The sequence below is a fragment of the Pseudomonas fluorescens genome (genome assembly GCF_902497625.1).
Lineage (GTDB): Bacteria > Pseudomonadota > Gammaproteobacteria > Pseudomonadales > Pseudomonadaceae > Aquipseudomonas > Aquipseudomonas fluorescens_BQ.
This window is the reverse complement of sequence record NZ_CABVGX010000003.1, coordinates 1-113,172: the sequence shown is the minus strand read 5'-3', so window position 1 is coordinate 113,172 and position 113,172 is coordinate 1. Positions and strand designations below refer to the sequence as shown.

Below are 113,172 nucleotides of genomic sequence, written 5' to 3'. Positions count from 1 at the left end.
GGGCGGCGGCTTCAGCCTGCGTCCGGTCAGCACGGCGGCCTCCATCGACCGTATCTCCAGCCTGGTGTTGCGCACCGACAAACCGCTGGATATCGACAAGCTCAGCGAGTTCATGAATGAACTGCTGGAAGAACATGGCAAGCAATTGCTGCGCTACAAAGGCGTCTTGAGCATCGCCGGCGAGCCACGGCGGATGGTATTTCAGGGAGTGCTGAAACTTTACGGTTTCGACTGGGACACCGAATGGGCCGATGACGAAACGCGCGAAAGCGTGATCGTGTTCATTGCCGATGAGCTGCCGGAAGAGAAGATTCGCGAGGGGTTCGCGCGGGTGGCGGCGGATTAAGCCGCGAAATTTTCAGCGAGCCTGATGCCGCCATCGTCGGGATGCCGCCCAGAGCAGGCTCGCTCCCACAGGGGCATTTCAAATGTGGAGCGAGCCTGCTCTGGGCGGCATCCCGACGATGGCGATCTAGCCGGCAACACGATTCTGGCTGACTACCGCTCCAGAGTGCAGCAGCGTCTCTTCCAGTTGGTCCAGATACCGGGTCAGCAAGGCCACAGCCATCTCGGCGTTTCCACGTGCCACCGCATGCAGAATCTCTTGGTGAGTCTGCCAGACGCAATAATCACTGGTTCGCACACCCGACTGCACGCTTGCCAATGAACTTAACGGCACCAGGCTCCCCAGAAAGTGCGCCAACGGTGCATTTCCCGCCATTTCCGCCAGGCGCAGATGAAACTCCCCGGATAGCCGAATCGACGAGCCCCGAGCGGTGCATTCACGTTGGCTTTCAACCAGCAGCTGCAAGGATCCCAAGTCCTTCACGCGCGCCTGACAAGCCAGTCGTACCAGGGTGGTTTCTGTCAGCCGCCGCGCATGCAATGTCTGGCGCGCCTGCTCACTATCCAGCGTAGCTACGCGAGGTCGATGATGGGTGCGAAGGACGATGACCTGCTGATGGGCCAACTGCGTCAGCACGTTGCGAATGTCACTGCGACGCGCCTCGAACATCTGCGCCAGGCTGTCCTCGCTAAAACGGCTGGTCGGGCTGATGCGCTGGTCGAGAATAGCGTCGAAAACCCGCGCGTACAGATCCTCCGTTTGCGGTCGCAAAGGCAGGGCAGTCAGCGTGTGCGGTGAGGCGAAGCTGTTCATGGCAGGTCTCCTCTGGAAGGTTAACGACCGAAGTTGTCATCCGGGATGTTGAGTTCGATGCCCATCCGCTGGCCCTCGCGGAGGATATGTCGACGCATTTCCAGGCTGGCCTGCGCGCTGTTCTTGCTGCGAATGGCGCGCACTACGGCTTCGTTCTCTTCGAGACGTTCAGCCAGATGCTCGGGGGAATTGCGCAACACTTCGGCGCTTTGTTTGAGGGCGTTGCTGGTTTGCTGCACCACACTCTGGAAGATCGGATTGGAAGTCAGCGTGAACAGCTCTTCGTGGAATGCGATGTACGCGTTGACCCCCGCTTCGCTATCGTTGGCGTCCAGCGCTTCGCGCATGTCCATCAAGGTCAGGCGCAATTGGCCGACTTCCTTACTGCTGATCGACTGAGCCACCAGGCCGACAATGAACGGTTCGAGGGTGTAACGCAGCTGCAGCACATCTTCCAGGCTGGCACCGGCCACAGCGCTGTCGTGAGTCTGGCTGTCGCTGAGATTAGCGTCGAGCACCACCACACCCTTGCCCGGCATAGAGCGCACCAGCCCGAGGGTTTCCAGCACGATCACCGCTTCACGCAGACTTGGCCGACTGATGCCCAATTGCTCGGCCAGTTCACGCTGGCCGGGCAACATTTCGCCGGAACGCCACTGACCCCGGGCCAGCGCGGCCCGAAGTTTTTCTACCACTGAATTGACGACGGTTGACGAGGTAATCACTGTTCGCTCCAAGTCGCTATAAAGTGCCTGCCACTTGGGCAGGCACGCGATGTTTAAAATTCTTGCTGATGTGCCGGAGCAATCGGTTTTTTCGGTTGGAAGGTATAACCCACCTGACCGCTCAGCACCTTATTCGCACGTTGCACATCGATGTCCTTTTCCCAGCGGGCGATGGCCACGGTGGCTACGCAGTTGCCGATCAGGTTGGTCAGCGCCCGGCCGATGCCCATGAACCAATCCACCGCCAGCACCAGCACCAGACCGACCACCGGAATAGCCGGGATGGCGGTCAGGGTTGCTGCGAGAATCACCAGCGCCGAGCCCGGAATTCCGTGGGCGCCTTTCGAGGTGATCAGTGAGACCAGCAGAATGGTCAGCAAATCGGTCATGGCCAGTGGCGTGCCAGTGGCGTTGGCGATGAACACGATGGCCAGCGTCAGGTAGATCGAAAAGCCGTCCAGATTGAACGAGTAGCCGGTTGGAATGACCAGTCCGACTGTGGAACTGCCAATGCCCAGATGCTCAAGCTTGCGCATGATTTGCGGCAGCACGGCGTCCGAGGAGGCGGTGCCCATGACAATCAGCAATTCTTCACGCAGGTATTTGAGCAAGGGCCACATTTTCAGGCCGGAAAGGCGCATCACCAGGCCGAGAATCAACGACACGAACGCCACGCAGGTCAGGTAAAACAAGCCGACGAGGCTGCCCAGATGTTGTAGTGAATCCAGACCGTATTTGCTGGTGGTGAAGGCAATTGCGCCGAACACGCCGATGGGCGCCAGACGCACGATCATGCCCATGATGCGGAAAATAACGTGGCTCAGCTCATTGATCAGCCGGGAGATGCCTGAGGCCGCTTCGCCCACCAGGTTCAGCGCGCTGCCGAACAACACCGAAAACAGCAGCACTTGCAGAATGTTGTTCTCGGCAAAGGCGCCGATCACCGACGTTGGTATCAAGTCCATCAGGAACTGCGTGGTGGTGTGCATGTGCTGCCCGCGCTGGGCGATGTCACCCATGTCGGCGGCAGACAGCTGATCCAGATGAATGTTGGCGCCGCTGCCGATGCCAGTGCTGAAGGCGAACACCAAGCCAATGATCAGGGCGATGGTAGTCAGCACTTCGAAGTAGATCACCGATTTGAGACCAATGCGGCCGACTTTCTTCAGGTCGCCGGCACCGCTGATCCCGCTGACCACTACGCAAAATACGATCAAGCCAATGAGCATCTTGATCAACTTGATGAAACCGTCGCCGAGGGGTTTGAGTTGTGCGGAGTATTCGGGAAGTGTCAGCCCGCAGACGATGCCGAGCACCAGTCCGAGAACCACTTGCAGGAAGATTGAACGCGAGCACCATCTGAGCATGGGAGGAATCCTGGTCGGTGTCCTGGCTGCCGTGCGCTGAACGCATCGGATTCAGGACTTAATTATTGTGGTCTTACCGGTATGTCCAGTGCAGGCGCAGTCTACGCTCGAGTTTTCGTCGAAGACAAGTGAAAATATCAAAATTGGCATGACCGGTCAGACCGGTGCCTTTATCACGTAGGAGCTGCCGAAGGCTGCGATCTTTTTCTTTTTTCCAAGATCAAGATCAAAAGATCGCAACCTTCGGCAGCTCCTACAAATCGCAGACGAAAAAAAACCGGCCATCACTGGCCGGTTTTTTACTGCTGCGATTTAACGCCGCAATTAAGCGCCATACACCGGCAGCTTCTTGCAGATGGCCTTGACCTTCTCACGAACGGCGTCGATCACCGCCTCGTTGTTCAGGTCAGCCAGGATGTCGCAGATCCAGCCGGCCAGTTCCTTGCACTCTGCTTCCTTGAAGCCGCGAGTGGTCACAGCCGGGGTGCCGAAGCGCAGACCGGAAGTGACGAACGGAGAGCGTGGATCGTTCGGCACGGAGTTCTTGTTGACGGTGATAAATGCTTTGCCCAACGCGGCGTCGGCGTCTTTACCGGAGATGTCCTGCTTGATCAGCGACAGCAGGAACAGGTGGTTCTTGGTACCGCCGGACACCACGTCGAAACCGCGCTCGATGAACACTTCGGCCATGGCCTGGGCGTTCTTTACCACTTGCTCCTGGTAGGCTTTGAACTCTGGCTGCAACGCTTCCTTGAAGCAGATCGCCTTGGCCGCGATGACGTGCTCGAGCGGGCCACCCTGGGCGCCCGGGAAAACGGCAGAGTTGAGTTTTTTCTCGATGTCGGCGTTGGCGCGCGCCAGGATCAGGCCGCCACGTGGGCCGCGCAGGGTCTTGTGCGTGGTGGTGGTCACGACGTCAGCGAATGGCACCGGGTTCGGGTATACGCCAGCGGCGACCAGACCGGCCACGTGGGCCATGTCGACGAACAGGTAAGCGCCGACTTTGTCCGCGATTTCGCGGAAGCGTGGGAAGTCGAGGATCTGCGAATAGGCAGAGAAACCGGCCACGATCATTTTTGGCTTGTGCTCGACCGCCAGGCGCTCGACTTCGTCGTAGTCGATCAGGCCGTTGGTGTCGATGCCGTACTGGACGGCGTTGTAGAGCTTGCCGGAAGAGGAAACACTGGCGCCGTGGGTCAGGTGACCACCGTGGGCGAGGCTCATGCCGAGGATGGTGTCGCCGCCTTGCAGCAGGGCGAGGTACACCGCACTGTTGGCTTGCGAACCGGCGTGCGGCTGAACGTTGGCGTAATCAGCGCCGAACAGCTCTTTGGCGCGATCAATGGCCAGTTGCTCGACGATATCAACGAACTCGCAACCACCGTAGTAACGCTTGCCCGGGTAGCCTTCGGCGTACTTGTTGGTCAGTACCGAGCCTTGAGCTTCCATCACCGCAGGGCTGGTGTAGTTTTCCGAAGCGATCAGCTCAATGTGCTCTTCCTGGCGCTGAGCTTCTTGCTCCATGGCGGCAAAGAGATCGGCGTCGTACTTGGCAATAGTCAAATCACGGCTGAACATGGCGGTCCTCAAGGATCGGGGCAGAAAAGGGGAGCATTCTAACCCAACCGCTTTTGGATGGCATATGAAAGGAATTCAGCTGCAAGCTGAAAGCTACAAGCGGCAAGCTGAAAGCGACAGATGACCGGCTTCTGCTTGTAGCTTGCCACTTGAAGCTTGCAGCTTGCAGCTACTCTTCGTGTTTGATTGATTGAAGCTGTCAGCTTCAATCAATCAAACACGAAGAGCGCATCATTACAGAACTGCGCCTCGAACCTGGCAGCCGGCATCGGTCGTCCGAACAGATAACCCTGAACCTCATCGCACCCGTGTTCACGCAGGAATTCGAGCTGTTCATGGGTTTCCACGCCTTCGGCGATCACCGCCAGGTTCAGGCTGTGCGCCATTGCGATGATCGCCCGGGCGATCTGCGCGTCCTGCTCGCCGGACGGCAGGCCATCGACGAACGTGCGATCGATTTTCAGCACGTCGATAGGGAACTGCTTCAGGTAGTTGAGCGATGAATAGCCGGTGCCAAAGTCGTCGACGGCAATGCTCAGCCCGAGGTTTTTCAAGCCGTCGAGAATCTGCATCGCCTCGCCAACTTCACGCATCAGTATGCTTTCGGTCAATTCCAGCTCCAGGCACGCTGGCGGCAGCCCTGTTTCCTTGAGAATTGTGGCGATCCGTGTCCCGAGTTGGCCGTCGGAGAATTGCCGCGCGGAAATGTTCACCGACATCTTCGGCACACGCACCTTGGCCTGATGCCAGGTCTTGAGCTGACGACAGGCCTCGCTGATGACCCAGTCGCCCACATCCACCACCAGCCCCAGCTCTTCCAGCACCGGAATAAAGTCTCCCGGCGGCACCAGGCCACGGCGCGGATGACGCCAGCGCAACAAGGCTTCGGCGCCGGTCAGACGCTTGCCATCGCCGCTGAACTGGGGCTGGTAATACAGCGAAAACTCATCCTGCTCGAGGGCGTGGCGCAAATCGCTCTCCAGCTCCAGACGCTCCAGCGCGCTGGCATTCATGTCGGTCTGATAAAACTGGAAGTTGTTCTTGCCGCGTTCCTTGGCGTGGTACATCGCGGTGTCGGCATTTTTCATCAATTGACTGAGTTCGTTACCGTCCTGCGGACTCAATGCGATTCCGATACTGGCAGTGACGAAGAACTCGCGCCCCTCCAGCACAAAGGGTTTCACCAGGCTGGCGAGAATTTGCTCGGCGACATGAATTGCCCGGTTCAACGCCACCTCGCGGTTGACCCGCGGCTGCAGAAGCAGGGTGAATTCGTCGCCGCCCATGCGCGCCACGGTATCGTCATCGTCTACGCAACCGAGCAAGCGCGTGCCCATTTCCTTGAGCATGCGATCGCCGGCAGCGTGGCCGAGGGAATCGTTGATAGGCTTGAAGCGGTCCAGGTCGAGGAACATTAGCACCACCCAGGATTTCTGCCGTTCCGCCGACTGCAGAGCAGTGTGCAGACGATCCTGAAACAGGGTGCGGTTGGGCAAATGCGTCAGTGCGTCGTAATAGGCGAGGCGGTGAATCCGCTGTTCGCTGGCCTTGCGCTCGCTGATGTCGCTGAAGAAACACACGTAGCTGGCCAGGTCGCCTTCGTCATCGAGCACCGCCGTGATCCCGACCCAGGCCGGGTAATGTTCGCCGTTGCGCCGGCGCAACCATACTTCGCCTTCCCAGGTGCTGTGCTGATTGAGCTGCTTGATGACATAGCGCAGATGCGCGTTCTGCTGTTCGTCCACGGTGAGCATGTTCGGCAGTTGATCGAGCACCTGCTCCACTGCATAACCGCTGACACGACTGAACGCTTCGTTGGCCTGGACGATGTAGCCGGCCGGGTCGGTAATCAAAATCGCCGAGGTCGAGTGCTCGAAAACCGTGGCCGCCATGCGCAAATCTTTCTCGGCGCGGCGTTGCTGACTGATGTCGCGACCGACGCCCAGCACGCCTTCGAAGGCGCCGTGTTCGTCCCACACCAGCACAAGTCGCAGCTCGATCGGGATCTTGCGCCCGTCGGCTCGCAGGCAATCGAACAGAAACAGCTGGGTTTGCACCTGGTTGCGCAACTGTTCCAGCTGCTCGGGCTTGTCCAGCGCCTTGCTCACCCGGTCCATCAGCTCGGTGATTCCGGTCAGTTGTTGCGGGTTGGCGATGGTCGATTGCCAGCCGTTCAAGAAGATCCAGTCAGCGTCGTAACCCAGCACGGCTTGCACTGAAGGGCTGACGTAATTGAGCGAGAGTTTGCTGTTGGTGGAAAAAATCACATCGCTGATGCTTTCGGCGAGCATTCGGTAGCGTTGCTCGCTATCACGCAAGGATTCGCTGGCTTCAATCTGCTCGGTGACATCTTTGGCCACACCGATGATGCGCGTGACCTGATCTTGCTTGTCCCGTGCCAGCGCTTGCTCGCGTATGTCAAAGCGCCGCCATTGGCCATCGCGGTGACGGAAGCGCAACTGACACTGCAATAGCTGACTGTAGCCGGCGTGCCGCTGAACCTGCCGGGAACGGTGGTAGTCGTCGGCATCTTCCGGATGCAGAAGAATTTCCCAGAAGTACTCGCCCATCTGGTGCAGTTCGGTGCGGTTGTAGCCCAGGGTCTGGCCCAAATGGTGGTTGCTGAAAATCATCCGCTGACTGACCACGTCCTGTACGTACAGGTGATCAGGCACGGTGCGCACCACGTCCGACCAGAATCCTTCACGCTCAAGCAGTGATAATTCGATAAGTTTGCGACTGGTGATGTCGCTGATACTGAGGATTACCGCTTTATAGCCGCTGGTGTCTTCCGGCAGGCGCAGCACCAGCCACAGATGCTGGTCTCGACCGTTGGCGTCCTCGCGCGTGATCTCCAGTTCCAGCTGTTTCTGCTGTGTCAGGACCGCTTCCAGAACCTGAGTGCCGATGGCAGCACCGTCCAGTGAATTGCCGGAGATCAGCAAGTTCCAGGCTTGCTCGGGCGTATGGACATTGAGCAGTTGCAGGGCGACCTGATTGACCTCGGTGATACGCAGTTGCCGCAACAACAGATGCTTTTGCTCCGGGACCGCCAGCCACGCGTCCAGCTGGGCACCAGTGCGCAGCCGGGCCTTGTCGAAAACGCCCTTCAGGCTGGAGACATCCAGCACACATAGCGCCACGCCCGTGCCGTCGAAAATATCCTGATAGCGCCGACGACCCTCGCTGACCTGAAGTTGACGGCGACGCATGTTCAAAAGCGCAATCAGCGGCAGCAGGGAGAACGCCAATCCCAACAGGCATTTGGCGATAAAGGCTGGCAGCAGCTCCTCGATCACACGTTGTCGGTCGAACAGGCCGCGCATCTGCCAGTCGCTGCTGCTCAGCGGGACTGTCAGCACACTGTTAGCCAGATCATCCTCGGAGAGCAGGGCGGGTCGGGTCGCAGGCAGCATCTCGTCGCGACTGATGATCTGATGATTGAGGCGATTTTCCACCAACCATAGAGGCCGGATGACGCCTCCCTCGTGCTGTGTCAGTGACGAGAAAAAAGTCGGAGTCAGGCGCAGAGCCCAGTAGCCACGACCGCTGCCACTGGCCTGATGCAGCAACAAGTGAACGGTCGAGCCGTCCTCGGCATTGCTGAAATAGTGGGCCTGATTACGGCTGCGGCGTACCAGATCGGCGAGGTAATCGGCGTCGATGGCGTTGTCCGCCGTGTCACTGAGAATTTTCCCGGAAGGGCTCAGCAGCGCGAGGCTGCGCACCTCCGGTAACGACTGTTGCACTTTACGCAGCAAGGCCTGTTGCTCGGCGGCGCCTTGCGGGTGTTCGACAATGGGCAGCAGATTCAGGGCAATCTGCGCATTCAGGGCCATATTGAGACTGACCTGTGCGGCGAGGTCAGCGGTGTAGTCAATGGTGTATTGGCGCTGGTTTTTCTGGGTTTCACGCAGTTGATCGAGCAACTGCCAGAACAGCAATGCCAGCAGCAACAACACCAAGGTCGCCAGAGCGCCTTTAAGGGTTCCGCGCAAAGGGGAACCGGGCGCAACGGTCGCTGCACGAGAGGTCAGGAGTGGGGAGGCATTCGGCAAACTGTAATCCTGCGGTTTGGCTGGACTGGCGCGACGTGCACTATAAGCCGGACGCCCGAAGGGCGGCTAGCATGCCTTGAGTTGTGGCAAAGTGCCAGCGCCGCTCGGCTGGACTGCCACTTGTCATTAAGGTAGCTTTGCCGGTTACGCGGGAGCGTTCCAGCTCCTAGACTCAGACTTTTTCAGCGCGCACGCGATCAAGCGGACGATGCGCACGGTCTGGCCGGGCCTCGCCCGCGCTCCAATCATTCATTGTCACTGACCCAAGGTTCTCCATGGCTCAATACGTCTTCACCATGCATCGGCTGGGTAAAGTTGTTCCGCCGAAGCGGGAAATCCTGAAAAACATTTCGCTGTCATTCTTCCCCGGCGCCAAGATCGGCGTGCTCGGCCTTAACGGGTCGGGTAAATCCACGCTGCTGAAAATCATGGCTGGCGTCGATACCGAATTCGAGGGCGAAGCACGCCCGATGCCGGAACTGAACATCGGTTATCTTCCCCAGGAACCGATTCTTGATCCAACCAAGACCGTGCGTGAAGTGGTCGAGGAAGCGGTCAGCGTGATCAAGAACGCTCAGGCTCGCCTGGACGAGGTCTACGCCGCTTACGCCGAGGAAGATGCCGACTTCGACAAGCTGGCTGCCGAACAGGCCAAGCTCGAGGCGATTCTGCAGGCCAGCGATGGTCACAACCTGGATCGTCAGTTGGAAGTGGCGGCCGATGCGCTGCGTTTGCCGGCGTGGGATGCCAAGGTCGAATTCCTCTCCGGTGGTGAAAAACGACGTGTTGCCCTGTGCCGCCTGCTGTTGTCAGCCCCGGACATGTTGCTCCTGGACGAACCGACCAACCACCTGGACGCCGATTCCGTCGCCTGGCTGGAGCACTTCCTCCATGACTTCCCGGGCACCGTGGTAGCAATTACGCACGACCGATACTTCCTGGACAACGTCGCCGGCTGGATCCTCGAGCTCGACCGCGGCGCCGGTATTCCTTACGAGGGCAACTATTCCGGATGGCTTGAAGCCAAGTCCAATCGTCTGGCTGCCGAGTCCAAGCAGCAGTCGGCCCATGAAAAAGCCATGAAGGAAGAGCTGGAGTGGGTGCGCAAAGGCGCCAAGGCCCGCCAGTCCAAATCCAAGGCACGTCTGCAACGCTTCGAAGAAATGCAGTCGCAGGAATTCCAGAAGCGCAGCGAAACAAACGAGATTTACATCCCGGCCGGTCCGCGGCTGGGCGACAAGGTCATCGAATTCAAGAACGTATCCAAGGGCTACGGCGACCGGGTGTTGATCGACAACCTGTCGTTCTCCATGCCTAAAGGCGCGATCGTCGGCGTGATCGGCGGTAACGGTGCCGGTAAATCGACCCTGTTCCGCATGCTGATGGGCAAGGAAACGCCGGATTCGGGCACTATCGAAGTCGGCGACACCGTGCAACTGGCGTGCGTCGATCAGAGCCGCGAAGACCTGGACGGCAGTAAAACTGTATTCCAGCAAATCTCCGACGGTTCCGACCAGATTCGTATTGGCAACTACGAGATCCCGTCGCGTACCTACGTCGGTCGCTTCAACTTCAAGGGCGGCGACCAGCAGAAGTTCGTCAAGGACCTGTCCGGTGGTGAGCGCGGTCGCCTGCACCTTGCGCTGACTCTGAAGGAGGGCGGCAACGTCCTGTTGCTCGACGAACCATCCAACGACCTCGACGTTGAAACTCTGCGTTCCCTGGAGGAAGCCCTGCTGGACTTCCCGGGCGCCGCCATTGTGATCTCTCACGATCGATGGTTCCTGGACCGCGTAGCGACGCACATTCTGGCGTACGAAGACGACTCGCAAGCGGTGTTCTTCGAAGGTAACTACACCGAGTACGAAGCCGACCGCAAGAAGCGTCTCGGCGAAGCGGCTGCCCAGCCGCACCGCGTGCGGCACAAAAAGCTGGCCTGACAGGCGCAATGGCTGGAGCAGCCTTAGTCAGTCTGAAGACTTGCAAGTGCTGTTGACCGAAATCCGATGCCTGCCCAGGCATCGGATTTTTTTTTGTCCTTGATCAGGCAATGAAGTGTACGTTCTAAAGTTATGTCTCTAACCTTTCAAGCGCAAGTAACAAAGTGTGAAACGTTGCATTCATAAGTGTATTTTATAGTTTGATGAATTATCGCTGTTGGTACGAGGCTCAGTTGGCTTTTTTGTGCCCGAAGACCGTTTGGTTGTTACAGTGCTTTATATTATGAAATGATTGGTTTATTTCATTTTGTCGATGATGCGTTATGGTTGCTTTGGTCATTTGTTAATGAGTGATGCATGCCCCAGGGTGTGCGTGGAATCAAACTAACTATTTCGGCTGCAGCGCGTTTTATTTTCAAGGCGCTTCGGTACACGTTTCAGTGTGAGAGTGAACTAATATTATGGAAATTGATAATGCAGATGTCCGTGCTGACAGGTGGCCTGGGTATATGGCAGGCGCCGCTCAGCAGAACTATTTAAGGGCAGAGCAAGGAGCGCTGGAGGCTGCCGCTCAAGGATATAGCCATTGGTATATCGACGGTAGCTTGCCGGGAGAGCGTCCTTCCGACTGGACGGCTGGTCGAATAGACGCCCTGCTCGAAACAATACAGCGACTCAGTGTAGAGCCCATATATCACGGAAACTTCAAGGCGCCTCTGGGGAGCGACGTTCGGGAGTTGGGGGGTGCGGCGCTTGATTATATTAAGCGTGAGGTGGACCTGAGTGCATCGTTGGGCGGTGCACCTGTCATCGTTCATGGCGGCGGGATCGTGGAGCCTCGTCTGGTCATTGAAGCTCGTCGATTGGGGTTGACGATGCTCATCGATAATCTGCTCGAGCTTGTTGATTACGCCAGTCAGCGAAACGTAGAGATATGGCTGGAGAATCTGAGCAACTACACGAAATTCCATCCGTTTTATTATGTGTGCGTTACGGAGGAAGAATATGCGGAGGTGTTGGATAGCGTGCCGGGTCTGAAGTTCTTCTTCGATGTATCTCACGCCCATGTCAACGGCGGGAATCCTGTCGAAGTTTTTGAGCGATTGCACCGGCATGTGGTGGGTATGTCTTTCAGTGACAACAAAGGTGAGCGCGACTCGCACTTCCCGCTGGGCCGGGGAACACTCGATTATCCTGGTCTCGTCCAGGCGATACATAAACATCAGTGGAGAGGCTTGATAGGCTTCGAAACCCGTGGCAGCACGCTGTCCGAAAGCCTTGCGTACCTGAACAACCTCCCTGGCCAGACTTCTGAAGGTCGCATCTGACGACGGGATCGTGTTCAGGTTGCCTGGAATGATTTCCTTAGAAGATGTGCTGATTCCAGCAAGTCAAGGTGAATGCCTGTGAGCTCTTTTCAAGAAAAAATAATCCGTATTAGAAATGATGCCTTTGTAAAAGGTTGTATTGATTCTTTGCCAGTTTGCCTGGCTTTTACGTTCATGTTTTTTTCCATCGGCGTTTTACTGGCCTCGGCCGGATTCACGTTGATTCAATCAGTCGTGATGACATTGGCTGTTCACGCAGCGCCTCTCCAAGTGTTTATTGGTCAGTCCGATGGGAGTATCGGTATCTGGGCCTTGGTAATGGTTACGCTATTGGTGAATTTTCGGTTCATGATCATGTCGTCCGTGCTGTGTGAACACTTCAAGTCCGTCTCTATGGCGAAAATGATGTGGTCGGTGCAGTTGTTATCTGTCTCGACATTTACACTGGCCAATGCTAGAAAAAAAGACGTTCACGATAATTATCGCTATTTTCTGGGATGTGGGTTGTCGAGTTTGTTCGTCGCGATGTTGGCCACGCTACTGGGTTACATAATACGGGCCGATCTGGGTGTCACCGCCTACGCAGTGATCGCTATGATATTACCCATTCACTTTACTGCACTTGTGGGAATGTCCTGGCCAAAGTGGCGACCTGTCGCGGCTACCGCGATCGGGTTTGCAGCCACTCCGGTCGTGGGCGCCTGGGTCGGTGTCTATCATGTGTTTATTGTCCCGCTATTGTTGGGGGCCGTGTTTTTGTTCGCTGACAGGGTTACTGGGAAAACTCCATGAATAACTGGACTTTGATTTTAGTTGCTGCCAGCGTGTCGTACGGCTTGCGTTTTCTGCCAGTGTTGATTTTCCGCAAATTCAAAGTGAGCGGGGACGGAAGCGTTTATGTTTTTTTGAGTTATGCTGCTTGCGCAGTCACGGGTGGAATCATCTATTCCATCGCATTTGGTGATGCACTGTTTGGACACTGGATGGGTCACCTTGAAGGTGATCAAATCGTCAAGATAATAATCATTGTGCTTGCATTCTTAGTTGCAGCTGTTTCACGCAGCGTCATCAAATCTCTGTTCTGCTGCGCGACATTGTATGGAAGTATTTTATATCTGACTTGAGTGCGGGATGCACACTTTAAAACTATCAAGGTAATTAAATGGATATTTTTACGGGCTTCAACGAGTCCCCGTGCCGGCTCACGCTTGCAGAGCTTGAAACCTGCTATTCCCGGGCAAAAGCAGCGGCACTGGACATTAACATGACACGGGGCTTGCCCTCACTTGCGCAGTTGGAGCTGGCTACTCCCTACCTGTCATTACCCGGCACAGTGGACTTCGTTTCCCGAAACGCTATCGACTGGCGCAATTATGGTTGTTTGCAAGGTATGCCCGAGCTCAGGGAGATGGTTGCGCAGCCGCTGCTCGGATTACCCGCGGAACAGATCGCCGTAGGTGAGAACTCCAGCCTCGCACTGATGCACGAGACGCTCGGTTACGCATTCACTCATGGACTGTGCACCAGCCCCAGACCTTGGGGGAAGGAGCCGGTTATAAAGTTTCTCTGCCCCGTTCCGGGGTATGACCGCCATTTTTCGATGTGTGATGAATTCAACATCGAGATGATTACCGTTCCTATGGGTGAGTCAGGTCCAGACATGAATCGGGTTGAACGTCTGGTCGCGTCAGACCCGGCGATAAAAGGGATGTGGTGCGTACCCAAATACAGTAATCCCACCGGCACCGTTTACTGCAGTGAAACTGTGGAAAGGCTCGCCCAGATGCCCACAGCAGCAAAGGATTTCGTCCTGCTCTGGGATAATGCTTATGCTGTTCACCATCTGACGGACCATGAAGTGCAGAACCAACCCATTGCACAGATGTGTGAAAAAGCCGGGCACGCCGATCGGTGCATTATTTTCGCTTCGACCTCGAAGATGATCTTGCCCGGTGCGGGCTTGGCGTTTATCGGCTCCTCACCCGCCAACCTCGCCTGGTGGTTGAGTCACCGCAAATGTCGCACCATCGGCCCGGATAAAGTCAACCAGCTGCGCCATTTGCTATTTTTTTGCGACAGCAACGGTTTGCTGGATCACATGAAAAAACACCGTGCGTTGCTCGCGCCCAAGTTTGAACGCCTTGAAGCCGAACTTTCGAACGGGTTTGATGGCGTTGATGAGGTGAGCTGGACGAGCCCGAAAGGCGGATATTTTGTAACTTTGCACTTGCCTGAAGGCTGTGCGCGGCGCGCGGTTGAGCTTGCGCTGCAGGTGGGCGTGGCATTGACGCATGCCGGTGCGACCCATCCAGGTGGCAATGATCATCGAGACAGCACTATTCGACTGGCACCCACCTATCTGGATGACGAGTCGCTAGGTGTTGCGACCCAAGTATTGGTAGTGAGTGTACTGCTGGCGATAGCACAACATCCGGATTATCGATAGTTCACCCTGAGCACGCTCTTTTGACTACCCCGGGTGGGTCAGCGGGGGCGTGCTCATCAGGGAGCATGCCCTTTTTGTTTGGCTCTATTTCAGCGCACTGCTGCATTGATTAAAGCGTGGGATTTACATTAATTGCACCATTTAGTTTCTTAAATGCGACATTTCGCACTGTTCTTGTGCGTCATGTGTTTGGTAAAGTCCGGCCAAATCTTTTCCAACGACAATAAATTTGCCGAGACATTTCCATGACCGAATCCGTAGACACCTTCCTGGCCCGCCTAAAAAAGCGCGATCCTGACCAGCCTGAATTTCATCAGGCCGTAGAAGAAGTCCTCCGCAGTCTGTGGCCATTTCTGAAAGCCAACCCGCATTATCTAACCTCCGGCATTCTGGAGCGGATGTGCGAGCCGGAACGGGTGATTGTGTTTCGAGTCTGCTGGGTTGATGATCACGGAGAACTGCAGGTCAATCGCGGCTTCCGCATCCAGATGAACAGTGCCATCGGCCCCTACAAGGGCGGGTTGCGTTTTCATCCTTCGGTCAACCTCGGCGTGCTGAAATTCCTCGCCTTCGAGCAGACCTTCAAAAACTCGCTGACCTCACTGCCCATGGGCGGCGGCAAAGGCGGTTCGGATTTCGACCCGAAAGGCAAAAGTGACGCCGAAGTCATGCGCTTCTGCCAGGCCTTCATGAGCGAGCTGTATCGTCATATTGGCGCAGATGTTGACGTCCCGGCAGGTGACATCGGTGTCGGTGCGCGCGAGATCGGTTTTCTGTTTGGCCAGTACAAACGCCTGAGCAACCAGTTCACCAGCGTGCTGACCGGCAAAGGTCCGAGCTATGGCGGCAGCCTGATCCGTCCGGAAGCCACCGGTTTTGGCTGCGTGTACTTCGCTGAAGAAATGCTCAAGCGTAGCGGCGGAACGGTCGAAGGCCGACGTGTTGCAATCTCGGGTTCCGGCAACGTTGCGCAATATGCTGCGCGCAAGGTCATGGACCTGGGCGGCAAAGTGATTTCGCTCTCCGATTCCGAAGGCACGCTTTATTGCGAGGCGGGGTTGACCGAGGCGCAATGGCTGGCGTTGCTGGAGCTGAAAAACGTCCATCGTGGTCGAATCAGCGAACTGGCGGGGCGCTTTGGCCTGGAGTTTATGGCCGGTCAGCACCCTTGGTCGCTGAGCTGCGACATTGCGCTGCCGTGTGCGACGCAAAACGAACTCGATGCCGAGGCCGCTCGTACACTGCTGCGCAATGGCTGTGTCTGTGTGGCGGAAGGCGCAAACATGCCGACGACGCTCGACGCGGTAGACCTGTTTATTGAAGCTGGAATCCTCTTCGCGCCGGGTAAGGCTTCGAACGCCGGTGGCGTTGCCGTAAGCGGTCTGGAAATGTCGCAAAACGCCATGCGCCTGCTGTGGACCGGCGGCGAAGTGGACAGCAAGCTACACGCGATCATGCAGTCGATTCACCATGCGTGCGTGCATTACGGCGAAGAAAACGGTCGGATCAACTACGTCAAGGGCGCCAACATCGCCGGCTTTGTAAAAGTCGCCGATGCCATGCTCGCGCATGGGGTGATTTAAGCCGGTTCGATGCGGATGATTTCGATCATCTGATCGCCTGCCGGGCGCTGCCATAGCACTTCGTCACCCAGTTGCGCACCGTGTAATGCCCGGCCCAGCGGTGAGCTCCAGTTGATCAGGCCCGCTGCCGCATTGGCCTGATCTTCCCCGACCAGTTGCACGGTTTGTTCGATGTCGTGCTCATCGGCATAGGTTACACGGCTCCCGATCTGAACCTTCTGCGTCGATGTCGCGGCAGTCACCACCTGAGCGCTATGCAGGCGTTGGGTGAAATAACGCAGATCGCGCTCGAGGTCAGCCTGACGTTGCTTGTCAGCCTGCTCGCCTTTGGCCGATTGCTCACTGAGCAGTTGTTGCAGCTCGCCGACCTTGGCCTGCAACTGAGCGTGGCCGGTGGGCGTAACGTAATTGGGTTGCGCGCTGATCTGCCGTTCAACCGGCTGATCGGCCTGCGCAGCGGCATTATCTTCATTAACGAAAGCGCGACTCATGGTTTTTCTCCCTTCATAAGGATTTGGGCCATGGCATCGGGCATTGGTTTCACCCAATCTCAGGTGTGGGCGAATGGTTAAGTACCGTAAGAGCCGGGCTTGCCCAGCGATGGCGTATTCGAAATCGCTATCGCCAGCAAGCCGGCTCCTGCAAAGCCTGGATCAATAGTGATACCACTTCACTTCAAGCATCACTTCGTTTTCCGGCGAGGCGAGGTGGCTGAATTCGCGTTGGGCACTCAGGCGCAAGCCGAGGTTGCGCGACAATTCCCATTGCTGATTCAGACTGACGCTGCGGCGTACTTCGCCATTGGTAAAGAAATCGCCCCTGGCTTCCAGGCTGAAATTGCCTAACGGGTTCTGCCACAACACACCGCTGTTGAAACCTGCTGCCGGCGAGATGAATTCGGCGAAGTCGTTGTTGTGCTCGACGCGCACAGTGCCCAACGCGAAACCGAGCATGTCTTCGCTCAGTTGCCAGGTACCGCCAGCGCCGCCATTGACGTGGCTGACCAGGGTTTCGTCGTCGTGCTTGCCCGGCACTCGCTCCAGGCCGCCGGTGACTTGCCACGACAGCGGCTGTAACAGCTCATTGCGCGGAGTCAGCGAGCGAATCGTCGCCAGATCCAGTTGCTGCAATTGCCAGTTATTGCCTTCGTACTGACGCAGTTTCATCTGCAAAATCTCGATCTGCGCGCCCAGCGGGAAGCTCTCGGCATTGTCGTTGAGATCGTGATACGCCATGCGCAGGCCATATTCGCCAAAGGCTTGATCGCCGCGCGTACCGATGCCGGCCTGCCAGGTGCGCGATTCATGACCGTTCTCGGGCAGACCCGGTTGCGCAATGTCCAGTTCCGGCGCAGGGTTCTGATTGATAGCTCGCAACAATTCAAAGCTGCGCTGCGCTCGATTCGCATCGCGTTCCTGACCGTTGGCGCGGTAGCGTTCCAGACGGTAGGCGGCATCAATGATCAGCGCCTGGCGGTCGCGGGGCTGCGCCTTGAAGGCCGGATCCTGTAGCTGTTTCTGGTCAGCGCTGACTTTCAGCACCCACTGTTGCTCTTCAGGATCGAGCGGTTCGGCGCGACTCAGCAGCTCACGCTCGCGGGAAGGACGGTACTGAATTGATTCGACCAGCCCGGCCTCTTTCACCGCTTTTACAGTGTCGGTCGGAATCGCAGTCAGCGGGAATTGTTCCGTCAGGCGCAGACCCGGCCGTGCCACTTGCAGCAGCTCCAGCAAACGATAGGAGCAGTTTTCGTCGAAGAAAAAATAATCGAACTGGATCTGCTTGAGTTCCCAGACGTGCTCGACCATGCGCTCGGTTTCCGCCTGGGTCAGGTTCAGGCGGTATTCCCACAGATCACGGTTTTCCAGGCTGCGGTATTCCGAAAGTTTCTCTTGGTAGGGCACGAGCGCGAACAAACCCGGATAACCACCCATCAAACCTTTCCAGGCATACAGAATGCTGTTGTCCGAGCCTTCAATGTAAGCACCGAAGTTGATCGCATAACTGAGCAGCGCGGTCTTGTCGGTTTGCACATCGGCCTGGTCGATGCGCAGCAAGGTGTGGCCGAACATCGACGACGGGCTGTTCAGATAGGCCGCAGGAAAGATCATTACCGTGCTGTGCGGCGACACGTCCTTGAACCATTGCTTGAACTCGGCGCACTGCGGCGTCGGCAGGTCGGTCAGGTTAAGTTGGGCCTTGAGCCAGCGGGTGCGCGCCGGATAGACGCATTGAGCGTGTTGTTCGCCGGCACTGGCAGGCCCGTACAGCGCTTGCACGGTTGCCGCCAGTTCGCGGTCAGGATGTTCGTTGCCGTCGGCCGCGAGAAAGAATTTGCGGTCGCTGACATAGCTGCGCCAGCCGCCGAGTTTGGCGGTTTCGTAATGACCCAGAGAAATCCAGAAGGGATCGTTGGCCAGTTGCTGCAAACGTTGATTGTCGATATGTGGCGCGGCGGACAGCGGGGCGCAGACACAGAGCGCCAGCCAGGCAAGGCGTTTGAGCATAGTGGGCAACTTAAGTCGAAAAAATAAAGACCAGGGCGGTTTATGCCATCGCCTGTAGGAACTGTCGAGTGCTACGAGGCTGCGGTCTTTTGATCCTGAATATCAAAGATCGCAGCCTCGTAGCACTCGACAGCTCCTACACGGTTGGCATTGCCCAAGAGGGCAGGTCCAGAAAACAAAACCCGCTCCTCGAGAGGAACGGGCGGGTGGAGCTTATGCTTGAGTGGCGTATTTGGCCAGACGAGCATCGTTCTTCAAAACGGACACAGTGTTGGTATGCACGTCTTCAGCGGTCACGTCAGCTTTGCTGAAGATCTGCTGGAAGTGCTCGTGAGTCACAGCAGCGAAGTGCGCACGGTCTTCCGGCGCCACGCCCAGTACTACGGCGTAAGTAGTCAGCGCTTCGCCCTGACCTTTAGCCATATCTTCGGACAGCTCATTCATCATGCCATTCATGGCCAGCCAGGATTTGCCGCCGTAGGTCAGCGACGCATTGGTCGAGCAACCGTTGGTACCCGAGGTCATGCCGAATGTTGCGTTGCCGGAAGTGCCGTTAGTGGTGGATGCCAGGAAGTGAGCCGGAGTGCCACGCTGACCTTCGAACAGCATGTTGCCCCAACCGCAATCCGGGCCGCCAGGCGCTTGAGCCATGGCGTTGATGGATACAGCGGTGAAGAGAGTACCGAGAAGAATCCGTTTCATAGCTTTGTTCTCTTTATGTGCATACCAATGGACAAAGGGTCTGGCCCGATCTGGCGCCAGTGGGCCGGTTATTGTTCCAGCCGCGCAATTTGGAGTTTAGGCAGGTTCCAAGGGTTCCGTGACATTTTACGAAACATTCATCGAAAGCATTGTCTGACCCGCGACCTGTCGGGCAATCCGCGCTTGGCTATGCTTTGTCAAAGGCGCGCCTTGCCAGTGAGGCACGGGCAGCGCCAGAATGCCGCTATCTGCCCCGCCTGATGTAAGGAAGCCCGATGCCTGATCCTGTTGCTGCCAGCTTGCGTCTAGCGCCCGAAGCGCTGACCCGTCCGTTTTCCGCTGAACAGTTCAGCTTCTCTACCACCAATGAATTGGAGCCCTTCCGCGGTGTGCTTGGCCAGGAACGTGCGGTCGAAGCCTTGCAGTTTGGTGTGGCCATGCCACGCCCCGGTTACAACGTATTTGTCATGGGCGAGCCTGGCACTGGTCGCTTCTCGTTCGTCAAACGCTATTTGAAAGCCGAAGGCAAACGCCTGCAAACCCCGTCCGATTGGGTCTACGTCAACAATTTCGATGAGCCCCGCGAGCCTCGCGCCCTGGAATTGCCGGCGGGGACGGCCGGCGCGTTCATCGGCGACATCAACGGCTTGATCGACAACCTGCTCGCGACGTTCCCTGCGGTGTTTGAGCATCCGTCCTACCAGCAGAAAAAAAGTGCCATCGACCGTGCCTTCAATCAGCGCTACGACAAGGCCCTGGACATTATCGAGCGCCTTGCGCTGGAGAAAGACGTCGCGCTGTATCGCGACGCCAGCAACATCGCGTTCACGCCGATGGCTGAAGGCAAAGCGCTGGACGAAGCGGAATTCGCGCAGCTGCCGGAAGCCGATCGTGAGCGTTTTCACGACGATATTTCTGGCCTGGAAGAGCGTCTGAACGAAGAGCTCGCCAGCCTGCCGCAGTGGAAGCGCGAGTCGAGCAATCAACTTCGCCACCTCAATGAAGAAACCATCACCCTGGCGTTGCAGCCTTTACTGTCCCCACTCTCGGAGAAGTATGCCGAGAACGCTGCGGTGTGCGGTTACCTGCAGGCAATGCAGGTTTATCTGCTGAAGACTGTGGTGGAGCAACTGGTCGATGACAGCAAGCCGGATGCCGTAGCGCGCAAGATGCTCGAAGAGCAATATGCGCCGAGCCTGGTGGTCGGTCATTCGTCCAGCGGTGGCGCGCCGGTGGTGTTCGAACCGCATCCTACTTACGAAAATCTCTTCGGCCGCATCGAATACAGCACTGACCAGGGCGCGCTTTACACGACCTATCGGCAGTTGCGACCGGGGGCCCTGCATCGGGCCAACGGTGGTTTCCTGATTCTTGAAGCGGAGAAAATGCTCAGCGAGCCGTTCGTGTGGGACGCACTCAAGCGTGCGCTGCAATCACGCAAGCTGAAAATGGAATCGCCGCTGGGTGAGCTGGGTCGTCTGGCCACCGTGACCCTCACCCCGCAGAACATTGCGCTGCAGGTCAAAGTTGTCATCATCGGCGCCCGCCAGTTGTATTACACGCTGCAGGATCTCGATCCGGACTTCCAGGAGATGTTCCGCGTTCTGGTCGACTTCGATGAAGACATCCCGATGGTCGACGAGAGCCTCGAGCAGTTCGCCCAGTTGCTCAAGACTCGCACTTCGGAAGAAGGCATGGCGCCGCTGACTGCCGATGCGGTCGCGCGTCTGGCCACTTACAGCGCCCGTCTGGCCGAACACCAGGGACGTTTGTCGGCGCGCATTGGCGACCTCTTCCAACTGGTCAGCGAGGCGGATTTCATCCGTCACCTGGCCAGCGATGAAATGACTGATGCCGGGCATATCGAACGCGCCCTCAAGGCCAAGGCCACGCGTACCGGGCGCGTCTCGGCGCGGATTCTCGATGACATGCTCGCCGGGATCATCCTGATCGATACCAATGGCGCGGCCGTGGGCAAGTGCAACGGTCTGACCGTGCTCGAAGTCGGCGACTCGGCGTTCGGTGTGCCGGCACGGATTTCCGCCACGGTCTACCCCGGCGGCAGTGGCATCGTCGACATCGAGCGTGAGGTCAACCTCGGGCAGCCGATTCACTCCAAAGGCGTGATGATCCTCACCGGGTATCTGGGCAGCCGTTATGCCCAGGAATTCCCGCTGGCGATTTCCGCAAGCATCGCGCTGGAGCAATCCTACGGTTACGTCGATGGCGACAGTGCGTCGCTGGGTGAGGCCTGCACGCTGATTTCGGCGCTGTCGAAAACCCCGCTCAAGCAATGCTTTGCCATCACCGGTTCGATCAACCAGTTCGGTGAAGTGCAGGCCGTGGGCGGGGTCAACGAGAAGATCGAAGGCTTCTTCCGCCTCTGCGAAGCGCGCGGGTTGACGGGCGAGCAGGGCGCGATCATTCCCCAGGCCAACGTCGCCACGCTGATGCTTGATGAGAAAGTGCTGGCGGCGGTGCGCGCCGGGCAATTCCATGTGTACGCCGTGCGCCAGGCGGATGAGGCTTTGAGCCTGTTGGTGGGGGAGCCCGCCGGAGCGCCGGATGAGAATGGCGAATTTCCGGAAGGCAGCGTCAATGCGCGAGTCGTGGAACGCTTGCGGGTGATCGCGGAAATGATCAGCGAAGAAGATCTCAAGGAGGCGGAAAAGGAGATCGCGCTGGAAGCGCTGGTTGAAGCCAAACCGGCCTGACCCAAACCTGAGATCATCGCAACCACTGTGGGAGCGGCGGTGCGACGGTTCGACCTGCTCGCGAAAGTGGTGTACCAGACGACATTAACGTCTACTGACACACCTTTTCGCGAGCAGGCTCGCTCCCACATTTGTTCGTGTGAATGACAAGAAAGTGCCATCACTCTGACGCCAAACTTCACACAATGACCATTCGGCGCCTTCTGGTGCCAAGTGGCGTCCGGATCAGACTTTTCTTCTATTCTCAGCTCAAGGATATCGACAGTATCACTGGATCGAGACAGCCTCCCCGTTGGCGGCTGAATACCGGATCTACCGAGGGTCGCCGCCATGTCGCGCAACCTCTGCCTCACCCGTCAATGTCTGGGTCTTGTAACCCGGATCGAATGTGCCATCCGCCCTTTAGCGGGAGATACGGGCATGTGGACCTTGCTGTTCGCCGCCGGAATGGCCGGCGAGCAACCGTCTGCCATCAAAGCCCAAGGCCCTTTTCACGGGCCGTTTGTGGCCGAATCCATTCTCGACACCATCGTTGAGAGCCTGACCCTGCACGGCTACGAATTGGCCGATGATCCGCAGATCTGGAGCCTGCACTTGCAGGCGCAACTGCGTGAAATAAACGGCGGGCGTTGTCGTGGTGCCAGGCCTCAACTGTAATGGTTTCAGGGTTCGAGGCTGCTCAGGTCAGCCTCGTCGAGTTTCAGCTCAAATCCATACTGCACTGTAGTGAGGTCGGTTCGCTGGTAGCTTTCCAGTCGGGTCGGCTGGCCATAGAAGTACTGCACGCCCATTACCGCCGGGCCTTCTGCGCTGGCGTCGTGACTGACGGCCAGAATCTCTTTCAGGTAATTTCCGCTGTCATCCCTGGCGAAAAAACGCCATTCCTGCGCTGGGAACAGTGCGCGGTCAATCACCAGCGCGTTGTCGCGAATCTCAAGGCCCTGGGGCAATTGATCGACGCTAAAACTTTGCTTGGCGACCTTGGCCAGAAATAGCGGGAAGGAACCGACGGCGAACGCCGGTGTGTCCGGGAACAGATTCAGGTCGTAGGTGATGGTGCCCGCCAGTGCGTCAACTTCGTAGGCTTGCGGGGGCAACTCAATGGGTTCATCGCGCTTGCCGGAGCCATCACCGGTAAAGAACGTCACCGGGCTCTCACCAGGGTTGAGGGCAGTGCCCAACAGTTCGTCGTTGAAGCTTTTCGGGTGGCTGAACTCAATGGTCGCGGCGCTTGGATCTTCCACGGATTGGCGAATGTTGACGCCCTTTTTCAGTTGCTCCTCATTCAAGGTCGCACCTTTGAGCCAGGTCGGGGCCTGATCGTCGTAGACGACCACCGGCAGGGCCAATGGAGCGACGGTTTTTTGCGTGGTGTGCGGGTCGAAGCGTCGCACCGGCAAGTCCAGGTCTTTGCGCGTCACCGTGGCCGTCGAGAAATCCAGCAAACTGACCTCAAGGGTTTCAATCGGGCCGTTGAAATAAACCCTCGTATACTGCTTACCCTGCTGTTGGTCGAAGCTCCGTTGCTCTTCCTTCAACTGATTCGCCAACGTCTCGCTCCAGGTTTTTTGCGCCTGCAGTTTTGCCAGCTGTTTTTCATAGAAGGCGATCTGCGCCGGGGTTTCATTGATGGCGCCAGAGCGCGCGAGAAATTGTCCGGTGTTGTCCCTGGCCTGAACGATCAGCGGATTGAGCGGCGTGTCGGCGACTTCGGTGGCCAGCGGCAGGCTGTTGTGAAACTCTATTTCGGCATAATTGCTTTCCAGTTTTAGCAAAGTGACGCTGAGGTTGTCATTGGTGCGGGTCTGGCCGACATCCTTTTTACTCAGGTCGAAGCTGTAGAGACGACGCGGTGCGATCACTTCCACTTTGCCCTGCAGGCTGACCGGTTGTGGCTGGTGTTTGTTGTCCACGTCCAGACCATCGATGAAGGGGTAGGTCACCGTCAGGTCGTCCGGATGGGTCAGGTTTGAACTGGACGGGCTCAACTGAATCCCGGGATCGGTTTCCGACCACTCCGGCTGGAACGGGATAACACGCTGGTCGCTGAGAATTACTGACTGCCATTCCAGGCCATGGGGAAACAAAAAGGTATCCGGAATGTTGAAGCTGAAAGGGTAAACCGGTTGCAGGTCTGTCAGGTAATCGGAACTGGAATCCTTGTGCAGCACCAACAGACCGTTGATGAAGGTGTCGACCAGCGCTTGCGGCGTGGGGTAATGCTTGAGCACTGCCAGGACGTCTTCGCTGTACTCGGTTTCTACCGGTTTGCTGTCCAGCTTGAGTTGTGCCCGTTCGAGCAGTAACAGTGAACCGCCAAGTTCTGCCACGGCGGTCCGAAGCTGCGGATCCTCTATCGCATTCACTGACTGCTCGAACTGCACGGTTTTTTCGTCCAGGCTGACCTGACGTTTCTCATCGCTGGGCGAGCAGCCGCTCATCAGCAGCGCCATGCAGATTCCGGCGCTCGTTAAAGGCAATCGCACATCCATTATCCAGTTTTCCTGTCCGATATCGCTGAAGTGTCAGTGAGTGGGACACTAGCAGAAAGACTTCGTCACACACGCGCAGGCTACGGATTTTCCGCTTGTTGCCGGTTGCTTCTGGCCAGGGGCAGGTGACTGGTATACTCGCGTCCATTTTCAGCCAACGTGTGAGATTCAATGGAACGCTTTATCGAAAACGCAATGTACGCCTCCCGCTGGCTGCTGGCGCCGATCTACTTCGGCCTATCGCTGGGTCTGTTGGCGCTGGCGCTGAAATTCTTTCAGGAAGTTTTCCACGTCATACCCAACGTCTTCTCAATGGCCGAATCCGACCTGATTCTGGTGCTGTTGTCGCTGATCGACATGGCGTTGGTGGGTGGTCTTCTGGTGATGGTGATGATATCCGGTTACGAAAACTTCGTTTCGCAACTGGATATCGACGACAGCAAGGAAAAACTCAACTGGCTGGGCACCATGGACTCGTCTTCGTTGAAGATGAAGGTCGCGGCGTCCATCGTGGCGATTTCTTCGATCCACTTGCTGCGGATTTTCATGGACGCCAAGAATGTCGATCCTGAACATTTGAAGTGGTATGTGATCATCCACATGACGTTTGTGGTGTCGGCGTTCGCCATGGGTTACCTGGACAAGCTGACCAAGCACTGACCCTGATGCGGCTGGCGCGCCATGGCGCAACCAGACGAGCGGTGTGATTTGCCGCTTGTGCTTTGATGCGCCGAAGCCTATCCCTGTAAGGATACGGTCTCGCGACAGCGTGGGGTGTTTTCATGAATCTGCAAGAGTTGAATGCCTATACCATCGCCGGCAAGGTCGATGAGCTGAATTTGATCTCGATGGAAGGCGGAATTTATTTGCTGGAGGCGCGCATGCATGGCGCGGCGTATCCATTGAGCGACGCCCGGGGCGAGGCGTTCCACTTGCGTTCGGTCGAGCATGCGCGGGAAGTGCTGCACGCATGCGCCGAAGTGCAATTCAACCTGGTGCATACCTCGGTGCATGACGAAATGTGTGGGCTCGGCGCCAGCGCGGGCGAAAGCCTTAAGGTGCCAATCGCCTTCCGGTCTGCCAGGTAACGCTGGCGCTCTGATCAACGCGACGGCATCTGTGCTAGTCTGCTGGCCCTTTTTGGTTCCGGGCGCTCCGGGACGGGCTGTGCACGCACGGCAAGTTCCCGGGCCGTCCGCACAGCGGAGCACTTTCATGTCCGAAGTAAATCTGTCCACCGACGAAACCCGCGTCAGCTACGGCATTGGCCGTCAGTTGGGCGACCAGCTGCGCGACAACCCACCACCGGGCGTTAACCTTGACGCGATTCTGGCAGGTCTGACCGACGCGTTCGCCGGCAAGCCAAGCCGGGTGGGTCAGGAAGAAATGTCCGCAAGCTTCAAGGTCATTCGCGAAATCATGCAGGCTGAAGCGGCTGCAAAGGCTGAAGCGGCGGCTGGCGAAGGTCTGGCGTTCCTGGCTGAAAACGCCAAGCGTGACGGCATCACCACTCTGGCTTCCGGCCTGCAGTTCGAAGTGCTGACCGCTGGCGAAGGCGCCAAGCCTTCCCGTGAAGATACCGTACGCACGCACTATCACGGCACTCTGATCGACGGCACTGTATTCGACAGCTCCTACGATCGCGGTCAGCCAGCAGAATTCCCGGTTGGCGGCGTCATTGCCGGCTGGACCGAAGCCCTGCAACTGATGAACGCCGGCAGCAAATGGCGTTTGTACGTGCCGAGCGAGCTGGCTTACGGCGCTCAAGGCGTTGGCAGCATCCCGCCGCACAGCGTTCTGGTGTTCGACGTCGAGCTGCTCGACGTTTTGTAATGCCTGGCCCGTTCTCACGTCGGGCTAATGTGTGAGCGAGCCTGCTCGCGATAGCGGCAAAACAGTCGACAGAGATGTTGAATGTTGGTCAGCCATCGCGAGCAGGCTAGCTCCACAGTTTTTTGCGGTATTTCATAGTTCGATCTTATGATTCAGATCGCTCGTTGGTCGCAACGCCCGGGCGTAGCAGAACAAAAACAAATTGCGCACCAGTTCCTTGAGCACCACCGGCTCACTGGAACTCAAGCCATTGACGTCGAGGTCACCCTGATCCTGCAACTCGTTCAAGGCTTCCTCTTCAAGTACGGCACACACCTCCCCGGTTTCTCGATGCAGGATCCTGAGGTAGGGGTGTGGGCGATCCAGCCAGGCATCGATCAAATAAGTCATGGGTCTCATCTCCATTGATTGGTTTCAATGAGAATAATTCTTATTCATCAAATAGCAAGGGCCTATTGGCAGTTTGTGTTTTTTTCAGGGAAAAGGCTGCGTAAGGTCAAAATGGCTGGCGTTTGGCTACTGCGAGGCAATGCGGGGCTAAGCGGGGAAGGGTGAAGCACCATCCCACGCCGGGAGCGGGATGGCGTACAGCAGGTTTAGACTTTTCTGACAAACTCGGATTTGAGTTTCATCGGACCGATGCCGTCGATCTTGCAGTCGATATCGTGATCGCCGTCACACAGACGGATATTCTTGACCTTGGTGCCGACCTTGACCACCAGCGACGTGCCTTTGACCTTGAGGTCCTTGATCACGGTAATGGTATCTCCGTCTTGCAGGACGTTGCCCACCGAATCCTTTTTCACGGCGTCATCAGACGCCACTTCAGCCTCGCCAGTGGCGGACCACTCGTGGGCGCACTCCGGGCAGATCAGCTGTGCGCCGTCTTCGTAGGTGTATTCGGAATTGCATTTCGGGCAGGGTGGCAACGTGCTCACTAAAGCTCCTTGGTTTGAGGATCGCTAAAAGTCGCACATTGTATAGGGATTTAGGTGCGAAAGGGCGTGGCGCTGAGATACCTGCGGGTGCGGGTTTGTGGCGAGGACACTTGCCTGTGGCGAGGGGCTTGTCGGAGCGCCGCATCGCCCCGTTCGGCTGCGAAGCAGTCGTCAATCCACCGCATGCGGTTTGATCTTGAATGTTGGGGGCCGCTTTGCGACCCAACGGGGGCAAGCCCCCTCGCCACAGGCCCGCTCCCCACATGGATGTCGCATCCACCGCATGCGGTTTGATCTTGAATGTTGGGGGCCGCTTTGCGACCCAACGGGGGCAAGCCCCCTCGCCACAGGCCCGCTCCCACATGGATGTCGCTTTAGTGAGTGCGCGCGACCGCAAACTCACTCAACTCGACCAACGCATCGCGATATTCGCTGGCCGGCAGGGCATCGAGGCATTTGATGGCGCGGGCCACATAATCACGGGCCAATTGAGCGGTGTATTCCAGCGAGCCGGACGCTTCAACGGCTTCGCGAATACTTTCCAGGTCCTCGATCCCGCCTTTCTGGATCGCCTTGCGCACCAGCGCCGCTTGTTCCGGCGTGCCTTCACGCATGGTGAAAATCAGCGGCAGGGTCGGCTTGCCTTCGGCCAGATCGTCACCCACGTTCTTGCCCAGAGTCTCCGCGTCGCCCTTGTAGTCGAGCAGGTCGTCGACCAGCTGGAAAGCGACGCCGAGGTGGTCGCCGAAGGTGCGCAGTGCTTCCGCCTGTTCCGGCGTCGCTTCGCATAGGGCCGCGGCGCTGTGGGTCGAGGCCTCGAACAGCATCGCCGTCTTGCCGCGGATGACTTCCATATAGGTTTCTTCGGTGGTGCTGGCGTCGCGAACCTTGGACAGCTGCAGCACTTCGCCTTCTGCAATGATGCGCGTGGCTTGCGAAAGGATTTTCATCACTGGCATCGAGCCTAGCTCGACCATCATTTCGAAAGAGCGCGAATACAGGAAGTCGCCTACCAGCACGCTGGGCGCGTTGCCCCACATGGCGTTGGCAGTGGAGCGGCCACGGCGCATGCCGGACATGTCGACCACGTCGTCGTGCAACAGGGTGGCGGTGTGCAGGAACTCGATGGTTGCGGCCAGCAGACGCAAATCATCGCCTTCGCGACCGAGGGCCTTGCCGCACAGCAGCACCAATAAAGGACGCAAGCGCTTACCGCCGGCCGAGGTAATGTAGTCGCCGATTTTCGATACCAGCGGCACTCGGGAAGTCAGCTGCTTCTTGATGATGCCGTCGACGGCGCTAAAATCGTCCGCCACCGTGCGGTAGAAAGCTTGGGGTTGCATCAGCGACAGTTGCTCCAGAAGGGTTGCGCGGCATGCTAGGACCCACGTCGGCGGGTGTCAAGGCGCGATGGACGGCCTCTTGCATCACCCCGGCAGCTTGCGTACAATCGCGCACCCTGAACTTCCTGGGCAGCACCTGCCTTACGCAATTGCAGACAGGCCTTCCAGCCTTATGCAGCCATGCCAGCCAATACCTCTTCCTATAAAGAGCTGGGTGAGCAGGATTATCGGAGAAATACCATGTCGTACGCAGTAATTGTTACTGGTGGCAAGCAATACAAGGTCGCCCCAGGTGAATACCTGAAGATCGAAAAACTGGAAATCGCTACCGGCGAATCCGTTACTTTCGATCGCGTTCTGTTGGTCGCCAATGGCGATGACGTGAACATCGGCGCTCCAGTTGTTGCTGGCGCTACCGTTGTGGCTGAAGTGATCTCCCAAGGTCGTCACGATAAAGTCCGCATCATCAAGTTCCGTCGTCGTAAGCACCACATGAAGCGTATGGGCCACCGCCAGTGGTACACCGAGATCAAAATCACCGGTATTCAGGCTTAATTTCAGCCTAATTCCTCACTAGGAGAATTGACTCATGGCACACAAAAAAGCTGGTGGTAGTACCCGTAACGGTCGCGACTCAGAAGCCAAACGCCTTGGCGTGAAGATGTATGGCGGCCAGGTTATCATTCCGGGCAACATCATCGTGCGTCAGCGCGGCACCCAATTCCACGCTGGCTACGGCGTTGGCATGGGCAAAGATCACACTCTGTTCGCTAAAATCGACGGCGTGATCAAGTTCGAAGTAAAAGGCGCTTTCAACCGCCGTTACGTAAGCATTGTCCCGAAGACTGAAGTCGTCGCGGCATAATTGCGTAGTTGCTGGAAAAGCCCTGTCTCGCGACGGGGCTTTTTCGTTTGTGGGGTGAGTCTCTTGCAAAGCTGTTTGTAATGGGCTCCAGCGCTGGATTTGCGGTCGTTGATTGAGGTCGCTGCGCTCATTTTTGCAAGAGTCTTATGTCTGGATTTTTCTCGGCTCGTCCGTATGACGAGAGGCGTTTGTTATGAAGTTTGTTGATGAAGTATCCATTCGAGTAAAAGCCGGTGACGGCGGCAACGGTTGCATGAGCTTCCGTCGCGAAAAGTTCATTGAGAACGGCGGCCCGAACGGCGGCGATGGCGGTGATGGCGGTTCGGTCTACATGGTTGCCGACGAAAACCTCAACACCCTGGTGGACTACCGTTATACCCGGCACTTCGATGCCGAGCGTGGTTCCAACGGCGGCAGCACCGACTGCACCGGTAAAAAAGGTGAAGAGCTGGTGTTGCGCGTGCCGGTTGGCACCACAGTGATCGACTCCGCAACTCAGGAAGTGATCGGCGACCTGACCAAAGCCGGCCAGCGTCTGCTGGTGGCGCATGGCGGCTGGCACGGTCTGGGTAACACCCGTTTCAAATCCAGTACCAACCGTGCGCCGCGTCAAACCACTCCGGGTAAACCGGGTGAGGCGCGTGATCTCAAGCTGGAAATGAAGGTGTTGGCTGACGTCGGCCTGCTGGGTCTGCCGAACGCGGGTAAAAGTACCTTCATTCGTTCGGTGTCGGCTGCCAAGCCGAAAGTCGCCGATTACCCGTTCACTACCTTGGTACCAAACCTGGGTGTGGTCAGCGTTGACCGCTGGAAGAGCTTCGTGGTCGCGGACATTCCGGGCCTGATCGAAGGGGCTTCCGATGGCGCTGGCCTGGGCATTCGCTTCCTCAAGCACTTGTCGCGCACGCGTTTGCTGCTGCACCTCGTCGACATGGCGCCGCTGGATGACGCCAGCGCTCCGGATGCTGCTGAAATCATCGTCAGTGAGCTGACCAAGTTCAGCCCGTCCCTGGCTGAGCGTGATCGCTGGCTGGTGCTTAACAAGTGCGACCAGATCCTTGAAGAAGAGCACGATGCTCGCGTCAAGGAAATCGTCGATCGCCTGGAATGGACCGGTCCTGTCTACGTGATTTCGGCCATTTCCAAACTGGGCACCGAGCGTCTGTGCCACGACATCATGCGCTACATGGAAGACCGTGCTGATCGCCTGGCGAATGACCCGGCTTACAAGGAAGAGCTGGCCGAGCTCGATCAGCGTATCGAAGACGAAGCCCGTGCTCAGCTGCAGGCGCTGGACGATCAGCGTGCCCTGCGTCGCAGCGGTGTGAAGTCGGTCCATGACATTGGTGACGATGACTGGGACGAAGAGGATGTGGATGACGAAGACGGTCCGGAAATCATTTACGTGCGTGACTGATTCGTTGCGATAAACTTGAACGCCGCTCAATCGAGCGGCGTTTTAGTATCTGGAAATCGATCGTGGGTCACGAGTAACCACGATTAACGTCACGGTCAGCGCTCGGTCGCGCTGCCCTCAAGCTAAGGTTGAAGATGATGCGGAGCAAAGTGACAGGTGCGCAGCGTTGGGTCGTGAAAATCGGCAGCGCGTTGCTAACCGCGGATGGCAAGGGTCTGGATCGCGCGGCAATGGGCGTTTGGGTCGAACAGATGGTTGCGTTGCATGAGGCGGGCGTCGAACTGGTGCTTGTGTCCTCAGGCGCGGTGGCGGCGGGCATGAGTCGCCTGGGTTGGACCGTACGACCCAGTGCAATGCACGAGCTGCAGGCGGCCGCTGCCATTGGCCAGATGGGATTGGTGCAGGCCTGGGAGTCGAGCTTTGCCGAACATGACCGGCACACCGCGCAGATTCTGCTGACCCATGACGATCTGTCCGACCGCAAGCGCTACCTGAATGCCCGTAGCACCTTGCGCGCGCTGGTGGAGTTGAAGGTGATTCCGGTGATCAACGAAAACGACACCGTGGTCACCGACGAGATCCGCTTCGGCGACAACGATACGCTGGCGGCGCTGGTCGCCAATCTGGTTGAGGCGGATCTGCTGGTGATCCTCACGGATCGCGACGGCATGTTCGACGCCGATCCGCGCAACAATCCCGCCGCAACCCTCATTTACGAAGCGCGAGCCGATGATCCGGCGCTGGACGCGGTAGCTGGCGGGACGGGTGGGGCGCTGGGTCGTGGGGGTATGCAGACCAAGTTGCGCGCGGCGCGTCTGGCGGCGCGTTCCGGTGCGCATACCATTATCGTCGGCGGTCGCATTGAGCGCGTGCTGGACCGGTTGAAGGCGGGCGAACGCATCGGCACCTTGCTGTCACCCGAGCGCGGCATGCTCGCGGCGCGCAAGCAATGGCTGGCCGGGCATCTGCAGACTCGTGGCACGCTGGTGCTGGATGCGGGGGCGGTGACGGCGCTTTCCCAAGGTAATAAAAGTTTGCTGCCCGTGGGCGTCAAACTCGTGCAGGGCAGTTTCCGTCGCGGCGAGATGGTGGTGTGCGTCGCGCCGGACGGTCGTGAAATCGCCCGCGGCCTTGCCAACTACAGTGCGCTGGAAGCACAAAAAATCATCGGGCAGTCGTCTGAGGCGATTGTCGGTCTGTTGGGTTACATGGCGGAACCGGAGCTGGTTCACCGCGATAACCTGATCCTGGTCTGAAGGAATACTTGCATGCGCGTGGCAAAAGGATTGTTGGGTCTGCTGTTGGCGATGCCGCTGCTGGCCTCGGCGGAGGAAATTGGTCAGGTGTCGACGGTGTTCAAAATTGTCGGGCCGAATGACCGTATCGTGGTCGAGGCGTTTGATGATCCCAAAGTGGAAGGCGTGACCTGCTATTTGTCGCGCGCCAAGACGGGCGGCGTGAAGGGCGGTCTGGGCTTGGCTGAAGACCGTGCGGAAGCGTCCATTGCTTGCCGTCAGGTTGGGCCGATCAACTTCAAGGGCGAGTTGAAGGACGGCGATGAAGTCTTCAAGGAGCGTACATCGCTGGTGTTCAAGACCATGCAGGTGGTGCGATTCCTCGACAAGAAGCGCAACACGCTGGTGTATCTGGTTTACAGCGATCGCTTGATCGAGGGCAGTCCGCAGAATGCGGTCACGGCGATCCCGATTTTGCCTTGGCCGCACGCTCAATAATCTGACGCAGATGCAAATTGTGAATAGCAGGCTTGTGTAGTGAGGTCAGTCCTGTGGCGAGGGAGCTCCTGTGGCGAGGGGGCTTGCCCCCGTTGGAGCGCGAAGCGCTCCCAGATCGATCTTTCACATTGTTGAATTGATCTCACCAAATCACAGGCAATAAAAAACCGACCCTGAGGTCGGTTTTTTAACGAGCGTGTCGCTTAGGCAGCAGCGGCAACGTTCAGGGCCTTTACGTGGCCATTCAAGCGGCTCTTATGACGAGCAGCCTTGTTCTTGTGGATGATGCCTTTATCGGCCATACGGTCGATGACTGGCACAGCCAGAACGTAAGCAGCTTGAGCTTTTTCAGCGTCTTTTGCGTCAATGGCTTTAACTACATTCTTGATGTAGGTACGAACCATGGAACGCAGGCTGGCGTTGTGGCTGCGACGCTTCTCAGCCTGTTTTGCACGTTTTTTGGCGGAAGGTGTGTTGGCCACCGTCGAGCTCCTCGAAAGACTTTTTAGGAAATAGCAAACAAAATAGGCCGCGAATCATGCCGATGAGTTGATGTCTTGTCAAGGGCGGTTGAGACGTTCCGCTAAGTGGTAGGTATAAAGAGGCGGGATATTTATTTCCGGCGCTTGACCTGTAAACTCGCGAGCTTTGGCTCTGTGCTGTTGCGGCGCGGAGTATCGCATAAGTAGGCGCTCAGTTCGCCTGCTGTTTATCGACAGGCACAACTCTTTCAATGAATCTGCTCAAATCGTTGGCCGCCGTCAGCTCTATCACGATGATCTCCCGGGTTCTGGGGTTTATCCGTGACACCCTGATCGCGCGTACATTCGGCGCCGGGATGGCGACGGATGCCTTCTTCATCGCTTTCAAACTGCCGAATCTGCTGCGGCGGATCTTTGCAGAAGGCGCCTTCTCCCAGGCTTTTGTGCCGATTCTGGCTGAATACAAAAGTCAGAAAGGGGAGGAGGCTACACGGACTTTCGTTGCATATGTCTCGGGTTTGCTCACGCTGGTACTGGCCCTGGTGACTGGCCTGGGCATGCTGGCAGCGCCGTGGGTGATCTGGGCAACGGCCCCAGGGTTTACCGATACTCCGGAAAAATTCCAGCTGACCACTGATCTGTTGCGAGTGACCTTCCCTTATATATTGCTGATTTCCCTGTCATCACTGGCCGGGGCGATCCTCAATACTTATAACCGCTTCTCGGTGCCGGCGTTCGTGCCGACATTGCTTAACCTCAGCATGATCATCTTTGCGGTGTTCCTGACGCCTTATTTCGATCCTCCGGTGATGGCGCTCGGCTGGGCGGTATTGGTCGGTGGTCTCGCGCAATTGCTGTATCAACTGCCGCACCTGAAAAAGATCGGTATGCTCGTACTGCCACGGTTGAACCTGCGTGACAGCGGCGTGTGGCGAGTGATGAAGCAAATGCTGCCGGCGATCCTCGGCGTCTCGGTTAGCCAGATTTCGCTGATCATCAACACCATTTTTGCCTCTTTCCTGGTCGCCGGCTCGGTATCGTGGATGTATTACGCGGACCGTTTGATGGAGTTGCCGTCCGGGGTGCTCGGCGTGGCGTTGGGCACAATTTTGCTGCCGACGCTGGCCAAAACCTACGCCAGCAAGGATCGTCACGAATACTCGCGAATTCTCGATTGGGGCCTGCGTCTGTGCTTCGTGCTGGTGTTGCCGTGCTCGCTGGCGCTGGGGATCCTCGCTGAACCGTTGACCGTTTCCCTGTTTCAATACGGTCAATTCAGTGCGTTCGACGCGTCCATGACGCAGCGCGCACTGATCGCTTATTCCGTCGGCCTGCTCGGCATTATCGTGATCAAAGTGCTGGCGCCGGGCTTTTATGCGCAACAAAACATCCGTACGCCGGTCAAGATCGCGATCTTCACACTGGTGTGTACCCAGCTGTTCAACCTGGCGCTGGTTGGCCCGTTGGCCCACGCCGGCCTGGCCCTGGCGATCAGTGCCGGTGCTTGCCTCAACGCAGGGCTGCTGTTCTATCAACTGCGTAAACAGCAGATGTATCAGCCGCAGCCGGGCTGGGCGAAGTTTGGTGCCAGACTGGTAGTCGCGGTGGCGGTAATGTCCGCCGTATTGCTGGCCGGGATGCATTACATGCCGGCCTGGGGTGATGGCGATATGCTGGAGCGGTTCCTGCGTCTGGGTGCTCTGGTTGCGGCCGGCGTGGTTTCCTATTTCGGCATGTTGTTGCTGATGGGGTTTCGTTTGCGCGACTTCAATCGCAAGGCGCTGAGCTGAGGCTTTTTCCTTGATAAGCACGGGCGAACCGACGGTTTTGTCGGCTCGTTCACTTTGGGTTACGGTGTTGCCTGTCGTCGGCCGCCGGGTGTGGTTATAATCGACCACTTTATGAGCAAGAAGCGCGTTATGCAGCTGGTTCGAGGCCTCCAAAATCTGCGCCCCCAGCATCGGGGCTGTGTCGCCACCATTGGCAACTTTGACGGTGTTCACCGTGGTCACCAGGCAATCCTGGCTCGGCTGCGTGAGCGTGCACTGGAGTTGGGCGTACCCAGCTGCGTGGTGATTTTCGAACCGCAACCACGGGAATTCTTTGCCCCGGACACGGCACCTGCACGTCTGGCCCGGCTGCGTGACAAATTGCAGCTGCTGGCTGCCGAAGGGGTTGACCGGGTCCTGTGCCTGGCCTTCAACCAGCGCTTGAGCAAGCTCAGCGCCAGCGAATTCGTCGACACGATTCTGGTCGATGGCCTCGGTGTCAAACACCTCGAAGTCGGTGACGATTTCCGCTTCGGCTGTGATCGGGTCGGCGATTTCGAGTTTCTGCAACAGGCCGGCGTGATGCAGGGCTTTACCGTCGAAGCGGCGCAAACCGTCGAGCTGGAGGGTATTCGAGTCAGCAGCACCCAGGTTCGCAATGCTTTGGCCGCTGCTGATTTCGCTTTGGCCGAGCGGCTGCTGGGGCGTGCGTTTCAGATCACCGGGCGAGTCCTGCACGGTCAGAAACTGGCGCGTCAGCTGGGTACGCCGACCGCCAACATCCAGCTCAAGCGGCGTCGTGTGCCACTGACCGGGGTGTTCCTGGTCAACGTCGATATCGACGGCAGGACCTGGCCCGGCGTGGCCAATATCGGCGTGCGGCCGACTGTTCAAGGCGATGGCAAGGCCCACCTTGAAGTACACCTTTTGGATTTTGCCGGCGACCTGTACGACCGGCGTTTGACGGTGGTTTTCCACCACAAGCTGCGTGAAGAGCAGCGTTTCGCCTCTCTGGAGGCGCTTAAGACGGCGATCAATGCGGATGTCGCCGCCGCCCGTGCCCTGTCGCACCTAGCGCCAATCGCTAATGAAGAGCCTTAAATGACCGACTATAAAGCCACGCTAAACCTTCCGGACACCGCCTTCCCAATGAAGGCCGGCCTGCCTCAGCGCGAACCGCAGATTCTGCAGCGCTGGGACAGCATTGGCCTGTACGGTAAGTTGCGCGAAATTGGCAAGGATCGTCCGAAGTTCGTGCTTCACGACGGTCCTCCGTACGCCAACGGCACGATTCACATCGGTCATGCGCTGAACAAGATCCTCAAGGACATGATCATCCGCTCGAAAACCCTGTCGGGTTTCGACGCACCGTATGTGCCGGGCTGGGACTGCCACGGTCTGCCGATCGAGCACAAAGTCGAAGTGACCCACGGCAAGAACCTGGGCGCGGACAAGACCCGCGAACTGTGCCGTGCCTACGCCACCGAGCAGATCGAAGGGCAAAAATCCGAATTCATCCGTCTGGGCGTGCTGGGCGACTTTGCCAACCCGTACAAGACCATGGATTTCAAGAACGAAGCCGGTGAAATCCGCGCTTTGGCCGAAATAGTCAAGGGCGGTTTCGTGTTCAAGGGCCTGAAGCCTGTGAACTGGTGCTTCGATTGCGGTTCGGCCCTTGCTGAAGCGGAAGTCGAGTACGAGAACAAAAAGTCCTCGACCATCGACGTCGCATTCCCGATTGCTGATGAAGCCAAACTGGCTGCCGCTTTCGGTTTGGCGTCCCTGGCCAAGCCTGCTTCGATCGTGATCTGGACCACCACCCCGTGGACCATCCCGGCCAACCAGGCGCTGAACGTCCACCCGGAATTCAACTACGCCCTGGTCGATGTCGGCGATAAGCTGCTGGTGCTGGCAGAAGAGCTGGTCGAGTCGTGCCTGGCGCGTTACAGCCTGGAAGGTTCGGTCATCGCGACCACGACCGGCAAAGAGCTTGAACTGATCAACTTCCGTCACCCGTTCTACGATCGCCTGTCGCCGGTTTACCTGGCTGACTACGTTGAACTGGGCGCCGGTACCGGCGTGGTTCACTCCGCTCCGGCGTACGGCGTGGACGACTTCGTGACCTGCAAGAAATACGGCATGGTCAACGATGACATCCTCAATCTGGTGCAGAGCAACGGCGTCTACGTTCCGTCGCTGGAGTTTTTCGGCGGCCAGTTCATCTGGAAAGCCAACCCGGCCATCGTCGACAAGCTGACCGAGGTCGGCGCGCTGTTGCACACTACGATCATCGAACACAGCTACATGCACTGCTGGCGTCACAAGACTCCGCTGATTTATCGCGCCACCGCGCAGTGGTTCATCGGCATGGACAAAGAGCCTGCGACCGGCGAGACCCTGCGCAAGCGCGCTATCAAGGCTATCGAAGAAACCAAATTCGTGCCGGCCTGGGGCCAGGCGCGCCTTCACTCGATGATCGCCAACCGGCCAGACTGGTGCATTTCCCGTCAGCGTAACTGGGGCGTGCCGATCCCGTTTTTCCTGAACAAGGAAAGCGGCGAGCTGCACCCACGTACCGTTGAACTGATGGAAGAAGTCGCCAAGCGTGTAGAAGTCGAAGGCATCGAAGCCTGGTTCAAGATGGACGCCGCCGAGTTGCTCGGTGACGAAGCGCCGCAGTACGACAAGATCAGCGACACCCTCGACGTCTGGTTCGATTCGGGGACTACACACTGGCACGTCCTGCGCGGTTCACACCCGATGGGCCACGAGACCGGCCCGCGTGCCGACCTCTACCTGGAAGGCTCGGACCAACACCGCGGCTGGTTCCACTCGTCGCTGCTGACTGGCTGCGCAATCGACAATCATGCGCCGTACCGCGAACTGCTGACCCACGGCTTCACCGTCGATGAGTCCGGCCGCAAGATGTCGAAATCGCTGGGCAACGTGATCGCACCGCAAAAGGTCAATGACACCTTGGGCGCAGACATCATGCGTCTGTGGGTCGCCTCGACCGATTACTCGGGCGAGATGGCGGTGTCCGACCAGATTTTGCAACGCAGTGCGGACGCTTACCGGCGGATCCGTAACACCGCACGTTTCCTGCTTTCCAATCTGACCGGCTTCAACCCGGCCACCGACCTGCTGCCGGCTGAAGAAATGCTGGCGCTGGACCGTTGGGCCGTGGACCGTACACTGCTGCTGCAACGTGAATTGCAAGAGCACTACGGCGAATACCGTTTCTGGAACGTGTACTCCAAGATCCACAATTTCTGCGTTCAGGAATTGGGTGGTTTCTACCTCGACATCATCAAGGACCGTCAGTACACCACTGGCGCCAACAGCAAGGCGCGTCGCTCGGCGCAAACCGCGCTGTATCACATTTCCGAAGCGCTGGTGCGCTGGATCGCGCCGATCCTCGCGTTCACAGCCGACGAGCTGTGGCAATACCTGCCGGGCGAGCGCAACGAATCGGTCATGCTCAACACCTGGTACGAAGGCTTGTCCGAATTGCCGGACAACGTCGAACTGGGCCGAGCCTACTGGGACCGGATCATGGCGGTGAAGGTCGCGGTCAACAAGGAAATGGAAATCCAGCGCGCGGCCAAGGCCGTCGGTGGCAACCTGCAAGCCGAGGTCACGCTGTTTGCCGAAGAAGCGCTGAGCGCCGACCTGGCCAGGCTGAGCAACGAACTGCGCTTCGTGCTGATCACTTCGACCGCCAGCGTTGCACCGCTGGTGCAGGCTCCGGCCGACGCCGTTGCGACCGAAGTCAGCGGCCTGAAGCTGAAAATCGTCAAGTCAGCCTTCGCCAAGTGCGCCCGTTGCTGGCACTGCCGTGAAGACGTCGGCGTCGACCCGGAACATCCGGAAATCTGTGGCCGTTGCGTAGACAACATCAGCGGCGCTGGCGAGGTCCGTCACTATGCCTAATGGCGTTGGCCGTTTTGGACGGCTGAGCTGGCTCTGGTTGAGTTTGCTGGTCCTGGTCATTGATCAGGTCAGCAAGGTTTACTTCGAAGGCTCGTTGACAATGTATCAACAGATCGTGGTGATCCCCGATTACTTCAGCTGGACCCTGGCGTACAACACGGGCGCGGCGTTCAGTTTCCTGGCGGACAGCTCGGGCTGGCAGCGCTGGTTGTTTGCCTTGATCGCGGTAGTCGTCAGCGCCGTGCTGGTGGTGTGGCTCAAACGTCTGGGGCGCAACGAGACCTGGCTGGCAGTTGCGCTGGCGCTGGTCCTCGGTGGCGCGTTGGGCAACCTGTATGATCGCATTGCCTATGGGCATGTGATCGATTTCATTCTGGTGCACTGGCAGAATCGCTGGTATTTCCCGGCGTTCAACTTCGCTGACAGTGCGATTACTGTCGGTGCAATCATGCTGGCGCTGGACATGTTCAAAAGTAAAAAAACCGGAGAAGCCGTTCATGACTGAGCACGTATTGGCTGAGCAACGCATCCGCCAGAACACGGAAGTCACTTTGCACTTTGCATTGCGCCTGGAGAACGGCGACACCGTCGACAGTACTTTCGACAAAGCCCCGGCGACCTTCAAGGTCGGTGACGGCAATCTGTTGCCAGGCTTCGAAGCCGCGCTGTTCGGTTTCAAGGCCGGCGACAAGCGTACGTTGACCATTGCCCCGGAAAACGCATTCGGCCAGCCGAATCCGCAAAACGTGCAGATCATCCCTCGTTCGCAGTTCGCCGACATGGACCTGTCGCCGGGCTTGCTGGTGATCTTCAATGATGCGGCCAATGCTGAGTTGCCGGGCGTGGTAAAAGAGTTCGATGAGCAGCAGGTGACCATCGACTTCAACCACCCGCTTTCCGGCAAGACATTGACCTTCGACGTTGAGATCATTAGCGTCAGATCGTTGTAACCTGCAGGAGCGAGCTTTTGTGGCGAGGGGGCTTGCCCCCGTTGGGGTGCGAAGCACCCCCAAACCTGATGTGGCGAGGGGGCTTGCCCCCGTTGGGGTGCGAAGCGCCCCCTGAAACCTGATGTGGCGAGGGGGCTTGCCCCCGTTGGGGTGCGAAGCACCCCCTGAAACCTGATGTGGCGAGGGGGCTTGCCCCCGTTGGGGTGCGAAGCGCCCCCTGAAACCAGAGTTCTGAGCGGTTTTACGATTGCTCCGCAATCGAACGGGGGCAAGCCCCCTCGCCACATGAGCCCTTCGCCACACCCGGCTAGCTCTAACATTAAGTTTTTCACTGTTTTCGCTATTTTCTTGCGCGCAAGACACGAGGCACAGCATGCAAATCAAACTCGCCAACCCCCGTGGCTTCTGCGCCGGCGTGGACCGGGCGATCGAAATCGTCAACCGCGCTCTGGAAGTCTTCGGACCGCCGATCTATGTGCGCCACGAAGTGGTCCACAACAAATTCGTCGTCGAAGACTTGCGCGCTCGCGGTGCGATCTTCGTTGAAGAACTCGATCAGGTACCGGACGACGTCATCGTCATTTTCAGTGCCCACGGCGTTTCCCAGGCTGTGCGCACGGAAGCCGCCGGGCGTGGCCTGAAAGTGTTCGACGCGACTTGCCCGCTGGTGACCAAGGTGCACATCGAAGTCGCACGGTATAGCCGTGACGGCCGGGAATGCATCCTCATCGGCCACGCCGGCCATCCGGAAGTCGAAGGCACCATGGGCCAGTACGATGGCAGCAATGGTGGCGCGATCTATCTGGTCGAAGACGAAAAAGATGTCGCCGCGTTGCAGGTGGTCAACCCGGAAAAACTGGCTTTCGTGACCCAGACCACTTTGTCGATGGACGATACCAGCCGCGTTATCGATGCGCTGCGTACACGCTTTCCGGCCATTGGCGGTCCGCGCAAGGACGACATCTGCTACGCCACGCAAAACCGTCAGGATGCGGTCAAGCAACTGGCTGACGAATGCGACGTGGTGCTGGTAGTAGGCAGCCCGAACAGCTCCAACTCCAATCGCCTGCGCGAGCTGGCCGAACGCATGGCCACGCCTGCCTACCTGATCGATGGTGCCGAGGACCTGCAAAAGAGCTGGTTCGATGGCATCGAGCGCATCGGCATCACCGCCGGGGCGTCCGCCCCTGAAGTGCTGGTGCGAGGGGTGATTCAGCAATTGCAGGCATGGGGCGCGACGGGGGCTGACGAGTTGGCCGGGCGGGAAGAAAACATCACCTTCTCCATGCCCAAAGAACTGCGCGTGCGTTCGCTGCTGTAAGTCTTCTGCTCCTGACACTGCGCCTGCTCAGCGTTCTGGTTCAACAACCTGGTCCGACCGGTCGGCGACAGTACTATCTGACGCCGGCTTACCGGCTCAACGTTGTCGCAGAAATGCAGCGTCCCACCCTGAAATGCGCCATGCGGCATTAAAGGTTCACCCAGCCTGGTGAAGCGGATGTAATGTTTTACCCACTTGTTGCCGATAACCTTTACGCGGTCACCGTTTGCGTGCTCGGCTATCACAGGATTATCGCTGTCGTCCGGCCCTTTTCCAGTAATGTCCCGTATGATTCGCCAACCCTGACTCCAATCACCATTGATGCCGTAAATCATCACGACTTCATTGCGCGAGATAGCGAGGGTTCGAGCGGTGCGAATGCCGCCCAATATCGATTGTGCCGCTTCAGCGCGATGAGTCGATTGAGTAAATGCGGCAAAGGCGGGGCTCACCAGTAAAAGAACAATCCCGGCAATAGCCAGTCCCATTAGCAGTTCGATCAGGCTGAAGCCTCGCTGGTGCATGTCATTTTCTCCCTGAGTGACGGCGGCCCGCGCATTCCTTGCACGAGTAATGGCAAATCGTTGTTACATCTGCCGGTCGAATGTTTTAGCGTGTAGAAGCAGGTATAGCCGACGGCAACCGAGGGCACCGATGGATCTTCGTACAAAAGGTTTCACGCTGATCGAGTTGCTGGTCGCGCTCGCGGTGTTCCTGATCCTGATCACCATGGCGGTGCCGGCCTTTACTCGCTCGGTGCAATCTACCAAGGCCGATACGGAAATCGGTGACCTGCAACGCGCCTTGAATTTTGCTCGTCTTGAAGCGATTAATCGCGGGGGCATTGCCGGACTTCGTCCCTCGGTCGTGGGCGGTGCCTGGACGGGCGGACTCTCCGTATTCGATGGTCCCGACTACCAGGCGAAAGTATTACGCGTTGTTCCCGCGATGAGCAGTGGCGCCACTCTGACGCTAACCTCAGGAGTGACCACCATCGATTTCAATAATCTGGGTGGCTTGTCAGCACCGGCCACACCGGTGGCCATTGACTATGCACTGGGGACGCAAAGCAGAAAGCTTAATGTGTGTCTGAACGGACGAATTCTATTGGGCGGAAACTGCGGATGAGGGGATGGAGCAAAGTTGCTCAGGAGGGCACGACGCTGATCGAAGTACTGGTCGCGTTGTTGATTCTGACCGTGGGTTTGCTGGGCGCTGCGGCGTTTCAGCTCAATGCGCTGAAGTATACCGATAGCGCGCGCATGACCAGTCAGGCCAGCTTCATTGCCTATGACATGATGGACCGCATTCGCGCCAATGCCGGGGCCGATTATACCGTCACTCCGCCTGCTGCTGGCAACCTGAGTGTCGCCCGGGATCAAGACCTTTACGACTTCACCAACAACATCGTGACCTCCTTGGGCGCAACCGCGACAGGCACTGTCACTCTCAATAATAAACGCGAACACACCATTACCATTACTTGGGACGACTCGCGAGCGGCGAACGTCGCCAATACCCGGCGCAGTTTTGTCCTGGTCAGTCGTGCCAGCGTCGATCCGGTGGCGACACCATGAACCGCACGAGCAGAGGTTTCGGCCTGATCGAATTGCTGATCGCGCTGGCGTTGAGCCTGGTGGTCGTCCTCGGAGTGGCGCAAATTTTCATTTCGGCCAAGAACACCTTCGTCAGCCAGAACACGGCCGCGAACATGCAGGAAGATGCGCGGTTCGTCCTGAGCAAGATGATTCAGGAAATCCGTATGGTGGGTATGTTTGGTTGCATCATGGTCCCCACAGCCTCGGCACCTGCCAATTTTATTCCCGCGCGGGACGAGCCAATCAATTGGGATAACACCAGCGGGAAGTTGACGCTGGCCACGGCGGATGTAGGCAATTCCGGTGGGTCGCCAACGTGGACGGTGGTGAGCGATTGTCGAAACGACGTCACCGTTTCCGCCGGAGCGCGTACATTGACCTCGGCTGAGGTGACTGCGGGGAAATCGGCCTTCCCGATTCGCCGGCTGATTTACACCCTCAAGGATAAACAGCTGACGATGGGCGTTGGGACCGGAACCCCTGCACAATATGTCCTGATCAATAATGTCAGGACTTTTACCGTGAGTTTCGGCCTGGCCAGTTCTGCAACTGACGCCTCCGTTTCCAGCTACAGCCTCAATCCGACAGACACGGCGCGAATCCGCAGTGTGCGGCTGACACTGACTCTCAGCGATCCAGACAAGCGGGTTCTCGATCAAACCTTCAGCGTGGTTGCCGCATTGCGCAACCGCTTGCCATGAGTGGCGCCCAGATGAACAAATCTCCGGTGTCCCAGCGCGGTATGGCGTTACTGGTCAGCCTGGTTTTCCTGCTGCTACTGACGTTGATCGGTATTTCGTCAATGCAGAACGCCACCCTGCAAGAGAAAATGGCCGGCAGCGTAACGTTGCGCAATCAATCTTTTCAAATAGCTGAAGCGGCGCTGCGCATCGGTGAAAGCGCTGTTCAGCTGGAGACTTACAATTTGGCGCCGTGCAGCGGCAATCAATGCTTGCCACCAACCGATGCGCTGACATTGACCACCGCAGGCACCAGGTCAGGGATCACCTGGGTTGCGGCCGGCAGAGGTTTTTACGGTGTGCAAAACCTCGGTACTACGCTGAGCGCGGTGAATGTACCAAGCAACACCCCGGCGACGCTTTATCGGGTCACGGCAGTGGCAATCGTTGGCGACAACGTTCGTAGTGTGGTGGAGAGCGTCTATGCCAAATACTGAAGCGCGCGCCGGGTTACGCCAGTCGGTGTGCGGTGCGCTGCTGGGCTTGTATCTTGCGGCACCGGCCTACGCATTCACGCCGTCGGATTCACCGCTGTTGAGCGCGGCGGCCGTGCCGCCAAATGTGATGTTGCTGATCGATGACTCGGGAAGCATGAATAACATTATCTGGGACCCGGATTTCAAACCGGCTACCAACTACCCGCAAATCGCGTACTGCAACTCCAATACGTCCTGTTTTAGTGGTGTCGGCCTTGACATGACCGATACCAATGTCCAGTTATCCACCCTCAATCGAGGAGGATGCTCGACCGATACGCGAAATGGCAGATGGTACGGTTTTTACCGTGGTTTTTTGGGCTTGTCATCGGTTTGCATGAAGCTGCCGGATCCGGTGGGAAACGAAGCAACCCGGTACACGGCCAACTATCTTTCTTATTTGGTGAGCAGAGTTTCCGGGCAGGCTGATTTCACTAACAAGGTCATTCCCGATGAGGTGCGCCTCAGCGTTGCGCAGGACGTGTCGAAAAATCTGGTCGCCAGTAACCGCTCGTTGCGGATCGGCTTGGCGACATTCAACCCGCCGGCGAGCGGCAACTCCGGTCCGGGCGGTTATATTGCCCGCGCGATCAGTGATCTGTCTCCCGTCGGCAGCGTTACTCAGAATACGGCAAACACCAACTACAACAACCTCATAACCTCGATCGAAAGTCTTGGTGCAATCGCCAACACGCCTCTGGCAGAAGCCTATTACGAAATTACCCGTTACATGCGCGGAATGGCTCCGTACTACAACTCTTCGCCAAGTACCTACACCAGTCCGATTCAGTACCGTTGCCAGAAAAACTATGGCGTAGTGATTACCGATGGCTTGCCGACTTTTGACCGGACATACCCTACCAATGATCCGCAAGCCACAGCGCAAGGCGGGCCGAGATTGCCCAACTGGGACGGCAAAAATAACGACGGTGACAACCCCCTAGGTGGCGATGGCGAAGGGGATTCGCTTTTTCTGGACGACATCGCAAAGTTTGCATTCGACATCGACATGCGCAGTACTGGCAATGACGTGACTGACAAAAGCTGGAACAGCGGCGACTTTCCCAAACAGAACATGAATACTTACACCGTAGGTTTTACGGCTGCCAACGAAATGCTGTCCAGTGCGGCCGCTTACGGGCAGGGCAAGTACTACCAGGCGACTGACAGCGCCGGGCTTACCGCTGCACTATCATCAGCTCTGAGCGAAATTACCTCCAAGGCCGGTTCCGGCGGTGGCGGTACATCAAGCGGGCCGATTATCGACACAGGCTCAGCGTTCTATCAGACCGGCTACGACCCTAAGGACTGGCGCGGCACGATCAAATCGTTCGGCTTCACTTCCAGCAACACCGTCAACACCTCCGTCACTCTGTGGAACACCGACCAGACCATCGTGCCTGCAGCCCCGGCACCGGTCTACCAGTCCTGGCAGACTGTGGATAACGTCGTCGTGCCCCTGGTTTACGAGAGATTTTCCCCGGCACAAAGGGTCTCACTCAGCCAGAACGTGCCTAATGGACTCTCTGGCATTCAACTGGTCGAGTGGGCCAAAGGCACAAATATCACGGGTCTTAAATTCCGTGCCGCGCTGCTTGGCGACATCATTAATTCACCTCTGGTGCTGATATCTCCGACTGAAAAAACTGCTGCCGATCTGTCGGGTGACATGAGCTATACCGCCTATCTCGCAAAGAAATCCGCGAGTATGACCCCCGGGCTGGTCGTCAATGCCAACGATGGATTTGTCAGCGTCATCAATACCAAAGACGGCAGACGACGCTATGCGTACATGCCCTCAAGCGTGCTGCCTTCCTTGCGCTATATCGCCGATCCGTCATACATCAATGGTGTGAGCCACAAGTTTTTAGTGGACGGCCAGATCGGGGTATTCGACGCGAAGGTCGGTGCAACATGGAAAACACTGGCCATCGGTGGCACCGGGGCGGGGGGCAAAACGTTTTACGGGCTGCAGCTGTTTGACGGCTCTACGAACGATATAAATGCTGTGTGGGAAATCAGTGCTCCGGCTACGCCAACCCCTGCCAACGCCTTCAATGACCTGGGTTACGCCTATGCCCGACCAGAAGTGGCGCGCTTGCCCAATGGACGATGGGCCGCATTTATCTCCAACGGCTACGGTAGTCACTCTGGCGTAGCCGCGCTGTACGTTGTGGACGTTGCCAGTGGCGCGTTGATCAGGAAAATCGTCGTGGACAGCACCGAAACCAATAATGGGCTCTCGTCGGTGAAGCTCAGGGTCAATGCCTCGAATACTGTGGAAGCAGCTTATGCGGGGGATCTGAAAGGTCGTATGTGGAAATTTCAGTTCGCCGGCGAAGACTCCAACGGTTGGGGAGTGGCATTCGCAGGCAAGCCACTGTTTACCGCGCCCGCCACCTCGCTGGGCGCGACCCAGCCAATCACCGTACAGCCGTTGCTGGCGGACAACCCTGTTGGCGGCAAGATGGTGTTTTTCGGCACGGGAAAATTCAACGAAACAGCTGACAAGACAAACAAGGATCTGCAAGCGTTCTATGCAATTTGGGATGCCGAGGGTGGCTCGGGGCAAATCCCGATTTCCAGCTTGCAGGCTCAATCGGTTTCAGGGGTATTTTCCGGCAGCTCAGGCCAGTTCGTAACCGTCAGTCAGAACGACACGACGTATCCGGCCAAGAAAGGCTGGTACCTGCCGCTGGTGTATAACAACGCGCTGACCGGTGAAAGAGTGATCAACCAGGCCAGTTTGGTGTTGGGGCGGATCATTTTCACCACCGCCAGCGTGGACACCACCGATCCTTGCTCCAGCTTTGGCTCCGGCAAGCTGGTCGAACTCGACGCTTTCACCGGTAAGATGCTCAACTATGCGGTGCTCGATACCAACAACGATGGCGTCGTTGATAGCAATGACGCGATTTCCGCCGGTGTTGTCTTCAGCGGCGGGATCCCAACGCTGAATGCCATAGTCAACGGCGCATTGCGCAAAGTTGTTACGGATTCCAGTGGTGGCATTACTACGTTGATTGAAAAAGGTGGCGGCGGAAGTCGTCGCATCATGTGGCGACAAATACAGTAAGCGAGAGCTGAGCATGCGCAGAACCAACCGAGGCTTTACCCTGATCGAAATCCTGATTGTGGTGGCGATCATCGGCATCATCATCACCATCGGTTACCCCAGCCTCACTGAATACGTAAACAAGGGGCGACGGGCGGAAGTGGCAGGGCTGCTGTCCGAGCAGGCGCAGATTCTCGAGAGGTCTTATTCATTAAATAACGCCTACAGTGCTGCCGGACTCAGCGATGGCAATGAGTTCTACAAGATCACCCCGACTATCGAGGCCCAGAAGTTCCTGCTGATCGCAGAACGCAGAGCCGGCAAAGCCATGGCAGCGGACAAGTGCGGGAACTTCAGAATCAGCAACACCGGAGTCCGCGACATGGTCAATGCCAAGGCAGGCCTGGTGGCTAAAGACTGTTGGGGGCGCTGAATCTCTTCGGGGGCTCTTTGCGCCTCTGTCTATTTCCCGGTTGGATCAGAAAATGACCATGCAACAACAAGTGGTGATCGTCGGCGGTGGCGTAATCGGCCTGCTTACGGCGTTCAACCTCGCATCAGAGGTGGGCAGCGTGGTGCTGCTGGATCGTGCAAATGTCGGGCAGGAATCCTCTTGGGCGGGCGGCGGTATCGTTTCGCCGCTTTACCCGTGGCGCTATAGCCCGGCCGTTACCGCGTTAGCGCATTGGTCGCAGGATTTTTATCCACAGCTGGCCGAGCGTTTGTTTGCGGCGACCGGGGTTGATCCTGAAGTTCACACCACCGGCTTGTATTGGCTCGATCTGGATGACGAAGCCGAGGCGCTGGCATGGGCCAAACGGCAGAATCGCCCGCTGCGGGAGGTGGATATCTCAGCCGTTCATGATGCGGTGTCGGTCCTGGGCAGCGGATTTTCTCGCGCCATCTACATGGCTGACGTGGCCAATGTGCGCAATCCACGCTTGGTCAAATCTCTCAAGGCGGCGCTGCTGGCGCTGCCCAACGTGACGATTCACGAGCAATGCGAGGTCAACGGCTTCATTCGTGAAGGCAATGAAGTCGTCGGAGTGCAGACCAGTAGCGGCGACGTTGATGCCGATCAGGTTGTTTTGACCGCAGGCGCATGGAGCGGCGAGTTGCTCAAGATGCTCGGGCTCGAATTGCCGGTGGAGCCGGTAAAAGGGCAGATGATTCTGTACAAATGTGCCGCAGATTTCCTGCCGAGCATGGTGTTGGCCAAAGGTCGTTACGCCATTCCCCGGCGTGACGGTCACATCCTGATCGGCAGCACCCTGGAACACGAAGGTTTCGATAAGACGCCCACCCATTCCGCACTGGCAAGCCTGAAAGCCTCCGCAGTTGAATTGATCCCGGCATTGGCGGACGCCGAGGTGGTGGGGCACTGGGCAGGGTTGCGTCCGGGATCGCCGGAGGGCATCCCTTATATTGGTCAGGTGCCGGGCTTCGAGCGGTTATGGCTCAATTGCGGGCATTACCGAAATGGTCTGGTGCTGGCGCCGGCATCGTGTCAGTTGTTTGCCGATGTGATGCTGGGGAGGACGCCGATCATTGATCCGGCGCCGTATGCGCCGGATGGGCGTATTTGACAGAAAAGATCGCAGCCTGCGGCAGCTCCTACAGGGGGGGGGGCGTGCTGCGAAGGCTGCGATTTGTCAGGCGTCAGTCCAGGCCGAATTTTTTCAGCCGATAGCGCATGGATCTGAATGAAAGGTTCAAGCGCTGCGCCGCTGCCGTGCGGTTCCAGCGAGTTTCTTCCAGCGCTTGCAGGATCAGTTTGCGCTCGACGTTATCAAGATAATCTTCCAGATTATCGATTTGCTTCAGATCGGCTGCGCCGTTTTCAGCACTGCAATTGCCTTCCGCCAAGCGCAAATCGCTGGCTTCGATCTGCTGGTTTTCGCACAGGGTGTGAGCGCGCTCGAGCATGTTTTCCAGCTCTCGCACATTGCCCGGGAAGCGATAGCTTTTCAGCGCTTCAACGGCTTGCGGCAGCAGGATCGCTGCCGGTTGCCCGCTGACCGCAGCCAATCGTTTGAGCACATGATCGGCCAGTGACTCGATGTCGTCGCGGCGTTCACGCAACGAGGGCACGCGTAGTTCGATCACGTTGAGCCGATAGTACAAGTCCTGACGAAAACGTCCGGCGGCGACTTCCGCATCAAGGTCTTTGTGCGTGGCGCAGAGGATGCGCACATCCACCACGGTTTCATGTTGGCCGCCAACGCTGCGAACGGCTTTTTCCTGAATCGCTCGCAACAGTTTGACTTGCATGGCCAACGGCAAATCCGCCACTTCATCGAGAAACAGTGTCCCGCCTTGCGCGGCCTGAAACAGACCGGGCTTGTCTTCGATGGCGCCGCTGAAGCTGCCTTTGCGGTGGCCAAAAAACTCGCTTTCCATCAGTTCCGACGGGATCGCCCCGCAATTGACTGGAACGAACGGCTGAGTGGCGCGTGGCCCTTGATCGTGAATCAGGCGGGCAACCAGCTCCTTGCCGCTGCCGGATTCGCCGCTGATGTACACCGGGGCCTGGCTGCGGGCGAGTTTATCGATTTGTTTGCGCAGGTTGCGCATGGGCAACGAGTCACCGAGCAAGCGACGGTCGGTGACCACGCCGGGTGCCGGCATGCGCAGGGCACTGCTGACCAGTTCGCGCAATCGAGTGAGGTCTACGGGTTTGGTCAGAAAATCAAAAGCGCCGGCCTTGAGCGCATTGATCGCCGTTTCAAGGTTGCCATAGGCGGTGATCATGGCCACTGGCAGTTGCGGGTAGCGCTGTTGGATATGCTGTACCAGCTCAAGGCCGGTGCCGTCGGGCAGGCGCATGTCGGTCAGGCACAGGTCGAAGGTTGCGCGCTTGAGCAGGGCCTTGGCTTCCGCCAGGTTGCAGGCGCTTAACGTCTCGAGTTTCATCCGTCCCAGAGTAATTTCCAGGAGTTCGCGGATGTCCGGTTCGTCGTCGACGATGAGGACTTTCTGCCGTGGGCTTGTATTCAACTTTGTTTCCGTCCGTGAGCAAAAGTAATGCGAAAGCAACCGCCGCCTTGGCGTGGCTGGAAGTCTAGGCGCGCCTGATTGCTTTCGCACAGCTCACGGGAAAGATAAAGTCCCAGCCCCGTGCCTTGAGCGCTGGTGGTGTAAAAGGGCTCGAACAGATGCGCTTGCTGTTGCGGTGTTACGCCTGCGCCGTCGTCCCGAATTTCCATGATGGGTAACTGGCTGTCGGGATCGACGAACAGGTCCAGCCAGACCTGCGCCCGATCGTGCTCTTGAGCGCTATGGCGCCAGGCATTGCGCACCAGGTTATCGAGAATCTGCGTCAACTGGTTTGGGTCCATCAAGGTTCGCAGGTCTCCCGAGCCGATGTGCAGATGAATTTGCTGTCGATCGATTGCTCCTTCTCGGGTCTCCGCGACAAATTGCTCAAGCCACAGCTTCAAATCAAGCCGTTGCGGCTCGGTTTGCTGGCGGCGAGACAATTGCAGGACGTTTTCGATAACCCGGTTCATCCGTTGTGAATGGTCCTGAATTATTTGCGTGAGACGGCGATCGGCGCTGTTCAGTTCCTCCGACTCGCGCAACAACTGCGCTGCGTGACTGATGGCACCTAGCGGGTTGCGGATCTCGTGAGCGATGCCGGCGGCCAGGCGGCCAAGGCTGGCCAGTTTCAGTTGCTGAGCGTGCTGTGCAATCTGCGCGATGTCTTCCAGAAACACCAGCGTCTGCGGCGCAAAACTTTGGTCAAGGGCGATGAAACTGGGCTGTAGCTCGACCCCGTTAGCAGCGATCTTCACGCTCTGCGGGCGCAGGGTCGGGTTGTTGCGCCAGAGGTGCAGGCGTTCCACCAGATCGGGGGCGCAGTCCTCCAGCCGCTGGCCTTCAAGATGGTTCCTGCCCAATAACGAGAGGGCGCTATGGTTGGCCAGTTGCACTCGTCGCTGGTCATCGAGCACCAGGATGCCGGTGCGCATGCGTTGCAAAATCAACGCGTTCAGCGCTTCCAGCCCCATCACTTCACTGGCGCGCTGCTCAGCGAGGGTTTCGCTGACCTCCAGTCGCCGGACCAGCCCTTGCACCAGCAGCGCGGCGGCAAAACACAATGCGCCGAGCGTTCCGACCTGCAGGTAATCGTTGGGGCTGGCAACATGGCTGAGATTGAGCAAAAAGCTCAGCCCGACGATCCCGAGCGCACCGACGGCCGCAATCAGCAAACCGATTCGGCTGCGCAGCAGAGCATTGCTGATGGCCACGGAGACGATCAGCAGATTGCCCAGGGCGCTGGCAACGCCTCCAGCCGCATAGAACAGGCCGCACAACAGCAGAACGTCGACCAGCGCGAGGGTGAACAACTGCGTCGGCCGGCGGGTCTTTTCGAAGAACACCACCAGCACAATATTCAGGATCAGATACAGCCAGCTGCCCCCGCGCAATAAATCGTCGTTGGCGGACTTCAGCAACTGATTGTCCATGGTGCTGGAAATCAGCAGCACCAGAATGATGCCGACACTTAAACGGTATAGATGGTAAAGGCGCAGCAGACGCTGCGCCTGTTTGTCGCCGGGGCCGGGTGCCTCAGCGATCACTGGAGCCCGGGCCTTGCTCGAGGTGAGCCTGGCTGCAATACCACTGTTGTTGAACGCTCAGCGCGCGATCACGTGGCAGGTGCACGCCGCAGTGAGCGCAACGAACCATGGGTGCCGCGTCCTTCTCGGCGCTGGAGCGGGGGGTGGAGCTCGAGCCCTTGAATTTGCGCCATAACCATATCGCAGCGGCAATCAGGGCGATCCAGAACAGTAAACGAAGCATGGTGAGCTGCTTTATGACGAGTGATTGCGCAGTTTAGCCAAGGACATCCCCAGCGCACAGCTCAATCATTCACTGGTAAAAACCGGCAATAAAAAAGGAGCCTCGCAAGGCTCCTTTTTGGGCATAACACGGTGTGTCAGTCGAACACGCCAAAGGTCATGTAGCTGAACCACGAGCGGTCGCTGTTGTTGGCCTCCGACTCTTGTTCCTCTTCTTCCAGCACGTCGCCGTTTTCATCGCGCGGCTTGAGTTCGTCAGGAATGGCATCCCTGGCGTCCTGGAATTGCTTCTGCACGTCCTGGTTGGCACGGGTTTCACCCGGTGGCAGCGGTGGGCGCGACTCGATCAGGCCCAACGTCGCCTTGCTCAACCACGAACGGTTGTCGGCTTCGTCGCGAGACGGCACGAACTTGCCGTCATCCAGGCTTGGGTGATCCGGGTAGTTCAGCTTCAGGGTTTCCAGGCTGGTGGCCGCCAGGTCGTCCAGGTGCAGGCGCTGGTAGGCCTCGGTCATCACTGCCAGGCCGTCACCGACCGCAGGCGTTTCCTGAAAGTTTTCCACCACGTAACGACCGCGGTTCGCAGCGGCGACATAGGCCTGACGGGTCAGGTAATAGTCGGCGACGTGAATCTCGTAAGCCGCCAGCAGGTTGCGCAGATAAATCATGCGCTGCTTGGCGTCAGGCGAGTAGCGGCTGTTCGGGAAGCGGCTGGTCAGCTGCGCGAACTCATTGTAGGAGTCGCGAGCAGCGCCCGGGTCACGCTTGGTCATGTCCAGCGGCAGGAAACGCGACAGCAGGCCGACGTCCTGGTCGAAAGACGTCAGGCCCTTGAGGTAATACGCGTAATCCACGTTCGGATGCTGAGGGTGCAAACGAATGAAACGCTCGGCGGCGGACTTCGCAGCCTCAGGCTCGGCGTTTTTATAGTTGGCGTAAATGAGCTCGAGTTGAGCCTGGTCAGCATAGCGTCCGAACGGATAACGCGACTCCAGCGCCTTCAGCTTGGCTGTGGCGGCGGTGTAGCTGTTGTTGTCCAGATCGCGCTGAGCCTGCTGGTACAGCTCGACCTCGCTCAGGTTTTCGTCGACGACTTCCTTCGATGAGCAAGCAGCGGTCAATGCGAGGATGGCGATCAGCAGCAGGTGTTTCACTTGCATGGCGGCTTGCGTCCCTATGACGGCCGCTGTCTTGGGCGGGGCCGTCCTGTTATGATGAGCGCCCCGTTGAATAGCCTCGGGGCAAAAGACGCCGTATTTAACCACAAGCGCGCAGCCGAAACCAAAAGCTGTGCCGACGCCTAGTCCGAGCATGTCCGATAAAATTGAACTTCGCGCAGAGGTGCCGTCCGAATTGGGCGGCCAACGCCTCGATCAAGTCGCCGCACAATTATTCGCTGAGCACTCGCGCTCGCGCCTTTCCGCCTGGATCAAAGAAGGCCGCCTGACTGTGGATGGGACGGTAATCCGCCCGCGAGACATCGTCCACGGTGGCGCCATTCTTGAGCTGATTGCCGAGCAGGAAGCTCAGGGCGAATGGATCGCTCAGGACATCGAACTGGACATCGTCTATGAAGATGACGACATCCTGGTGATCAACAAACCTGCGGGTCTGGTGGTTCACCCGGCTGCCGGTCACGCCGATGGCACCTTGCTTAACGCCTTGCTGCACCACGTGCCCGACATCATCAATGTGCCACGCGCCGGCATTGTGCACCGTCTGGACAAGGACACCACCGGTCTGATGGTGGTGGCCAAGACCATTCAAGCGCAGACGCAGCTGGTTACACAGTTGCAGAGCCGTAGCGTCAGTCGCATTTATGAATGCATCGTGATCGGCGTCGTGACGGCGGGTGGCAAGATCAACGCGCCGATCGGTCGTCATGGCCAGCAACGCCAGCGCATGGCGGTGATGGAGGGCGGCAAGCAAGCGGTCAGCCACTATCGGGTACTCGAACGTTTTCGCTCTCACACGCACGTGCGGGTGAAGCTGGAAACCGGACGCACGCACCAGATTCGTGTGCACATGTCTCACATCAACTTCCCGTTGGTCGGAGACCCTGCCTACGGCGGTCGTTTCCGCATCCCGCCGGCGGCCAGTGTGACCATGGTCGAATCGTTGAAGGCGTTCCCGCGTCAGGCACTGCACGCGCGGTTCCTCGAGCTCGATCACCCGACGACCGGTAAGCGCATGAGCTGGGAATCGCCTCTTCCTGACGATTTTGTCTGGTTATTGACCCTGCTCAAGCAAGACCGCGAGGCGTTCATCGGATGAGTGACTGGCTGATCCCCGACTGGCCAGCGCCTGCCGCGGTGAAAGCTTGTGTAACCACCCGTGCGGGCGGCGTCAGTCTGGCGCCGTTCGACAGCCTCAATCTTGGTGATCATGTCGACGACAGCCCTGAGGCGGTCGCCGAAAATCGCCGTCGCCTCACTGATCAATTGTCCATCCGCCCTGCCTGGTTGAAGCAGGTCCACGGCATCGCCGTAGCGCACGCTGATCCCGGTGTCGTGGCCACTGCCGATGCCAGCTGGACGGCTACGCCCGGTATTGCCTGCACAGCAATGACCGCCGATTGTCTGCCTGCGTTGTTTTGCGATCGTGCCGGTACTCGCGTAGCAGCGGCTCATGCCGGCTGGCGCGGACTGGCGGCCGGGGTGCTCGAAGCCACCCTCGATTCGCTCGCCGTTGCGCCTGAAGAAGTGCTGGTCTGGCTCGGTCCGGCCATTGGCCCGCAAGCTTTTGAAGTCGGCCCGGAAGTGCGCGAAACCTTTATCGAGCAACTGCCTGAAGCGGTCGAAGCCTTCATGCCGAGTCAGAACGTCGGCAAGTTCATGGCGGACATCTATAAGCTGGCACGTTTACGTCTGGCCGCTCGCGGTGTCACTGCGGTTTATGGCGGCGGTTTCTGCACCGTGAGCGATCCGCGCTTCTTTTCTTACCGCCGCGCGCAACGCACGGGTCGGTTTGCCTCTCTCGTTTGGCTGGAACGCTAGACTCCCTTGATCTGCATCAACTGAACGACGCTTGAAACTCCCAGAATCGACCGCATCTACAGTGGTATCTGGCAGGTTTCTTCATTCAGGATGTTTTACAGGTCCGGCCTGCTCAAAAGGAAGGTGACCCATGCGTATAGACCGTTTAACCAGCAAATTGCAGTTAGCTCTATCCGATGCCCAGTCTCTGGCCGTCGGCCTCGACCATCCCGCCATTGAGCCGGCACACTTGATGCAAGCCATGCTTGAACAACAGGGTGGTTCGATTAAACCGCTGTTGATGCAGGTGGGCTTCGACGTCAACAGCCTGCGCAAAGAGCTGACCAAAGAGCTCGACCAACTGCCGAAAATCCAGAACCCGACCGGCGATGTGAACATGTCGCAGGATCTGGCGCGACTGCTCAATCAGGCCGACCGTCTGGCACAGCAGAAGGGCGACCAGTTCATCTCCAGCGAGCTGGTGTTGCTCGCCGCTATGGACGAAAACAGCAAGCTCGGCAAACTGTTGCTCGGCCAGGGCGTCAGCAAGAAAGCCCTGGAAAATGCCATCAACAACCTGCGTGGTGGCGAGGCGGTCAATGACGCCAACCACGAAGAGTCGCGCCAGGCGCTGGACAAATACACCGTCGACCTGACCAAGCGCGCCGAAGAAGGCAAGCTTGATCCGGTGATCGGTCGTGACGACGAAATTCGCCGGACCATTCAGGTGCTGCAACGCCGCACCAAGAACAACCCGGTGCTGATCGGTGAGCCTGGTGTCGGTAAAACCGCAATTGCCGAAGGTCTGGCGCAGCGCATCATCAATGGTGAAGTGCCGGACGGCCTCAAAGGCAAGCGGCTGTTGTCGCTGGACATGGGCTCGCTGATTGCCGGCGCCAAGTACCGAGGCGAATTTGAAGAACGCCTCAAATCCCTGCTCAACGAGCTGTCGAAGCAGGAAGGCCAGATCATTCTGTTCATCGACGAGCTGCACACCATGGTCGGCGCCGGTAAAGGCGAAGGTTCGATGGACGCGGGCAACATGCTCAAGCCGGCACTGGCCCGTGGCGAGCTGCACTGCGTTGGCGCAACCACTTTGAACGAGTACCGCCAATATATAGAGAAAGACGCCGCACTCGAGCGTCGCTTCCAGAAAGTATTGGTGGAAGAGCCGAGTGAAGAAGACACCATCGCGATCCTGCGCGGCCTGAAAGAGCGCTATGAAGTTCACCACAAGGTGGCGATCACCGACGGGGCAATCATCGCTGCGGCCAAGCTCAGTCATCGCTACATCACAGACCGCCAGTTGCCGGACAAAGCGATCGACCTGATCGATGAGGCGGCCAGCCGCATTCGCATGGAAATCGACTCCAAGCCGGAAGTGCTCGATCGTCTGGAGCGGCGCCTGATTCAACTGAAAGTGGAATCCCAGGCGCTGAAGAAGGAAAGTGACGACGCGGCGAAGAAACGTCTGGAAAAACTTCAGGAAGAAATTGCCCGTCTTGAGCGTGAGTATTCCGACCTGGAAGAAATCTGGAACTCGGAAAAAGCTGAAGTTCAGGGCTCGGCCCAGATTCAGCAGAAAATCGAGCAGTCCCGTCAGGAACTGGAGGCCGCGCGGCGCAAAGGCGACCTGAACCGTATGGCCGAGCTGCAATATGGGGTGATCCCGGATCTGGAGCGCAGCCTGCAGATGGTCGACCAGCACGGCAAAAGCGAAAACCAGTTGCTGCGCAGCAAGGTGACCGAGGAAGAGATCGCTGAAGTCGTGTCGAAGTGGACCGGCATTCCAGTGTCGAAAATGCTCGAGGGCGAGCGCGACAAGCTGATGAAGATGGAAAGTCTGTTGCACAAGCGCGTCATCGGTCAGGACGAGGCGGTCATTGCGGTATCCAATGCAGTGCGGCGTTCGCGGGCCGGGTTGTCCGACCCTAATCGTCCGAGCGGTTCGTTCATGTTCCTCGGCCCGACCGGTGTCGGTAAAACCGAGCTGTGCAAGGCGCTGGCTGAATTCCTCTTCGATACCGAAGAGGCGATGGTACGAATCGACATGTCCGAGTTCATGGAAAAACATTCCGTGGCTCGATTGATCGGCGCGCCACCAGGCTATGTGGGCTATGAAGAAGGCGGTTACCTGACCGAGGCGGTGCGTCGCAAGCCTTATTCGGTGATCCTCCTGGATGAGGTCGAGAAGGCCCACCCGGACGTCTTCAACATCCTGCTTCAGGTGTTGGAAGATGGTCGTCTGACCGACAGCCATGGTCGTACGGTGGACTTCAAGAACACCGTGATTGTCATGACCTCCAACCTCGGCTCGGCGCAGATCCAGGAACTGGTCGGTGATCGTGAAGCGCAGCGTGCGGCGGTGATGGACGCAATTTCCACGCACTTCCGGCCTGAGTTCATTAACCGCGTGGACGAGGTGGTAATCTTCGAGCCATTGGCGCGGGATCAGATCGCCGGCATTACCGAGATTCAGTTGGGCCGTCTGCGCAGTCGCCTGACCGAGCGGGAGTTGAAGCTGGAACTCAGCCCGGAGGCCATGGACAAGTTGATCGCCGTCGGTTACGACCCGGTCTACGGTGCCCGGCCGCTGAAGCGAGCGATCCAGCGCTGGATCGAAAACCCGCTGGCGCAGCTGATTCTGTCGGGGCATTTCATGCCCGGCGACACTGCAAAAGGTGTGGTGGAAAGCGACGAGATCGTTTTCGTCTGACCCTGGCTGGCTGGAAAACACAAGAGGCCCCGCATTGCGGGGCCTTTTTTTCGTCAGGTTGTTGAACTGAAAGGAAAAGGCTTGTAAAGTGCGCCCCGCAGTACGTCGCCTGAAAGGGTTTTTGCTCCCCAAGCAGAAATCTGAAATAAGTTGCAAATCATTAACTTGAAAGCAATTTAAGGGGTTGACAGAGGTGCTTAAGATTGTAGAATAGCGCGCCTCAGACACACGAACGCAGCGATGCGAACGGGTCGAAGAGATGCAGCAAAAGCTTCAATTTGTAAATGTGATACCAGTAGCATTGAAATATGTAGTTCCGTGATAGCTCAGTCGGTAGAGCAAATGACTGTTAATCATTGGGTCCCAGGTTCGAGTCCTGGTCACGGAGCCAATTTCAAACCGGGGTATAGCGCAGTCCGGTAGCGCGCCTGCTTTGGGAGCAGGATGTCAGGAGTTCGAATCCCCTTACCCCGACCATTTTTGGGTCGTTAGCTCAGTTGGTAGAGCAGTTGGCTTTTAACCAATTGGTCGTAGGTTCGAATCCCACACGACCCACCATTTTTGAAACCAGTTAACGCTGGAATCAGATCTTAAGATCAGACGCCAAAAGCTCTGTTCGCAGAAGGCGCCTTTTAAAGGTGCCTTTTTTTTACCGGGGTATAGCGCAGTCCGGTAGCGCGCCTGCTTTGGGAGCAGGATGTCAGGAGTTCGAATCCCCTTACCCCGACCATTTTTGGGTCGTTAGCTCAGTTGGTAGAGCAGTTGGCTTTTAACCAATTGGTCGTAGGTTCGAATCCCACACGACCCACCATTTTTGAAACCAGTTAACGCTGGAATCAGATCTTAAGATCAGACGCCAAAAGCTCTGTTCGCAGAAGGCGCCTTTTAAAGGTGCCTTTTTTTTACCGGGGTATAGCGCAGTCCGGTAGCGCGCCTGCTTTGGGAGCAGGATGTCAGGAGTTCGAATCCCCTTACCCCGACCATTTTTGGGTCGTTAGCTCAGTTGGTAGAGCAGTTGGCTTTTAACCAATTGGTCGTAGGTTCGAATCCCACACGACCCACCATTTTTGAAACCAGTTAACGCTGGAATCAGATCTTAAGATCAGACGCCAAAAGCTCTGTTCGCAGAAGGCGCCTTTTAAAGGTGCCTTTTTTTTACCGGGGTATAGCGCAGTCCGGTAGCGCGCCTGCTTTGGGAGCAGGATGTCAGGAGTTCGAATCCCCTTACCCCGACCATTTTTGGGTCGTTAGCTCAGTTGGTAGAGCAGTTGGCTTTTAACCAATTGGTCGTAGGTTCGAATCCCACACGACCCACCATTTTTGAAACCAGTTAACGCTGGAATCAGATCTTAAGATCAGACGCCAAAAGCTCTGTTCGCAGAAGGCGCCTTTTAAAGGTGCCTTTTTTTTACCGGGGTATAGCGCAGTCCGGTAGCGCGCCTGCTTTGGGAGCAGGATGTCAGGAGTTCGAATCCCCTTACCCCGACCATATTAAAAATCCTCGTATCGAAAGATACGGGGATTTTTTTTGCCTGCCGATAAGCTCATCGCCTCAGGTCGACTAATTGCAGTCGAATCGTGGGCGCAAAAAAGCCGCGCTGCCACATAGGCTCACGCGGCCTGGAGCCATGAAGTTCAGGCGCCGTCCTGATCTTTCAGATGCTCGAACAGACCTTTAGGCATTTTCTTGCCATTGGCTTCGAAGTTGGCCTTCACGTTGTCATAGGCTTCTTGCTCGTCGATGAAGCCGTCATGGTTGGTGTCGATTTTAGCGAAATCGGACTTCGGCGCGACTTTCTCGAATTCGGCGCGAGACACCTTGCCGTCGCCATCGGAGTCGGTTTTGGCCATCGATTCATCACCACACTTGCCTTCACCGCATTTGCCTTCAGGGGTTTTCACCACCTGGTCTGCAGAGGCCAGCAGATAACCTTGAGACAAAGGCTGCGCGGCGAATACGGAGCCGGTTAACATCATGCCGCCGGCCAGCACTGCGCCGAGCAAACCGATAGCGTTTTTAGGGGTACGGGACATTTGAATTCTCCTGGGTTGCACGACACAACCATTCGATAAAGGACGCCACGCAAGTGCGGCGATACCCGTAGCGGGCGGGGTGCCTTGCTCGGGTGTGGCCATTTAGCGGCGGCGGTGTATCGCTACTGTGTCGAGGGAGAAGAGGTTTGTAAGCGAAGGGATGAAACGGCGGGGGAGATACAGTGGGAAACAGAATTGATTTTCTGAAGAAAACGATTGTAGGAGCAAAGCTTGCTCGCGATGCAGACAGCGCGGTCATTCAGATGCACCGCGCCGAGGCTATCGCGAGCAAGCTTGCTACAGCAGGTGGTGTCAGTGCAGCTTGAGCCTTGGCTCGGTTCCGCGCCCGATCTTGCTGCCCAGCATCAACATCGCCGTTCGAAACGCGCCGTACAACGCCATCTGGTGCATGCGGTACAGCGACACGTAAAACATCCGCGCCAGCCAGCCCTCGAGCATCACGCTGCCAGTCAGGTTACCCATCAAGTTACCCACAGCCGAAAAGCGCGACAGCGAAATCAGCGAGCCGTAATCGGTGTATTTGTATTCCGGCAGCGCTTTGCTTTCGATGCGCAATTTCAAGGATTTCGCCAGCAACGACGCCTGTTGATGTGCAGCCTGGGCCCGCGGCGGCACGTTGCGATCGGTGCCCGGTTGCGGGCACGCCGCGCAGTCGCCAAACGCGAAGATGTTCTCGTCGCGAGTGGTTTGCAGAGTCGGCAGCACTTGCAGTTGATTGATGCGGTTGGTTTCCAGGCCATCAATGTCCTTGAGGAAACCCGGCGCGCGAATTCCCGCCGCCCAGACTTTCAGGCTGGCGTTGATCACTTTGCCATCGGCGGTGATCAGGCTATCCGCCGTCACTTCGCTGACCGCTGCGTTGGTCATGACATTCACCCCGAGTTTCTCCAGGGTTTTATGCACAGGCCCGCCGATACGCTCCGGCAGGGCAGGCAGCACCCTTGGCCCGGCTTCGATCAGGGTAATGTGCATGTTTTCCGGTTTGATCCGGTCCAGCCCGTACGCCGCCAGTTCATGCGCGGCATTGTGCAGCTCGGCAGCCAGTTCGACGCCCGTGGCGCCGGCGCCCACGATGGCAACGCTGATTTGCTCGACCTTGTCGGTTTGTCCGGCATGGGCGCGCAAGTAATGATTGAGCAACTGCTGATGGAAGCGTTCGGCCTGCTTGCGCGTGTCGAGAAACAAACAATGCTGCGCCGCGCCTTGAGTGCCGAAATCATTGGTGGTACTGCCGACCGCGATCACCAGCGAGTCGTAACCCACTTCACGTGCCGGCACCAGTTCCAGTCCGGCTTCGTCATAGGTGGCGGCCAGCTGGATTTTCTTCTGCGCGCGGTCGAGCCCGCTCATGCGCCCCAGCTGGAACTCGAAGTGGTTCCATTTCGCCTGGGCAACATAGTTGAGTTCGTCTTCGGAGGAGTTCAGAGAACCGGCCGCCACTTCGTGCAACAACGGTTTCCAGATGTGAGTCAGGTTAGCGTCAACCAGCATTACGCTGGCCGTACCGCGCTTGCCCAGAGTCTTACCCAGACGGGTAGCCAACTCCAGACCGCCGGCGCCGCCGCCAACGATGACAATACGATGAGTCATGGGGATATCTCGCAAGGCTAAAAGAAATCGGTGCAGTTACCCGAGCGAGCGCGAAGCGGCTCATAGCGTGAGATAACTGATAAATCGGCTCAACAGGCCTAGACCAATGGTCACTGCGACGACCAGCACCAGGAGCATCCACGGCCGGAAAGGCCGGCGCTCGACTTGGTGCTGTGCCAATTGCAGGTACTCTTCGACATGCTTCTGGTCGTCCGGGTTCAGGCGGCTGGTCATATTGGCCTCGTCAGGTAGACGTTACTGAATGTGAAGAAGCTACAGCGGTTTTTATCGTACGTTGAACGGAGCATAGCCGGTGTCCGGAATCGGCTCGACGCTCACCGCGTCTTCCAGGCGAATGATCCCGCTTTGCAACACCCGGGCAGTGATTCCGCCATGGCCGCGCACAGCCTGAAAAGTCCCCGGGCCGAGGTTGTTCTGCAAACGCGCGCAGGGCTGACACCAACCGGTGGTTTCGAAAATCGCCTGGCCGATTCTGAAGCGCCGGCCCTTGAGGCTGAACAGGTTGATGCCGCTGACGACGATGTTGCGGCGCAAGTCCGCAGGCGTTACCGGATGTTCATCGGCACGCCCGAGCAGCGAACTGATCACAGCCAGATGTTCCCACTGAATCAGCGTCACCTGCCGCGCATTGCGCACGCCGGGGCGCGCGCGATCACCGGTCAGCCCTGCTTCGAGGCGCGCTTCCACTGCGTCCAGTTCGATCATTGGCGCGTGCCGTTCCGGGCGCACACCGATCCAGCGAACACGACCTTGTTGCGGCACTTCGGCGATCAATTCCTGCAAGGGCGTCACAGGCTTATCCCGACATCGAAGACGATGCTGCGCCCCAGATTGCTGCGCAGGAAATCCGGCGCATCCGGGTGGGCGAATAACACCCGGGCGAACGTCGGACCGACCAGCGACAACGAGCGCCAGCCCTGACGCAGGTATTCGGTGGGCGGCGGGAAATGGCTGTTGAGGTCGAGCACTTCGCGCTTGAGACTGGCGAAAGCAATGATGTCCAGCTCTCCCAGGTCCATTCCGCGTTCTTTGTAGTTATGAGCTTTTTTGCGCAAGGTGGGTGCCAGCCTCAAAAGGAATTCATTGGCCGGGATGCGTTTGGGCTTGGCCTCGCGGCGCACCAACTGGCTGAGGGAAAACGCGCTGCGTCGGCGTTGCAGTTCATCGCGCCACTCGTCATTGAGGCGCCGACCTTCGTCGAGGACGAAGAACACTTCAAAACTGGCATCGCGAAACAGCACGTCCGGCGGCTCGCCGGCGGGGGCGAACTCGTCGACGCGATAGGGAATGTTCAGCCCCTGCAAGAGGCGCTGACACACCCACCGCTCCCGCTCCCATTTGCGGGCATTGGAAAGGAACGCGTTGGCTTGCTCGGCCGCAATGGTCAGCAGGCGTAAGTAATCTGAATCATCCATAGACCCAAGCTTAGCGTTCAAATGCGTCGTAATGGTAACGCTCTGTCACGTCATTCCCAGCCAGTTCGGCAGCGCCAGGGAAATCCACGGTACGTAGGTAATCAAAATCAGGAACAGCAGCAGGATGATCAGCCACGGCATGGCCGCACGGATGATGGCGCCCAGCGACATGCCGGTAACTGCCGACGTAACAAACAGATTGAGCCCCACGGGCGGCGTTATCAGACCGATCTCCAGGTTGACCACCATGATGATGCCAAGGTGAATCGGATCGATCCCCAGCTCCATGGCAATCGGAAACAGGATGGGCGCCAGGATCAGGATGATCGCCGACGGTTCCATGAACGCGCCCGCGATCAGCAGCACGATGTTGACCACCAGCAGGAAAGTCACCGGTGTCAGGCCCGCAGCTATGACCCAGGCCGTGATTGTTTGCGGTATTTGTTCGGTAGTCAGGACATGAGCGAAGAGCATGGCGTTGGCAATGATGAACATCAGCATGATGCTCAGCTTCGCCGATTCGAGCAGCACTTTGGGCGTCTCGCGAAACGTCATGTCCTTGTAGACGAACAGGGCCACGAACGCCGAGTAGACCGCCGCCACGGCCGCTGCTTCGGTCGGGGTGAACATCCCGGAGTAGATGCCGCCGAGGATGATCACCATCAGCAACAGGCCCCAGATTGCCTTGCGCGCGGCCGTCAGCCATTCACGGATCGTCGCCCTCGGCATGGCCGGCAGGTTTTTCCTGACCGCGACCACATAGATGGCAATCATCAGAAATGTGCCCAGCAGCAACCCGGGTACCACGCCGGCCATGAACAGTTTGCCGACCGAGGTTTCCGTCGCCGCCGCATAAACCACCATCACGATAGAGGGTGGAATGAGAATGCCCAGCGTGCCGGCGTTACAGACAATACCGGCGCCAAACGCCTGTGGATATCCGGAACGAACCATGCCCGCGATGGCGATCGAGCCCACCGCTGCCACTGTCGCAGGGCTGGAGCCGGACAGCGCGGCGAACAGCATGCACGCCAGCACTGCCGCAATGGCCAGACCGCCCCGGATATGACCGACGCAGGCGTTGGCGAAGTCGATCAAACGCCGCGCCACGCCGCCCGTGGTCATGAAGGCGCCGGCCAGCAGGAAGAACGGAATCGCCAGCAGCGTGTAGTGCTCGGACGTCTCGAACAGCTTGATGGCCAGCGAGCGCACGGAGTCGGGGCTGAACATCAGGATGGTCAGCGATCCGGCCAGTCCCAGGGAAATGGCAATCGGCACGCCGATGAACATCAGTACGAACAGCGCCAGAAAGAGGAAGAGAATGGTCATTTACGGTCATCCTCATGCTCGGTCAGTTTCAACACGTCTGCGGCTTCATCGGCCAGACCCAGTCCGGTCTGGCGATTTTGCACGATGCGCACGAAGATCTCGGCAAAGCGGATGAATACGAGGGCAAAACCCACAGGAACAATCAGCCCGATGTGCCACTGCATGATGCCGTAATGGCCCAGGTCCTCGGCGCCGATACCGGCGATGAACAGGGTTTGAATCCATTCAAAACTGGCAATGCTGAGCAATCCTGCGTAGCCAAGGCAGCACAGGCAGGCAATGATGCCGATGTAACGCTGCACCGGCTTGCTCGCCAGTTTCACCAGCGCATCAACGCCAATATGACCGGCAGTGCGCACACCGTACGACAAGCCGAAAAAAATCAGCCAGGCGAACAGGGCCTTGGTCATCGAAATACTCCAGGTCATCGCCTGCGCCATGCCCATGATGCTGTCGCCAACGGCGAACAGCGGCTCACTGGCGCTCGGCCAGGCGTCGGCGAGGCTGTAAAACACGCCATAGAGATTGTTCACGATGACGTAAACGAAGGTCACCAGCGTCATCGCTGCCAGCAGGAAAACAATGAAGCCTTCTTCGAAATGTTCCCAGGTGCGCCGCAAGGCATTCATGAGTGGCATCTCCCGATCGAGTGACGACTGTGAACGAGCGGCCGCCCGTGAAGGCGGCGCTCACGGGCAGATTACTGAGCCTGATTAGCGGCGTCGGCGGCCTTGATCAGGTCAGCGCCGATTGGCGCTTCGAACTTCGCCCACACCGGTTTCATCGCTTCACGCCATTTGCCGCGCTGCTCTGGAGTCAGTGTGATGATCTCGGTGGTTTTAGCAGTGAGGATGTTCTTTTTGGCGTCCTGGTTCAGCTTTTCGGCGTCCTTGTTAACCTGCGCCGTCACCTCGACGATGATCTTGTCCAGTTCGGTTTTCACATCCGCCGGCAGGCCACTCCAGAACTTGGTGTTGGTGATCAACATGTAGTCGAGCAAGCCGTGGTCGGTTTCGGTGATGAATTTCTGCACCTCGTGCATCTTCTGGCTGTAGATGTTCGAGTAAGGGTTTTCCGCGCCATTCACCACGCCAGTCTGCAGGCCCTGGTACACCTCGGCGAAGCTCATTTTGCGCGGGTTGGCGCGCACTGCCTTGAACTGCTCTTCGAGTACGGCGGAGGCTTGTACGCGGAACTTCAGGCCTCGCGCATCGGCGGGTTCACGCAGTGCCTTGTTGGCGGACAATTGCTTCATGCCGTTGTGCCAGTACGCCAGGCCCGTGATGTTCTTGCCCTCCATCGACTTCAGCAGATTCTGTCCTTCAGGGCTGAGCTGAAAGCGGTCGACTGCAGCAATGTCGTTGAACAGAAACGGCAGGTCGAACAGCTGCAACTTCGGCGTGTATTGCTCGAACTTTGCCAGTGACGGCGCAATCAGCTGCACATCGCCTGACAGCAGTGCCTCCATTTCCTTGCCATCACCGAACAACGAAGAGTTGGGATAAACATCGACCCGGACTTTGCCCGCCAGACGCTCTTCAACGAGCTTTTTGAACATCAGCGCGCCCTGACCCTTGGGCGTTTGCTCGGCCACTACGTGGGAGAACTTGATGATGATCGGATCGGCTGCCAGCGCCAGACCGGACGCCCCCAGCGCCAATACACAGGCCGCTGCCTTGCAAAAAGACTTGAGCATTCACATGTTCCTCTTGTTGTTTTGTCGTGTCGTTTATTCCAAAACGCACGGTGGACAGGAAGAGTCTAGGCAATAAATCCATTCGCGTCGGTGGGATGCGTTACTTAATGCCACCGGGAACCCCGGTGTAGACTGAAAGTGATCCTCAGGGGCACTCTGCAATCCGGGGCGACCTCCCGGTGGTATTGGCCCATGTGCCGGAGACCTGTAGCCATGATCGGCGCCGAATTGTTATCACCGCAGAGCCTCACAGTGGGGTGGCTGATCTATGCGCCGGTATTGCTGTGGGCCGTCTGCCGAGTCCCGTGGGTGGAATTGTTCGCCGACAGCCGACGTCAGCATCTGTTGTTCGGCACAGTGTTTGCGCTGTTCATGCTGTGGCTGGTGCGGCGGGATTTCGATACCGGCGTGTCATATCATTTTCTAGGCATGACGGCGGTGACGCTACTGCTCGATTGGCCGCTGGCGATTGTCGGCGGGCTGGTCGCGCAGGTGGGGTTGATGCTGCTGGGGCGCCAGGACCTGGCGGCGATGGGGGTGAATGGCGCATTGCTGATTTTGCTGCCGGTGCTGGTGACTGAGTGCTGCGCGATCCTGGTTGAGCGCGCGCAACCGCGAAATCCCTTTGTGTATATCTTCGTTTCTGGTTTCTTCGCGGCGGCGGTCTCGGCGTTGTTGTGCCTGCTGCTGGCCCTGTGGTTGCTGTGGTCCGACGGACGATTCGCCATGCCGTACTGGCTGGAGGATTTTGTCGGTTACCTGTGGTTGATCATTTTTCCGGAGGCGTTCATCAACGGGATGGTGGTCAGCGCGCTGGTAGTGTTCAGCCCTGAGTGGCTGGAGACTTTCAACCGCACGCGCTACCTGTCTGCGCCGTGGAAGGATGAAGACCCGAAATCCTGATCAATGACGAGGTCAATGACGAGGTCAATGACGCGGTTCGAAGTCTTCGCTGAACAGATCGTCCTCGGCGTCCGGGCTGACCGGGATCTTGTGCTCTTCCGACGCCCAGGCGCCCAGGTCGATCAGTTTGCAACGGTCGGAACAGAAAGGCCGATACGTGCTGTCGGCGCTCCATTCGACAGGGGCGCCACAGGTTGGGCAGTTGACGGTTGGGGTTTGGCTCATGACTGGCCTCCACGCAAAGTAAGGTAAAAGTGATGCAGGCGCTCGACCTCGCTGTGCAGCCAGGCGAGGTCGCGGTCGTTGACTACCACATCGTCGGCATGGCTCACGCGATCCTGACGGCTGGACTGCGCCTTGAGGATCGCCTGGACCTGTTGCTCGCTGGTCTGGTCACGCTGCAAGGTACGATCGATCTGCAATTGTTCGGGAGCGTCAATCACCAGTACGCGCTGGGTCATGCTGTACTGGCCGGACTCGATCAGCAGCGGCGAAACCAGAATCGCGTAAGGCGATTGTGCCTTGCCCAGATGGTCGACGATCTCTTCAGCGATCAGCGGGTGCAGCAGGGCTTCGAGCCACAAGCGTTTTTCCGGGACCTCGAAGATCAGCTTGCGCAGGGCCGCGCGGTCCAGTTGGCCATTGCCTTGCAGCACGCCGGGACCAAAATGTTCGGCGATTTTTGCCAGCGCCGGACGGCCCGGCTCGACCACCCAGCGCGCCGCATGATCGGCGTCCACCACGTGCACGCCAAGGCTCATGAAGTGCTCGGCCGCCGCACTTTTGCCGCTGCCGATGCCGCCGGTGAGGCCGAGAATCCAGGGTTTTTTCTCAGGGGGTTTCATTGCAAACCGACAAACTGCCAATAGAAGGTGGTTATTTGACCACCCCAGAGCAAGGCAATCCAGCCGGCAATGGCCAGATAAGGACCAAAAGGGATCGGCGTCGAGGTTTGCGCGTTACGCAGGCGCAGCATGACAAGGCCAATCACGGCACCCACCAGCGAGGACAAAAGCAGCGTCAGCGGCAAAATCTGCCAGCCGCCCCAGGCGCCTAACATCGCTAACAGCTTGAAATCACCATGGCCCATGCCGTCCTTGCCGGTGATCAGCTTGAACAGCCAGAACACCGACCACAGCGAAAGGTAGCCAGCCACTGCTCCCCACAAGGCTTCATTCAGCGGCACGAACAGCCCGAAACTGTTGACGATCAGACCGAGCCACAGCAGCGGCAGTACCAGCACATCCGGCAGCAATTGATGCTCGGCGTCGATCAGGCTCATCGCCAACAGACCCCAAGTCAACAGGAGCACCATCACCGCCGGCCAGCCAAAACCGAAATGCCAGGCAACAATCCCCGACAGCACGCCGCAGACCAGTTCGGTCAGCGGGTAACGCTGGCTGATGGGAGCCGCGCACTTCGCACAACGGCCGCGTAAAAACAGATAGCTGAGCACCGGGATGTTTTCCCATGCGCGGATACGATGCTCGCAATGCGGGCACTGGGAGTGCGGGAGCAGCAGGTTATAGGTCGGCAGCCCCGGTTCACCAGGCAAGTCGAGAATGTCGAGTGCTTGCTGGCGCCACTCGCGCGCGAGCATTTTTGGCAGGCGCCAGGTCACCACGTTAAGGAAGCTGCCGACCAGCAGGCCAAGGATGCAGGCAATAACGATAAAGGCCAGCGGATAGACAGTCAGGAGTTCATTCAAAGGCATGTCAGATCGCTGAGCCGAGTTGGAAGATAGGCAGGTACATCGCAACCACCAGGCCGCCGACGATGACGCCAAGGACAACCATGATGAAGGGCTCCATCAGGCTGGTGAGGTTGTCGACCATGTTATCCACTTCGGCCTCGTAGAAACTGGCGACCTTGTCGAGCATGTCGTCCAGTGCCCCGGATTCTTCGCCAATGGCCGTCATCTGAATCGCCATGTTGGGAAAGATCCCCGAGGTGCGCATGGAAAAATTCAGCTGCATGCCCGTCGACACATCCTGCTTGATGCGCAACACCGCGCGTTTGAAGACGACATTGCCGGTGGCGCCCGCTACCGATTCCAGCGCCTCCACCAGCGGCACGCCGGCCGCAAACGTGGTCGAGAGGGTGCGGGCGTAACGCGCCACGGCGGACTTGTACATCAGCGTGCCCACCAGCGGCAGCTTCAGCAGCCAGGTGTCGGTGCGGTCCCTGAAGCCTTGTGATTTCTTGAAGGCATGCCGCACGCCGTAGATCGCCGCGATCAGCAGGCCGAGGATGATCCACCACCATTCCTGAAGGAATTCCGACAGACGAATGACCATCACGGTGAAGCCCGGCAGTTCCGCCCCAAAACCTTTGAATACCGATTCAAACTGCGGCACCACCTTGACCAGCAGAATACCGGTCACGATGATCGCCACGAACACCACCGCCGCCGGGTAGGTCATGGCCTTCTTGATCTTGGCCTTGAGCGCTTCGCTTTTTTCTTTATAAGTGGCCACGCGCTCCAGCAGAGTATCGAGCGCACCTGCCTGTTCGCCGGCGTCGACGAGGTTGCAGTAGAGCTCATCGAAATATTGCGGATTTTTGCGCAGGGCGGCGGCGAAGCTGTTACCCGCCGCGACTTCCTGTTTGACCTCGTCGACCAGTTTGCGCATGGCCGGGTTGTCGAAGCCTTCGCCAATAATGTCGAACGACTGCAACAGCGGCACGCCGGCCTTCATCATGGTCGCCATCTGCCGGGTGAACAAAGCGATGTCCTGCGGCTTGATGCGTTTGCCGAAGTTCAGGATCGACGCGGATTTCTTGCGCACCTTGCCCGGGTTGATGCCCTGCTTGCGCAGCTGCGCCTTGATCAGCGCCGGGCTCTGGCCGGTGAGCTCGCCAGCCATTTTCGTGCCTTTCTTGTCCGTACCTTCCCAGCTGTAAACACTGACTTTTACTGCTTTGACCGCCATGTTCAATCCTTGGTAACCCGGTTGATTTCCTCAAGGCTGGTGATGCCTTGCATGGCCTTGATCAGCCCGGAGGTGCGCAGGTCGTTGAAGCCGTCCTTGCGCATCTGAATATCGATTTCCAGCGAATTGCCTTCGGCCATGATCAGGCGTTGCAGGTCCGGCGTGTTCTTCACCACTTCGTAAATCCCCACGCGTCCTTTATAGCCGCCGTTGCAGTGGTCGCAGCCGACCGGCTCATAGATGGTGAACGAGCCCAGCAGTTGCTCGGGAAAACCTTCCTTGATCAGTGCTTCGCGGGGAATATCGATGGGTTTCTTACAATGGCTGCACAGTTTGCGCGCCAGACGCTGGGCAATGATCAGCGTGACCGAGGTGGCGATGTTGAAACCCTGAATGCCCATGTTGTGCAGACGGGTCAGGGTTTCGGCAGCGCTGTTGGTGTGCAGCGTGGATAACACCAGGTGACCGGTCTGTGCAGCCTTGATCGCGATCTCCGCGGTCTCGAGGTCACGGATCTCACCGACCATGATCACGTCAGGATCTTGACGCAAAAATGAACGCAGGGCCTGAGGGAAGCCCATTCCCTGCTTGGGATTGACGTTGACCTGGTTGATGCCTTCCATATTGATCTCCACCGGGTCCTCGGCCGTGGAGATGTTGATGTCCACGGTATTGAGGATATTCAGGCCGGTGTAGAGCGACACGGTTTTACCTGAACCGGTAGGGCCGGTGACGAGGATCATGCCCTGCGGCTGCTTGAGAGCGGCCATGTACAGGTCTTTCTGGTCAGGCTCGTAACCGAGTGCGTCGATGCCCATCTGCGCGCTGGTGGGGTCAAGAATCCGGATCACCACTTTTTCGCCCCACAGGGTTGGCAAAGTGTTGACCCGGAAATCGATGGATTTGCTCTTTGACAGACGCATCTTGATGCGCCCGTCCTGGGGTTTGCGTCGCTCGGAAATGTCCAGGCTGGCCATGACCTTCAGGCGTGCGGCAATGCGTGCGGCCAGCTGGATCGGCGGCTTGGCCACTTCGCGCAACATGCCGTCGGTGCGCATTCTCACGCGGTAGGTTTTTTCATACGGTTCGAAGTGCAAGTCGGAAGAACCGCTTTTGATGGCGTCGAGCAACATCTTGTGGACGAAGCGCACCACGGGCGCGTCATCGGCATCCTGCCCGGCGATGGAATCCTGACGGTGGTCGTCACTCGACTCGATGTCCACGCCATCAAGGTCGACATCGGCCATGTCTTCGAGGCCGGTGCTGTTGTTGTCGAAGAATTTGTCCAGCGCCTCCGACAGCTTGTCGTCTTCAACCAGAATGGCTTCGGTGCCGAGCCCGGTGCTGAACTGGATATCGTTGATGGCTTGATGATTGGTCGGGTCGGAAACGCCAACGAACAGTTTATTGCCGCGCCGCCAGAGGGGCAGGGCGTGATGCTGGCGGAGCAGTTTCTCACTGACCAGGCCTTTGGGCTGCGACTCTTTGTCGAGGCCGCTGAGATCAAGCAAGGGCATGCCGAAATGCTCCGAGGCGATCTCGGCGACCTGGCGGCTGTTCACCAGTTTGTTCTGCACCAGATAACTGACCAGGGAGACCTTGCTGCGCTGGGCTTGCAGATACGCCTGTTGCGCGCTCTTTTCAGTAATCAGTTCGGCCATGACCAATTGCTTGGCCAGGCCGCTTAGGGCGATATCGTTCATGGGAATTCCGGACGCAAACTATGCATGACTTATAGCGTAGTCAACCGGCGGAGCCAAACCATGGATGCCGAGGTGACAATAATTGTCAGAAAGTGCGGACGGTGGGAGTAGGAAACGGCGTTCAGAAATATTTTGCGCGCGGCCGACTGCGGGTGACGGGTTTGGCATGAGCTGTGCTTTGGGCTAGTCAGATCATGGGATTTTGACTCATGCACAGGAGCTTGGAATGAATACACAGAAAGGTTTCACCCTTATCGAGCTGCTGATCGTGGTGGCGATCATCGGTATTTTGGCGACGTTTGCTTTGCCGGCTTATTCGAAGTATCAGGCGCGGGCGAAGATGACGGCGGGTTTGGCCGAGATATCTGCATTGAAAATTCAATTTGAAGATGCGATGAATCAAGGCGCTTCGCCTGGACTGGGCAGTACCCCTGCGACAACTAATAACTGCGGATTAACTGTCAGTGGCACTCCAGCCGACGGTACTGGCAGTATCGTATGTGCGCTGCAAAAGGCCCCTTCTCCGATTGCTGACAAGACCATCACGCTTTCTCGTACAAACACAGGTTGGACATGCGCAACAACGGCGACTGCGGAGTACGCGCCTACGGGCTGTACTGCGGCTGCTACTACGCCGTAATAATCATTGTTTAATCCAAGAAACCTCCCTCTATCGATGGAGGTTTTTATTTTTTGGATCTTTTCCGTTTGATAACTGCGATGAATGTAGAAATCCCCGCAAATTCATGGCCTTACGCCCACCCCTAATCCCGCAGTTTGCATGTAGATAATTTCCAACTCATGCAAAATGCAAGATTCCGAAAATCAGTAAATTTCATAACCTATTGATTAATAAAGAATAAACCCCTGTCTCAAAGTTGGCACAGCGTTCGCAATATACCCAGTAACCCTGCTGACAACACATGCAGCAGACTTTATAGAAAAACAGGAGTTACTCGTATGAAGAAGTTCGCTATCGCTGCCGCTACTGCTACCGCGCTGACCCTGACCATGGCCAACGCTGCCTTCGCCGCCACTCAGGCATCCCAGGCTCCAATGGTTCTGGCCGCTGGTGAAGTGACTGAAGCTAAAGAAGCTACCTCTGACACCTGGATCACCACCAAAGTCAAAGCTGACCTGGTCACCGAAAAAGGCATTCCTGGTACCGACATCAAGGTCGAAACCAACAAAGGCGTTGTTTCCCTGTCGTCGACCACTGCAGTGACTGATTCGCAGAAAGACGTTGCAGTCGCTATCGCCAAGAAAATCAAAGGCGTTAAAGCGGTCTCCGCTGACGGCCTGAAAGCCGAGTAAGGCAAGACTTCTCGCCTGAACCGGGAGAAGGCGCGGTAGACGAGCCGAGTCATACGTCTACCGCAACTGAGAGTTCATGCGACGGCCACAAGGATTGTGGCCATTACAGGCCCCGGACATTCGTGTCCGGGGCCTGTTCTATTGTGGGCCACGCAAAACCCCGTAACAGCTGGCAAAGCCTGCGTTGTAGCAGCTGGCGAAGCCTGCGTTCACGGTCAGCGCAGGTTCCACGATGCAAGGACGCAGGCTGCGCCAGCTGCTACGAGAGCGCCCGGCGCTTCAATTGCCGCGGTTGCTGGTGATCTGCTTCAGGCGATTACCTTCGAACCGCAGGTACTGGTACATCCCGCCGGTCGGCCCGTAGGTCCATTCTTCTACCTGAAACTCTTCACGCCGATTGGCGCTGCGCTTGTAGCCCAGCACATCGCGACTTACCGGCTCTCCACATTTCTGCAGCACCTCGCCCGAGCGATCGCCAACGCTGATCAAATGGCTGCCACAACGCAGCGTAGTGGCCGCCGCCGCATGGCTTGCGGCAAAACTCAAGGTCAGGCTCAACAGCAATCGTCTGATCATCATTCGGCATCCAGGTGCATCGGCGTCACGACCCGACCATCGCTTTCAGGTTCACCCAGGCTGGAGTCGATGAAATACACGCGGTCATCGGCCAACTGACCCTTGTCGACCAGGTAATCCTTGATGCTGCTGGCCCGATCCTGACCGAGCTGGCGCAGCAGCACCTCGCTGGAACTCCAGAAGGCAATCACGCCCTCGCGCATTTTTGCCGTGCGTTCTTCTTTGCCCAGATCTTTCCATTCTGCCGGTGGCTGGGTTTTCAGGCGGGTGCGATAGATGCCTTCCAGCAATGGACCTTTCTCGCCCTCCGGCACTTCCAGCAATGACGCTTGCGCCGGTACTTTGTCGCCGCGACGCTGGAGCATCTTGTAATAGTTGTACTGATATTCACGCTCCAGACGCTCATTGGCGATCAGCGGGCCGTCGCTGCGAGCGGCGGCGGTGCCTTCGATTTCCAGTTGCAGGGCCGGACGCTCTTTCAATGCCTGCGACAGTTTGATCAATGAACCCTCGGCGTCTTTGTTCAATTCGCTCGAACCTGGCGCAAACGACACCGTGCCCAGATCTTCCGAGCCACCGCCCCTGACCAGCCCGCCAATCATCTTGAACGGTGCCGCAGCGGCTTTGACGATCAGGTTACGCAGGGTCTGCCAGACAATCGGCATGACACTGAACTGCGGATTGTTGAGGTCGCCCGTCACCGGTAACTCGATGGAGATCTTGCCGTCGACATCCTTGAGCAGCGCGATGGCCAGCTTCAGCGGCAGGCTGGTTGCGTCGGGGCTGTCGACCTTTTCGCCCAGTTGCAGCTGCTCGACCACCACTTTGTTTTGGGCTTTGAGCTGACCTTTGGTGATCAGGTAATGCAGGTCGAGATTGAGCCGACCCTTGCGGATACGGTAACCGGCAAATTTTCCGGAGTAGGGCGTTAGCGTGGTCAGTTCAACGCGCTTGAAACTGGTGGCGATGTCGAGGCTGGCCATCGGGTCGAACGGATTCACCGCGCCCTTGATGGTCACTGGTGCGTAGCGATCGACCTTGCCTTTGATGTCTACCGTCGCAGGTTTTGCCTGGCGGCTGTCGATGGTGCCGATCTGGCCGTTGAGCTGTTGCACGGCCGTGGCGAAATTCGGCGTCAGGCTGAAGTCGGCGAAGTTGGCGGAACCGTCATTGATGGCAATGCCGCCGACGTGAATGCCCAGCGGCTTTTCCTGGCTGGCGGGTTTGGCTGCGGTGGTTTTTGCGGATGAATCCGCCGGTTGTGGAATCAGCAAGTCATCGACGTTGGTGGTGCGGTCGTCGTTGATCATGAAGCGCACATAGGGCTGGAACAGGTTGACCTTGGCGATCGTCAGGCTGTCGCCGTGCTGGTAATTCAAGCCTTCGAGCACCAGTTGCTGCCACTTGAGAAAGTCCCGAGTTTTCAGGGTGTCGAGGGTGTGCAGTTGATCAACCTGGGCTTTGCCGGTGACGCTGAATGCCAGCGGCTCGGTGCTTTTCAGGTCCACGGCCAGATCACTGCCGAGCATGCCGCTGCGCAGCTCCAGGCGGATGAACGGGTTGATGTAGGACTGCGCAATCCGCAGGTCGATGTCCCGGGTTTGCACGTTCAGCTTGGCGCTGACCGGAGCCAGGTTGACCTGACCGTCCGCCATCAGCTTGCCTTGCTTGCCCACGCCAGTGTCGAGCTTGAGATCAAAAGGCGCGCCGTTGAGACTGTCGAAATTCTTCAGGTCGAGATTCAGCGGCCCGACATCCAGTGCCACCACCGGCTGCGCTTTGCGGTCCTCCAGATGCACCTGGTAGTCGCGCAACTGCACGTCTTTTAGCAGCACTTGCCACGGTTTGCTCGGTGGCGTTGGATCGACTGCAGGTGAATCGGCGGCAGCTGGCGCATTGACCGGTTCGGCGTTGGCCTTGGCGGCTGCTTTGGACGGTTGACTGGCAAACAGTTTTTGCCAGTCAAGCTGTCCGTCGGCTTCGAGCGCTGCCCAGGTTTCCAGTTTCTGGCTGCGGATCTTGCCGACAATCACTTGCTGCTTCGCCAGGTCGACTGTCGTCTCGCTGACGTCCAGCCGCGCAAGTTTCGCCAGTGGCCGGCCATCCGGGGCCTTGATGGCGAAAGGGGCAACACTGACCGCGACATTACTCAGCAGCAGATCGGTGGTCTTGTCCAGGCTCAGCTTGTAGTCGGTGCTGAGGCTGATCAGGCCGTCTTCAAGCACCAGCGGCACAGCATCGCGCACATAGGGCCAAAAGGATTTCATTTTGCCGTCGGTAATCTTCAGCTTACCTTCGGAGGCGATCGGGATCAGGCTGAAGTTGCCGGTCCAGTCGATCTGGCCACCTGCCGGGCCGACGGCCACCAGCGTCATGTCGGCGCTGTCTTCAGGCAGGGTGCTGAGGTTGTTCAGTTCAAAATCGAGCTGGTCGTAGAGAAACTCGATCGGTTCGCTCGGGCGTTCATCCTTGAAGTGCACCGCACCGTCAGCCAGTTTGATCCGCTCCACCCGCAGCGGAAACGGCTTGGCATCAGGATCGGCTGGAACAGGTTCGCTGGCAGGCACTTTGAACAGGCCCAGCAGATTCAGCTTGCCGTCTTTGCCGAAGAGGATTTCGGTTTTGGATTTGTCCAGCTCGATGTCGGACAGATGCAGCGCTTTGGTCCAGAGGCTGTCGATCTGCAGATTCGCGTACAACCGCTCGAAGCCGATCTGTTCCTTGCCCGGCTCGCCAACCACCAGCCCCCACAAGGTCACTTCAAGGCTGAAGGGGTTGAGTTCGATCCGTTGGAGCGTGGCGGGCGTCGTCGCGTAGTTGGCCAGTTGCTGGTTGGCCACGCGCAGTGCGATGCCCGGCAAAATCAGAAAACCCAGCAGGCTGTAGAGAGCCAGAGCAGTCAACAGTGCGCCGAAAGCGCGGATCAATCCTTTGGGCATGTGCGGCTTCATCTGTCTGAATCGGAGTGCCTTGGAGTATGGCACGCGAATCCGGTTCCGAAGTGATCCGGCTTTAGCGGATTTTCCTTCTGAAATTCACAGCTGCAGGATCAGCGTTTTCAGCGGCGGCTGTTGATCCATCGACGGGAAATCGGCTCCCGGCTTCATCACCGTACATTCACGTACTGGCCGTCCGGCTTTCTCCGCGCAGCGCAAAACCTGCTCGCGCCAGTCTTCCATGCTGACTTTCGCCAGATTGTTGCAGCAGATCAGCACACCGTCATCGGCGGTGGTCAGCAGCGCCGGTTTGAGCAGGCTTTGATAGTCGCGCAACAGGTCGACTGTGCCGAACGCGCTCTTCGCCCATGCGGGCGGGTCGAGCAGGACCAGATCGTACTGGCGTTGTTCGAGGCGCGGATAACTCGGCAGTTTCTGCCCGCGACGCTGGCTGATCTGCAGGCCGGCCAGTTGGCGGATCGCCGGAAAATAATCCGACTGGATGAACTGCATGCTCGCTAATTGCGGGTTGAGCAGACCGTTCTCGCGACCGACGGCGAGATTGCCCTCCGCGAAATCCAGGTTGCACACCTCACGCGCGCCACCCGCCGCTGCGCTCAGGCCAACGCCGCAGGTGTAGGCAAACAGGTTCAGCACACTTTTGTTTTTGCTGTGCGCCTTGACCCAGCCGCGGGTGGTGCGCAGGTCGAGGAACAGCAGCGGGTCCTGACCGGCATGGCGGCCACGGACACGATAATTCAAACCCCATTCGTGTCCGATCAGGTCTTGCAGCGCAGCCTCATCGGCGCGGTAGACGGTGTCTTCACGGTCGATGCGCGAGTTGCCCCGTGAGCGATCGTTGTAAACCAGCAAAGTATCGAGGCCCAGCTGCTGATTGACGATCCCGTGCAGCTGCATGAGATCTTCGCGTTCGAGCGATTGATGGAAGCTCTGCACCAGCAGTTGCGGGCCATAGCGGTCGACGGTCAGGCCGCCGACGCCTTCCTGGCTACCGTGAAACAGGCGGTAGCAATCGGTGCCTTGCTGATGCAGTTCGGCAATCAGGTCCTGGCGATGATCGAGGGCGGCGCGCAGCGCCTGATTCAAGGAAGACATGCTGGGCGCCTTGCAGGAGGGAATTTGGCGCGGGAGTTTAGCAGTTACTGGGCTTCAAGCTTCAAGCTTCAAGCTTCAAGCTTCAAGCTTCAAGCTGGCGATCGCGTCCTCCCAGGCAGCGCAGGCTTCAAGGGCCTCATCGCTGCCAAGCCAGCTCCCCACAGGATGCTTCAGCCGCTGTTCGGCTTTACTGGTTTAAACGCTTATCGACCAGGTCCTGCACCACGCTCGGATCAGCCAGCGTGGAAGTGTCGCCCAGTGTGTCCAGCTCGTTACAGGCAATCTTGCGCAAAATCCGCCGCATGATTTTGCCGGAACGGGTTTTCGGCAAGGCCGGCGCCCACTGAATCAGGTCCGGTTTGGCGAAACTGCCGATTTCCTTGCTGACGTGGGCCAGGAGTTCTTTCTTCAATTCATCGTTGGGCTCAGTGCCGTTCATAGGCGTGACGAAGGCGTAGATGCCCTGGCCTTTGACGTCATGGGGATAACCGACGACCGCGGCTTCAGCGATGCTGTCGTGCAACACCAGCGCACTTTCCACCTCTGCGGTGCCAATGCGGTGCCCGGAAACGTTGATCACGTCGTCGATGCGCCCGGTGATCCAGTAGTCGCCATCCTCGTCGCGCCGGGCGCCGTCACCGGTGAAATAGTAGCCGGGGTAAGGTTTGAAATAGGTATCGACCATCCTTTGCGGATCGCCGTAAACGCTGCGAATCTGCGCCGGCCAGCTGGATTTGATCGCCAGCACGCCGCTGCCGGCGCCTTTGATTTCCTTGCCTGTTTCATCCAGCAGCACCGGTTGCACGCCGAACATCGGTTGCGTGGCGCAGCCGGGTTTGATTCGCTGGGCGCTGACCAATGGGCTAAGCATGATGCCGCCGGTTTCGGTCTGCCACCAGGTGTCAACGATCGGGCAACGCTGTTCGCCCACCGCATTGAAGTACCAATCCCACGCTTCCGGGTTGATCGGCTCACCGACGCTGCCGAGTAATCGGAGGCTGGCGCGGGAGGTTTCCTTCAACGGTTCGGCACCTTCGCGCATCAGCGAGCGGAGGGCTGTCGGCGCGGTGTAGAAGATATTCACGTGGTGTTTGTCGATGACTTGCCAAAAGCGCGAGCTGCTCGGATAGCTCGGCACGCCTTCGAAAATCAATGTAGTCGCGCCGGTGGCGAGCGGGCCGTAAACGATGTAACTGTGACCGGTAACCCAACCGACGTCGGCGGTGCACCAGAACACCTCGTCGTCACGGTAATCGAGCACGTATTTGAAGGTCATCGCCGCTTGCAGCAGGTAACCGCCCGTAGTGTGCAGTACGCCTTTGGGCTTGCCGGTGCTGCCGGAGGTGTAAAGGATGAACAGCGGATCTTCGGCATCCATCGGCTCGGGCGGGCAATCGTCACTGACGTCGCGCACCGCCTGGTGATACCAGAGGTCACGGCCCTCGACCCAGTTGACTTCGCCTTGGGTACGTTCGACGACGATGACGGTGCTGACGTTCGGGCAGCTCTCCAGCGCTTTGTCGACTTTCTCTTTAAGTGGAACAAATTTGCCGCCGCGCACGCCTTCATCGGCGGTGATCACGGTGCGACAGTCGGCGTCGAGAATGCGGTCACGCACCGAGTCCGGGGAGAATCCGCCGAACACCACCGAATGCACCGCGCCTATGCGAGTGCAGGCGAGCATCGCGTAGGCGGCTTCGGGGATCATCGGCATGTAGATGCACACGCGGTCGCCTTTCTTCACGCCGCGACTTTTCAGCACATTGGCCAGTCGGCATACGTGGTGATGAAGTTTTTTGTAAGTGATTTGCGCGGATTCGGCGGGGTCGTCGCCTTCCCAGATGATTGCGATCTGCTCGCCGCGTTGTTCCAGGTGGCGGTCTATGCAGTTGTAACTGACATTCAGCTTGCCGCCGGCAAACCAGCTGGCTTCGCCTGTCTTCAGGTTATAGCGCTGGACGGTGTCCCAAGGCTTGCTCCAGTCCAGAAACCGGGTGGCCTGTTCGGCCCAGAAGGTACTGGGATGCTCGATGGACTGGCGATACAGGCGCTGATAGTCCTCCTGGCTCAAGTTCGCAGCCCGGCGGACGGCATCGGCTTTGGGGAACGTGCTGATATCGAACATGACGGTTCCTTATTCTTGTTTTTCGACAGAGATAAAGATGCGCCGAGTCGCGGACGGGTTCAAGTCGAATGCCGAATGCACACACTGCGGTAAGCAAAAACGACTGTGGGAGCGAGCCTGCTCGCGAATGCGGCGGGTCAGTCAACTCAATGTTGAAAGACCGTCCGTATTCGCGAGCAGGCTCGCTCCCACAGGAAAAGTAACAGTGTTGATTAGCCGCGGTGACGGCTGCGGAAGAAGTTGATCAAGCCCTGGGTAGACGCATCATCCGCCGGGGTCTCTTCGCTGCCGACCAGGCGGTTGTAAACACCTTTGCCCAGGTCTTTGCCAAGTTCCACGCCCCACTGATCGAAGGCGTTGATGCCCCAGACCACGCTTTGCACGAAGACTTTGTGTTCGTACATGGCCACCAGCGCACCCAGGCGGCGAGGGCTGATGCGCTCGACCACCAACGTGTTGCTCGGGCGGTTGCCAGGGATGACCTTGTGCGGTGCGATCTTGTGCACCTCTTCCTCGCTCAAGCCTTTGTCGCGCAGTTCGGCTTCAGCTTCTGCCAGTGTTTTGCCCAGCATCAATGCCTGGCTTTGCGACAGGCAGTTGGCGTATAGCCATTGGTGGTGGTCGGACACCGGGTTGAAACTGACAATCGGCACAATAAAGTCGGCCGGAATCACTTGAGTGCCCTGGTGCAGCAATTGGTGATACGCGTGCTGACCGTTGCAGCCGACGCCACCCCAGATCACCGGACCGGTATCGGTCGACACTGGCGTACCGTCCTGACGGACGCTTTTGCCATTGGACTCCATGTCCAGTTGCTGCAAGTGCTTGGTGATGTTACGCAGATAGTGGTCATACGGCAGGATGGCATGGCTTTGCGCACCCCAGAAGTTGCCGTACCAGACACCCAGCAAGGCCAGCAGCACCGGCATGTTCTGTTCGAAAGGCGCGCTCTGGAAGTGCTGGTCCATGGTGTAGGCGCCGGACAGTAACTCCTTGAAGTTCGACATGCCGATCGCCAGCGCAATCGGCAAACCGATCGCCGACCACAGCGAGTAACGCCCGCCGACCCAGTCCCACATCGGGAAAATGTTTTCTTCACGAATCCCGAACGCGACGGCAGCCGCGTTGTTGCTCGAAACGGCGATGAAGTGACGATACAGCTCGGCTTCCGAACCGCCCTGCGCCAGATACCAGGCACGAGCGGCCTGGGCGTTCTTCAGGGTTTCGAGGGTGTTGAAGGATTTCGACGAGACGATAAACAGCGTGGTCTCGGCGCGCAGCTTCATGGTCAGTTCATGGAACTCACTGCCATCGATGTTTGCCAGGTAATGGCAGCGCACGCCTTTTTGCGCGTAAGACAGCAGCGCTTCGGACACCAGCTCCGGGCCGAGGAAAGAACCACCAATGCCGATGTTCACCACGTCGGTGATGGGCTTCTCGGTATAACCGCGCCACAGACCGTCGTGAATGCGGCCAACGAGGTCGGTGATCTGGTTCAGCACCTTGTGCACTTCAGGCATCACATTGACGCCGTTGACCGACAACTTGTCGCCCACCGGGCGGCGCAGCGCGGTATGCAGGGCCGGACGTCCTTCGGAAGAGTTGACGATTTCGCCGTCAAACAGCGCTTTGATCGCGCCCTGCAGATCGACTTCGTTGGCCAGACCCACAAGCAAATCGCGGGTCTCGGCGTTGATCAGGTTTTTCGAATAATCAAGAAACAGGCCACAGCTGCTGAGGGTGAACTGCGTAAAGCGCTGTGGATCGGCATTGAAGGCTTCGCGCATGCTGAAATCCTGCATGGCTTGGCGGTGATCTTTCAACGCCTGCCAGGCGGGCAGGGCGGTCACATCGTGAGGAGTGCGGTAATACGCCATCGCTGCGGGTTTCCTTTTTACTTGAACGGCTTTTGATCACTGAAAAATCCCGGTGCGCTGCGGTGAGCGCCCGGTTTACTGCGTCGACACGAATTCATGGCACAGGGCGAATACAGTAAACCTCGCGCTGCAATCTGTCTTGACTTTGTCAGACCCGACGGCAGTACTTTTTTATACATCAGCTGGGAAATAGTCCGACAAACGGGAGGGAAATTTGAGCAGCAAGGATTTCGCGGGAAGGCCGGATACGGCGACAAGGCGCGGCACTGCATAACTCTGGGCTAGCAAGGCTTGCCCGCGAAGACATCGTGTCAGTCGACACAAGTGTCGGATGTGACGACCTTTTCGCGAGCAAGCTTTGCTTCCACTAATGGATTGGTGTCTCAGGTTGGCGCGTCGAGATTCAGGTGCAGGTTATCAATCAACCGCGTGGTGCCGAGAAATGCCGCCACCAGAATCACCAGATCGCGATCTTCCGCTGTCGCCGGGCGCAAGGTCAGCGCATGACGAATCTCCAGATAGTCAGGACGCAAGCCTGCAGCCTCCAACGTTTGCAACTGCCTGCCCACCAAGGCCGGATAGTCGCGGTCACCTTGCCTGATCGACTCGGCAATCGCGTTCAACGCGCGGTAAACCACCGGCGCAATCGCCCGCTGTTCTTCGCTGAGGAAGCCGTTGCGCGAGGACAATGCCAAGCCATCGGCCGCGCGCACTGTCGGCTCGCCAATGATCTGCACCGGCATGTTCAGGTCATGCACCAGTGCGCGAATCACCGCCAGTTGTTGAAAGTCTTTCTGGCCAAAGATCGCCAGATCGGGCTGAACCATGTTGAACAACTTGCTGACCACGGTAGCCACCCCTTCGAAGTGCCCGGGACGGCTTGCGCCGCACAGGCCTTCAGAAAGTTGCGGAACGCTGACGCGAGTTTGCCCGGCCATGCCGTCGGGGTACATTTCTTCAACCGTCGGCGCGAACAGCAGGTGGCATCCACCCTGCAGCAGTTTTTCCTGGTCCGCTGTCAGGGTGCGCGGATATTTGTCGAGGTCTTCGCCGGCACCAAATTGCAGTGGATTGACGAAAATACTCGCCACCACGAAATCAGCCCGTTGGCTGGCCTTGGCGATCAGCGCGATGTGCCCGCTGTGCAGGTTGCCCATGGTTGGAACGAAGGCAATGCGCTTGCCTTCGCCACGGGCGCGAGCCACTGCGGCGCGCAGTTCGCGTACGGTTTTGACGGTGTTCATGCAGAGAATCCGTGTTCGGTACCCGGGAAGGTGACAGCTTTGACTTCGGAAACATAAGCGCCCAAAGCCGCCTGAATGTTTTGCTGCCCGGCCATGAAGTTCTTGACGAATTTCGGCACCCGGCCAGTGATCGACAAACCCAGCATATCGTGCAAAACCAGCACCTGACCATCGGTGCCGCTGCCAGCGCCGATGCCAATCACCGGGATTTTTACTGCTTGCGTGATCTCTTCGGCCAGCTCGCTCGGCACACACTCAAGCAGCAGCATTGCCGCGCCGGCCTGTTCGAGGGAAATCGCGTCGGCACGCATCTGTCGCGCCTGGTTTTCGTTACGGCCCTGAACCTTATAACCGCCCAGAATATTCACTGACTGCGGGGTCAGCCCCATGTGCGCGCACACCGGAATGCCGCGTTCGGCGAGCAGGCGAATCGAATCCGCCAGCCACAACGCACCCTCAACCTTGACCATGTGCGCGCCAGCCTGCATTAGCAGGGCGCTGTTGGTCATCGCTTGTTCGGTGGTGGCGTAAGCCATGAATGGCAGATCGGCGAGGATCAATGCGTCGGTGTTACCGCGTTTGACCGACGCAACGTGGTAGGCCATTTCGGCAGTGGTCACGGGCAGTGTGCTGTCGTGACCCTGCAACACCATGCCGAGAGAGTCGCCCACCAGCAGCACTTCGACGCCCGCCTCATTACAGGCATGGGCAAAGGTTGCGTCATAGCAGGTCAGCATGGTGATTTTTTCACCTTTTTGCTTGAGACCTTGCAGCGTGGTCAGGGTGATGGCTGGCATGAAAAGGTTCCTCGTTCAGGCGCTGTTGACACTACAGCGAGTAACGCGCGTGATCTTCGTGAAATACAGGCGCACGGTCTGATGTCGTGCTTTTATGGCCTGAATTGCGCCCTTATGCGCCGTGTTGGCGGCAGCGGGACGCCTATAGTCGTGAGGAGAACACGGGAAGTCAATTGTGTGTGTTACCGGGTTGTTACGTGGGGGGTGTTACCGAAGTAACTGATGCGATTCAGCAAGCGCAGGTCGTATGCTCGGCACGATTCACTGTGGGAGTGAGCCTGCTCGCGATTGCGGTGTGTCATTCAGCAGCTTTATTGAATGACACACCGCAATCGCGAGCAGGCTCGCTCCCACAAGGATTTTTTTCAATTCGGGGGGAGCCGTTCCAGACCGACGAACGGGCAGTCTGCGAGAAGAGCTTCAAGGCTGCGACCGTCGGCCAATTGCAGGTCCGCAGGCGCCAGTTCGGCCAGCGGATAAAGAACGAACGCACGTTCCTGCATATGGTAGTGGGGGACTCTGAGGCGCGGCTCGTCGATCAGGTGATCCCCGAACAACACAATGTCGAGATCCAGCGTGCGCGGCCCCCAGCGCTCGAGGCGCTCGCGGCCCTGTTCGTTTTCGATGGCTTGCAGGGCATCAAGGAGGTCCAGCGGCGCCAGTTCACTGTCGAGTGCAGCAACCGCGTTGGTATAGCGGGGCTGGCCAGGAAGGAGCGAGTCGCTCTGGTAAAAGCCGGAAACGCCGATCAGTTCAGTTTGCGGCAACCGTGCCAGTGCATCGACGGCACTGCGCAGTTGTTCGGCGGGGTCAGCCAGATTGCTGCCCATGCCGATGTAGATGCGTTCCATACCTACTCGCCCGTGGCACTCGGTGCGCCGGCGGTGCGCTTGCGCTTGGCGCCGCCGCTGCGACGACGTTTGCGAGGTGCGCCGGTCCCGTCGTCCTTGCCGCTGAGGTCGCGAATCATGTCGCGGCGCTCGCTGTCATTGGCGTCCTGATAATCAGTCCACCACTCGCCAAGGCCGTCAGTCTGCTCGCCGGCGCTTTCACGCAAAAGCAGGAAGTCGTAACCGGCGCGGAAGCGTGGGTTGTCCAGCAACAAGTCTGCGCGTTTACCGCTGCGACGAGGCAGACGTTCCTGCATGTCCCAGATTTCGCGAATCGGCATGGTGAAACGTTTCGGAATCGCAATGCGTTGGCACTGTTCGGCAATCAGCTCGTGCGCGGCTTCCTGCATCGCCGGAATCGGCGGCATTCCACGTTCCTGCAGGCGCAATACGCGCGCCGGCAGCGCTGGCCACAGCAGCGCGGCAAACAGGAAGGCCGGGGTCACCGGTTTGTTCTGTTTGATGCGCAGATCAGTGTTGCTCAATGCTTCGCTGATCAGTGTGTGGGTGTAGGTCGGATTGTATTCGAGCGCTTCGGCACTGGCCGGGAACAGCGGATCGAACAACTGCAGGTCGACCAGCATTTCGAAGGTGTCGGCCGCATGCCCGGAAAGGAACAGCTTGAGCACTTCTTCGAACAGGCGCGCCGAAGGTATCTCGCGCAGCATCGGCGCCAGGTCGCGAATCGGCACGGCGCTGTGTTTTTCGATGCCGAAATTGAGTTTGGCGGCGAAACGCACGGCCCGCAGCATTCGCACCGGGTCTTCCTGATAGCGCTGCTTGGGATCGCCGATCAAACGGATCAGGTGATTGCGGATGTCGTGTACGCCGTTGGCGTAATCAAGAATACGCTCGCTGACCGGATCGTAGTAAAGGGCGTTGATGGTGAAGTCGCGGCGTTGCGCGTCTTCTTCCAGGGTGCCGTAGACGTTGTCGCGCAGAATCCGCCCGCTCTCGTTGCGCGAAGACTGATTGCTGTCTTCCTCGTCTTCGTTGACCGGGTGATTGGCGCGGAAAGTCGCGACTTCGATGATCTCGCGGCCGAAATGGATGTGCACCAGTTTGAAACGACGGCCGATGATTCGCGCATTGCGAAATTCCGCCCGCACCTGCTCAGGCGTAGCGCTGGTTGCGACGTCGAAATCTTTTGGAGTGATGCCCAGCATCATGTCACGCACGCACCCGCCGACCAGATAAGCCTGGTAACCGGCGTTCTGCAGGCGCTCGACAATGTTCACCGCGTAACGGCTGAATTGGCCTTTTTGCAACGAATGCTGGCCACTATTGAGCACTTCAGGCGTGCTGCGGATGTGTTGCGTATGGCGCTTGGGAGAACGGAATGACTGGAACAACTTCTTCAGCATGGGATGCACTGTTTGAAGGAATGTTCGGCCATAACGAAGAATGACCGCATGATGGGCGGGGATTCTAGCATTTAGTCAGGGGATGGTGTAGGACACTGCGCAAGTGCATGAAGGACATGTTCACGCCTGGCCTCTGTAGCAGCTGTCGAGCCTGCGGGGCTGCGTTTGACTGCGTTTGACTGCGTAGCAGTCGCACTGACCGATTTCACCGATACCCCGTGTGCATGATTTACGCCTGCTTCCCAGCCGAACGCAGCCTCGCAGGCTCGGCAGCTGCTACAAGGGCGTAATGCGGAATCGCAGAAACTACAAGGGGAGCCGAAGCTCCCCAAGAAAGTAGTTGCATGCTCTGTTTTTATTTTTGATTCGGGCTTTTTGTTTTTGTTAAGTGCCCGCGTCATGAAGTTTCCTTCGTGACCCTCCCAATCGGGAGCCAAGAGCAAACGGATTGCTTTGGTCGCTGTGTTGCAGTGATCTTGCGATCCAACCAGTTCAGGCTCTGTCTCAGGACAGTTTTTGTTGTTCTCGGCCTGGTCGTGGGGCTAGCCCAAATACAACGCCTCTCCAAAAGAATCAGTTAGCTGCGCCTCTCGCCGTCTTGTTTTTATTGTGCGTGAGTCGATTCGTCTTATTTTTATTGTCTTGTACATTGCTTGTTATTGTTCTTGTACCAAACATATAGCAGGGGGCGTGCCAACATTTGTGATGTCTAGCAAAACAAGGGGTTACGCAGGCTAAGTGGCTTTTTCATGGCACAAAAAAACCGGGGCTTCGTTACCGTAAGCCCCGGCTTCTGTTACGCGGAAAATCAGAGGTAACAGTTTTGTTCGCCCAATCGCGTGCTACCCACACATCGTTCAGGTGACATTCAGCCTTCGCTGGTCACCCCGGTCTTGCGGCGCGGAATGCCGAGGCGCTGACGACGTTCCCACAGGCACTTGCGACTGACACCAAGTTTGCGAGCGAGCTCGGTCTCGGTCATGTGGTCCTGATGCTCAAGAACGAAATGCTGGAAATAGTCCTCCAGCGAAAGGTCCTCGGTGGGCTCATGGTTGTTGCCATTGTTGTTGCTTTGCTGCGGTGCAAGGCCGATGAAATCTTCATCCTCCAGATCGCTGAGCTCGATGTCGATACCCAACAGCTCTGCAGAAATTTCCGGGCTTTCGCACAGGATAACCGCCCGCTCCACTGCGTTCTCCAGTTCGCGCACGTTGCCCGGCCAGGCGTAGTGACGAATCGCCTGTTCGGCGTCCGGAGCGAACTTCAGATCGGTTCGGTTGACCCGCGCGCTCTGCCGTGCCAGGAACGCATTGGCAATTTCGTTGACGTCGGCACCACGTTCGCGCAGAGCTGGCAGTTTCAAAGCGATGACGTGCAGGCGATAGAACAAGTCTTCACGGAACTGGCCGATCTTCGCCAGACCCTTGAGGTCACGGTGCGTCGCTGCGATCAATCGCACATCAACCTTCTGCGATTGCACCGACCCGACGCGCCGAATCTCGCCTTCCTGCAAGACGCGCAACAGCCTGGCCTGGGCTTCCAGTGGCAATTCGCCGATTTCATCGAGGAACAGGGTGCCGCCATCCGCCGCTTCGACCAGCCCGGCGCGCCCGGCGCTGGCGCCAGTGAATGCACCTTTTTCATGGCCAAACAATTCGGATTCGATAAGGCTTTCCGGAATCGCCGCGCAGTTCACCGAAATCATCGGCGCCTTGGCACGTTTGGACAGGTTGTGCAGAGCGCGTGCCACGAGTTCTTTACCGGTGCCAGACTCACCCTGAATCAGGACATTGGAATCGGTCGGCGCGACTTTGCGGATTTTGCTGTAGAGATCCTGCATTGGCGGGCACGAACCGATGATGCCGATTTCGCCGTTGCTGTTATCGACACCGCCCTTCGCCGCACCATTTACGGCTCTTGCGGGGGCCGGCTCGCCGCCGGCTGGAGCCGATTGCCGATCACGCAGAATGCGCGCCACGGCCTGGAGCATTTCATCATGGTCGAAAGGTTTGGCGATGTAATCGACCGCGCCCATCTTCATCGAGTCGACCGCCGAGCGCAGGCTGGCGTAGCTGGTCATGATCAGCACCGGCGTGCCCTGGCCGAGTTTGATCAACTCGGTGCCCGGTGCGCCAGGCAGGCGCAGGTCACTGACGATCAGGTCGAACGTAGGAATGGTGAAGCGTTCTTGTGCTTCCTGCACTGAACCGGCTTCGCTGACCTGGTACTGGTTACGTTCCAGCAGGCGGCGCAAGGCGGAGCGGATAATTGTTTCGTCTTCGACGATCAAAATGTGCGGCATTGATTCGATACTCTCGACGGTCTCAGTTCACAGCGGACGTCGCTTCGACATGACGCGGCAAGGTCACCCGGATACGGGTGCCGCGTTGGCTTTGAACATCAGCCGGGCTGTCGATGGTGATTTGTCCATAATGCTCTTCAACGATGGAATAGACCAGTGCAAGGCCCAGACCGGTGCCTTCGCCAGGGTCCTTGGTGGTGAAGAAAGGTTCGAACAATCGGTCCATGATGTTCTTCGGAATACCGCTGCCTTCGTCTTCGACGATCAGATCGACCGTGTGTTCGCCGGCTTCGCTTTTGACCCGCACTGCACTGCCGGGAGGCGAGGCGTCACGGGCGTTGGAGAGCAGATTGATCAGCACCTGTGCGAGACGTTGCGGGTCGCCTTCGACCCAATGATCGGGGTCGCACAAGTTGTAGAATTGTACTTCGAAATTGCGCCGGTTCAGGGCCAGCAGGCCGATCGCGTCCTGCGCCACTTCAGCCAGACAGACGGGCTCGTCGCTGTGCTGATGACTACCGGCATGGGCAAAACTCATCAGCGACTGAACGATGCGTGAGACGCGTTTGGTCTGTTCGAGGATCTGCCCGCTGATTTCCCTCAGCTCGCCGTCATCCTCGCGCTCTTCGCGCAGGTTTTGCGCCAGGCAGGCAATGCCGGTGATCGGGTTGCCGATCTCATGGGCCACGCCCGCCGCCAGTCGGCCGATACTGGCCAGACGTTCGGAGTGCACCAGTTTGTCTTCAAGCATCTGCGTTTCAGTCAGGTCTTCCACCAGCAGCACCAGACCACTGTTACCCGGTGCGAGCGGTTCGTCGATCGCCGCCTTGTGCAGGTTGAGCCAGCGGGTCTGGCCATCCAGCGCCAGGTGCTGTTTGTGCAAATGTTCGTCGGGCAGATTGATGAAGCCCTGCAGCAACTCTTTCCACGGGTCGGCGATGGTGCTCAGGCGCGAACCGACCACCCGCTGCGCGGCAATCCCGGTCAGCTCTTCCATGGCCTTGTTCCACATGAGGATTTCCTGATCCTTGGCCAGCGAGCAAACGCCCATCGGCAACTCTTGCAGGGTCTGCCGGTGGTAGCGGCGCAAGGCATCGAGTTCGGCGGCAAGGCCGGTCAGGCGCGAGTGGTAGTCCTCGAGACGGCTTTCAATAAAGTGGATGTCTTCGGTGACATAGTTTTCGCCGCCGGCTTTATAGGGCAGGAAAGTTTCAACCATGTCCTGGGCGACGCTTGGGCCCATCAGGCCGGAAAGGTTGGCTTCGATGCGGTCGCGCAAACGACGCAGGGCGTACGGCCGGCGCTCGTCGAACGGCAAATAAAGGTCGCGCAGCGCTTGCTCGACTTCCTTCTGCGCAGCCTTGGCGCCCAAGGGTTTGGCCAGTTGCGTGGCGAATTCCTGCGGCGAGGCGGCATGCAGCTCCCGTCGTTGCGGGCGACGCACATTGTCGACCGCACAGGCTTCGGCGGCGCTGGCCTCTTCGGGGCTGGCGTTGGTGAACAGCGAGATCAACGTGAACATCAGCACGTTGGCCGCCAGCGAAGCGATTGCAGCCATGTGCCAACTGGTGTCGTCCAGCACGTAAATCATGTTCAGCAGTGGAATGTAAAAGCCTTGCAGATTGCCCACCAGCGGCAACAGCATGGTCACCAGCCATACCAGAATCCCGGCCAGCAAGCCGGCGATGAAGCCGCGACGATTGGCGGTGGGCCAATACAGGACCGAGAGCACACCCGGGAGGAATTGCAGAGTGGCGACGAAGGCGACGATGCCGAGATTGGCCAGGTCCTGTTCCGCGCCAAGCATCAGGTAGAAACCGTAACCAGCCATGATGATCGCGACAATTAGCGCGCGGCGGGTCCATTTCAGCCAGCGATAGATATTGCCCTCGGCCGGCGGCTGATAGAGCGGCAGCACCAAGTGGTTCAGGGCCATGCCGGAGAGTGCCAGGGTCGTCACGATGATCAGTCCGCTGGCAGCCGACAGCCCGCCGATATACGCCAGCAACGCCAATGCTTTGCTGTTGGCGGCGATGCCGATCCCCAGGGTGAAGTACTCCGGATTAGTGGTGGCGCCGAGTTTCAGGCCTGCCCACAGAATCAGCGGCACTGCCAGACTCATCAGGAGCAGAAACAGCGGCAGGCCCCAACTGGCGCTGACCAGCGAGCGCGGATTCAAATTCTCGGTAAAGGTCATGTGATACATGTGCGGCATCACGATCGCCGAGGCGAAGAACACCAGCAGCAGCGTGCGCCATGGGCCTTCCTGCAGCGGCGTGTGCAAAGCGGCGAGGGCGGTCTGGTTTTGCAGTAGCCACAATTCGAGCTGTTGCGGCCCGTCAAACACCCCATACAACGCATACAGGCCAACGCCGCCAATGGCGATCAGCTTGATCACGGACTCGAAGGCAATCGCAAACACCAGCCCTTCATGTTTCTCGCGAGTGGCAATGTGACGTGAGCCGAAGAAAATCGTGAACAACGTGATCAGTGCGCAAAAGCTCAGCGCCACGCGATGCTGCACCGGCTCGCGGGTCAGGATGCCGATCGAATCCGCCACGGCCTGGATTTGCAAGGCCAGTAACGGCAGCACGCCGATCAGCATGAAGATGGTGGTCAGTGCGCCGGCCCAGGTGCTGCGGAAGCGGAAGGCGAACAGGTCGGCCAGCGACGACAGTTGATAAGTGCGGGTAATTTTCAGGATCGGATAGAGCAACACCGGCGCCAGCAGAAATGCCCCGGACACCCCCAGGTAACTCGACAGGAAGCCGTAACCGTACTGATACGCCAGGCCCACGGTGCCGTAAAACGCCCAGGCACTCGCATAAACCCCCAGCGACAAGGTGTACGTCAGCGGATGACGAATGATCGCTCGGGGGATCATGCCCCGTTCGCTGATCCAGGCGACGCCGAACAGCACCGCCAGATACGCGGCACTGATCAGGATCATCTGGGTCAGGCTAAAGCTCATCGGCATCTTTTTGGCTCTGCAGGATGAAGGTCACGACAATCAGAATCAGCCAAAGCAGATACGGGCGATACCAGGCGCCAGTGGCGTCGATCCACCAATCCATGATGGCCGGGGAGAACAGATAAATCCCCACTACCAAAAGCAGGACCAAGCGATAGATGTACATCCCGGCCTCTCTTTTATGCGCGTGCCCGAAAACGTGCGGCGATGGTAACGGATGGGCGCGCCACTGCAAGTGCGATCACTGCAGTTGCGCTTCCGGCAGGGCGAGCGTGCGCGGGATTGTCAGCGCATCCCAGTGGACAACACCCCAGCTCAGCACTTCGCGCGGTGTTGCGTACGCCAGCTCGGTGCACGGATTCTGCCCGAGTGCGCGCAGGGCACGCAGTAATAAAGGTGTTGCCTGATCTACCGTCAGTGGTGGCGAGCGATACGACTTGCCGAGTTTATTACCGTCGGGCTGGGTAATCAGCGGGATGTGCAGGTAGCGCGGCTGAGGCATGCCGAGCAGTTCCTGCAGGTACAGCTGGCGCGGTGTGGAGTCGAGCAAATCGGCACCGCGCACGATATCGGTAATACCTTGCCATGCGTCATCGAGCACCACGGCCAGTTGATAGGCGTAGAGACCGTCGCGGCGGCGAATCACAAAGTCACCGACTTCGCGGCCCAGGTGCTGGCGAAATTCGCCCTGTACACGGTCGATGAAGTGGTATTCGAGCTCCGGTACGCGCAGGCGGATTGCGGCGTTGTCAGTGCCATGGCCGGCATTGCGGCACAAACCCGGATAGACGCCGCCATACGGTTCCAATTGTTTGCGCGAGCAAGTGCAGGCATAAGCAAGGCCGTGATTGAACAGGCGCGTAAGGACTTCGGCGTAGGCCTCGTGCCGGTCGCTCTGGCAGACCATCTCGCCGTCCCACTCGAAGCCGTAACTCTCCAGCGCCTTGACAATCGCCGTCTGCGCGCCCGGTTCCTCCCGTGGCGGATCGAGGTCTTCCATACGCATCAGCCATCGCCCACCGACCGAGCGTGCGTCGAGGTACGAGGCCAGCGCCGCCACCAGTGAGCCGAAATGCAGGTGGCCACTGGGCGTTGGTGCGAAGCGTCCGATGTAGGGGATAGTGTTCATAAAGGCGATGTTATCTTCCGGTCTGGCGCCAGATCCCTGTAGGAGCGAGCCTTTGTGGCGAGGGGATTTATCCCCGTTGGGTCGCGTAGCGGCCCCAAACTCGGTAATCGCGATACGTCAGATAGAACGCATCAATCGGGTCAGCGACTGCTGCGCAGCCGTACGGGGATAAATCCCCTCGCCACAACGGGATGCATCTTCAAGATCTGCGGTCGGAGTGAGTATCAGAAACAAAAAACGGAGCGTTCGCACGCTCCGTTTCTGAATCAAATCGCAATTACTTGCCGACTTGCTTTTCCTTGATTTCCGCCAGGGTCTTGCAGTCTACGCACATGTCGGCGGTAGGACGGGCTTCCAGTCGCTTGACGCCAATTTCGACGCCGCAGGACTCGCACCAGCCATATTCTTCGTCTTCGATCAACTGCAGGGTCTTGTCGATCTTCTTGATCAACTTGCGCTCGCGATCGCGGGCACGCAGTTCGAGGCTGAACTCTTCTTCCTGGCTGGCACGGTCTGCCGGGTCCGGGAAGTTGGCTGCTTCATCTTTCATGTGATCAACCGTACGGTCGACTTCCTGCATCAAGTCCTGTTTCCACTTGTTCAGGATCTTGGTGAAGTGAGCGCGCATGGGCTTGCCCATGTACTCCTCGCCCTTGACTGACTCGTAGGGTTCGAAGCCGCTGATCGACTGATTTTGCTGCTTTGCTTGGGTTGGCATGAAATGGACCGCCTCTACTCTTGTAATCCATCTGCGCAGGAATGCTCCATCACCGACACCTGCCGGCCCTGCGGCTGCAAGCGGGCGAACTTACCAGATCAAATCAGACCGCGCTACTCCCGGATGTCGAAGGATGCGCCGTCATGCTTGCAAATGGCTGCCAAGTCTTGTCTGGAAGTGATGGAGACCTGTTCAATTAATGATTTTAGTCAAACCTGGAACACTCGCTCGAGTCGTTTGCGGCCAGGGTCTCAAGGCCTGTGACCGCTTTAGGTTCTCGCTCGTTCCAGTGCATGGGTAGAATCAGCATTTTTCCCACTGAAGGAACACCCATGGCTTTGCCCTACAGTGCCCGCAGTCGCGCGATCGAACCCTTTCATGTCATGGCATTGCTGGCGCGGGCCAACGAATTGCAAGCCGCCGGCCACGATGTGATCCATCTCGAAATCGGCGAGCCGGACTTCACCACTGCCGAGCCGATCATCCGGGCGGGACAGGCGGCGCTCACAGCCGGCAAAACCCGCTACACCGCTGCGCGGGGCATTCCTGAGTTGCGCGAGGCGATCTCGGGGTTTTACCAGCAACGTTACGGATTGAGCATCGATCCGCAGCGAATCCTCATCACCCCCGGTGGGTCAGGCGCGCTGCTGTTGGCCAGCGCCTTGCTGGTGGATCCCGGAAAACACTGGCTGCTGGCCGACCCGGGTTACCCCTGTAACCGGCACTTTCTACGCTTGGTCGAAGGCGCTGCGCAGCTTGTTCCGGTCGGTCCGGACGTGCGCTACCAACTGACGCCGGATTTGATCGAGCGACATTGGGATCACGACAGCGTCGGCGTTCTGGTGGCATCCCCGGCCAATCCGACCGGGACAATCCTCACCCGCGAGGAGTTGGCAGGGCTGTCTACGACCGTCAAGGCGCGTCATGGCCATCTTGTAGTAGACGAGATTTATCACGGCCTGACATACGGCACCGATGCGGCCAGCGTGCTGGAGGTGGACGACAGTGCCTTTGTTTTGAATAGTTTTTCAAAGTATTTCGGCATGACCGGATGGCGACTTGGCTGGCTGGTCGCACCGCAAGCGGCGGTCGGTGAACTGGAAAAACTTGCACAAAACCTCTACATCAGTGCTCCGAGCATGGCCCAGCATGCCGCCCTGGCGTGCTTCGAACCGGCCACCATCAGCATCCTGGAAGAGCGTCGCGCCGAGTTCGGTCGCCGTCGCGACTTCCTGCTGCCTGCATTACGCGAGCTCGGCTTCGGCATCGCCGTGGAACCCGAAGGCGCCTTCTATTTGTACGCTGATATCAGCCGTTTCGGCGGTGATGCCTTCGCATTTTGCCGACACTTCCTGGAAACCGAACACGTGGCGATCACTCCGGGTCTGGACTTCGGACGCTATCAGGCCGGGCATCACGTGCGATTTGCCTACACGCAGAGTCTTGCGCGACTGGAGGAAGCGGTCGAGCGCATTGCTCGTGGTTTACGGAGCTGGCAAGGCTGATGCGCTTTCACCCTCCGCTCCAAGAAGGTCGTTTGATCCGCCGTTACAAGCGTTTTCTTGCCGACATCGAAACCGTTCATGGTGAGTTGCTGACCATTCACTGTCCCAATACTGGCTCGATGCTCAATTGCCAGGTTGAGGGCGGGCAGGTCTGGTTCAGTCGCTCCAACGACCCTAAACGCAAGTTGCCGGGCACTTGGGAAATCGGCGAGACCCCACAGGGACGCCTGTTTTGCGTCAACACCGGACGGGCCAATGGTCTGATCGAGGAAGCCTTGCGCGCAGGCTTGATTACCGAGCTGAACGGGTTTACCCAATTACGGCGCGAGGTGGCCTACGGGCAGGAAAGCAGCCGCATCGATTTCCGCCTCGAGTACCCACGTGGACCGGCGTACGTGGAAGTCAAAAGTGTCACCCTGGGTTACGACGGATCGTCCGTGGCCGCCTTTCCCGATGCGGTGACCCAGCGCGGAGCCAAGCATCTGCGCGAATTGGCGCATCTGGCGCGGGACGGCATTCGTGCGGTGCAGCTTTATTGTGTCAACCTCAGCGGCATTGATGCCGTGCGTCCTGCAGAAGAAATCGATTCGGCCTACGCGGCAGCGTTACGCGAAGCGGTGGCGTGCGGTGTTGAGGTGCTGGCATACGGGGCGCGGCTGAGTCACGAAGAAATGGTTGTGGATCGACGTCTGGACGTTTTGCTCAACGGCTAAGGGTTGATCCAGATGCCTTGTTCATCCTCGCGGGATTCGACGCTGGTGAGAGACTGGCCGGCGCAAGGTCCGGACACGCACTCACCGTCTTCGATGAGAAACAGGGCGCCGTGGGTCGCGCATTGAATCAAGCTGTTACTGGCATCGAGAAATTGGTCCGGCTTCCATTCCAGCCCCACACCGCGGTGCGGGCAGCGGTTGATGTAGACATGGACGTGTCCGCTCCGGCGTACGGCAAAAAGTTTTTGCCCGTCGAGGTCGAATCCGCGGCTGCTGGCTTCGCTGATGTCCGTGCCTGCACATAGAAACTTCATGTGTATCCTCAGAGGTGCCTGACTCGTGACCGGAAATGTCCGAGCTTGACGTTCAAATGCAAACAATTATCAAATGGCCGCCTGCCCCGTTCGGGCGCTGATGCCTGATGCCGAGGATACTTGGCCTGTCACCCCTATGCCTGCAAACCTTCAAGGAAGTTGTCCATGAGCCTGACTGCCCGCGTTGCCGCGCTCTGCCTCGGATTGTTCGCCAGTCACCACGTTGGCGCAGCCGAGTTGCCCCAGCGCTGGGTCAGTGCCGGCGGCGCGCTGTCGGAGTGGGTCAGTGCGCTGGGCGGGGAGTCGAAACTGGTGGGCGTCGATACCACCAGTCAGCATCCGGCAAGCCTTAAAACGTTACCCAGCATCGGCTACCAGCGGCAATTGTCAGCGGAGGGCGTGCTGAGCTTGCGTCCGCACATTCTGGTCGGCACCGAAGAAATGGGGCCGCCGCCAGTACTCTCGCAGATTCGCAGTGCGGGCGTGCAGGTTGAATTGTTTTCTGCCCAACCCGATGTGCCGGCCTTGCAGACTAACTTGCAAAAGTTGGGCAAGTTGCTCGGCGCGCAGGACAGGGCGACGCGGTTGTTCCTGGATTATCAACAACGGCTTGAGCGGCAGAAAATCCGCGTTACCAAAGCGCAACTGATACATCCGTCTCCCGGCGTGCTGATGCTGCTGGGTCATGCCGGTGGTAAACCGCTGATCGCCGGCAAGGACACGGCTGCCGACTGGATGATCCGCCAGGCGGGCGGACACAATCTGGCGACGCACAGCGGTTACAAGCCATTTTCCAGCGAGTCATTGATTAGTCTGGATCCCGAAGTGCTGGTGTTCGCAGACCGCGCGCTTGTCGGCGAGGCGGCGCGTGCAGCGTTGTTCAAGGAGAATCCGATCCTGTCCTCGACCCGCGCAGCCCGCAACGCTCGCGTCATGGAGCTTGATCCAACGTTGCTGGTTGGCGGGCTCGGGCCACGCTTGCCTGATGCGCTGGAAAAACTGTCTGACGGTTTCTTTCCCGGCACTGCCGGGCAATGACAGTCCTGGTCAAACCGCGCACGTTGTTCATTGGTCTGAGCCTCCTGTGTCTGCTGGCGATCTGGTTGTCGCTGGCGCTCGGCCCGGTGAGCTTGCCGCTTTTCGACACGTTGCGCGTTAGCTTGCGCATGCTCGGGCTGCCCTTTGCCGGGGACGGATTGGAACAGGCTGAACTGATCCTCGGCCAGATTCGCTTACCGAGAACTGTGCTGGGGTTGGCGGTAGGCGGTGTGCTGGCGCTCTCGGGCGTGGCAATGCAGGGGTTGTTTCGCAATCCGTTGGCCGATCCGGGTCTGGTGGGGGTTTCGGGGGGTGCGGCATTAGGCGCGGCGGTTGCAATCGTGGGCGGCTCGATGCTCGGAGGGTTGCCAGAATTCCTCGGTCCATATCTGCTGTCGCTGTGCGCTTTTCTCGGCGGTCTGGCGGTAACGGCATTGGTCTATCGACTGGGCCGGACCAACGGCCGCACCGATGTTGCAACCATGCTTCTGGCCGGCCTTGCCTTGACAGCGCTGGCCGGTGCCATCGTGGGTCTGTTTACCTACCTGGCGGACGACGCGACCCTGCGCACGCTGACGTTCTGGAATCTGGGTAGTCTTAACGGCGCCAGTTATTCGCGACTGTGGCCGCTCTTGTTGATCAGCCTCGGTGTAGCGCTGTGGTTGCCGCGGCGCGCCAAGGCATTGAATGCTTTGTTGCTCGGAGAGTCGGAGGCCGGTCACCTGGGTATCGACGTCGAACGGCTCAAGCGCGAACTGGTGCTGTGTACGGCACTGGGCGTCGGTGCCGCCGTGGCGGCGGCGGGGATGATCGGGTTTGTCGGATTGGTGGTGCCGCACCTGGTACGGCTGCTGTCCGGTCCCGATCATCGAGTGTTGCTGCCAGCCTCGATACTGGCGGGTGCCAGCCTGCTGTTGTTTGCAGATCTGGTCGCGCGGCTGGCGCTGGCGCCGGCGGAACTGCCGATCGGCATAGTCACCGCCATGATCGGTGCGCCGGTCTTTCTGTATTTGCTGTTGCGAGGGCGCGCCTGATGCTGCGAACGCAGAACCTGCACATCCGCCGAGGCCGCAAAATCGTGTTGACGGACATCACGCTCGAACTCAGGCCAGGAGAAATCCTCGGCGTTCTGGGCCCCAACGGCGCGGGCAAAAGCACGCTGCTGGGCGCCTTGTGTGGTGAATTGCAAGCTGATCAGCCAAGCGTATGGCTGGATGCTCGCGAACTGCGCGACTGGACCGGTACGCAACGAGCGCAACGCCTGGCCGTATTGCCGCAAGTATCAACCCTCGACTTCGCCTTCCGTGTCGAGGAAGTGGTCGGCATGGGCCGCTTGCCGCATCAAAGCGGAAAGGTACGCGACGATGAAATCATCGCAGCGGCACTGCAGGCCGCGGACGCCAGCCACTTGCAGGGGCGCAGCTATCTGGCGTTGTCGGGCGGCGAGCGTCAGCGGGTGCATCTGGCCCGTGTCCTGGCACAGCTCTGGCCGGGCGAAGCAGGACAAACGCTGTTGCTTGACGAGCCGACTTCAATGCTCGACCCCTTGCATCAGCACACGACTTTGCAGGCAGTGCGCGCGTTTGCCGATCGGGGCGCAGCGGTACTGGTGATCCTGCATGATTTGAACCTGGCGGCACGCTATTGTGACCGCCTGTTACTGCTGGAAGGTGGGCGGGCCATCGCACTTGACACGCCGGAGCGGGTACTGCGCCCGGAACCGCTCAAAGCGGTCTTCGGTCTGGAAGTGCTGGTACAGGCTCATCCGGAGCGTGGGCATCCACTTATCATCGCCCGCTGATCTGTTCAAAAGGGGGGAGGGTATGCGTCTTTTTTTGATTGCGGCGCTGATGCTGCTAAGTGCCTGTCAGCATGGTTCGGCGCCACCGCCGGTCGTGGGCGAGATTCGAGACCTGCGCAACGGTCAGGCGGTTACGCCTCACGAGCTGATCGCGCAGCTGGCCAAGACTCCCCGCTTGATTGTGGGTGAGCAACACGACAATCGCGATCACCATACGCTGCAGTTGTGGTTGTTACAGACGCTGGGCCAGCAGCGACCTCAAGGCAGTTTGCTGTTGGAAATGCTTACGCCGGATCAACAACCCAAATTAGACGCAGTGCGACGTGCGTCTTCCATGCCGGCAGATTTGCCCGCCGCGCTGGCCTGGCAGAAAGGTTGGGACTGGGCGCTGTACGAGCCAGTGATCCGCTTCGCGCTGAGTCAGCCCTATCCACTGTTGGCCGCCAACCTGGATGCTGTCGAGCTGCGCGCCTTTTATACGAAACCCCCAACCTTGAACGGCGCGCGATCGAATGCGGCCTCAGTCAAAAATGAGCTGCTGGCGCAAATCGGTGAATCCCATTGCGGCCTGCTGCCCACAGGGCAAATGCCGGCAATGCTAGCGGTGCAGCAACAACGTGACTTGCGCATGGCCGAACGCTTGCTTGAGGCGCCGACACCGTCGGTGCTGTTTGCTGGCGCTTACCATGCGCGCAAGGACGTCGGTGTGCCCATCCATGTGCTTGACTTGGGTGCGCCGGAAGCGCCAACGGTTCTGATGCTGGCGCAGCAGGGCAGTGACGTCACTGTGGCAATGGCCGATTACGTCTGGTACACACCCTCCACGCCGGTTGTCGATTACTGCGCGCAGATGCGCAAGCAGTTCGAGAAGTAGCCACAGTTTTATGCAGGCAAAAAAAGACCCGGCAAGAGCCGGGTCAAATAACCGTGATTAGCCTGATGAGGAGATATCTGAGAGTCCGAACCAAGGGCTTTTCAAATATCGACCAGTCTCGCGACCAGTTGTGATAATCATAGCGATTCTCATTACCATGTCAACAGCTCTTTTTCATCTGCTTTGAAGACCGTGTGTATTTGCGTCGATAGCCCCGACTTTTCCAGCCTTTCAGGCAGCATTGCCGGATCTGCTCAGTGGAATAATCTGCTTGTTCAACAGATCAATGCGCCGAGCCATGTTCTCGATCAGGCTGTGAGCGATCTTCGGATTGCTTTGAGTCAGGGTCAAAAACTGGTCTTTCGGAATCAACATGACGGTGCTCGGTTCGCTGGCAATCACGCTCGCGTTGCGTCTTTCACCGGTGAACACCGCCATCGCGCCGAAAATTTCATCCTTGGGCACGTCACCCACTTTGACTCCATCGACGAACGCTTCGGCGTGGCCCTCAATGATGATGAATACATGATCCGCCTCATCGCCCTGACTGATAAGCACCGCGCCATCAGCAACGCGCTGGAAACCATTGGTGCTGCGAAACTCAGGTGGTTTGAGGCGCGCGACCGCATCGCAGAGCAGCGCGGTCTGACCGGTCAGGTATTCCAGTAAGAGTTCCGATCGATGCTCTTCAGCAAAAATATGCTGGAACACCTCAGATCGCCGGTAGGGCCTTAATGTCACCGGGTTATCGCTGTACAAACGCGCACGGGCCAAGTCGCTGTCCTGGCGCAAACCAATCAGATCGCCTTCATGCAGATAAAACAACGGGCGTTCGTTGACGCAGCCCTGCAGCGAACCACTCTCCAGGACAAATATCTGATCGCCGGGCAGCGATGCTGCCAGATCGTCTGTGGCTGCAACCTCGATAGCCGGTCCACTGGGCGACAGGCCAGCCATTAGATGGCCGGGAATGGTTTGCAGTCGATTGATCAAAGCATCGGCGTAAGCCGGTTGTTCTCCGAGTAAATACATGCAGCATCGCCCGTTCAGTTCTTGTGGCGTGACGAGATGGCTTCAAGTTGTTTGTTCAAGGCTTCCTTGCGCTCTGCCGGAATGTCGTTCCAGTGCACATCCATCAAAGCGCCTTCAATGGCATACAACAACACTTTGGAAGCTCGGAACCCGCGCGTGCGTACCGCTCGGTAAGCATCCACCGCCCCCAGGCGACGCAGATCAGAAGCACTATGTATGCCGACGGCGTGCAGCCATTGTGCCGATGTCTTGCCAAGGTTTTTCAGGTGCTGCAATTCATCATTCATCAAGCCTCCTTGCGACAGCCGAATGGAGCGTGGGGCAAGCCTCTGAGGAGTGTAGTCATCAGTAGGAAAAGTGTGTTCGTTTGGTGTGTTTCAATGCAGAAAGGTTCTAAGACCACCAAGCTGGCGGCAGCGAATGTTGGAGCAGGCAGCAGGATGGTCAGGTCGACCAGGCAGACAGTGTCTACAGTCCGGCGCAAGCGGGGGCGCCGGATCTTTGGTCAGCTACAGCTCTTAGCGAGTGCGATAGCGCAGGCGTGTACCGAAATTCATCGACATCAGAATTTCGTCTGCACTCAATTCAACTGGAAAATAAGCGCCGGATATCTGCGCGTGGGCCAGGCTCGCGCCTTGCAGATTGGAATTTCTGAAATCAATACCGCGCAGGTCAGCCGAACGGAAATAAGCATCTGCGAAGTCGACGCCGTCAGCGTTCAACTCCCGCAGGTCCAGGCCACGAAAGTCGCCTCCCACCATGTCGACGGCTCCGTCAGAGGGGCGCTCGTTGTTGAACCCGGTGATATCGTCTTTGTGCAGCAAGGCATAGAGCGGGGTGTCGAGAAGTTTGGGCTGGCTCATGTCAGATCACCTGTTAGTTTTATGACGCCAGTATAGTGCCACTATTTGGTGTCCGTGAAGCCGGCAAGGGCTTCACAGCTCAAATAGTTTTTACAAGCCGGGCAGGCGCTGGCGGATCTGCGCGACAACGGTATCGAGTGTTCCGCTCTCGTTGGTCTGAACGCGTTTGCTACACAGGATCTCTGCCGGCGTCAGGGCTTCGCGACTGACCTGTTGGGCCTCGATAACGGCCAGAGTGGCGTCGGACGGATCCTTATTGTCCGCTTGACGCAGCGTCAGCCAGCTTTCGATCACGGCCTGCGGGGCATTGCAATCAAGGATGAGGAACGGCGCGCCAGTCGATTCGGCGACAGCTGCGGCGCCGTCGCGTTGTTCGCGCTTGAGGTAGGTCGCATCGATGACCACCGGGAAACCCGCGTGCAGGATGACTCCGGCAATCTCATGCAAACGGGTGTAGGTCGCAGCACTCGCTTCAGCGCTGTAGATGCCGGCCTGTGGATCGTTGGTGACGGTTTGTGCGCCGAACAGACGCTTGCGTTCAATATCGGAACGCAGGCGAATCGCGCCCAGTGCTTCGACCAGACGCATGGCCACGTGGCTTTTGCCTACAGCGGAGACGCCGTGGGTAATTGCCATGAATCGCGAAGGAATGGTGCTGTAGCTTTCGGCCAGGTTGGCGTAATTGCGGTACTGACGCAGTGTCGTGGCGCGCTGCACCGGATCGGCTTCGGCCGGCATGCTGAACAGGCTGACCTTGGCGCGAACCATGGCACGGTAGGCTTTATAGAAGTTCAACACCTCAAGGCCCTGGTAATCGCCGGTGAGCTCCAGGTATTGGCTGACAAACCGGCGGGCCAGGCTTTTCAGCCCCCGGTCTTCGAGGTCCATCGCCAGGAAGCCGGTGTCCGCGTACACGTCGGTGAAACGGAAAGGCTCGTTGAATTCGATGCAGTCGAAAATTACCACGCTGCCGTCGATCACGGTGGCGTTGCCCAAGTGGATATCACCGTGGCATTCGCGGATGAAACCGCTGGCCTTGCGCTGAGCGAGCAGAGGCTTGAGACGTTCGAAGCTGCTTTCGGCCCATGCTTGCAAGGCGTCGAGTTGCAGCAGGTCGGCCTTGTCGCTGAGAAACGGGAGAATCTGCTCGAAGTTCTGCCGTACCGGGGCCATGACGCTGTCTGGCGTGCCGGCATCATGTTCGGCGGGCACTTTAGGCGCATCGAGGTGGAACTGAGCGATCTGCGCGGCCATTTCGTCGATATGTGCGGTGGTCAACTCGCCGTTGGCTTGTAGAGTGCTGAGCAACTGGCTTTGTGGGAATTGACGCATTTTCAAGGCGAAATCGACGACCGGACCGTCGCCACCCCACTGCGGAGCCTCGGCACTCCCGGTAATCGGCAATACTTCGAGATACAAATCCTTGGTCAAACGCTGATTAAGGCGCAGTTCTTCAGCGCAGAAATGCTCGCGGGCGTCGAGGCTGGTGAAATCAAGAAAACCGAAATTCACCGGTTTCTTCAATTTATAGGCGAAGGGGCCCGTGAGAATAACCCAGGAGATATGGGTCTCGATGACCTGAAACCCGTCTACAGGATGCGGGTAGAGGGCGGGATTTTGCAGGGCAGCGATCAGGGACTGGCTCACAGGCGTTCCTTCAGAGTCTGGGAAAATTCACGGCCGTCATTATGGCGGCAAGTCCGCCCGACGCAAACCTCAGAGGGCGTCTGTCGAGTATGAATAAAGTGCGTATAATCCGCCGCCATGACTCGTACTCGATCCCCCCGCACACCCAAAAAACCACCTTCCAAGGGCATGCGCCCCTGGCTGGGCTGGGCCCTTAAACTCAGTCTGGTCGGCCTTGTAGTGCTCGCCGGATTCGCGGTTTACCTTGACGCGGTCGTCCAGGAGAAGTTTTCCGGCAAGCGCTGGACCATCCCGGCCAAGGTCTACGCGCGCCCGCTGGAATTGTTCACCGGGCAGAAGTTGAGCAAAGCAGACTTCCTCACCGAGCTCGATGCTTTGGGTTATCGCCGTGAAAGCGTGAGCAACGGCCCGGGCGCTGCGGCGGTCAGCGGTAACACCGTCGACCTGAATACCCGAGGCTTTCAGTTTTATGAAGGTTTGGAGAAAGCTCAGCCTGTGCGTGTACGGTTCTCCGGCGACTACGTGGCCGAATTGTCCGCTACCAACGGCTCGAAGCTTTCAGTCGTGCGCCTGGAGCCGCTGCTGATCGGCGGGATTTATCCGAAGAATCTCGAAGACCGCATTCTGATCAAGCTGGACCAGGTGCCGCCTTACCTGCTGGAAACCCTGGTGGCCGTGGAAGACCGGGACTTCTATAGCCACTGGGGCGTTTCGCCAAAATCCATTGCGCGCGCCGTTTACGTCAACACCTCCGGCGGGAAGATGACCCAGGGCGGTAGTACGCTCACGCAACAGCTGGTAAAAAACTTTTATCTGACGAGCGAGCGCAGCCTGACGCGCAAACTCACCGAAGCCATGATGGCGATGCTGCTTGAGCTGCATTACGACAAGCGCGAAATTCTTGAGGCTTACCTCAATGAAGTGTTCGTCGGTCAGGACGGTCAGCGCGCAGTGCACGGTTTCGGGCTGGCCAGCCAGTTTTTCTTCGGGCAGCCGCTGTCGGAGTTGAAGCTGCACCAGGTGGCCATGCTGGTCGGCATGGTCAAAGGGCCTTCCTACTACAACCCGCGTCGCAATCCCGAGCGGGCGCTTGAGCGACGTAATCTGGTGCTCGATGTGCTTGAGCAACAAGGTGTTGCCAGTGCCGAGCAGGTCGCCGCCGCGAAGAAAATGCCACTGGGCGTGACCACGCGTGGCAAGTTGGCCGACAGCTCCTTCCCGGGGTTCATCGACCTGGTCAAACGCCAGTTGCGCGAGGACTACCGGGACGAAGACTTGACCGAAGAAGGTCTGCGGATTTTCACCAGTTTTGACCCGATCCTGCAGATGAAAGCCGAAGCGTCGGTCAATGACACCTTCAAGCGGTTGTCCGGGCGCAAAGGTTCCGATGAAGTGGAAGCGGCAATGGTCGTGACCAACCCGGAAACCGGTGAAGTGCAAGCCATGATCGGCAGCCGTCAGGCCAGTTTTGCCGGTTTCAACCGGGCGCTGGATGCGGTGCGACCGATCGGCTCCCTGATCAAGCCGGCGGTGTACCTGACCGCGCTGGAGAAACCAAGCCAGTACACGCTGACCAGTTGGCTGTCGGATGATTCGTTCTCGGTCAAAGGTGCGGACGGCCAGGTGTGGAAGCCGCAGAACTATGATCGCCGATCCCACGGTACGGTTTTCCTCTATCAAGGTCTGGCGCATTCCTACAACCTGTCGACCGCGCGGCTTGGCTTGGCGGTGGGCGTGCCGAACGTGCTGAAAACCCTGGCGCGTCTGGGTGTCAGTCGCGAGTTTCCGGCATTCCCGTCGATGTTGCTGGGTGCTGGTGGTCTGACGCCGATTGAAGTGGCGACGATGTATCAAACGTTGGCCAACGGCGGTTTTAATACGCCAATGCGTGGAATTCGCAGCGTCTTGACGGCCGAGGGTGAGCCGCTCAAGCGCTATCCATTCCAGATTCAGCAGCGTTTCGATCCGGCTTCCATCTATCTGGTGCAAAGCGCCATGCAGCGCGTGATGCGAGAGGGGACCGGCAGTTCGGTGTACAACGTACTGCCGAAAACCCTGACCCTGGCTGGCAAGACCGGTACCAGTAACGACTCGCGTGACAGCTGGTTCGCAGGGTTCAGTCAGGATCTGCTGGCTGTTGTCTGGCTGGGGCGCGACGATAACGGTAAAACACCGTTCACCGGGGCCACCGGTGCGTTGCAGGTCTGGACCAGTTTCATGCGCAAGGCTGACCCATTGCCGCTGGACATGCCGCAACCGGATAATATCGTTCAGGCCTGGGTCGATTCCCGGACCGGGCAAGGTTCCGATGGCAACTGCCCAGGCGCCGTGCAGATGCCGTATATTCGCGGCAGCGAACCACCTCCCGGCCCGCCTTGCGGTGGCGAAAGCCCTGCTTCCGGCGAAACGGTGATGGATTGGGTCAAGGGCTGGATGAACTAAGCAAAGAGGGTTTCAAGTGAACAAGTGGTTGATTCCAGCGGTTGCCGCCGTGGCTTTGCTCAGCGGTTGCTCCAGCGTGCAGCGTGGTTCGATTCCTGTAGTGGATTCCGGCAGCGCCGTCTCCAATAGCGAACGTGTTTCGGCCAACGGCGGTTTTCGGCAGACGACGGTACAACGTCCTGTGCAAAACCAGACGCAAGCGATTCCTCAGGGTGATACCGGCGTAGTCGTGATGGTGCCCGGTGGCGGCGCCGTTGCATCGGCGCCGATCAGCACGTCACCGATCACGCCAGGCCCGATCACGCCAGGCCCGATCACGCCAGGCCCGATCGATACGTCGCCGGTGCAATCGGCGCCGGTCAATCAGGGCAGCTACAGCATGCCGGCGACGCCGAGCGGCATTCCTTCGGCGAGCTCGGGCGGTCTGTCCGCCGACGAGCAGCTCGATGGCCCGGTGCTGGCGCTGCTGACCACTGCTCAGCAACAGCAGGCGGGCGGCGATCTGAATGGCGCGACTTCCAGCCTCGAACGCGCTCAGCGCGTTGCGCCACGTGAGCCGCAGGTCCTTTATCGACTGGCTCAAGTGCGCATGGCTCAAGGTGATGCGGGCCAGGCTGAGCAGCTTGCCCGTCGTGGTCTGACGTTCGCCAATGGTCGCCCTGCGCTGCAGGCCAGTCTCTGGGAATTGATCGCGCAGGCCCGTGAGAAACAGGGTGATTCCGCTGGCGCTGCATTGGCCCGTCAGAAGGCCAAGGTAGCTTCCTGATGGACGCACGCTTTCCGAAAATTGCCGAGCAGCTGCTGCTGATCGAGCGCGAACTGCGGGTTCAAGGCTGGTGGGAAGATGACTCGCCCTCAGCCGAAGCCTTGTCCAGTGTCGAGCCTTTCTCGGTCGACACACTGGACTTTGAACAGTGGTTGCAGTGGATCTTCCTGCCGCGCATGAAGATCATCCTCGAGCAGGATCTGCCTTTGCCGAACGCTTCCGGGATCCAGGAAATGGCCGAAATGGTCTTCGCCGCGCGCAATGTTCAAGGCAAGGATCGGCAATTGCAGGTTCTGCTCAAAGAGTTCGATCTCCTGATCACGCAGTCCCGCTGACGGCTGTCCCGGTGGAACCGTAGGAGCTGTCGAGTGAAACGAGGCTGCGATCTTTTAATGTGGTTGTTCCAAATGCAGAACCAAAAGATCGCAGTCTCGCTTCGCTCGGCGGCTCCTACGAGCAGTTTTCAGTAATCTGCCGCTGGGCTTCGACAATCCGCTCCTTACGCTGCTCTTCACTCAATCGGCGCATCTCACCCTCCACCTCTTCTCGCACGCGTGGATTGTTCTGCAGCTGTGCCAGATTCGTGCGTGCCTGTTCGCAAAAAACCTTCAGCTCGGCTTCCTGTTTGGCGACCTGCTTTTTCACTTGTTTATCGATCGCCTGCTGATCGCCGATGGGCGTGCCGCTCTGTGTCGGCAGCGATTTGCTGGCGGGCGGCGCAGCGGGTGTCAGCGTGCTCGCTTCCTGGCCTTGCGGCGGCTGAGCACCGAAGTGAGTCACGCCTTGGGCATCGACCCATTTGTAGATCTGGCCTGCCATGCATGCAGGGCTGATCAGCAGGCTGGCAATGAGGAACATCGATCGCATGGCATTTCCTTGTCGTGGGTCGCGCAATTGAAGCTAACACAGTGACGCTTTGGCGGTTTTTTCTTGCTTTCTCATGTGCTTACTTCAATAAAGCACATTGACGACTTGACTTGGAGAGGGCGAAACAGAAGAATCCAAAGTCCGCTGTAGAGGGACTGCCAGAAGCAGACCCACTCGGCAGATCATGAGGCGCACACCCGCGCCGACCTGTTACACCCGCAACGCGTTACCTCGCGCTGGGTGGGAAAGGCCCGCAATACTGGGACGATCCCAATACTTGCTCAGTCAGTGCTGACGTTGTCGGCGACCACCGTCGCTCATGCTCTGCCGAGAAGTAAACCTATTAAGACCCGTCCTCTTGTATGTGGACGGTATTCTGGCGTTTTAGAGGTGAACAACGTGGAGCTTTTATCTGGCGGTGAGATGCTCGTCCGCTTTTTGCGTGACGAAGGCGTCAAATACATCTACGGGTACCCGGGCGGTGCTCTTCTTCATGTCTACGATGCCCTGTTCAAAGAACCGGAAGTGACCCACATTCTGGTTCGTCACGAACAGGCCGCGACCCATATGGCTGACGGTTATGCCCGTGCCACCGGTAAAGCCGGTGTGGTACTGGTGACATCCGGCCCGGGCGCGACCAACGCCATTACCGGTATTGCCACGGCCTACATGGACTCCATTCCGATGGTGGTCATTTCCGGCCAGGTGCCCAGCACTATGGTAGGCACCGATGCGTTCCAGGAAACCGACATGATCGGTATCTCCCGGCCGATCGTGAAGCACAGCTTCATGATCAAGCACGCTTCGGAAATCCCGGAAGTCATGAAGAAAGCTTTCTACCTGGCGCAATCCGGTCGTCCGGGCCCGGTCGTTGTCGACATCCCGAAAGACATGACCAACCCGGCCGAGAAATTCGAATACATCTTCCCGAAGAAAGCCAAGCTGCGTTCCTACAGTCCGGCGGTTCGCGGACACTCCGGGCAAATCCGCAAGGCCGCAGAAATGCTCCTGGCGGCCAAGCGTCCGGTGATGTACGCAGGCGGCGGCGTGATCCTCGGTGGCGGCTCCGCGCCGCTGACCGAGCTGGCGAAAATGCTCAACCTGCCAGTCACCAATACCCTGATGGGCCTGGGCGCGTATCCTGGCTCCGACCGTCAGTTCATCGGCATGCTCGGCATGCACGGCAGCTACACCGCCAACCTGGCGATGCACCATGCCGATGTGATTCTCGCTGTCGGCGCGCGTTTCGACGATCGTGTGATCAACGGCCCGGCGAAGTTCTGCCCGAATGCCAAGATCATTCACATCGATATCGATCCGGCTTCGATTTCCAAGACCATCAAGGCCGACGTGCCTATCGTGGGTCCGGTCGAGAGCGTCCTGACCGAAATGGTCGCGATTCTCAAGGAAATCGGCGAGACGCCGAACAAGGACTCGGTCGCCAGCTGGTGGAAGCAGGTTGATGAGTGGCGCGATGATCGCGGGCTGTTCCCTTATGACAAGGGTGACGGCAGCGTCATCAAGCCTCAAACCGTGATCGAAACCCTGTGCGAAGTCACCAAAGGCGATGCCTATGTTGCCTCCGACGTCGGCCAGCACCAGATGTTCGCTGCGCAGTACTACACGTTCAACAAGCCCAATCGCTGGATCAACTCCGGCGGTCTGGGCACCATGGGCTTCGGTTTTCCGGCAGCCATGGGCATCAAGTTGAGTTTTCCGGATGATGATGTCGTTTGCGTAACGGGCGAAGGCAGCATCCAGATGAACATCCAGGAGCTGTCGACCTGCCTGCAGTACGGTTTGCCGGTCAAGATCGTCATTCTGAACAACGGTGTGCTGGGCATGGTTCGTCAATGGCAGGACATGAGTTATGGCAGCCGCCACTCTCACTCCTACATGGAATCGTTGCCTGATTTCGTCAAGCTGGCCGAAGCTTACGGTCACGTCGGCGTGCGCATCACCGATTCGAAAGACCTGAAATCGCAGATGGCAGAGGCGTTCGCCATGAAAGATCGCCTGGTGATCATAGATGTATCGGTAGACACCAGCGAGCACGTCTATCCAATGCAGATCAAAGACGGCTCCATGCGCGATATGTGGCTGAGCAAGACGGAGCGTACTTAATCATGCGGCACATTATTTCCTTGCTTCTGGAAAACGAACCTGGCGCTCTGTCTCGTGTAGTCGGCCTGTTCTCGCAGCGCAACTACAACATCGAAAGCCTGACCGTGGCGCCGACCGAAGACCCGACATTGTCGCGTCTGACGTTGACCACTGTCGGGCATGATGAAGTGATCGAGCAGATCACCAAGAACCTCAACAAGTTGATCGAAGTGGTCAAGTTGGTCGACCTCTCGGAGAGTGCTCACATCGAGCGCGAACTGATGCTGGTCAAGGTCAAGGCGACCGGCGCCCAGCGCGCCGAGATCAAACGCACTACCGATATTTACCGTGGGCAGATCGTCGATGTCAGCGCCAGCGTGTATACCGTTCAACTGACCGGTACCAGCGACAAGCTTGACAGCTTCATTCAGTCCATCGGCACCGCGTCGATTCTGGAAACCGTCCGCAGCGGCGTAACCGGTATCGCCCGCGGCGACAAAGTACTCAGCATCTAAACCAAATTAGCGAATGGCCTGAACGGCCTGGATATATAGGGGAATTTCATGAAAGTTTATTACGAGAAAGACTGTGACCTGTCGATCATCCAGGGCAAGAAAGTTGCCATCATTGGTTACGGTTCCCAGGGCCACGCTCAAGCGTGCAACCTGAAAGATTCCGGCGTGGACGTCACCGTTGGCCTGCGTAAAGGTTCGGCGACTGTTGCCAAAGCTGAAGCTCACGGCCTGAAAGTGACCGACGTTGCTTCTGCTGTCGCTGCTGCCGACCTGGTCATGATCCTGACCCCGGACGAGTTCCAGTCCGCTCTGTACAAGAACGAAATCGAGCCGAACATCAAGAAGGGCGCCACCCTGGCCTTCTCCCACGGTTTCGCGATTCACTACAACCAGGTGGTTCCGCGCGCTGACCTCGACGTGATCATGATCGCGCCGAAAGCACCGGGTCACACCGTGCGTTCCGAGTTCGTCAAGGGCGGCGGTATTCCTGACCTGATCGCTATCTATCAGGACGCTTCGGGCAACGCCAAAAACGTTGCGCTGTCCTACGCTGCCGGCGTGGGTGGCGGTCGTACCGGCATCATCGAAACCACCTTCAAGGACGAAACCGAAACCGACCTGTTCGGCGAGCAAGCCGTTCTTTGTGGCGGTACCGTTGAACTGGTCAAAGCCGGTTTCGAAACCCTGGTTGAAGCTGGCTACGCGCCGGAAATGGCCTACTTCGAATGCCTGCACGAATTGAAGCTGATCGTTGACCTCATGTACGAAGGCGGCATCGCCAACATGAACTACTCGATCTCCAACAACGCCGAGTACGGCGAGTATGTAACGGGTCCGGAAGTGATCAACGCCGAATCCCGTCAGGCCATGCGCAACGCCCTGAAACGTATTCAGGACGGCGAATACGCGAAGATGTTCATCAGCGAAGGGGCAACCGGCTATCCTTCGATGACCGCCAAGCGTCGTAACAATGCTGCTCACGGTATCGAAATCATCGGCGAGCAACTGCGCTCCATGATGCCGTGGATCGGTGCCAACAAGATCGTCGACAAAGCCAAAAACTAAGTCGCACTCTTGTACGGAAGACGCGGCCCAGGCCGCGTTTTTTCGTTTGGGGGATCGGTTCTGGTATAAAGCTCCATCGTTTGCGGCCGAACCGTCGTCCCAGACACTTGTCGAAATTTTTCCACCCAGTTGCAAGGTAATGTCCATGAGCGAACGTCCCGAAGAGCCAAACCAGGCTTCTGACGCCGAAAGCCTGCTGCCCATTGATGAGCACATTGAGGAAGGGCATGACGCGGAAGGCCGTAAAGTCCGGCATCGTGGTATCTATCTTCTGCCGAATCTGTTCACCACTGCGAATCTGTTCGCGGGGTTTTATTCCATCATCAACTCCATGAGCGCTCAGGCCGCCTTGAGTGCGGGTGATTCGGTCAATGCGAGCAAGTATTTTGCATTCGCAGCGATCGCCATCTTTGTTGCGATGGTGCTTGACGGCCTCGACGGTCGCGTTGCACGCATGACCAATACGCAAAGCGCTTTTGGCGCCGAATATGACTCGCTGTCGGACATGGTGGCTTTTGGTGTCGCACCGGCATTGCTGGCATTCGGTTGGGCGCTGGGCGATATGGGCAAGGTCGGCTGGATGGTGGCCTTCATCTATGTGGCGGGCGCGGCACTTCGCCTGGCACGTTTCAACACTCAGGTGGGCACGGCGGACAAACGCTATTTCATCGGTCTGGCCAGTCCGGCCGCGGCGGGTGTGGTCGCCGGTATCGTCTGGGCGTTCAGCGATTTCGGGATCCAGGGTTCGAAGATGTCATTCCTGGTTGCCTTGATGGTTGCCGCTGCCGGCATGCTGATGGTCAGTAACATCAAATACAACAGCTTCAAGGAACTGGACCTGAAGGGGCGCGTACCTTTCGTGGCGATCCTCGCCGTGGTCCTTGTGTTCGCTGTCGTGTTCAGCGATCCGCCACGAATCCTGTTGCTGGTGTTCCTCGCCTACGCGGCCTCCGGTCCGGTGCAATATTTGCTGCGTCTGCGTCGGCACAAAACATTGCCTTAATGTAATGTTCCCCATACTCCGCAGTCTATTGGTACATCAGTTGCCCAATACTGCGGAGTCGCCATGCTCATCAATATCCCCAAGTCATCCGACTGTCTTGAGTCAGATGTCACGCCCGAATCTTTCTATCTTTCTCGCCGCCATCTGCTCGGTGCCGCTGCGGCCGGTCTGGCCGTGGGCAGCCTGCCGCGTTGGGCCGGTGCAGCCGATCCGGCGCGCTACGCCGATGTCGAGCCGGGCAAAGCGCCTGCGTGGTTTGCCGACAAGCTGCCTTCCACTCAATGGGGAGCAGTCAACGTCAAGGATGAGGCGATCACGCCGTTCAAGGATGCGACTCACTACAACAATTTTTATGAGTTCGGCACCGATAAAGGCGACCCGGCTGCCAACGCAGGCTCGCTGAAAACCGAGCCCTGGAGCGTGGTAGTCGACGGGGAGGTGGGAAAGCCCGGCCGCTACGCGCTGGAAGACTTCATGAAGCCTTACCAGTTGGAGGAGCGAATCTACCGTCTGCGCTGTGTCGAGGCGTGGTCGATGGTCATCCCGTGGATTGGCTTTCCGATCTCGGCGTTGCTCAAGGAAGTTGAGCCGACCTCCAAAGCCAAATTTATCCGCTTCGAAACCTTGCAGGACCCTAAGACCATGCCGGGGCAACGCTCGGGTTTTGCCTTGATCGACTGGCCTTATGTCGAGGGCTTGCGGTTGGATGAGGCGATGAACCCGTTGGCCATTCTTGCGGTGGGTATGTATGGGCGTGAATTGCCGAATCAGAATGGCGCGCCACTACGCTTGGTGGTGCCGTGGAAGTACGGCTTCAAGAGCGTCAAGTCCATTGTGCGGGTCAGCCTTGTCAGTGAGCAGCCGAAGACAACCTGGCAGAGTATCGCGGCCGATGAGTATGGTTTCTATGCCAACGTCAATCCGACTGTGGATCATCCGCGCTGGACACAAGCGCGCGAACGGCGTTTACCCAGCGGTCTGTTCAAGCCCAACGTGCGCGACACGCAGATGTTCAATGGCTACTCGGATGAAGTCGCTTCTCTATATACAGGCCTCGATCTGCGGAAGAACTATTAATGCGATATCCGTTGTGGCGTGTTGGCGTCTTTATTGCGGCGGCGGTGTGGCCTCTGCTTTGGCTGTATCAGGCATGGGCGGATACCCTTGGGCCTGACCCGGGCAAAGTATTGGTTGATCGGCTTGGCTTGGGGACGTTGGTGTTGCTCTTGGTGACGTTAAGCATGACGCCCCTGCAGAAACTTACAGGCTGGGCGGGGTGGATTGCTGTCCGGCGGCAGCTGGGTTTGTGGTGTTTTGCTTACGTCGTGCTGCATCTGTCCGGTTACACCGCGTTCATCCTCGGTTTCGATTGGTCCCAGTTGGGTGTCGAACTGCGCAAGCGCCCTTACATCATAGTCGGCGCACTCGGGTTTCTTGGCTTATTGGCGCTGGCAGTTACGTCCAATCGCTACAGCCAGCGACGGTTGGGCGTTCGCTGGAAAAAGCTGCATCGGTTGGTTTATGTGATTCTGGGGCTTGGTCTGCTGCACATGCTGTGGATTGTTCGCGCCGACCTTAAAGAGTGGGCTTTTTACGCCTCTATAGGTGCCCTGTTGTTAGTATTGCGTCTGCCGTCTGTTGCCCGACGAATTCCTCGTTTAAAGGGTGGAAAACAAGATTCTGCGAGAAAAGCGTAAATCAGGGGTTGACGGCAGATTCTGGAAGTCTATAATTCGCCCCACTTCCGGCGCAGTCGAAACGGGAAACTCCTTGGTAAACAAAGAGTTACGCAGTTTTCGATAGCGAGCTTGCTTCAGATCATCGAAGCCTGGAAGGAGTTGGAAGGGCGGTGTTGTTTGGCTCTTTTAACGATTCGATCTTCTCGGTCGAAAGCGGAGAAAAAGAGGTGTTGACAGCAGCGAGTAACGCTGTAGAATTCGCCTCCCGCTAACGAGAGATCGGAAGCGCAAGTGGTTGAAGTTGTTAAGGATTTCCAAGCGAAACTTTGAAAACTTCTTAAAATAACCGCTTGACAGAAACACGGAGCGCTGTAGAATGCGCGCCTCGGTTGA

At 58.1% G+C, this 113,172-nt stretch carries 102 protein-coding genes and 10 tRNA genes (1 of these 112 only partly in view); 61 read left to right on the top strand and 51 right to left on the bottom strand.

The features are described 5' to 3' along the window. A protein-coding gene (yjiA, locus tag F8N12_RS03130; RefSeq protein ID WP_150579122.1) for a GTPase crosses the window boundary here: on the top strand, nt 1-346 show its 3' portion. 626 nt of this gene lie to the left of the window's left edge; 346 of the gene's 972 nt are visible here — the last part of the coding sequence; its start codon lies off the left edge, out of view; its stop codon occupies nt 344-346. Between the two features lie 126 nt (nt 347-472). Here yjiA and F8N12_RS03125 read toward each other — a convergent pair whose 3' ends face one another. The 5 genes from F8N12_RS03125 to F8N12_RS03100 all read right to left on the bottom strand — a co-directional run bounded on the left by F8N12_RS03125 (nt 473) and on the right by F8N12_RS03100 (nt 8,887). Beyond that, nucleotides 473-1,159, bottom strand: coding sequence for a GntR family transcriptional regulator (locus F8N12_RS03125; RefSeq protein ID WP_150579121.1), 687 nt, complete (start codon nt 1,157-1,159; stop codon nt 473-475). Nucleotides 1,160-1,179: 20 nt separating this feature from the next. Then, a complete protein-coding gene (locus tag F8N12_RS03120) occupies nt 1,180-1,884 on the bottom strand; it encodes a FadR/GntR family transcriptional regulator (protein ID WP_150579120.1) in 705 nt (234 codons plus the stop codon). A 53-nt stretch (nt 1,885-1,937) separates the two neighbouring features. Continuing rightward, nucleotides 1,938-3,251 carry a C4-dicarboxylate transporter DctA gene (locus F8N12_RS03115; protein WP_150579119.1) on the bottom strand — a complete coding sequence of 438 codons (1,314 nt, stop codon included), beginning with the start codon at nt 3,249-3,251 and terminating at the stop codon, nt 1,938-1,940. Nucleotides 3,252-3,575: 324 nt separating this feature from the next. Then, nucleotides 3,576-4,829 (bottom strand): serine hydroxymethyltransferase, encoded by a 1,254-nt coding sequence (gene glyA / locus F8N12_RS03105; RefSeq protein WP_150579118.1) that lies wholly within the window; start codon nt 4,827-4,829, stop codon nt 3,576-3,578. Nucleotides 4,830-5,038: 209 nt separating this feature from the next. Then, nucleotides 5,039-8,887, bottom strand: a complete 3,849-nt coding sequence (locus F8N12_RS03100; RefSeq protein ID WP_150579117.1) for a bifunctional diguanylate cyclase/phosphodiesterase — start codon at nt 8,885-8,887, stop codon at nt 5,039-5,041. Between the two features lie 275 nt (nt 8,888-9,162). Between F8N12_RS03100 and ettA the strand changes: the two genes are divergently transcribed. The 6 genes from ettA to gdhA all read left to right on the top strand — a co-directional run bounded on the left by ettA (nt 9,163) and on the right by gdhA (nt 16,184). Then, nucleotides 9,163-10,827 (top strand): energy-dependent translational throttle protein EttA, encoded by a 1,665-nt coding sequence (ettA, locus tag F8N12_RS03095; RefSeq protein WP_150579116.1) that lies wholly within the window; start codon nt 9,163-9,165, stop codon nt 10,825-10,827. A gap of 461 nt (nt 10,828-11,288) precedes the next feature. Then, the gene (locus F8N12_RS03090; RefSeq protein WP_150579115.1) at nt 11,289-12,155 is read left to right on the top strand and encodes a sugar phosphate isomerase/epimerase family protein; all 867 of its coding nucleotides are present in this window, start codon (nt 11,289-11,291) and stop codon (nt 12,153-12,155) included. 78 nt (nt 12,156-12,233) lie between these two features. Next, the gene (locus tag F8N12_RS03085; RefSeq protein WP_150579114.1) at nt 12,234-12,947 is read left to right on the top strand and encodes an AzlC family ABC transporter permease; all 714 of its coding nucleotides are present in this window, start codon (nt 12,234-12,236) and stop codon (nt 12,945-12,947) included. Continuing rightward, entirely contained in the window at nt 12,944-13,279 is a 336-nt protein-coding gene (locus F8N12_RS03080; RefSeq protein ID WP_150579113.1) for an AzlD domain-containing protein, read from the top strand. The genes F8N12_RS03085 and F8N12_RS03080 overlap by 4 nt, the downstream gene beginning before the upstream one ends. 38 nt (nt 13,280-13,317) lie before the next feature. Continuing rightward, complete coding sequence (locus F8N12_RS03075; RefSeq protein ID WP_150579112.1) at nt 13,318-14,601, top strand: aminotransferase class I/II-fold pyridoxal phosphate-dependent enzyme; 1,284 nt, start codon at nt 13,318-13,320, stop codon at nt 14,599-14,601. Between the two features lie 245 nt (nt 14,602-14,846). Continuing rightward, on the top strand, nt 14,847-16,184 hold the full coding sequence (gdhA, locus tag F8N12_RS03070) for an NADP-specific glutamate dehydrogenase (protein ID WP_150579111.1): 1,338 nt from the start codon (nt 14,847-14,849) through the stop codon (nt 16,182-16,184). Here gdhA and F8N12_RS03065 read toward each other — a convergent pair. The 3 genes from F8N12_RS03065 to F8N12_RS03055 all read right to left on the bottom strand — a co-directional run bounded on the left by F8N12_RS03065 (nt 16,181) and on the right by F8N12_RS03055 (nt 19,393). Continuing rightward, nucleotides 16,181-16,675 (bottom strand): GreA/GreB family elongation factor, encoded by a 495-nt coding sequence (locus F8N12_RS03065; RefSeq protein WP_150579110.1) that lies wholly within the window; start codon nt 16,673-16,675, stop codon nt 16,181-16,183. The two genes, gdhA and F8N12_RS03065, sit on opposite strands and share 4 nt — an antisense overlap. A gap of 162 nt (nt 16,676-16,837) precedes the next feature. Continuing rightward, nucleotides 16,838-18,691 (bottom strand): DUF4105 domain-containing protein, encoded by a 1,854-nt coding sequence (locus F8N12_RS03060; protein ID WP_150579109.1) that lies wholly within the window; start codon nt 18,689-18,691, stop codon nt 16,838-16,840. A gap of 213 nt (nt 18,692-18,904) precedes the next feature. Beyond that, on the bottom strand, nt 18,905-19,393 hold the full coding sequence (locus tag F8N12_RS03055) for a DUF3015 domain-containing protein (RefSeq protein ID WP_028624601.1): 489 nt from the start codon (nt 19,391-19,393) through the stop codon (nt 18,905-18,907). Between the two features lie 275 nt (nt 19,394-19,668). Between F8N12_RS03055 and F8N12_RS03050 the strand changes: the two genes are divergently transcribed. Together F8N12_RS03050 and F8N12_RS03045 are read left to right on the top strand one after the other, a co-directional pair. Beyond that, nucleotides 19,669-22,107 carry a Lon protease family protein gene (locus tag F8N12_RS03050; protein WP_150579108.1) on the top strand — a complete coding sequence of 813 codons (2,439 nt, stop codon included), beginning with the start codon at nt 19,669-19,671 and terminating at the stop codon, nt 22,105-22,107. 330 nt (nt 22,108-22,437) lie between these two features. Then, on the top strand, nt 22,438-22,764 hold the full coding sequence (locus tag F8N12_RS03045) for a hypothetical protein (RefSeq protein WP_150579107.1): 327 nt from the start codon (nt 22,438-22,440) through the stop codon (nt 22,762-22,764). A 5-nt stretch (nt 22,765-22,769) separates the two neighbouring features. Here F8N12_RS03045 and F8N12_RS03040 read toward each other — a convergent pair whose 3' ends face one another. Further along, complete coding sequence (locus tag F8N12_RS03040) at nt 22,770-24,599, bottom strand: hypothetical protein (protein ID WP_150579106.1); 1,830 nt, start codon at nt 24,597-24,599, stop codon at nt 22,770-22,772. Nucleotides 24,600-24,770: 171 nt separating this feature from the next. On the opposite strand from F8N12_RS03040, the gene F8N12_RS03035 reads away from it, so the two are divergent. From F8N12_RS03035 to F8N12_RS03025, 3 genes are all read left to right on the top strand, one after another. Continuing rightward, entirely contained in the window at nt 24,771-25,259 is a 489-nt protein-coding gene (locus tag F8N12_RS03035) for a TIGR00645 family protein (protein ID WP_007943976.1), read from the top strand. 122 nt (nt 25,260-25,381) lie between these two features. Beyond that, entirely contained in the window at nt 25,382-25,687 is a 306-nt protein-coding gene (locus F8N12_RS03030; protein WP_150579105.1) for a DUF6482 family protein, read from the top strand. Nucleotides 25,688-25,814: 127 nt separating this feature from the next. After that, entirely contained in the window at nt 25,815-26,432 is a 618-nt protein-coding gene (locus F8N12_RS03025) for an FKBP-type peptidyl-prolyl cis-trans isomerase (protein WP_150579104.1), read from the top strand. A gap of 132 nt (nt 26,433-26,564) precedes the next feature. Here F8N12_RS03025 and F8N12_RS03020 read toward each other — a convergent pair whose 3' ends face one another. The 3 genes from F8N12_RS03020 to F8N12_RS03010 form a co-directional block, all read right to left on the bottom strand. Continuing rightward, nucleotides 26,565-26,822, bottom strand: coding sequence for a hypothetical protein (locus F8N12_RS03020; protein WP_095632313.1), 258 nt, complete (start codon nt 26,820-26,822; stop codon nt 26,565-26,567). A gap of 206 nt (nt 26,823-27,028) precedes the next feature. Then, entirely contained in the window at nt 27,029-27,370 is a 342-nt protein-coding gene (locus F8N12_RS03015) for a zinc ribbon domain-containing protein YjdM (protein WP_150579103.1), read from the bottom strand. Between the two features lie 374 nt (nt 27,371-27,744). Continuing rightward, nucleotides 27,745-28,713: a polyprenyl synthetase family protein gene (locus F8N12_RS03010; RefSeq protein ID WP_150579102.1), complete on the bottom strand. Its 969-nt coding sequence runs from the start codon at nt 28,711-28,713 to the stop codon at nt 27,745-27,747. A gap of 240 nt (nt 28,714-28,953) precedes the next feature. Here F8N12_RS03010 and rplU point away from each other — a divergent pair, with 240 nt between their 5' ends. From rplU to F8N12_RS02985, 5 genes are all read left to right on the top strand, one after another. Continuing rightward, a complete protein-coding gene (gene rplU, locus F8N12_RS03005) occupies nt 28,954-29,268 on the top strand; it encodes a 50S ribosomal protein L21 (RefSeq protein ID WP_003176051.1) in 315 nt (104 codons plus the stop codon). A 34-nt stretch (nt 29,269-29,302) separates the two neighbouring features. Further along, nucleotides 29,303-29,578 (top strand): 50S ribosomal protein L27, encoded by a 276-nt coding sequence (rpmA, locus tag F8N12_RS03000; protein WP_003215862.1) that lies wholly within the window; start codon nt 29,303-29,305, stop codon nt 29,576-29,578. A 193-nt stretch (nt 29,579-29,771) separates the two neighbouring features. Next, complete coding sequence (gene cgtA, locus F8N12_RS02995) at nt 29,772-30,995, top strand: Obg family GTPase CgtA (protein ID WP_028624611.1); 1,224 nt, start codon at nt 29,772-29,774, stop codon at nt 30,993-30,995. Between the two features lie 137 nt (nt 30,996-31,132). Beyond that, the gene (proB, locus tag F8N12_RS02990) at nt 31,133-32,251 is read left to right on the top strand and encodes a glutamate 5-kinase (protein ID WP_150579225.1); all 1,119 of its coding nucleotides are present in this window, start codon (nt 31,133-31,135) and stop codon (nt 32,249-32,251) included. Between the two features lie 12 nt (nt 32,252-32,263). Beyond that, nucleotides 32,264-32,728 (top strand): CreA family protein, encoded by a 465-nt coding sequence (locus tag F8N12_RS02985; RefSeq protein WP_028624613.1) that lies wholly within the window; start codon nt 32,264-32,266, stop codon nt 32,726-32,728. 203 nt (nt 32,729-32,931) lie between these two features. On the opposite strand, the gene rpsT is transcribed toward F8N12_RS02985, so the two are convergent. Continuing rightward, nucleotides 32,932-33,210 carry a 30S ribosomal protein S20 gene (rpsT, locus tag F8N12_RS02980; protein WP_003185593.1) on the bottom strand — a complete coding sequence of 93 codons (279 nt, stop codon included), beginning with the start codon at nt 33,208-33,210 and terminating at the stop codon, nt 32,932-32,934. 251 nt (nt 33,211-33,461) lie between these two features. Between rpsT and murJ the strand changes: the two genes are divergently transcribed. The 6 genes from murJ (at nt 33,462) to ispH (ending at nt 41,183) form a co-directional block, all read left to right on the top strand. Then, nucleotides 33,462-35,000: a murein biosynthesis integral membrane protein MurJ gene (gene murJ / locus F8N12_RS02975; RefSeq protein WP_150579101.1), complete on the top strand. Its 1,539-nt coding sequence runs from the start codon at nt 33,462-33,464 to the stop codon at nt 34,998-35,000. Nucleotides 35,001-35,129: 129 nt separating this feature from the next. Next, nucleotides 35,130-36,080 carry a bifunctional riboflavin kinase/FAD synthetase gene (gene ribF / locus F8N12_RS02970; protein ID WP_191623101.1) on the top strand — a complete coding sequence of 317 codons (951 nt, stop codon included), beginning with the start codon at nt 35,130-35,132 and terminating at the stop codon, nt 36,078-36,080. Next, entirely contained in the window at nt 36,081-38,912 is a 2,832-nt protein-coding gene (gene ileS, locus F8N12_RS02965; RefSeq protein WP_150579099.1) for an isoleucine--tRNA ligase, read from the top strand. It begins immediately after the preceding gene. Beyond that, nucleotides 38,905-39,417: a signal peptidase II gene (lspA, locus tag F8N12_RS02960; RefSeq protein ID WP_150579098.1), complete on the top strand. Its 513-nt coding sequence runs from the start codon at nt 38,905-38,907 to the stop codon at nt 39,415-39,417. Before ileS ends, lspA begins: the two co-directional genes overlap by 8 nt. Before the next feature lie 7 nt (nt 39,418-39,424). Then, a complete protein-coding gene (gene fkpB / locus F8N12_RS02955) occupies nt 39,425-39,862 on the top strand; it encodes an FKBP-type peptidyl-prolyl cis-trans isomerase (RefSeq protein WP_191623107.1) in 438 nt (145 codons plus the stop codon). Between the two features lie 373 nt (nt 39,863-40,235). Next, nucleotides 40,236-41,183, top strand: coding sequence for a 4-hydroxy-3-methylbut-2-enyl diphosphate reductase (gene ispH, locus F8N12_RS02950; protein WP_150579096.1), 948 nt, complete (start codon nt 40,236-40,238; stop codon nt 41,181-41,183). Here ispH and F8N12_RS02945 read toward each other — a convergent pair. Continuing rightward, on the bottom strand, nt 41,075-41,707 hold the full coding sequence (locus F8N12_RS02945) for a GspH/FimT family pseudopilin (protein WP_150579095.1): 633 nt from the start codon (nt 41,705-41,707) through the stop codon (nt 41,075-41,077). The genes ispH and F8N12_RS02945 overlap by 109 nt on opposite strands. Nucleotides 41,708-41,837: 130 nt before the next feature. On the opposite strand from F8N12_RS02945, the gene F8N12_RS02940 reads away from it, so the two are divergent. Genes F8N12_RS02940 through thiO form a run of 7 tightly spaced genes read left to right on the top strand, consistent with a single transcriptional unit; the run spans nt 41,838 to nt 48,638 of the window. Then, nucleotides 41,838-42,311, top strand: a complete 474-nt coding sequence (locus F8N12_RS02940) for a GspH/FimT family pseudopilin (RefSeq protein WP_150579094.1) — start codon at nt 41,838-41,840, stop codon at nt 42,309-42,311. Next, complete coding sequence (gene pilV / locus F8N12_RS02935; protein WP_150579093.1) at nt 42,308-42,760, top strand: type IV pilus modification protein PilV; 453 nt, start codon at nt 42,308-42,310, stop codon at nt 42,758-42,760. Before F8N12_RS02940 ends, pilV begins: the two co-directional genes overlap by 4 nt. Continuing rightward, nucleotides 42,757-43,482 (top strand): PilW family protein, encoded by a 726-nt coding sequence (locus F8N12_RS02930; RefSeq protein ID WP_150579092.1) that lies wholly within the window; start codon nt 42,757-42,759, stop codon nt 43,480-43,482. Before pilV ends, F8N12_RS02930 begins: the two co-directional genes overlap by 4 nt. 11 nt (nt 43,483-43,493) lie before the next feature. Beyond that, nucleotides 43,494-43,958, top strand: a complete 465-nt coding sequence (locus F8N12_RS02925; protein WP_412072128.1) for a PilX N-terminal domain-containing pilus assembly protein — start codon at nt 43,494-43,496, stop codon at nt 43,956-43,958. Then, nucleotides 43,945-47,073: a pilus assembly protein gene (locus F8N12_RS02920; RefSeq protein ID WP_150579090.1), complete on the top strand. Its 3,129-nt coding sequence runs from the start codon at nt 43,945-43,947 to the stop codon at nt 47,071-47,073. The genes F8N12_RS02925 and F8N12_RS02920 overlap by 14 nt, the downstream gene beginning before the upstream one ends. Nucleotides 47,074-47,086: 13 nt before the next feature. Beyond that, complete coding sequence (locus F8N12_RS02915; RefSeq protein WP_150579089.1) at nt 47,087-47,485, top strand: type IV pilin protein; 399 nt, start codon at nt 47,087-47,089, stop codon at nt 47,483-47,485. 52 nt (nt 47,486-47,537) lie between these two features. Continuing rightward, a complete protein-coding gene (gene thiO / locus F8N12_RS02910; RefSeq protein ID WP_150579088.1) occupies nt 47,538-48,638 on the top strand; it encodes a glycine oxidase ThiO in 1,101 nt (366 codons plus the stop codon). 73 nt (nt 48,639-48,711) lie between these two features. Here thiO and F8N12_RS02905 read toward each other — a convergent pair whose 3' ends face one another. The 4 genes from F8N12_RS02905 to F8N12_RS02890 form a co-directional block, all read right to left on the bottom strand. Continuing rightward, on the bottom strand, nt 48,712-50,049 hold the full coding sequence (locus tag F8N12_RS02905) for a sigma-54-dependent transcriptional regulator (protein ID WP_150579087.1): 1,338 nt from the start codon (nt 50,047-50,049) through the stop codon (nt 48,712-48,714). Continuing rightward, nucleotides 50,046-51,635, bottom strand: a complete 1,590-nt coding sequence (locus F8N12_RS02900; RefSeq protein WP_150579086.1) for a sensor histidine kinase — start codon at nt 51,633-51,635, stop codon at nt 50,046-50,048. Before F8N12_RS02900 ends, F8N12_RS02905 begins: the two co-directional genes overlap by 4 nt. After that, nucleotides 51,625-51,858 carry a PP0621 family protein gene (locus tag F8N12_RS02895; RefSeq protein ID WP_150579085.1) on the bottom strand — a complete coding sequence of 78 codons (234 nt, stop codon included), beginning with the start codon at nt 51,856-51,858 and terminating at the stop codon, nt 51,625-51,627. Before F8N12_RS02895 ends, F8N12_RS02900 begins: the two co-directional genes overlap by 11 nt. Nucleotides 51,859-51,994: 136 nt before the next feature. Continuing rightward, a complete protein-coding gene (locus F8N12_RS02890; protein ID WP_150579084.1) occupies nt 51,995-53,017 on the bottom strand; it encodes an outer membrane protein assembly factor BamD in 1,023 nt (340 codons plus the stop codon). Nucleotides 53,018-53,168: 151 nt separating this feature from the next. Here F8N12_RS02890 and rluD point away from each other — a divergent pair, with 151 nt between their 5' ends. The 13 genes from rluD (at nt 53,169) to F8N12_RS02825 (ending at nt 59,037) form a co-directional block, all read left to right on the top strand. Continuing rightward, a complete protein-coding gene (gene rluD / locus F8N12_RS02885) occupies nt 53,169-54,131 on the top strand; it encodes a 23S rRNA pseudouridine(1911/1915/1917) synthase RluD (RefSeq protein WP_150579083.1) in 963 nt (320 codons plus the stop codon). After that, complete coding sequence (gene pgeF / locus F8N12_RS02880) at nt 54,128-54,853, top strand: peptidoglycan editing factor PgeF (protein WP_150579082.1); 726 nt, start codon at nt 54,128-54,130, stop codon at nt 54,851-54,853. The genes rluD and pgeF overlap by 4 nt, the downstream gene beginning before the upstream one ends. Before the next feature lie 130 nt (nt 54,854-54,983). Then, complete coding sequence (gene clpB, locus F8N12_RS02875) at nt 54,984-57,548, top strand: ATP-dependent chaperone ClpB (protein ID WP_150579081.1); 2,565 nt, start codon at nt 54,984-54,986, stop codon at nt 57,546-57,548. 315 nt (nt 57,549-57,863) lie between these two features. After that, a tRNA-Asn gene (locus F8N12_RS02870) sits at nt 57,864-57,939 on the top strand. A gap of 9 nt (nt 57,940-57,948) precedes the next feature. Then, nucleotides 57,949-58,025: transfer RNA gene (locus F8N12_RS02865), tRNA-Pro, on the top strand. A gap of 5 nt (nt 58,026-58,030) precedes the next feature. Continuing rightward, nucleotides 58,031-58,106, top strand: a tRNA-Lys gene (locus F8N12_RS02860). 95 nt (nt 58,107-58,201) lie between these two features. After that, nucleotides 58,202-58,278 (top strand) — tRNA-Pro (locus tag F8N12_RS02855). A gap of 5 nt (nt 58,279-58,283) precedes the next feature. After that, nucleotides 58,284-58,359: transfer RNA gene (locus tag F8N12_RS02850), tRNA-Lys, on the top strand. Nucleotides 58,360-58,454: 95 nt separating this feature from the next. Then, nucleotides 58,455-58,531: transfer RNA gene (locus tag F8N12_RS02845), tRNA-Pro, on the top strand. 5 nt (nt 58,532-58,536) lie between these two features. Then, nucleotides 58,537-58,612 (top strand) — tRNA-Lys (locus F8N12_RS02840). Between the two features lie 95 nt (nt 58,613-58,707). After that, nucleotides 58,708-58,784 (top strand) — tRNA-Pro (locus tag F8N12_RS02835). 5 nt (nt 58,785-58,789) lie between these two features. Continuing rightward, nucleotides 58,790-58,865 (top strand) — tRNA-Lys (locus tag F8N12_RS02830). 95 nt (nt 58,866-58,960) lie between these two features. Next, nucleotides 58,961-59,037 (top strand) — tRNA-Pro (locus F8N12_RS02825). Between the two features lie 146 nt (nt 59,038-59,183). Here the strand turns inward: F8N12_RS02825 and F8N12_RS02820 are convergent. The 8 genes from F8N12_RS02820 to F8N12_RS02785 form a co-directional block, all read right to left on the bottom strand. Then, on the bottom strand, nt 59,184-59,582 hold the full coding sequence (locus F8N12_RS02820; RefSeq protein ID WP_150579080.1) for an EF-hand domain-containing protein: 399 nt from the start codon (nt 59,580-59,582) through the stop codon (nt 59,184-59,186). Nucleotides 59,583-59,894: 312 nt separating this feature from the next. Beyond that, nucleotides 59,895-61,193 (bottom strand): NAD(P)/FAD-dependent oxidoreductase, encoded by a 1,299-nt coding sequence (locus tag F8N12_RS02815; protein WP_150579079.1) that lies wholly within the window; start codon nt 61,191-61,193, stop codon nt 59,895-59,897. Nucleotides 61,194-61,253: 60 nt separating this feature from the next. After that, entirely contained in the window at nt 61,254-61,427 is a 174-nt protein-coding gene (locus tag F8N12_RS02810) for a DUF3094 domain-containing protein (RefSeq protein ID WP_033050735.1), read from the bottom strand. Between the two features lie 51 nt (nt 61,428-61,478). Further along, nucleotides 61,479-62,006 carry an MOSC domain-containing protein gene (locus tag F8N12_RS02805; RefSeq protein ID WP_150579078.1) on the bottom strand — a complete coding sequence of 176 codons (528 nt, stop codon included), beginning with the start codon at nt 62,004-62,006 and terminating at the stop codon, nt 61,479-61,481. After that, entirely contained in the window at nt 62,003-62,629 is a 627-nt protein-coding gene (locus tag F8N12_RS02800; RefSeq protein WP_028623367.1) for a DUF1780 domain-containing protein, read from the bottom strand. The genes F8N12_RS02805 and F8N12_RS02800 overlap by 4 nt, the downstream gene beginning before the upstream one ends. A gap of 45 nt (nt 62,630-62,674) precedes the next feature. Then, nucleotides 62,675-63,958 (bottom strand): C4-dicarboxylate TRAP transporter large permease protein DctM, encoded by a 1,284-nt coding sequence (gene dctM / locus F8N12_RS02795; RefSeq protein WP_150579077.1) that lies wholly within the window; start codon nt 63,956-63,958, stop codon nt 62,675-62,677. After that, the gene (locus F8N12_RS02790; protein ID WP_150579076.1) at nt 63,955-64,587 is read right to left on the bottom strand and encodes a TRAP transporter small permease; all 633 of its coding nucleotides are present in this window, start codon (nt 64,585-64,587) and stop codon (nt 63,955-63,957) included. The genes dctM and F8N12_RS02790 overlap by 4 nt, the downstream gene beginning before the upstream one ends. Before the next feature lie 71 nt (nt 64,588-64,658). Continuing rightward, nucleotides 64,659-65,654 (bottom strand): TRAP transporter substrate-binding protein, encoded by a 996-nt coding sequence (locus tag F8N12_RS02785; RefSeq protein ID WP_150579075.1) that lies wholly within the window; start codon nt 65,652-65,654, stop codon nt 64,659-64,661. Between the two features lie 213 nt (nt 65,655-65,867). Between F8N12_RS02785 and F8N12_RS02780 the strand changes: the two genes are divergently transcribed. After that, a complete protein-coding gene (locus F8N12_RS02780; protein ID WP_150579074.1) occupies nt 65,868-66,557 on the top strand; it encodes an energy-coupling factor ABC transporter permease in 690 nt (229 codons plus the stop codon). A 24-nt stretch (nt 66,558-66,581) separates the two neighbouring features. Here F8N12_RS02780 and yacG read toward each other — a convergent pair whose 3' ends face one another. From yacG to pilB, 5 genes are read right to left on the bottom strand one after another with little or no spacing between them, the layout of a single operon-like run. Beyond that, nucleotides 66,582-66,782: a DNA gyrase inhibitor YacG gene (yacG, locus tag F8N12_RS02775; protein WP_150579073.1), complete on the bottom strand. Its 201-nt coding sequence runs from the start codon at nt 66,780-66,782 to the stop codon at nt 66,582-66,584. Further along, nucleotides 66,779-67,402 (bottom strand): dephospho-CoA kinase, encoded by a 624-nt coding sequence (gene coaE, locus F8N12_RS02770; RefSeq protein WP_150579072.1) that lies wholly within the window; start codon nt 67,400-67,402, stop codon nt 66,779-66,781. Before coaE ends, yacG begins: the two co-directional genes overlap by 4 nt. Further along, entirely contained in the window at nt 67,399-68,271 is an 873-nt protein-coding gene (locus F8N12_RS02765; RefSeq protein ID WP_150579071.1) for a prepilin peptidase, read from the bottom strand. The genes coaE and F8N12_RS02765 overlap by 4 nt, the downstream gene beginning before the upstream one ends. A 1-nt stretch (nt 68,272) precedes the next feature. Next, complete coding sequence (locus tag F8N12_RS02760; RefSeq protein ID WP_150579070.1) at nt 68,273-69,490, bottom strand: type II secretion system F family protein; 1,218 nt, start codon at nt 69,488-69,490, stop codon at nt 68,273-68,275. A gap of 2 nt (nt 69,491-69,492) precedes the next feature. Next, nucleotides 69,493-71,193 (bottom strand): type IV-A pilus assembly ATPase PilB, encoded by a 1,701-nt coding sequence (gene pilB / locus F8N12_RS02755; RefSeq protein ID WP_150579069.1) that lies wholly within the window; start codon nt 71,191-71,193, stop codon nt 69,493-69,495. Between the two features lie 226 nt (nt 71,194-71,419). Here pilB and F8N12_RS02750 point away from each other — a divergent pair, with 226 nt between their 5' ends. Together F8N12_RS02750 and F8N12_RS02745 are read left to right on the top strand one after the other, a co-directional pair. Then, complete coding sequence (locus F8N12_RS02750) at nt 71,420-71,833, top strand: pilin (protein ID WP_150579068.1); 414 nt, start codon at nt 71,420-71,422, stop codon at nt 71,831-71,833. 320 nt (nt 71,834-72,153) lie between these two features. Continuing rightward, complete coding sequence (locus F8N12_RS02745) at nt 72,154-72,507, top strand: BON domain-containing protein (RefSeq protein ID WP_150579067.1); 354 nt, start codon at nt 72,154-72,156, stop codon at nt 72,505-72,507. 279 nt (nt 72,508-72,786) lie between these two features. Here F8N12_RS02745 and F8N12_RS02740 read toward each other — a convergent pair whose 3' ends face one another. The 14 genes from F8N12_RS02740 to dksA form a co-directional block, all read right to left on the bottom strand. Continuing rightward, a complete protein-coding gene (locus F8N12_RS02740) occupies nt 72,787-73,083 on the bottom strand; it encodes a DUF2845 domain-containing protein (RefSeq protein WP_150579224.1) in 297 nt (98 codons plus the stop codon). Then, complete coding sequence (locus tag F8N12_RS02735; RefSeq protein ID WP_150579066.1) at nt 73,083-76,034, bottom strand: DUF748 domain-containing protein; 2,952 nt, start codon at nt 76,032-76,034, stop codon at nt 73,083-73,085. The genes F8N12_RS02740 and F8N12_RS02735 overlap by 1 nt, the downstream gene beginning before the upstream one ends. 84 nt (nt 76,035-76,118) lie before the next feature. Next, nucleotides 76,119-77,135 carry a class I SAM-dependent rRNA methyltransferase gene (locus F8N12_RS02730; RefSeq protein ID WP_150579065.1) on the bottom strand — a complete coding sequence of 339 codons (1,017 nt, stop codon included), beginning with the start codon at nt 77,133-77,135 and terminating at the stop codon, nt 76,119-76,121. 187 nt (nt 77,136-77,322) lie between these two features. Next, nucleotides 77,323-79,260, bottom strand: a complete 1,938-nt coding sequence (gene acs / locus F8N12_RS02725) for an acetate--CoA ligase (RefSeq protein ID WP_150579064.1) — start codon at nt 79,258-79,260, stop codon at nt 77,323-77,325. Between the two features lie 212 nt (nt 79,261-79,472). After that, complete coding sequence (pgi, locus tag F8N12_RS02720; protein WP_150579063.1) at nt 79,473-81,137, bottom strand: glucose-6-phosphate isomerase; 1,665 nt, start codon at nt 81,135-81,137, stop codon at nt 79,473-79,475. Between the two features lie 383 nt (nt 81,138-81,520). Beyond that, on the bottom strand, nt 81,521-82,381 hold the full coding sequence (gene panC, locus F8N12_RS02715; RefSeq protein ID WP_150579062.1) for a pantoate--beta-alanine ligase: 861 nt from the start codon (nt 82,379-82,381) through the stop codon (nt 81,521-81,523). Further along, a complete protein-coding gene (gene panB / locus F8N12_RS02710) occupies nt 82,378-83,178 on the bottom strand; it encodes a 3-methyl-2-oxobutanoate hydroxymethyltransferase (protein ID WP_150579061.1) in 801 nt (266 codons plus the stop codon). The genes panC and panB overlap by 4 nt, the downstream gene beginning before the upstream one ends. Before the next feature lie 365 nt (nt 83,179-83,543). Further along, the gene (gene folK / locus F8N12_RS02705) at nt 83,544-84,029 is read right to left on the bottom strand and encodes a 2-amino-4-hydroxy-6-hydroxymethyldihydropteridine diphosphokinase (RefSeq protein WP_150579060.1); all 486 of its coding nucleotides are present in this window, start codon (nt 84,027-84,029) and stop codon (nt 83,544-83,546) included. Nucleotides 84,030-84,031: 2 nt separating this feature from the next. Then, nucleotides 84,032-85,432, bottom strand: coding sequence for a polynucleotide adenylyltransferase PcnB (locus F8N12_RS02700; RefSeq protein WP_150579059.1), 1,401 nt, complete (start codon nt 85,430-85,432; stop codon nt 84,032-84,034). Nucleotides 85,433-86,300: 868 nt separating this feature from the next. Then, nucleotides 86,301-87,734, bottom strand: a complete 1,434-nt coding sequence (locus F8N12_RS02690) for a sigma-54-dependent transcriptional regulator (RefSeq protein ID WP_150579057.1) — start codon at nt 87,732-87,734, stop codon at nt 86,301-86,303. A 22-nt stretch (nt 87,735-87,756) separates the two neighbouring features. Next, nucleotides 87,757-90,711, bottom strand: coding sequence for a sensor histidine kinase (locus F8N12_RS02685; RefSeq protein ID WP_191623100.1), 2,955 nt, complete (start codon nt 90,709-90,711; stop codon nt 87,757-87,759). After that, nucleotides 90,695-90,871: a hypothetical protein gene (locus F8N12_RS02680; RefSeq protein WP_003176118.1), complete on the bottom strand. Its 177-nt coding sequence runs from the start codon at nt 90,869-90,871 to the stop codon at nt 90,695-90,697. The genes F8N12_RS02685 and F8N12_RS02680 overlap by 17 nt, the downstream gene beginning before the upstream one ends. Before the next feature lie 75 nt (nt 90,872-90,946). Beyond that, the gene (gluQRS, locus tag F8N12_RS02675) at nt 90,947-91,834 is read right to left on the bottom strand and encodes a tRNA glutamyl-Q(34) synthetase GluQRS (RefSeq protein WP_150579056.1); all 888 of its coding nucleotides are present in this window, start codon (nt 91,832-91,834) and stop codon (nt 90,947-90,949) included. A gap of 277 nt (nt 91,835-92,111) precedes the next feature. Next, nucleotides 92,112-92,552: an RNA polymerase-binding protein DksA gene (gene dksA / locus F8N12_RS02670; RefSeq protein WP_150579055.1), complete on the bottom strand. Its 441-nt coding sequence runs from the start codon at nt 92,550-92,552 to the stop codon at nt 92,112-92,114. A gap of 332 nt (nt 92,553-92,884) precedes the next feature. Between dksA and F8N12_RS02665 the strand changes: the two genes are divergently transcribed. Both F8N12_RS02665 and sfsA read left to right on the top strand, forming a co-directional pair. Then, entirely contained in the window at nt 92,885-94,057 is a 1,173-nt protein-coding gene (locus tag F8N12_RS02665) for a pyridoxal phosphate-dependent aminotransferase (RefSeq protein WP_150579054.1), read from the top strand. Beyond that, on the top strand, nt 94,057-94,770 hold the full coding sequence (sfsA, locus tag F8N12_RS02660) for a DNA/RNA nuclease SfsA (protein ID WP_150579053.1): 714 nt from the start codon (nt 94,057-94,059) through the stop codon (nt 94,768-94,770). The genes F8N12_RS02665 and sfsA overlap by 1 nt, the downstream gene beginning before the upstream one ends. Here the strand turns inward: sfsA and F8N12_RS02655 are convergent. Then, entirely contained in the window at nt 94,767-95,084 is a 318-nt protein-coding gene (locus F8N12_RS02655; protein WP_150579052.1) for a Rieske (2Fe-2S) protein, read from the bottom strand. The two genes, sfsA and F8N12_RS02655, sit on opposite strands and share 4 nt — an antisense overlap. Before the next feature lie 165 nt (nt 95,085-95,249). On the opposite strand from F8N12_RS02655, the gene F8N12_RS02650 reads away from it, so the two are divergent. From F8N12_RS02650 to F8N12_RS02635, 4 genes are read left to right on the top strand one after another with little or no spacing between them, the layout of a single operon-like run. After that, entirely contained in the window at nt 95,250-96,122 is an 873-nt protein-coding gene (locus tag F8N12_RS02650) for a heme/hemin ABC transporter substrate-binding protein (protein ID WP_150579051.1), read from the top strand. Nucleotides 96,123-96,172: 50 nt separating this feature from the next. Then, nucleotides 96,173-97,156, top strand: a complete 984-nt coding sequence (locus tag F8N12_RS02645) for a FecCD family ABC transporter permease (RefSeq protein WP_191623106.1) — start codon at nt 96,173-96,175, stop codon at nt 97,154-97,156. Next, entirely contained in the window at nt 97,156-97,923 is a 768-nt protein-coding gene (locus tag F8N12_RS02640; RefSeq protein ID WP_150579049.1) for a heme ABC transporter ATP-binding protein, read from the top strand. Before F8N12_RS02645 ends, F8N12_RS02640 begins: the two co-directional genes overlap by 1 nt. Before the next feature lie 22 nt (nt 97,924-97,945). Further along, nucleotides 97,946-98,797: a ChaN family lipoprotein gene (locus tag F8N12_RS02635; protein ID WP_150579048.1), complete on the top strand. Its 852-nt coding sequence runs from the start codon at nt 97,946-97,948 to the stop codon at nt 98,795-98,797. A gap of 231 nt (nt 98,798-99,028) precedes the next feature. On the opposite strand, the gene F8N12_RS02630 is transcribed toward F8N12_RS02635, so the two are convergent. From F8N12_RS02630 to F8N12_RS02615, 4 genes are all read right to left on the bottom strand, one after another. Further along, complete coding sequence (locus F8N12_RS02630) at nt 99,029-99,829, bottom strand: Crp/Fnr family transcriptional regulator (protein WP_150579047.1); 801 nt, start codon at nt 99,827-99,829, stop codon at nt 99,029-99,031. Nucleotides 99,830-99,843: 14 nt separating this feature from the next. Beyond that, entirely contained in the window at nt 99,844-100,116 is a 273-nt protein-coding gene (locus tag F8N12_RS02625) for a TfoX/Sxy family protein (protein WP_007971093.1), read from the bottom strand. A gap of 231 nt (nt 100,117-100,347) precedes the next feature. Next, a complete protein-coding gene (locus F8N12_RS02620; RefSeq protein ID WP_150579046.1) occupies nt 100,348-100,692 on the bottom strand; it encodes a pentapeptide repeat-containing protein in 345 nt (114 codons plus the stop codon). 90 nt (nt 100,693-100,782) lie between these two features. Beyond that, the gene (locus F8N12_RS02615; protein ID WP_150579045.1) at nt 100,783-102,339 is read right to left on the bottom strand and encodes an AAA family ATPase; all 1,557 of its coding nucleotides are present in this window, start codon (nt 102,337-102,339) and stop codon (nt 100,783-100,785) included. Nucleotides 102,340-102,456: 117 nt separating this feature from the next. Between F8N12_RS02615 and mrcB the strand changes: the two genes are divergently transcribed. From mrcB to F8N12_RS02600, 3 genes are read left to right on the top strand one after another with little or no spacing between them, the layout of a single operon-like run. Next, a complete protein-coding gene (mrcB, locus tag F8N12_RS02610) occupies nt 102,457-104,781 on the top strand; it encodes a penicillin-binding protein 1B (RefSeq protein ID WP_150579044.1) in 2,325 nt (774 codons plus the stop codon). Between the two features lie 16 nt (nt 104,782-104,797). Next, a complete protein-coding gene (locus F8N12_RS02605) occupies nt 104,798-105,547 on the top strand; it encodes a hypothetical protein (RefSeq protein ID WP_150579043.1) in 750 nt (249 codons plus the stop codon). Continuing rightward, entirely contained in the window at nt 105,547-105,882 is a 336-nt protein-coding gene (locus F8N12_RS02600) for a YqcC family protein (RefSeq protein WP_150579042.1), read from the top strand. Before F8N12_RS02605 ends, F8N12_RS02600 begins: the two co-directional genes overlap by 1 nt. Before the next feature lie 115 nt (nt 105,883-105,997). Here F8N12_RS02600 and F8N12_RS02595 read toward each other — a convergent pair whose 3' ends face one another. Continuing rightward, nucleotides 105,998-106,414: a DUF4124 domain-containing protein gene (locus F8N12_RS02595; RefSeq protein WP_150579041.1), complete on the bottom strand. Its 417-nt coding sequence runs from the start codon at nt 106,412-106,414 to the stop codon at nt 105,998-106,000. Nucleotides 106,415-106,813: 399 nt separating this feature from the next. Here F8N12_RS02595 and F8N12_RS02590 point away from each other — a divergent pair, with 399 nt between their 5' ends. The 6 genes from F8N12_RS02590 (at nt 106,814) to msrQ (ending at nt 112,797) form a co-directional block, all read left to right on the top strand. Then, complete coding sequence (locus F8N12_RS02590; protein ID WP_150579040.1) at nt 106,814-108,538, top strand: acetolactate synthase 3 large subunit; 1,725 nt, start codon at nt 106,814-106,816, stop codon at nt 108,536-108,538. A 2-nt stretch (nt 108,539-108,540) separates the two neighbouring features. Beyond that, nucleotides 108,541-109,032, top strand: a complete 492-nt coding sequence (gene ilvN / locus F8N12_RS02585; protein WP_003176102.1) for an acetolactate synthase small subunit — start codon at nt 108,541-108,543, stop codon at nt 109,030-109,032. Between the two features lie 48 nt (nt 109,033-109,080). Further along, nucleotides 109,081-110,097 (top strand): ketol-acid reductoisomerase, encoded by a 1,017-nt coding sequence (ilvC, locus tag F8N12_RS02580; protein ID WP_007948647.1) that lies wholly within the window; start codon nt 109,081-109,083, stop codon nt 110,095-110,097. Between the two features lie 145 nt (nt 110,098-110,242). Beyond that, nucleotides 110,243-111,100 carry a CDP-diacylglycerol--serine O-phosphatidyltransferase gene (gene pssA, locus F8N12_RS02575; RefSeq protein ID WP_150579039.1) on the top strand — a complete coding sequence of 286 codons (858 nt, stop codon included), beginning with the start codon at nt 110,243-110,245 and terminating at the stop codon, nt 111,098-111,100. 63 nt (nt 111,101-111,163) lie between these two features. After that, nucleotides 111,164-112,177: a protein-methionine-sulfoxide reductase catalytic subunit MsrP gene (gene msrP, locus F8N12_RS02570; protein WP_150579038.1), complete on the top strand. Its 1,014-nt coding sequence runs from the start codon at nt 111,164-111,166 to the stop codon at nt 112,175-112,177. Beyond that, entirely contained in the window at nt 112,177-112,797 is a 621-nt protein-coding gene (msrQ, locus tag F8N12_RS02565) for a protein-methionine-sulfoxide reductase heme-binding subunit MsrQ (RefSeq protein ID WP_150579037.1), read from the top strand. Before msrP ends, msrQ begins: the two co-directional genes overlap by 1 nt. Nucleotides 112,798-113,172 lie beyond the last annotated feature (375 nt).

What these genes read in the sequence shown, in the direction of transcription:
- F8N12_RS02690 (WP_150579057.1), bottom strand. Translation starts at nt 87,734, where the DNA reads ATGCCGCACATTTTGATCGTCGAAGACGAAACAATTATCCGCTCCGCC.
- yacG (WP_150579073.1), bottom strand. Translation starts at nt 66,782, where the DNA reads ATGAGCCAAACCCCAACCGTCAACTGCCCAACCTGTGGCGCCCCTGTC.
- F8N12_RS03030 (WP_150579105.1), top strand. Translation starts at nt 25,382, where the DNA reads ATGAATCTGCAAGAGTTGAATGCCTATACCATCGCCGGCAAGGTCGAT.
- ispH (WP_150579096.1), top strand. Translation starts at nt 40,236, where the DNA reads ATGCAAATCAAACTCGCCAACCCCCGTGGCTTCTGCGCCGGCGTGGAC.
- F8N12_RS02810 (WP_033050735.1), bottom strand. Translation starts at nt 61,427, where the DNA reads ATGACCAGCCGCCTGAACCCGGACGACCAGAAGCATGTCGAAGAGTAC.
- F8N12_RS02945 (WP_150579095.1), bottom strand. Translation starts at nt 41,707, where the DNA reads ATGCACCAGCGAGGCTTCAGCCTGATCGAACTGCTAATGGGACTGGCT.
- F8N12_RS03060 (WP_150579109.1), bottom strand. Translation starts at nt 18,691, where the DNA reads ATGCTCAAACGCCTTGCCTGGCTGGCGCTCTGTGTCTGCGCCCCGCTG.
- F8N12_RS02640 (WP_150579049.1), top strand. Translation starts at nt 97,156, where the DNA reads ATGCTGCGAACGCAGAACCTGCACATCCGCCGAGGCCGCAAAATCGTG.
- pgi (WP_150579063.1), bottom strand. Translation starts at nt 81,137, where the DNA reads ATGGCGTATTACCGCACTCCTCACGATGTGACCGCCCTGCCCGCCTGG.
- F8N12_RS02760 (WP_150579070.1), bottom strand. Translation starts at nt 69,490, where the DNA reads ATGGCGGTCAAAGCAGTAAAAGTCAGTGTTTACAGCTGGGAAGGTACG.
- folK (WP_150579060.1), bottom strand. Translation starts at nt 84,029, where the DNA reads ATGGAACGCATCTACATCGGCATGGGCAGCAATCTGGCTGACCCCGCC.
- thiO (WP_150579088.1), top strand. Translation starts at nt 47,538, where the DNA reads ATGACCATGCAACAACAAGTGGTGATCGTCGGCGGTGGCGTAATCGGC.
- rluD (WP_150579083.1), top strand. Translation starts at nt 53,169, where the DNA reads ATGTCCGATAAAATTGAACTTCGCGCAGAGGTGCCGTCCGAATTGGGC.
- F8N12_RS02985 (WP_028624613.1), top strand. Translation starts at nt 32,264, where the DNA reads ATGCGCGTGGCAAAAGGATTGTTGGGTCTGCTGTTGGCGATGCCGCTG.
- F8N12_RS02600 (WP_150579042.1), top strand. Translation starts at nt 105,547, where the DNA reads ATGGACGCACGCTTTCCGAAAATTGCCGAGCAGCTGCTGCTGATCGAG.
- F8N12_RS02800 (WP_028623367.1), bottom strand. Translation starts at nt 62,629, where the DNA reads ATGGATGATTCAGATTACTTACGCCTGCTGACCATTGCGGCCGAGCAA.
- msrQ (WP_150579037.1), top strand. Translation starts at nt 112,177, where the DNA reads ATGCGATATCCGTTGTGGCGTGTTGGCGTCTTTATTGCGGCGGCGGTG.
- pilB (WP_150579069.1), bottom strand. Translation starts at nt 71,193, where the DNA reads ATGAACGATATCGCCCTAAGCGGCCTGGCCAAGCAATTGGTCATGGCC.
- F8N12_RS03040 (WP_150579106.1), bottom strand. Translation starts at nt 24,599, where the DNA reads ATGGATGTGCGATTGCCTTTAACGAGCGCCGGAATCTGCATGGCGCTG.
- F8N12_RS02735 (WP_150579066.1), bottom strand. Translation starts at nt 76,034, where the DNA reads ATGAAGCCGCACATGCCCAAAGGATTGATCCGCGCTTTCGGCGCACTG.
- pilV (WP_150579093.1), top strand. Translation starts at nt 42,308, where the DNA reads ATGAGGGGATGGAGCAAAGTTGCTCAGGAGGGCACGACGCTGATCGAA.
- F8N12_RS02780 (WP_150579074.1), top strand. Translation starts at nt 65,868, where the DNA reads ATGATCGGCGCCGAATTGTTATCACCGCAGAGCCTCACAGTGGGGTGG.
- F8N12_RS02680 (WP_003176118.1), bottom strand. Translation starts at nt 90,871, where the DNA reads ATGTACATCTATCGCTTGGTCCTGCTTTTGGTAGTGGGGATTTATCTG.
- F8N12_RS03035 (WP_007943976.1), top strand. Translation starts at nt 24,771, where the DNA reads ATGGAACGCTTTATCGAAAACGCAATGTACGCCTCCCGCTGGCTGCTG.
- F8N12_RS02635 (WP_150579048.1), top strand. Translation starts at nt 97,946, where the DNA reads ATGCGTCTTTTTTTGATTGCGGCGCTGATGCTGCTAAGTGCCTGTCAG.
- F8N12_RS03045 (WP_150579107.1), top strand. Translation starts at nt 22,438, where the DNA reads ATGTCGCGCAACCTCTGCCTCACCCGTCAATGTCTGGGTCTTGTAACC.
- acs (WP_150579064.1), bottom strand. Translation starts at nt 79,260, where the DNA reads ATGTTCGATATCAGCACGTTCCCCAAAGCCGATGCCGTCCGCCGGGCT.
- mrcB (WP_150579044.1), top strand. Translation starts at nt 102,457, where the DNA reads ATGACTCGTACTCGATCCCCCCGCACACCCAAAAAACCACCTTCCAAG.
- panC (WP_150579062.1), bottom strand. Translation starts at nt 82,381, where the DNA reads ATGAACACCGTCAAAACCGTACGCGAACTGCGCGCCGCAGTGGCTCGC.
- ribF (WP_191623101.1), top strand. Translation starts at nt 35,130, where the DNA reads ATGCAGCTGGTTCGAGGCCTCCAAAATCTGCGCCCCCAGCATCGGGGC.
- F8N12_RS03010 (WP_150579102.1), bottom strand. Translation starts at nt 28,713, where the DNA reads ATGCAACCCCAAGCTTTCTACCGCACGGTGGCGGACGATTTTAGCGCC.
- F8N12_RS02785 (WP_150579075.1), bottom strand. Translation starts at nt 65,654, where the DNA reads ATGCTCAAGTCTTTTTGCAAGGCAGCGGCCTGTGTATTGGCGCTGGGG.
- F8N12_RS02655 (WP_150579052.1), bottom strand. Translation starts at nt 95,084, where the DNA reads ATGAAGTTTCTATGTGCAGGCACGGACATCAGCGAAGCCAGCAGCCGC.
- F8N12_RS03055 (WP_028624601.1), bottom strand. Translation starts at nt 19,393, where the DNA reads ATGAAACGGATTCTTCTCGGTACTCTCTTCACCGCTGTATCCATCAAC.
- cgtA (WP_028624611.1), top strand. Translation starts at nt 29,772, where the DNA reads ATGAAGTTTGTTGATGAAGTATCCATTCGAGTAAAAGCCGGTGACGGC.
- F8N12_RS02595 (WP_150579041.1), bottom strand. Translation starts at nt 106,414, where the DNA reads ATGCGATCGATGTTCCTCATTGCCAGCCTGCTGATCAGCCCTGCATGC.
- pssA (WP_150579039.1), top strand. Translation starts at nt 110,243, where the DNA reads ATGAGCGAACGTCCCGAAGAGCCAAACCAGGCTTCTGACGCCGAAAGC.
- rplU (WP_003176051.1), top strand. Translation starts at nt 28,954, where the DNA reads ATGTCGTACGCAGTAATTGTTACTGGTGGCAAGCAATACAAGGTCGCC.
- F8N12_RS03090 (WP_150579115.1), top strand. Translation starts at nt 11,289, where the DNA reads ATGGAAATTGATAATGCAGATGTCCGTGCTGACAGGTGGCCTGGGTAT.
- ettA (WP_150579116.1), top strand. Translation starts at nt 9,163, where the DNA reads ATGGCTCAATACGTCTTCACCATGCATCGGCTGGGTAAAGTTGTTCCG.
- F8N12_RS02665 (WP_150579054.1), top strand. Translation starts at nt 92,885, where the DNA reads ATGGCTTTGCCCTACAGTGCCCGCAGTCGCGCGATCGAACCCTTTCAT.
- F8N12_RS02820 (WP_150579080.1), bottom strand. Translation starts at nt 59,582, where the DNA reads ATGTCCCGTACCCCTAAAAACGCTATCGGTTTGCTCGGCGCAGTGCTG.
- F8N12_RS02915 (WP_150579089.1), top strand. Translation starts at nt 47,087, where the DNA reads ATGCGCAGAACCAACCGAGGCTTTACCCTGATCGAAATCCTGATTGTG.
- glyA (WP_150579118.1), bottom strand. Translation starts at nt 4,829, where the DNA reads ATGTTCAGCCGTGATTTGACTATTGCCAAGTACGACGCCGATCTCTTT.
- clpB (WP_150579081.1), top strand. Translation starts at nt 54,984, where the DNA reads ATGCGTATAGACCGTTTAACCAGCAAATTGCAGTTAGCTCTATCCGAT.
- F8N12_RS02620 (WP_150579046.1), bottom strand. Translation starts at nt 100,692, where the DNA reads ATGAGCCAGCCCAAACTTCTCGACACCCCGCTCTATGCCTTGCTGCAC.
- F8N12_RS03065 (WP_150579110.1), bottom strand. Translation starts at nt 16,675, where the DNA reads ATGAGTCGCGCTTTCGTTAATGAAGATAATGCCGCTGCGCAGGCCGAT.
- F8N12_RS02750 (WP_150579068.1), top strand. Translation starts at nt 71,420, where the DNA reads ATGAATACACAGAAAGGTTTCACCCTTATCGAGCTGCTGATCGTGGTG.
- pgeF (WP_150579082.1), top strand. Translation starts at nt 54,128, where the DNA reads ATGAGTGACTGGCTGATCCCCGACTGGCCAGCGCCTGCCGCGGTGAAA.
- gluQRS (WP_150579056.1), bottom strand. Translation starts at nt 91,834, where the DNA reads ATGAACACTATCCCCTACATCGGACGCTTCGCACCAACGCCCAGTGGC.
- rpmA (WP_003215862.1), top strand. Translation starts at nt 29,303, where the DNA reads ATGGCACACAAAAAAGCTGGTGGTAGTACCCGTAACGGTCGCGACTCA.
- F8N12_RS02940 (WP_150579094.1), top strand. Translation starts at nt 41,838, where the DNA reads ATGGATCTTCGTACAAAAGGTTTCACGCTGATCGAGTTGCTGGTCGCG.
- panB (WP_150579061.1), bottom strand. Translation starts at nt 83,178, where the DNA reads ATGCCAGCCATCACCCTGACCACGCTGCAAGGTCTCAAGCAAAAAGGT.
- msrP (WP_150579038.1), top strand. Translation starts at nt 111,164, where the DNA reads ATGCTCATCAATATCCCCAAGTCATCCGACTGTCTTGAGTCAGATGTC.
- murJ (WP_150579101.1), top strand. Translation starts at nt 33,462, where the DNA reads ATGAATCTGCTCAAATCGTTGGCCGCCGTCAGCTCTATCACGATGATC.
- F8N12_RS02765 (WP_150579071.1), bottom strand. Translation starts at nt 68,271, where the DNA reads ATGCCTTTGAATGAACTCCTGACTGTCTATCCGCTGGCCTTTATCGTT.
- F8N12_RS02920 (WP_150579090.1), top strand. Translation starts at nt 43,945, where the DNA reads ATGCCAAATACTGAAGCGCGCGCCGGGTTACGCCAGTCGGTGTGCGGT.
- F8N12_RS02925 (WP_412072128.1), top strand. Translation starts at nt 43,494, where the DNA reads ATGAACAAATCTCCGGTGTCCCAGCGCGGTATGGCGTTACTGGTCAGC.
- F8N12_RS02930 (WP_150579092.1), top strand. Translation starts at nt 42,757, where the DNA reads ATGAACCGCACGAGCAGAGGTTTCGGCCTGATCGAATTGCTGATCGCG.
- lspA (WP_150579098.1), top strand. Translation starts at nt 38,905, where the DNA reads ATGCCTAATGGCGTTGGCCGTTTTGGACGGCTGAGCTGGCTCTGGTTG.
- F8N12_RS02650 (WP_150579051.1), top strand. Translation starts at nt 95,250, where the DNA reads ATGAGCCTGACTGCCCGCGTTGCCGCGCTCTGCCTCGGATTGTTCGCC.
- F8N12_RS03115 (WP_150579119.1), bottom strand. Translation starts at nt 3,251, where the DNA reads ATGCTCAGATGGTGCTCGCGTTCAATCTTCCTGCAAGTGGTTCTCGGA.
- F8N12_RS03020 (WP_095632313.1), bottom strand. Translation starts at nt 26,822, where the DNA reads ATGACTTATTTGATCGATGCCTGGCTGGATCGCCCACACCCCTACCTC.
- F8N12_RS02730 (WP_150579065.1), bottom strand. Translation starts at nt 77,135, where the DNA reads ATGTCTTCCTTGAATCAGGCGCTGCGCGCCGCCCTCGATCATCGCCAG.
- ilvC (WP_007948647.1), top strand. Translation starts at nt 109,081, where the DNA reads ATGAAAGTTTATTACGAGAAAGACTGTGACCTGTCGATCATCCAGGGC.
- F8N12_RS02745 (WP_150579067.1), top strand. Translation starts at nt 72,154, where the DNA reads ATGAAGAAGTTCGCTATCGCTGCCGCTACTGCTACCGCGCTGACCCTG.
- gdhA (WP_150579111.1), top strand. Translation starts at nt 14,847, where the DNA reads ATGACCGAATCCGTAGACACCTTCCTGGCCCGCCTAAAAAAGCGCGAT.
- F8N12_RS03080 (WP_150579113.1), top strand. Translation starts at nt 12,944, where the DNA reads ATGAATAACTGGACTTTGATTTTAGTTGCTGCCAGCGTGTCGTACGGC.
- F8N12_RS02625 (WP_007971093.1), bottom strand. Translation starts at nt 100,116, where the DNA reads ATGAATGATGAATTGCAGCACCTGAAAAACCTTGGCAAGACATCGGCA.
- dksA (WP_150579055.1), bottom strand. Translation starts at nt 92,552, where the DNA reads ATGCCAACCCAAGCAAAGCAGCAAAATCAGTCGATCAGCGGCTTCGAA.
- F8N12_RS02895 (WP_150579085.1), bottom strand. Translation starts at nt 51,858, where the DNA reads ATGCTTCGTTTACTGTTCTGGATCGCCCTGATTGCCGCTGCGATATGG.
- dctM (WP_150579077.1), bottom strand. Translation starts at nt 63,958, where the DNA reads ATGACCATTCTCTTCCTCTTTCTGGCGCTGTTCGTACTGATGTTCATC.
- coaE (WP_150579072.1), bottom strand. Translation starts at nt 67,402, where the DNA reads ATGAAACCCCCTGAGAAAAAACCCTGGATTCTCGGCCTCACCGGCGGC.
- F8N12_RS02685 (WP_191623100.1), bottom strand. Translation starts at nt 90,711, where the DNA reads ATGCCGATGAGCTTTAGCCTGACCCAGATGATCCTGATCAGTGCCGCG.
- F8N12_RS03125 (WP_150579121.1), bottom strand. Translation starts at nt 1,159, where the DNA reads ATGAACAGCTTCGCCTCACCGCACACGCTGACTGCCCTGCCTTTGCGA.
- F8N12_RS02700 (WP_150579059.1), bottom strand. Translation starts at nt 85,432, where the DNA reads ATGCTGAAGAAGTTGTTCCAGTCATTCCGTTCTCCCAAGCGCCATACG.
- F8N12_RS03050 (WP_150579108.1), top strand. Translation starts at nt 19,669, where the DNA reads ATGCCTGATCCTGTTGCTGCCAGCTTGCGTCTAGCGCCCGAAGCGCTG.
- F8N12_RS03075 (WP_150579112.1), top strand. Translation starts at nt 13,318, where the DNA reads ATGGATATTTTTACGGGCTTCAACGAGTCCCCGTGCCGGCTCACGCTT.
- sfsA (WP_150579053.1), top strand. Translation starts at nt 94,057, where the DNA reads ATGCGCTTTCACCCTCCGCTCCAAGAAGGTCGTTTGATCCGCCGTTAC.
- F8N12_RS02630 (WP_150579047.1), bottom strand. Translation starts at nt 99,829, where the DNA reads ATGTATTTACTCGGAGAACAACCGGCTTACGCCGATGCTTTGATCAAT.
- F8N12_RS02815 (WP_150579079.1), bottom strand. Translation starts at nt 61,193, where the DNA reads ATGACTCATCGTATTGTCATCGTTGGCGGCGGCGCCGGCGGTCTGGAG.
- F8N12_RS02740 (WP_150579224.1), bottom strand. Translation starts at nt 73,083, where the DNA reads ATGATCAGACGATTGCTGTTGAGCCTGACCTTGAGTTTTGCCGCAAGC.
- proB (WP_150579225.1), top strand. Translation starts at nt 31,133, where the DNA reads ATGCGGAGCAAAGTGACAGGTGCGCAGCGTTGGGTCGTGAAAATCGGC.
- ilvN (WP_003176102.1), top strand. Translation starts at nt 108,541, where the DNA reads ATGCGGCACATTATTTCCTTGCTTCTGGAAAACGAACCTGGCGCTCTG.
- F8N12_RS02790 (WP_150579076.1), bottom strand. Translation starts at nt 64,587, where the DNA reads ATGAATGCCTTGCGGCGCACCTGGGAACATTTCGAAGAAGGCTTCATT.
- ileS (WP_150579099.1), top strand. Translation starts at nt 36,081, where the DNA reads ATGACCGACTATAAAGCCACGCTAAACCTTCCGGACACCGCCTTCCCA.
- F8N12_RS03025 (WP_150579104.1), top strand. Translation starts at nt 25,815, where the DNA reads ATGTCCGAAGTAAATCTGTCCACCGACGAAACCCGCGTCAGCTACGGC.
- F8N12_RS02890 (WP_150579084.1), bottom strand. Translation starts at nt 53,017, where the DNA reads ATGCAAGTGAAACACCTGCTGCTGATCGCCATCCTCGCATTGACCGCT.